The organism is Bacteroidales bacterium (assembly GCA_041671145.1).
Taxonomy (GTDB): Bacteria; Bacteroidota; Bacteroidia; order Bacteroidales; family JAHJDW01; genus JAQUPB01.
In genome coordinates, this window is record JBAZBZ010000008.1 from 1 (window position 1) to 105,558 (window position 105,558).

Genomic DNA, 105,558 nt, shown 5'->3' on the forward strand with positions numbered 1-105,558 from the left:
TTATTTATTGGTTAAAATTAATCTGATTAGTTGATACACTTTTTAAATAAATGCAAATGCTCAAAGCCAAATTTTCACACCTCTTACTTATCTTCTGTTTTTCAAAATTTATAAATTAATAAAATCTTAATGTCATTTTAATTTAATCTTAACTGGCACTATAAAGATAAACAATATTTTTATTTATTGTTTAATTTCTCAATTGTCGGAATTTTCGTATTGAAGCAAAAACATTTGAAAATTAATCAGTAAGAAATAATATGATAAACAACCATTGTCGGGGACGGTGGGTTTTGAATAAAAGTAAAAACTAAAAATATGAAACGTACAGCAAAAGCACACTGGTCAGGCAACCTAAAAGAAGGTAATGGTAAACTAACCACTCAAAGTGGTGTTTTAAAAAATACAAGCTACAGTTTCAAAACTCGTTTTGAAAACGAAATTGGAACTAACCCTGAAGAACTACTTGCAGTATCTCATGCAGGATGTTTCACAATGTCTGTTAGCGCAATTTTAACTGAAAAAGGATTGAACCCAACATCTTTAGATACCGAAGCAACAGTAACTATGGAAGGTTTAACTATAACTGGTGTTCATTTATCTATCAAAGGTTCCGTAATTGGTGTTAATGAAGAAGAGTTTAAAGCTATTACAAAGGAAGCGGAAAAGAATTGCCCGATATCAAAAACATTGAAAATTCCTATAAGTTCCGAAGCCCATATTGTCTCTTGAATTTTTATATGATAACAAATATAAAAAAATAACATATCCATATAGATTAATTTTGTGAATTCGATAAAAATTATAATTTTTGTAAAGTATAATTAATACTAACAAATAAATATATGGATTTCATCAACTATTATAAAATATTAGGAATAGATAAAACGGCAACCCAAGCTGACATCAAAAATGCTTACCGAAAATTAGCCAGAAAATACCATCCCGATTTGAATCCTAATAATAAAGATGCTAAAAAGAATTTTCAGCAAATAAATGAAGCAAATGAAGTATTGAGCGACCCCGAAAAACGCAAGAAATATGACCAATATGGAAAGGATTGGAAACATGCCGAAGAATTTGAAAAGGCAAAACATTATCAGGAGCCATCGTCAAAATCGCATGGAGCATGGCATTCCGAAGTGCAATCCGAAGGTGATTTTTCCGATTTTTTTGAATCAATGTTTGGTGGGGCAGCAAGCTATGGTAGAAGCAGGCAAATGAAATACAGAGGAGAAGATTACAATGCCGAACTTCATCTCGAACTCATTGATGCATACAAAACTCACAAACAAACTTTAACGGTAAATGGGAAAAACATAAGAATTACTATACCTGCCGGAATTGAAAATGGACAAACAATTAAAATAGCTGAGCATGGTGGACCAGGAATAAATGGCGGACCTAACGGCGATTTGTATATTACATTTTCAGTAGCAAATCATTCCAAATTTAAACGTTTGGGAAATAATTTATATACAACTACAGATTTAGATTTATATACAGCTGTGTTAGGTGGTGAAATCACAATTGAAGCCTTAAGCGGCAAGGTAAAGCTAAAAGTAAAGCCCGAAACACAAAATGAAAGTAAAATAAAATTAAAAGGTAAAGGTTTTCCTGTTTATAAAAGCGAAGGACATTTTGGAGATTTATATATAACATATTCAATTAAAATACCAACAAATTTAACGGAAAGACAAAAAGCATTATTCACCGAATTGTCTAAATTGTAATTTTGAACTTAACACTGTCAGGGTTTTGTAAATAACAGATACGAAAAATAATACATTTAAACATCTATTTTGGGACACCCCTGACAAGGTTTTGAGCTTTGAGCATGAGTTCAATTTTTAAAAATAAAGCAATGCAAACAAAAAAATTAATAGCCGTAAATGAATTCTGCATAAATCATAACATTGAGATTTCATTTATCAATTCATTACAACAAACCGGATTGATAGAAATTACCACAATTAAAGAAACAGGGTTTATTGATGCAGAGCAGCTTCAACAATTAGAGAAAATTATTCGCTTCTATTACGAATTGGATATTAATCTGGAAGGCATTGAAACTATCACTCATTTATTACATCGAATAAATTCTATGCAGGATGAAATTACCCTACTCAAAAACCGTCTCCGTCTTTATGAAATAAATGAATAATATCTGAACTATTCATTTACCTTTATTTATAGCATTTTTTCTACAAAGCTATTGGTAGCTGCAAAACTTTTAAATCAGATAAACTGATTTTCCAAAAGCAACTAATTCGAAAATCAAAATTCAGAAAATCATAAAATTTAATTCCTTTTAGGGCAGTTACAAAAACAATTTTTTATAAAAAGGTTAAGTTTTAAACTTAATGTGTGAATGATGTAACTCTTTTCTGAAATTGTGTAACACTTTCCTGAATTAATGAACTCATCTTTGTACTGCGAATTCCAATACTTTGTATAAATTCTAATTAATAAAATTTTAATGTCATTTTAATTCAGTCTTAACTAATGCTAACATAATAAAAAATATTTTTACCACACTAAAGTTTAATTAAAACAAAAAATATTTAGTATCTCTTTTTATAAACAATTCAAAAACAAAAATTATGAGTTCAGGAAAAGTGTTATTAGGCGTATTAGCTGGTGTCGCTGCCGGTGCATTGCTGGGAGTTTTATTTGCCCCCGAAAAAGGTTCGGAAACCCGAAAAAAAATATCTAAAAAAGGAGAGGACTATGCGGATGCATTAAAAGAAAAATTCGATGAATTTCTTGAAGGTATTTCCGAAAAATATGAAAAGGTAAAAGAAGAAGTTTCCGACTTTGCTCAACACACACAATGCAAATCATCAGAAGTTAAATAAGATAAAAAACTGCCGTAGGTTAAAATTTTATAAAACCGAAGCTATGGATGACAATGCAAAGTTAGTTGAAACACTGCTGGAAAGAGCTGCCGAATATGTTAAATCAAGCTATGAGTTAGTAAAGCTCAAAGTTACTGACAAAACATCGGATGTTGCTTCCACATTCATAACTCATTCTATTATCTTTGTTTTAGTTATGTCGTTCTTGCTTTTTTTCAATTTGGGATTAGCATTTTGGCTCGGTGAAATTCTTGGTGAAATCTATTTCGGCTTTTTTGTGGTAGCTGCTTTTTATGGCATTATAGCAATTTTTCTACATTTCTTTATGTTCAAACGGATTAAAAAACTTATTTGCAATTATATTATTAAAAATTTGCTAAAATAAAATTATATGCAAGAAATAACAACCATTTCCGGGCTTAAAAATGCAATTCAGTTATTAGAAGTTGAGCAAGCTGCTAATGAGCATCTATTGAAAGAACAATTCCACCATACCTACGAGAGTTTAAAACCCGTTAATATTCTAAAAAGTACTTTGCATGATATTGCATCATCGCCGTATTTGATTAATAATATTTTAGGCACTACCACAGGATTAGCTACGGGTTATCTTACAAAAAAAATAGCTGTGGGTTCATCAAAAAATATTTTTAGAAAGCTTATCGGCTCTGTTTTGCAGTTTGGTGTTACAAACGTTGTTGCGCAACATCCTGACACTATTAAATCAATTGCTCAATTTATTTTTCAAAATATTTTCAATAAAAAAGAAACAAATTCTAAAAGTTGTGATATATAAAGAATTAAAATTACCATTTTATATAAAGGCAACCATTTTTCTGGTTGGTTTATTTGCCCTGGTTACGATGTTGTATATCGCTCAAAGAATTATTATCCCTATTATTTTCGCAGTTATTATAGCAATTGTATTGCATCCTGTCGTAAATTTTTTTTTAAGAAAAAAAATAAACAGAGTATTAGCTATTGTTCTTACATTATTTCTTGCTTTTTCAGTAATTTCTGCTTTTGTTATTCTTTTATTTTCGCAAGCAATAAGATTTAGCGAATCATTGCCGATGCTGGTTGATAAATTTACGGTAATACTCAACCAAGCCATTACTTGGGTTTCGGGTTTTTTCGATATAAATCCCCAAAATATCCATGACTGGATTACAAAAACCAAAGGTGAACTTATAAATACCGGCAGCGATGCAATAGGGCAAGCACTCGTTACTGTTGGCAACGGAATAGTAATATTGTTTTTATTTCCCATTTATATCTTTTTAATATTATTTTATCAACCTCTTTTGATTGAGTTCATACGCCGAATCTTTGGTATAAGTAACAAGAAGTACGTAAATGAAATAATTACTCAAACCAAAACACTTATTCAACGCTATATAAGAGGATTACTTTATGAAGCTGCAATCGTAGCAACTTTATATTCTGCGGGCTTGCTGATTATTGGTATTGACTACGCCATCCTGCTTGGACTTATTGCTGCATTGCTCAATATAATTCCATACATTGGAGGTGTTATAGCAGCATCCTTATTTATGATTGTTGCAATAACTACAAAAAATTCTGCCTCATATCCACTCATGGTTTTGGCACTCTATATAACCATACATTTAATAGATAATAATTTTATCATTCCAAAAGTAGTAGCTTCAAAAGTCAAATTAAATGCATTAATATCTATAATCGTTATCATTACTGCAAGTGCATTGTTTGGCATTCCCGGCATGATTATTTGCATTCCCGTTACAGGAATTGTAAAACTCATTTTCGACCATATAGAACCTTTGAAACCATGGGGATTTTTATTAGGCAACACAATGCCTCCGTTATTGAAAATTAAACCAATTCGCCTGAGGCGGATAAAACATAAATCTCTCGAATTATATAGTAAAAATTAATAAAATTATAAACTTATTTTATTCGTAAATTATTTTGGTAATTGCCACGACCTTTAGGTCGTGGAGAAGAAATAAAATAGTAACATGGCTTTAGCCAAAAACAAATTTAAATATGACTTATACCAAAGTGTTGATACATTATATATGGTCAACTAAAAATCGAGGGCATTTAATTAATGATGAATTGAACTATTTTGGCTAAAGCCAATATTAACTTTATTAAACAATCCACGACCTAAAGGTCGTGGCAACCAATTTAATAGTTACAGAACTGTTATTTTATTATTTTTACCCACATAAATCGTTATAGAACCATTATTTTTAATTTTTATTTGTGAATATTTCTTTGTACCTTGCGGATAATATTTTATTTTTTGCATGTAATCCTATCGAGTGAAGTGGCTGAATAGTTATGGGGGAATAGAACTCTCCGTCCCAAACAGCGAGAAATTTTACCTGAAAAACATTATACCAATTTTTAAATAAATAAAAAAATATTCTACATGATGGAAGTAAAAAAAGAAGGCATTTTACTGAATAAAACCAATCTTGAATTCGAAAACGAAGGTGTACTAAATCCCGCAGTAATACGTGAGGGTGACAATGTTCATATTTTTTACCGCGCAGTGCGAAAAGGAAATTATTCCACTATCGGTTATTGTAAGCTTGATGGTCCGCTCAAGATTGTAGAACGAAGCGATAAACCTGTAATTATTTCCGAATTTGAGTATGAATCGCACGGTGTTGAAGATGCCCGCATTGTAAAAATTGATGACTTGTACTATCTCACATATACAGCTTACGATGGAATTAATGCACAGGGAGCATTAGCTGTTTCAACTGATTTGAAGAATTTTGAAAAACGCGGAATAATTGTACCTCCCGTTACTTATGTCGAATTCTTGTATCTTCTCGAATCGGCAGAAAGAGTAAATAAAAAATATTATCTAAATCATAAGTTTTATTATAGGGAAGAAAATATTGGAAAGAAAATATTGTTGTGGGACAAAAATGTTATTTTTTTTCCCAGAAGAATAAACGGCAAATTATATTTTCTTCACCGTATCAGACCGGGCATTCAGATTGCAGCTATAAATGACTTACAAGAACTCACTAAAGAATTCTGGAGAAACTATTGCATGAATCTGAAAAAAAATATTTTGATGGACCCTTTGTGCAAGCATGAATCAAAATACATTGGCGGAGGTTGCCCCCCGATTGAAACAGAACACGGATGGTTATTAATTTATCACGGCGTGGAAAAAACTCCCAATGGAAATGTGTATTCGGCTTGTGCAGCTTTGCTGAAACTTGATGAGCCATCAAAAGTAATAGCCCGTTTGCCTTACGCATTATTTTCACCGGAACGCGAATGGGAATTAAACGGAGAAGTCAACAATGTGGTATTCCCAACCGGAACAGCCCTGTTTGGAGATACTCTTTATATATATTATGGTGCAGCCGACGAACAAATTGCCTGTGCTTCCTTAAGTTTGTCGGCATTAGTTAATGAACTATCAACTTACACGTGTTTAGCACGAAAAAATACAGTTAAAAATTAACATTAGTTTGCAAGAAAGCGCTGACAGTGTTAAAGCTGAATATTTAAAAGTTTTCATTCAAGCACTAATTAAATTTTAATTGTTTTTTAACAACGTTTTAATAAGCTTACTTTTTATATTAAATACTTTTGAACACTCAAAAACTTTCATATTTTTTTAATAAAAAACAATGCCATATTTAATTTTATAAATGAAAAATATGTAAAGAAATAAATTATGTTAAATCTAAATTACTTTATCTCTCAAACAAATGAAAAATAAAAATGTTTTTAATTCCTATGATACTACTCAGTTAAATGATATTATTTTTGGAACAATAAAAAATGATGTAATTACAAATAACAGAATTCGTCATTCGCACCATATTCAGGATAACCAGTTGCCTGAAATTCTATTCATAACCTCATACCCGCCAAGGGAATGTGGCATAGCAACTTACTCACAGGATTTGATAAATGCAATTGACAACAAATTCAAACATTCATTTTCAATAAAGGTTTGCGCCCTCGAAACAAAAGATGAAAAATATCAATACGATGATAAAGTAAGTTATGTGATGGACACTTCGAATTCAGTAGAGTATCCGAAGTTAGCAGACAAAATCAATCAAAACGAAAATATTAAAATTATTGTAATACAGCACGAGTTTGGTTTCTTTCAGCTATCCGGTGGAAATGATTTTCTTCAATTTTTAAATCAACTCACAAAACCTATAATTCTTGTTTTCCACACTGTCCTGCCACGTCCTGATGAACGTTTTAAAGAAATGGTAAAGGGTTTGGTGGCAGCTTGTAAATCTGTTATTGTAATGACAAATACTTCCAAAGGAGTGTTGGAGCAGGATTATGGAATACCTCCGGAAAAAATAGAAGTAATTGCACATGGCACTCATTTAGTTTCAAATAACGACAAGACTTTTCTCAAAGAAAAATATGGATTGAAAGGACATAAAGTACTTTCAACATTTGGATTGCTAAGTTCAGGTAAAGGTATTGAAACCACATTAGATGCATTACCTGCTATTGTTAAAACAAATCCGGAGGTAATTTTTCTGGCAATTGGTAAAACTCATCCGGGAGTAGTAAAATCGGAAGGAGAAAAATACAGGCAAATGCTCGAAGAAAAAGTTATTTCTTTAAATATTGAAAAGCATGTAAAGTTTATCAATCAATATTTAGACCTGCCGGTTTTATTGGAATATCTGCGTATGACCGACATTTACCTATTTACTTCCAAAGACCCTAATCAGGCTGTGAGCGGTACTTTTTCGTATGCAATGAGTTGTGGCTGTCCTATTATTTCAACCCCGATAGCACAAGCACGCGAAATGCTTGATGAACATACAGGAATTGTTATCGATTTTCAACATTCACAGCAGTTAGCTGATGGAGTTATGCGATTACTTAAAAATGAATCTTTACGAAAAGACATAAGTTTAAATACTTTGCACAAAATAGCTCCTACAGCATGGGAAAATTCGGCTATTGCACACGGATTGCTTTTTGAAAAAACGCTGGAACATAAATTCTCATTACAATACAGCACACCGGCTATAAATCTTAATCACATAAAACAACTTACTACTAATTTTGGAATGATACAATTTTCGAAAATCAACCATCCCGATATTAGCTCGGGATATACACTTGATGATAATGCACGGGCTTTGGTGGCAATGTGCATGCACTACGAATTAACACAGGAAAAGTCGGATTTAACTCTCATGAACAATTATCTTAACTTCATTAAGCACTGCATTCAGCCAGATGGCGCTTTCTTAAATTATGTGGATAAAGACGAACAATTTACTAATCAAAATAGCCAAACAAATTTAGAAGATGCTAATGGCAGAGCGATTTGGGCATTGGGTTATTTAATTTCCAAAAAACATTTAATCCCTTTGGAAATGACTGAAATTGCGGAGGAATTGATAAAAAAATCAGTACAACATACTGCAAAAATGTTCTCATCACGGGCTATGGCTTTCAACATTAAAGGGTTGTATTACTATAACCGCGAATTTAATTTGCCTTCAATTACAGGGCTTATAGAAATTCTTGCCGACAGACTTGCCGCTATGTACGAACATGAATCGGAAAATAACTGGAACTGGTTTGAGAGCTACCTTACTTATGCTAATAGCATATTGCCCGAAGCAATGCTTTTTGCATGGTTATCTGTTAAAAAATTCAGTTATTTGAATATCGCAAAAAAATCATTTGACTTTTTGCTGTCACAAACTTTTAATAAAAACGAAATAAAAGTTATCTCTAATAAAAGTTGGCTTTCTAAGGGAGGAGAACGCGAATATTTTGGCGAGCAACCTATTGATGTCTCTTATACAATCATGGCTTTACATTCATTTTACAAAAGATTTAAAGATGAAGAATATTTGAATAAGCTTAAAATAGCTTTCAATTGGTTTTCGGGTAATAACCATTTGCACCGTATAATTTACAATCCATGCACAGGTGGGTGTTATGATGGTTTGGAAGAATATCAGGTAAATCTCAATCAGGGCGCAGAGTCAACGGTAAGTTATCTGATGGCTAGATTAACCATTGAGAAATATAAAAATTCAGCTAATCCAATCAAACCTCAGTTACATAGTTATAAAAGGATATATACAAAACAAAGAAAAAGTTTTTATTCAAGCGAAGTTAAAGTATAATTTAGTGTTCGAGAAACTTTTTAGCGAATCACCCTTAGTAATATTTCTGTCTTAAAAACCATAAGTCGCAGAAAGAAAAGTTGAGAGCTGCTTTTACATAAGATTCTTTTATGAGGTTGTTGCTTATTGTACCTCTTTGTCCTATTTCAAAACCTAAATTTATGAGTGAATTTGTTTTTCGCAGAGGTAAATCAAATCCAAAAGTAATTCCATACTCATTTAATTTCGTGTTTTTCAATTGCAGATAAGTGTTTGCAAATCGAAACCCGAGTTTATAATGTATTTTTTGAAAATATCCTTTAATTGAATTCGCATTAGGTATGTATTGAGTACCAAGACAAATTTGGATACTGTTGATTAAAGAATCGCTTTGTCCGAAATACCTGTATGCCGACCAGTTCTGAATTGCAAAATCCCCGCCGACAAGAAATTTTTCACTTTTACTAAGAACAAAACCAATTCCATAACTTGAAGGAAAAGCAATTTTACCTTTAATACCGGAAACATTTATTATAGTATCTCTTGTATATGAATAGCCACTTTTATTTATAAAATTTGTGGATAACGTATCAATTTTAGCTCTTACATTTTTTGTGTTATTATAAACAAAACCAATTGTAAGCGACCAATCTTTTTTTAGTTTTATCTGATATTGCAGCCCAAAATCGAAATTAAAATCTCCGGCATTTGTGGAATTTACAATTTTATAATTATAAATATTACTTATGTCAATAAAAGTAACAGTGCGGATAAAATTCAATGTACCGAATAAATATGAAGCATTAAATCCTGCCGAAAGATTTTTTAAAATCTTAAAGGAATTTCCTATATAAAATTTATTAATACCTCCGCTTCCATTATAAAAATATTGAACATTGCCGATACTATCAATGTATTCGTTACTTGAAATTTTATATGCCACATTGCTGTACGGAACCAAACCAATGCTACCCGACCACCAGCGTGTAATCGGAAAACCAAAAAGCAAACTTGAAAAAGTAGTATTATTTGTTTGCTGCGACAAGGTATCAGTTCGAAGTTTACAGTATGTATTAATTACACCGACATTAAAAACTATTGAGGAAGTGTCGAAAGAAGTATATGATGCAGGGTTCGAAAAATTAACAGTATTTGAACTTCTAAGACCGTAACTTAAACCGCCCATTGAAATATTTTTAGAAGTACGATTATAAAGTATATCACCGATGCCATATCTGGAATAAGGTGAATTGACACCACTATTTTGTGAAACTGCAGAAAAACCGGCAGCCACAAAATAAAAAATTATCGGAAAAATTTTCTTTATCATTTATTAAATCTAAGTATTATATTCAAGCCCTTCAAAACAAGATTTGGTTCAGCAAAGATGCTATTTTTTATTCTATTATCAAAAATAATAATATCTCCTCCTGTAAGAATTATTTTTAAATCCCTGAATTTCATTTTGTATTTTTCAATTATGCCATCAACTTCAGCTTTAATTCCATTGAATACTCCTGTTAAAATAGAAGTTTCTGTTGTGTCTCCGAGCAAATTATTTATTTCTTTTCGCTTTACCAACGGTAGTTGAGCGGTAAAATTGTGCAGCGCTTTTAAACGCATATCAAACCCCGGAGAAATATTTCCTCCCAGATATTCATTTTTACTGTTTATTAAATCATATTTAATACAAGTACCAATATCAATTACCAGAATATTTTTTTTCGGAAAAATAAAATTAGCGCCTACTACACTTGCTATCCTGTCTTTGCCGAGTGTTTCGGGAGTTTTATATAAATTTTTTACGGGAAGTTTTGTTTTAGTTTCAAGTTTGATTATTTTATTTCTTTTTATAAATGATTTTATAAAAATTTCTGATTCCCCAACAACACTTGAAATAATGATGTTTTTAATGTTTTTTTTAAAAATATATTTTTTAATATTTTTAAATTTATTTCTTTCAAAAATTTTTACTTCAAGCAGTTCGTTCTCATTAAAAAAACCAAGTTTTATACAGGTATTTCCGAAATCAATTGCAAGATTCATAATATTGCTTTAAAATATTTTAATTTTATATTATAAACGGTTAAAAATTTAGTTTTTACTGAAATAAAATTGTTTTATTGTTCAATTGTTATAAATCAACCATTGACAAATGACTATTTTCATCAAAGATAGACAAGTTTTTTAAGTACTTAAATTCTCATAGAAAAAATATTTTAAAGTTAAAAATAAATTGTATATTTGCATTCTTTATTATGGAGGCGTCGTAGCTCAGTTGGTAGAGCAGCGGACTGAAAATCCGTGTGTCACTGGTTCAACTCCAGTCGATGCCACAAAATAAAACACGAAAAGAGTTGAAAATGTTGAGTTTTTAGCTCTTTTCTGTTTTAGTTGCATAAACATTTTAGATTTTGCTATAAGATTTTTCTCACATCATCAATGTCTCGAATCATGAGCTGCACATTGATATTACTACTATTACCGAAATTCTGCAAGCCGGAGCATCGGGTTATATTTTAAAAAATACCGGCAAAACATAATTATTAGAAGCCATTCAAAAAGTTATTAATAATGAAACCTATTACAGCACCGAAGTTTCAGATACATTAATAAACAGCTATATTAAAAATGAAAAATTGACTGACGCTGATATTATTGAATTAACTGCCCGCGAAAATGAAATACTTCAACTAATCGCTAAAGAATATTCCAACCAAAGCATTGCCGAAAAATTATTTATAAGCGAACGAACCGTTGAAACCCACCGAAAAAATATTTTCCGGAAAACTAATACCAAAAGCATTGTAGGTCTTATTAAATATGCCTACGAACATAAACTGATATAATCCTTAGAATAAGTGAACATTCGAATTTCTTATGTGCTCGGTTTTGTTATAAAATCCAAATAATTGTCATGTGTAATAACAGAATAATTGCTTTCAGGATAAGATTCTTTCCATGCACTTGGAACTTTCACTTTTTTAATGTTCTTCCATTTAATCTCATAAGCAAATAAATTTCCTTCCCTTTCTTCTATCCAGTCAATTTCTTGTTGATAATAGGTACGCCAAAAATAATTATTTGCAATCATCCCCGTGTAATGCTGAAATTTAATTCTCTCCGACAATAAATAATTTTCCCATAATTCTCCTATATCATTCCGTGTTGAAATAGGATTAAAATTGGCTATTAAAGTATTTCTTATTCCATTGTCATAAAAATACCATTTGTTCATTTTGGTTATCTCCTTTCGCATGTTTCGGCTAAACCCCGATACTTTATATATAACAAAAACTTTAGCTAATAAATCCAAATATTTTTCTACTGTGTTCCTGCTCATTTCTAACTGTCTTCCTAATTCATCTAATGATACCTCTTTGCCAATCTGAAAAGCAATCAGACGAAGCAGGTTTATCATCTTTGAAGAGTTTTTTGTTCCATCATGCTCCAGAATATCTTTTAATAAATATGAATTTACCAACTCTTTTAAATATGCTGCCTTTTCTTCATTATTTATATATTGTATTAATTCCGGGTAGCTTCCATATATCAATCGTTCTTCTAACAATGACCTCGTTTGAACAAGATTTTCCTCTTGTGAATATTCCATCTGCGATAACGGGTAAAGATTAAATGTTATTTTTCTTCCGGTTAATGGTTCTCCCAACTGATTAGATAAATCAAACATTGATGAACCTGTTGCTATAATCTTTATGCTTTTTATTTTATCAACCATTAACTTTAATATTAACCCTATATCCGGAATTTTTTGAGCTTCATCTATTATCAGTATTTTGTATTTTCCTGTAAGTCGCTTATAGTTTTCTACAGTACGTAGTTTTAGAATTTCAACGGTTGAGCTATCTTCTCCATTAAGCTCAAGAAACGATTCTCTGATATCTTCTTTTTCTAAATGTTCTATAAAGGAAGTTTTACCAACCCTTCGGGCACCGAGCAATAACATTACTTTATTAGGGAGCATTTTTTTTAGAAAAGCTTTTCTGATAGCTCTTTTTATATATTTTGCCATAAAAATTATTTAATGGGTCAAATTTAATATAAATTTATAAATAATGAAGCAATTTGCCTGAATTTCTTCATTCAATTGAACGAATTTACCCGAATTCGTTCAAATTACTTGCTTAATATAACCACCCTGCATGGAACAAATTTAATTATTTTTATCACAGAATCTGTGGCTTACTTCAATACCAAATTAACAATACTTTTACCTTTCTCTTTTCCTGTAATCTTTTCGAGTATTTTTAACACTTGCGGAATAACCATTTGTTTTTCGTCATTATAAATAACAAAGTCGGAAAGTTTTACTTTTTTTTCATCATCAATCTGACTTTTTATTCTTTGTAAAATATTTTCTTTTGTGGCATTATCGCGTTTCATAATTCTTCTGATACGAAGTGCTCGAGGAGCATGAACAGTTATAACATAATCGAGTTTTTTATTTATTTTGCTTTCGAAAATAATTGCTGCATCAAGAATAACATAATTTGTTTTTTGCTTTTCTGCCCATTTAAAAAAAACATCAAATAAAAACGGATGTACTATTGAGTTCAGTTTAACGAGCTTTTCCTTTTTGTTGAATGCAATTTCTGCAATATATTTTTGATTTAATTTATTTTTTTTGTCGAATGCTTTTGTTCCAAATTCTTTTTTTAGTAATGCTTTCAGAATTTTCTTCGTGTTCATTATTTTTTTTGCTTCAACGTCGGCATTGAAAACAGGAATTCCAAGACATTTAAAAATATCGCAAACTATTGTCTTTCCGCAACCAATACCTCCTGTAACTCCAACTTTCATCATAAAACGAATATTTTATTTTTCAAATTTATTGTTTTTTAAGTTCAAACATTAAAATTCAACAAAATTTATTTTTTCGGTAAACTTTGTATCTGATTATTTTGTCTATGTTGTAAAAAAATACATTGAAAATTATTTTAAAACTCTGATTTTATTTGTATGTTTTTAATCTGTAAATCTGTGGCAAATTTGATTTATTTTTTCTTCAGTCGTTAAATTTCCATTGAGCCAGTCGATTTTAATTCCATTTTTCTCCATCCGTCTAAACCACGTCATTTGCCGCTTTGCGAACTGATGTATTGCAATGTTCAATTTTTCAAACATTTCATTATAAGTAATTTCGTCGGAAATATATTGTGTGATAAATTTATATTCCAATCCATAATATTTGAGCTTGTCAGCCGAAACGCCTTTATTAATAAGATTTTTTACCTCATCAACCATTCCCGATTCAAGTCGTTTTTTTAATCTTTCGGTAATTCTTTTTTTAATAAGAGCTCTTTCAAAATAAATTCCAAAAACATCTGATTCGATTTTTTGAAATTCGGTTTTATTAGTTTGAATAGAATTGTAGTGTGCTATTTCTATTGCTCTTATTAATCTTTCGCGTGAAGATGTATCGGTAGTATTATGCAAACTTCGATATTCGGAAAGTATTTTAATCAGTTCATCATTTGTTTTTGCATTTAATTTTTCTCTGAGTTTATCATCAGTAGGAGCATCAATTAATTTATATCCTTTCAAAACAGCTTCCAAGTATAAGCCCGAACCACCGCAAAATATAGGTTGTTTATTTTTAAAAATAATTTCTTTATAAACTTTATTAAAATCATTCAGATATTCGTAAACATTGTATTCATAACCGGCTTCAACAATATCAATAAGATGGTAAGGAATTATTTTCCCGTCAACATTAAAATCGTTTAAATCTTTTCCTGTGCCTATATCCATTCCGCGATACACCTGACGTGAATCTGCACTTATAACTTCACCATTAATTTGTAAAGCAAGATTTGCAGCGAGAGAAGTTTTGCCTGTCGCCGTAGGACCGAGGATGGTAATTAGTTTGTGGTTTGTAGTTTGTGGTTTGTAGTTATTCATTTTTTAGTTGTCGGTTGCCAGTTGTCAGAGTAGTTTTTTAATGACCAATGACTTTATACTTGCATACTGCCAACTGCCGCTGCCAACATTTTCTATTTGCCCCCGAACTGTATGAGATATGCTTTGATAAAATCTTCGAGGTCGCCATCCATCACTGCTTGCACGTTTGATGTTTCAACTGTTGTTCGTAAATCTTTCACCATTTTATAAGGATGCATTACATAACTGCGAATCTGCGAACCCCATTCGATTTTCTTTTTATTTCCTTCAACTTCGGCAATTGCTTCTTTTTTCTTTCGGAGTTCCATTTCGTATAATCGTGATTTAAGCATCTGCATTGCCTTTTCCTTATTCTGCAACTGCGAACGGGTAACCTGACATTCGACAATAATGCCAGTTGGTGCATGACGCAGACGAACTGCCGTTTCAACTTTGTTTACATTTTGTCCTCCGGGACCGCTTGAACGGTAAGTATCCCAAGAAATGTCAGCAGGATTAATATCAATCTGAATATTTTCATCAATAATCGGACAAGCAAAAACAGAAGCAAAAGAAGTGTGCCTCTTGTTTGCAGCATCAAACGGTGACAACCTCACTAAGCGATGAACTCCGCTTTCGCCTTTCAGATATCCATAAGCGTATTCTCCTTCAATTTCAAGCGACACTGATTTTATTCCTGCAACTTCACCTTCCTGCATATCCAATTCTTTCACTTTGTAATTATTCCTTTCACTCCATCGCATATACATACGCATAAGCATCTGAGCCCAATCCTGACTTTCGGTACCGCCGGCACCCGAATTGATTGTTAAAATTGCACCAAGCACATCTTCTTCGGCACCAAGCATTCTTTTAAATTCAAGAGCTTCCAATAATTTTAATGTAGTATTATATTGCTGCTGCAAATCATTTTCTGTTGCAGAACCATCGTTGAAGAATTCAAAAATCACATTAAGGTCATCTGAACTACCTGTTAATTCACTAAAAGCATTAGTCCAGCTTTTTTTCAGCTTAATATTTCTTAAAATTTTTTCTGCTTCTTTTGAATTATTCCAGAAATCGGGAGCTTGGGTAAGTAATTCTTCTTCTTCAATTTGTTTTAATTTGACTTCGATGTCAAAGAAACCTCCTCAACGCTTCAATGCGTTTGCCAATGTCTTTTATTTGTTCCTGTGTGAGCATAATTTAATTTTGAAAGATGCAAAGTTATAAAAAAAAATTTAATTGTTTGTGGTTTGTAGTTTGTTGTTAACGCAATTCATACCTGACTACCGACAGGCATCATACATCATACTTCAGTATACAGGAAGCTCATAAACATGATATATTGATTTCTGTGATTAATAAGTTTATTACATAATTTTTATTTGAAAAAAATAAATGTTGAAAAAGAAAAAATGAAGCTTTGAAATAAATTATAATTTACCATTTACGTATTTTTTTATACCGGTTACTTATTCAAACTTACCGGAAACTTATTTTCTGTTTTTTTTAGAAAGTTGTTTTTGTAGGTTTACTTTAATAATAAAAATCCCTTTCAAATGCAAAACAAAATATTTTAATAAGCAACAAAAAATATATGTCTAAATAAAAGAAAGGAGGTAAAAATAAATTCAACTTACTTATTTTTAAATACTTTTGTAAAAAATTAAAAACTAAAAACCATGAAAAAAAATTTCTTTTTATTAATTACATTGTTTTCAATAAACATTGTAATTGCACAAACTGCGGCTAATTACACATCAGTTAAATTTGTTAACACCGATACAGGTTATGTGGTGGGTTCAGGTGGAACAATACTGAAAACCATTAATGGCGGCAATAATTGGATAAAACAAAATAGTGGGATAACGTCAAATTCTTTTTACAGTGTTTTCTTCAATAATTCTAGCACTGGCTATGTCTCGGGTGAAGGTGAAATAATATTAAAAACTACTGATGAAGGAACAAACTGGGTATGCCAGAATTCTGTATCTTATTTAACAAGAAAATTTTCTCAAATATTCTTCCCAAATTCAAATATTGGTTATGCCGTAGGCAGTTATAAAGGGAAAATTTTCAAAACAACAAACGGTGGGACAAATTGGGTGCAACAAATTTCGGGAACAACAAGAAGTTTAAGTTCTGTTTATTTTACTGATATTAACACAGGTTATATAGTTGGCTTGAATGATACAATATTAAAAACTACTGATGGAGGAAATAATTGGATAAAACAAACTTCAGCAACTTCAAAAAGTTTAACTTTTATTTATTTTCAAAACTCAAATATAGGTTATGCTGTGGGTGGAAGTGGGGCGATAATAAAAACCACTGACGGAGGCACTGACTGGGCAATACAAACAAGTGTGACAACTAATATTTTAAATTCAATTTATTTTTCAGATCCAAATACAGGTTTTGCTGTTGGCAATAATGGTACAATAATAAAAACCACTGACGGAGGCGACAATTGGGCAACACAAACAAGCGGAACAACTAATAATTTAACTTCTGTTTATTTTACACTCCCAAATACGGGGTATGCAGTAGGAGGTAATAATACTATACTTAAAACAACAGATGGAGGCGCTCACTGGTTTACGCAAAACAGTACATTTGAAACATTAGACATAAATAATATCAGCGCCCGAATTAATAATAATAATGACCTTTTTTGGGACCTTCAAAGCCATCCTAAGTTTGAAGTGCCAAAGGGAAGTGGAAGATGCGCCGTTTTTAATTCAACCTTATGGATTGCAGGACTTGATTCTATTGATTCTTTACATGTTGCGGCACAACTATACAATTCAAGTGGTAGTGATTTTTGGAGTGGCCCGATTTCCAATGTATATGACCCGGTATATGACAGTAAGTGGAATTTAATTTGGAAAATAAACAAATCCGATATTGATTACCATAAACTTCATTATGCTGATGCAGGATATATTCCTATTAATTCAATAGCCACATGGCCTGGTAATGGTGATACAGCATTAGGGCAAGCAGAACAATTAGCTCCATATTATGATACAAACGGAGATAATCTTTATAATCATTTAGATGGCGATTATCCTTTAATTAAAGGCGACCAGGCAGTTTTTTTTATTATAAATGACGATAGAGGTATTCACACCGAAAGCAAAGGAAAAAAACTTGGAATAGAAATGCAATGTATGGCTTATGCTTACAATTGCAGCGACTCTGCTTTCTGGAATACGATGTTTTTAAATTACAAAATTTTCAATCGTTCTTCGCATACTTACGATAGCATATATGTTGGGAATTTTACAGATTTTGATATTGGTGGTGCATGGGATGATTATATTGGATGTGATGTTCAGCGTGGAGCTTTTTATGGCTATAATGGAGATTTGGAAGATACACCATCCAGTGGAGAATTAGCTTATGGTGCAAAGCCGCCAATGGAAGCATGCACTGTTCTGGGAGGTCCTTTATTAGACCCTGACGATACTGATAATCCTGATAGCATTGGCTATGGAATAAACGGTTTAAATTTCGGTGACAGCATAAAAGATAATGAGAGATTTGGTTTATGCAATTTCTTTTATTTTAACAACTCAAATGGACCCAATGGTAACCCCAATAATGCAACTGAATATTATTCATACTTAAAAGGTTTATGGAGAGATGGTATGCACTTAACATATGGAGGAAACGGACACGATGGCACTTGTGGTCCCGAAGCTAACTTTATGTTTCCCGGAAATAGCGACCTGTTGCATTGGGGAACAAATTATGCAACGCCAAATTGCAACGTAAACAATTGGACAGAAAAAACAGTGGGGAATGTTCCTTATGATAGAAGAGGTTTTGGTTCAATGGGACCTTTTACATTTATGCCGGGAGCTGTTGAAGAAATTGATTTAGCATTTATATATGCAAGAAATTTTAGTGATTCAAATAATTTTGCAGCTTATCCTATAATGCAACAACGTATTGATACTATTAGAAAATACTTTACTAACAACACTCCGTGCGAACAAATTCCAGCATATATAAATAAAAGAATTAATACAAACAATAGTAAATTATTAATTTATCCTAATCCTGCAACAAACAATATTACAATAGAAATACCAAAAATAACGGAAGGAAGCACTATATATGTTTGTAACATTAATGGACAAGAATTAATAAAACAACGTACAAATACAAGTAAAACGAAACTTGATGTCAGCACTTTGCCAGGTGGTGTTTACTTTGTAAAAGTTGTAAATGAAAAAGGAGTTAATTTAGGGAAGTTTGTGAAAAGTGAATAATTGAAAGAAAAAAGAGGCTCAAAAAGCTCTCTGGGTAACTCTGTGCATTCTCAGTGACTCTCTGTGTAAATTTTTATTTTATTGTTACACAGAGAGCCACTGAGTAATAAATGAGAACCACAGAGAAAAAATATTAAAATTTTACTTTTGAGGACAACTTAAGAAAGTAAAAATACAAAACCTAACAGCAGAAATCTGTTAGGTTTATTTCAGTTCACAATAAAAAGAACTTCTATAGATATTTCATTACAAATCCTCATTAATCACATCCCACACAAGTTCCGGTTCAAACCCACGTGAAATAGCATATTGCGATAATTTGTTTTTTCTTTTCAAATCATTCTTTTCTTTAATTTCTTTTTCTTTTTTTGAAATAATTTCTTTAAGTGTTTTGTAATATTCTTTTCTGTCAATTTCTGATAAAGCTTTATTTATGCAATATTCAGTAATTTTTCGTTTTTTAAGTTCTGTTTTTATTTTATTTTTTCCCCACTTTTTAATTCTGAATTTTCCTCTTGCAAAAGAAGTTGCAAAACGTTCTTCATTAATAAATCCTTCGGTTATAAGTTTTGAAATAATTCCTTCAACATGTTCCTTGTCCATTCCCCATTCATAAAGTTTTTTTCTTACTTCAGAGTGAGCTCTTTCCTGATAAGCGCAAAACTTCTTTGCTTTTTCAATTGCAACAAGGGGGGTTATTATTTTTGATTTCACAAACTTTACTTTAATTTATCTGCAAATATAATATAGTTTGTTGTTTAAAATGTTTGTTGTTTGTAGTTAAAAGTTCTCGATGAATTATTTTAAGCAATTAAACATAAAATATTTATTTACTAATGACTTAATGACAAATGACTATTTTTTTAAATGTCTTTTTTTATTTCTTTTAATTTTTGTTACTTTGCAGCGATTTTTAAAAACCTGCCGGAGAATAAATGTTATCAAAGGGATTATTAGCAAGAATTGGAATTGTAACATCAACATCTTTTGTAGTTGCAAACATGATTGGTGGAGGAGTTTTTGGCTCGCTTGGTTATCAACTTGCCGGCATACATGATATGTTTTCAATCATGCTGTTGTGGATAATAGGTGGATTAATGGCACTTTGCGGAGCATTATGTTATGGTGAATTAGGTGCTGCAATGCCACGTTCGGGAGGCGAATATCATTATTTATCAAAAATATATCATCCGGCAGTTGGATTTCTTTCCGGTTGGGTATCAGTTACAGTAGGTTTTGCCGCTCCAGTTGCTGCTACATGCATACTTTTTGGCGGATATGCAAAAAGTATATTTCCGGTATTATCACCTGTTTTGCTGGCAATTTCAGTACTTATCTTAATAACAACTGTTCATAGTATCGGAATTTATCTTGGAAGCAGGTTTCAGAATATTTTTACAATACTTGAAATTTTATTAATTCTTGTTTTTATCTTTTCCGGCTTTTTTTTAACACCTGAGTCGCAAAAATTTTCAGTAATGCCAACTTCTTCATCATTAACCAGCATATTCAGTTCTTCATTTGCAGTATCTCTTGTTTTTATTTCTTACGCTTATTCCGGATGGAATGCTTCTGCTTATATTGCAGGTGAAATTAACGAGCCGCAGAAAAAATTACCACGTTCTTTGCTCACAGGAACTTTGCTCGTTACTGTTTTATATGTTTTTCTGAATTATATTTTTTTATATTCATCACCTGTAAGTGAATTAGTAAATCAAAAAGAAATCGGATTTATATCTGCAAATAATATCTTTGGTGCTTTTGGAGGAAGAATTATGGGAGCAATGATTTCCATTTTACTTATTTCTTCAATTAGTTCGATGATATTTGTGGGACCGCGCGTTACGCAAGTTATGGGTGAAGATATCCCTTCAATAAAATTTCTTTCAATAAAAAATCTGAAAGGAATTCCGGTTTATGCAATTGCATTGCAGTTTATCATAAGTTTGTTTTTTATTCTTACATCCACTTTTTCAACTGTCATCACTTATATAGGTTTTACTTTAAATCTTTTTACATTTCTCACAGTACTCGGATTGTTCGTTCACAGATATAAATTCAAGAATACCGACAGACCTTATAAAACTTTAGGATATCCAGTTACTCCGATTATTTTTTTAATAATTTTATTATGGATACTTGTAAGAATATTATTGATGGCACCTTTAAATTCGTTTATTGATTTTATTAAAAATCCGGCAATAGCTGGCTTTGGTACAGTTTTAAGCGGATTGATTTTTTATTATTTAAGTAAAATAAAACTAAAAAAAGAGAACTGATATTATTATGAAGACAAATTATTTTAAAAGCATACAGACGATTATTGTGGCTTTTGCTTTATTAGTATTCTTTTCCTGCAATAATGAAAAGCCCAAAGAAAAACCGTTAGAAAACAAATCTAAAGACAGTGCACAGTTGGCAGTTAATAATAAATCAAAACCAATTGAAATCAATAAAAATTACGACGATATTGCAAAATATCTTGCAGGAATGAAACCTGACAGTAACGGTGGTCTTTCAAACCTCTGCAGTAATCCGGTATGGAAAAAATACTTTGCTATTTCTAATTATAAATGGACGGATTTCCATTCAAAAAAGACAACAGTAATTCGAAGCTGGAGTAACAAGGAATTGAGCGATGTTGAAAAGAACAGTCAAATTATTTTTTATCCGTTTAGCGGTCCTGATATTTTGCATGCTTTCACCTTTTTTCCAAATGCAAAAAAATATATAATGATTGGCTTGGAGCCTGTTGGCACTATACCTAGCCCTGAAACTTTTGGCAAAGATTCTCTGAAATCATATCTGGAGCTATTAACACAAACAATAAATGATGCATTATGCCTGAGTTTTTTTAAAACAAAAGACATGAGCTACGAATTGAATAATCAGGACATAGACGGAACAATTCAGATTATTATGCTCTTCCTTGCAAGAACAAACAATGAAATTACAAATATTAAACCCGTTGAAATCAATAATGATGGAAACATAGCATATCTTAACGATTTTACAGGATTTAAAAAACAAAAAGGTAATAACAAAGGTGTTGAAATTTCTTTTAAAACAAAAAATACCGATTCTCTGAAACAGGTTTATTATTTTTCAATTAACCTTTCAAATGAGGGATTAACAAACAATAAAAAAGCTAAATTATTTCTTGACAAAATTGATAATGGAGTTACAACCTTTATCAAATCTGCTTCATATCTCATGCATAAAAGTTGGTTTTCAATGATAAGGAGTACCATACTAAGTAAAAGTAAATATATTTTACAGGATGACTCCGGAATAGGATTTCATTTTTTTAATAAAAATGATTGGAATATTCAGTTATACGGAACATACACCGAACCAATAAAATTATTTAAAAATGACCTCGAAGAAGACCTAAAACAAGCTTATACCGAAAATTCAAAACCGCTTTACTTCCGAATTGGTTACGGGCGTAATTCAAATTTATTGCTTGCAAGAAAAAAATCATAGTATTGTTTAAAGTTTAATGTCTACAGTTTAAAGTCATGCATATTGAACTTCAGAGACATAAGATTAAGATTAACAATAAAAAAAATTATACTACAAACGGTTTAAATTTTAAACAACTTCTAAAACGCTTCTTTCGGTTTTTGTCCATCCGAACCTTTCAGATTCATAAGTCGGTTAAATGCCTTTCCTAATCGAGAGGATAGATTATACTCGTAGCTTGCATTACTGAATTTGAATGTTATTGAAAAAATCTTATTGCTAAATTTGTTTGCATAGCTGTTATTGCTGAAAACATGAGAAAATCCACTGTCGTTGTCATTAAGATTAAAAATTATAGTGCTTTTAGGATTATCAACTGCTACAGTTTTTGTGGGGTCGAGTTTTGTGAAATCAATCGTAACTGTTATTATTAAATCCTTTGGACAAGCTGATTTTTCAACAGGTGTGGTTATTAAAATAAGCTTGTCTGTATTATCAAATGAAAAATTAGTTATTTTCCAATCGCAGACAATAAAACCGTCTTTGCTTTTAAAGTGTATAACTGATGGATTAAAAGTTTTAAGTTTATTAATAATCCATGCTCGCGTTTCTTCCAATGTAGGTTCTTTAACAACTTCTTTCTTCACAGTATCGGTTTTCAAAGTATCGGTTTTTGTATTTATATTTTTGGAATGAGTGCTCTTTTTTGTATAATGCTTATGGGGAGTTTGTGAATAAACGAACTTCGCACTACCGAAAAGAAAATAAAAAACAATTATTATAGAATATAAAATTTTCATCTTTACATAGTTTTAGTCATGTAAAATTATTTAATTTTATGAAAAAATCAAATTAAAATTTATAAATGCAAAAATTAAATCTTCCCGAATACGAATTTATTTATAAAACTACTGGTTCAGAAACATTTATTTTTGATATTCTGCGAAAGAAATATATTTTGCTAACCCCTGAAGAATGGGTGAGACAGAACTTCGTTCAATATTTGATTCACGATAAAAAATTTCCTAAATCTCTTATAGCAATTGAAAAATCAGTAAAATATAACAAGTTGATAAAAAGATTTGATTTACTTGTTTACGATAAATCGGGCAAACCTTTTGTAATTATTGAATGTAAAGCTCCAACCGTCGAAATTTCTCAAAACACTTTCGATCAGATTGCAAGATATAACATGACATTAAAAGTAAAATATCTGATTGTTACAAACGGAATGCAGCATTATTGCTGTGTTATGGATTACGAAAAAAACGATTATTTTTTTCTAAAAGAAATTCCCGAATATTCCAACCTGTAAAAAGTTTTACTAATTTTATTTGCGATAAAGTTTCTCAAAATACTTTGTGTTACTTTGTGCTATACTTTGAGTCCTTTGTGGTAATTTTTAAAAAAAAATAAACCACGAAGTCACACGAAGAAAATGCAATTATTTTTCAGAAATAAAGTATTTATGTTTTTTATAATCGGTTACTAAAAGTTCCCACAAATTATTTTTTTGAATAAACTCAAGATTTTTATAATGTTCTTTCACAAGCTCATTCTTTTGGGTAGTAATATATTCGCCTATAATTTTTTTTATATTGTTTTCTTTTGCCAAATCAACAATTTTGTTTAAAAGCAAATTTTCAACACCGCGTTTCAAAACCCTGCAACTCATAAGCCATGTATCAATAAAGAAAATGTCTTGTTTTTTTTCTAAAATTATTAAACTAATTAATCCATAATCACCGAATTTATCTTCAAGAGTAACAAACAAAGTCAGGTATTGAGCCGACTTCATTATTTTAAAAATATCTTCTTCGGAATACCTTATTGTTCTCAGGTTATACTGATTTGAACGTTGGGTAAGCTGTGCTATTCGGGGAACATAAAAATCCTCAAATGGTTTCACAACTGCTTTCATTTCCAAACTTTCAAGATACTCATCAATATTTGTAAAACCTTTTTGCAATTCGATTCTTTTTGCTTCTTCCTGATATTGTTGGGTTCTTTTAGTATCTTCTCCTGAAAGTGTTGCTGTTTCAAATAAATTTAAATTTCTCAGATATGATAAATATTCTGAAGGGTCTTCGGGTAATTCGGGCACAGTAATTTCAGGAAGTGTACTCCTAACCATATTTCTTTCAAAAGAATAGTCATCAATAAAAACCATTGAATCAAAACCAATATTCAAAACTGATTTAATGTATTTTATATTGTCAACTTTATTTTCCCAGTTAGCAACGAATACTGCGATATCATCAAGTTTCAGAACCATATCCGGGTGTTTCAGAAATGGTTCTTTTGCAATATCCTCATAATTTTTACTGCAAACTGCAAGAATTATCCCGCGTTCTTTTAATTGCTTGAGCCACTTCTGAAAATCGGTAAATGCATTGCCTATTACGAAATCACCTATTTGAATATTATTCATTCCGTCATCGCCGATAACTCCTCCCCACAAAGTATTATCCAAATCAAGAATCAAACATTTATTTATTCTTCCTTTTACAGCTTTAATTATGTCGATAATATTTTTTGCAAGATAAGGGTGAAAATCAACGCTGAAAACTATTTTTGAAGTAACATAATTTTTCTCATCAAAACAGAATTTTGCTCCAAGCAAATTGTACAAGCTGCAAACATCGTTAATAAAAACATTTCCATAATTGCGGGAAATGTTCATTAATTCAAAATTAATTTTTCTCAATTGGTAAATAAAAGATTCTTCAGTTTTATTTGCATAATTTCCAAAAACAGAATCATTGATTTCATTGAAATTACAATGAATTATTGCTGTTGCGATTTTTGAATTTATATTTTTCCAGAAATCTTTTTCTTTTTTTATAACAGAATCAGCAAATTTTGATTTATCGTGCGAGCCATAAAAATCATCAAGAAGTTTTTGTGATGATTGAAAGAGTAAAATGAAGTCAGGCTTGAATTTATAAAGTTCGGAATTATAATCATAAATCTGATTTTCGATCTGAGCAAAGTCAGCTTCAAAAATATTCGGATTTAATTTTTCTTCATAACCAAAACCTTTTAAGGCAATATTGAGAAGTTGTGTAGAAGAATCGCCAAGTATAGCAATTTTAATTTCAGGAAAACCGGAAAAATCTTTTTTTAGATTTTTTTTAAGTTGATTGAAAGTTATATTTGAAATTTCTTGACTCATCAATATGTTAATAAAAATTTCTCGCTGAGTTTCGCAGGCCTTTTTAAAATCGTAAATCCTTAATCCTAATTATTTCTTCATCCTGTAACCTCTTTGTTTTGCCATTTCTTCGAGGCGCAGTTGAAATTTCGATTTTTTCGCCGTAACATTTTTTGCTTTGTTTTCCTGAATCTGCTTATGAAGTTTATCTTCATCAACATATTTTTTAATTATCGCTTGCTGCCCGAAAGTTATAAGATTTGCAAGCAGATAATAATAACTCAGAGCAGAAGAAAAACTGTTTAGTGCAAGCAGAAACATAACCGGCATAATATACATCATTGTTTTCATTCCCGGCATCTGATTACTCGAGGCACCGCCCATCATATCGCTGTTCATTTTTGTATAAATTACTGTTGATATTGTCATCAGCAGAGCAAACAAACTCACGTGACTGCCATACATCGGAATCGTAAAAGGAAGCGAAAGTACCGAATCATAAGTAGAAAGGTCGTCTGCCCAAAGAAATCCTTTTTGCCTTAGCTCAATTGATGCAGGGAAAAAACGATACATCGCAATAAGTATGGGAAATTGCAGAAGCATCGGCACACAACCCGACATCGGGTTTGCTCCTGCCTTTTTGTATAGAGCCATTGTTGCCTGTTGCTTTTTCATTGCATCTTCCTTTTTCGGGAATTTCTGGTTTATTTCCTCTACTTCAGGTTTCAATATTCTCATTTTGGCTGAAGAAATATAGGTTTTATAAGCAATAGGGAACAACAATATTTTCAGAAGAATTGTAAGAACAAGAATAATCAATCCATAATTCATGTTAAAATTTTCGAGAAAATTAAAAACAAAAATCACTCCTTTGTTAATCCACGCAATTAAAAAGAAACTCCAACCCAAAGGAATTACTCTTTCGAAATCAAGATTATATTTTTTCAGTGTCTGATAATGATTTGGTCCGAAATAAAACCTCATTGATGCAACTTCCTTTTTCTCCGAATTAAAGGGAATAGAAAGAGTTGCTTTTAAATATTTAAGACGGCTGTTTGAAGTATCATCAGATGACACCTGTACTTCGCCGCTTTCAAAACTTTCATCGGCAATTAAAATTGAAGAGAAAAACTGCTGTTTGAAATCAATCCATTTTATTTTTGTTTTAAGTTCCTTCTGTTCCGCTTTGGTTTCCGACAGATAATTTACTTCATCACTCAGATATTTGAAATATACCGTTGACGACATTCTTTCATTTTTAATGCTTTTTTCCTGTGGCAAAAGACCTGTACTCCAGTTAAGGTCAATAAATGTAGAGTTTTCAGCAATCACATCTTTCATGCCCGAAAAATTAATTTTAAATTTAAGGTCATAACTATTGCCTTTAATTATATAAACATATTCGATGTATTTAGTTTGGCTGCTATCGGGAAACAGTCGCATTGCAAATGTTACAGAATCATTTCCCGAAACTGTAATATGATTATCTTTTAACTGTGGAGTAAAATAAAGTTTATCGGTATTTATGCTCCTGTTGTTTGAATAAAAGCTTATTCCGAGAGAATCATTTTCAAATAATATGAGTGGTTTCCCTTCAAATGTCTTATATTTTTTTAATTGCACAGAATAAATTTTTCCTCCTCTGTTAGAAAACTCAAGTTTTAATAAATCGTTTTCAATAGTAATAAATTCTTCTTTGCCATTCGCAGCAGAGCCGAATACGCCGGAATTTTCTTCTGCTTTTTCTGTTTTTACGGTATCAGAATTTGCTTTTACTGTATCCGCTTTTTTAACCTTAGCACTGTCAGCTTTTGTAGCAAGCATTACAGTGGCTTTTTGTTCTTCTGCTTTTTTCTTTTCTACTTTGTAGATAGAGTCTTGCTTTCTTCTTGCTATTTCAAGTTCTGTTTTTGAAGGTTGTGTTAATATGCTTGAAACAATAAGCACTCCGGCAATAAGAATAATTCCTATTATTGTGTTCCTGTCCATTTTATATGAATTTCTTTAATGAAAATTTAGGCAAATATAATTTAATTGGGGGAAAGAAAAAAAAGTCATAAATATAAAGTCGCAAATATATGAGAACGTTCATTATTTATTGTTTATTTATGATAAATAAATTAAATTTTATGATTACTTACTGATAAAATTAAAAAGTTTTATCTTTATAATCTTAAATAATTAATATTTTTTTGAAATATGAAAAAACAAATTATTTTTATTTCAGCATTAATACTTTACTCTGTAATTGTTTATTGTCAGGTAAAACCGAGTATTAAAATAAAAAAAACAGAACCGGTTAAGTCCATTCAAAATACCCAATTTAAAGGTGATATGGAATTATCGAAAGTTGAAATTTTAGTTTTAAATCCAGGAGATAAAGCATATTCGGCAAATCAACCTATTTACACTCATAGTAGCGTTAGATTATGTATTTATTATAAAAATATCGGAACAGCACTAATTAATCTTGCAAAAGTTCAATGGAATATTTTAGATGGACCATTTAACAAAGGAAGAACACTTTCTCAGAAAAAAATTTTAGCACCCGGTGAAGAAGATACTGATGTGCTTAATTACTTTGGAGCAGGTGAAGTTAAAGCCGGTGATTACAATATCAGAGTTTGTTTTGATTATAATAAAATTTTAGATGAAGCAAGTACGCAGAACAACACAATCACGCAAAACTTTAAAGTTATAGAATCAAATAAATTCACAGGTCTTCCCGATTTAAAGTTTGTTGCTGTTACCTCAAAATTAGATACAGCAACCTCCTGCGGAAATACAAATAATTATATTTTTGATGCCACAGTTATAAATGCAGGGAATTTTCCTGCGAGCATACTAGGCAACTATCTTATAACTGCTGATGCTCCGCTGACTACGGATTACAACGAAGGTTACAATATTACTTTAATGCCGCAACAAACCAAAACCATTCAGTTTAAAGCTTCATTTCAAAACGGAACAAAACAAACTATAAAATTTATTTCAGATAAATCAAATCAGGTTAAGGAATCTGATAAAACAAATAATACAGCAACTATTGATATTAATATTCCTCATGTTTCAAATGATGTAAAGGGTGATTTAATTGTTGATGAGGCACATTTCGAATTCACAAAATCAAATCAATTATATTGGTTAGTAGTTAAAATTAAAAATGTAGGAATCGGAACTATTAAACTTTGCCAAAATACGCCTATATGGACAACTGTTGATGCTCCAAACGGATTTAGTTGGACGGGCACAACAGCCAACAAATATGTTTTTTTTAAACCCGGAGATATATATGAACCTTCTACAACTGCTGTTCATCAAATTTCAAACGGCATTTATAAATTTAAAATAAAAGTAAATTATAATAGTTTATATCCTGAAACTAATGAAAATAATAATATTTCGGAATTTACAATAAGGATTCCTGAAGATTTGGTGATTAAATAGAAAATTTTTCTCTTCATTATTTTTTTCTCACTCTTTTCAGGTTAAGTAAATTCATAGGATTGCAATTTAATCCCGAAATATTATTTTGTACAAAACGCAGAACACGGTCGTAATATAAAACCACAACAGCAGCTTCCTGCATCACTATATTATCCATTTCTTCATAGTATTTGTTTCTCAGTGAGTAGTTAATTTCTTTTTGTGCTTTTTCAAAAAGTTCATCAAATTTTTTATCTGAGAAATGAGTGGTATTAGGTCCTTTGGGCGAAAAGTTTTTACTGTAAAACAAAGAAAGATAATTTTCAGCATCGGCATAATCGGCAATCCATGAGCCGCGAAAAAAAAGAAGCTTTGAATTTGCAACCATGTTTCTGTGTGTCGCCGGTGGATTGACATCTATTTTAATTTTTATTCCAATTTCCGAAAGTTGTGATTGAATATATTTGCAAAATTCGAGATACGAATTATTTGTGCTTAATGCAATTCCCGGAAGTCCTTCTCCATTTTTAAAACCCGCTTCGCGTAATAATTGTTTTGATTTTTCGGGATTATAATCATAACCGTTTATTTTTTTTGTTTCGAAATAAGGCATTCCAAAAGGCACAAATCCATATAATCCCGGAGTTCCAATATTATTCCTCAAGTATGTTATCATTTTTTTTCTGTCGAAACCATAATTTATTGCTTGCCTGATTGCTTTATTTTGCAAAGGGTTTGTTTTATCTCCATTAAATAAAAAAGCAAGATATTCGGTATTTAGGTATGGCTGTGATAAAACATAAAATTTGTCTTTATATTTTGGATTTAACCCACCTGTTCTGGTTAAGAGTTCATCTTTATAGCTCGATTCAATTCCTGAAATAAAATCGAGATTACCTTTTATAAATTCGAGAAAAGAAATTTGCTTGTCGATAATAAATGTAACTGAAATTGCATCAAGGTAAGGCAGACGTTGTTTCCCGTCAAACTCAAAATAATTTGGATTTTTTACGAGAACAAGTTTTTCGCCTTCTTCCCACATTTTAAACGTGAAAGATCCAGTACCTACAGGATTACTTCGAAAGTCGTTTTCATATAATTCAACTGCTTCTTTCGGAACTACTGAGCAATATTGCATTGTAAGCAAACCGAGAAATGGAGGAAACAACTGTTTTAATTTTATCTGAAAAACAGAATCGTTAATTGCCGTAAAAGGATTATTTTCTTTGTTAACATTATTAAAAACCCATGCACCCGGTGATGCAATTTTGTTGTCAATAATTCTGTTGAAGCTGAAAACAAAATCAGATGCAACCACTCTCCTACCCTTTCTACTTTTGAATGCCTTGCTATCATGAAAAAAAACATCATTTCTCAAATAAAAAGTATATGTTAATCCATCATTTGAAATTTTCCACGATTTAGCAATGCAGGGAATGATTTTAAGGTTGTCATCAAACTGAACAAGTCCGTTATAAAGTTGATTTATTGCCCATATATTTGACTGGTCTTTTGCAAAAGCAGGGTCTAATGAAGTAATTCCGGCAGATTCGTTGTAACGGAAAACTGTTTTATTATTTTTCTTTTTACCTGATGTGCAAGCAACGAAAAAAGTGAATATCAAGAGATAAATTATTTTTTTATAGAACACAGATAAGACAGATTTACACAGATTAATTGGAATTGTTTTTAACTCATTTTTACAACTTCTTATTATAATAAAATGCACTTCCTTGTGCAAGCGGAGTAATGGTAATTTCAGCAATATTAACATTTGCAGGACGTGAAGCAGCATAAAAAATTGTATCGGCAACATCATCGGGTGTGAGTGGTGTATATCCTTTGTAAACATTATCAGCTTTTTCTTTATCACCATGAAAGCGTACAAGCGAAAATTCAGTTTCGGCAGCACCGGGACTTATATTTGTAACTTTAATATTATATTTTAACAAATCAACTCTCATGGCTTTTGATAAAGTGTCAACTGCACTTTTGCTGGCGCAATAAACATTTCCGTTTTGATAAGTATCTTTTCCGGCAATTGAACTTATGTTTATTATATGACCTGAATTATTTTTTATCATAAAAGGAACTACAAACTTTGTAACATACAACAAACCTTTTATATTCGTATCGAGCATTCTTTCCCAGTCGTCAATGTCGCACTCATCAAACGGCGAAAGTCCGGCAGAAAGTCCGGCATTATTTACCAAAATATCAACTTTCTGCCATTCCGCAGGTATTGATTTTATTGAACTCTCAACTTCTTTTAAATTTCTTACATCAAAATTTAAAGTTAAAACTTTAACATTAAATTTTTCTTTAATTTGAGCAGCAACTTTTGTCAGCAATTCTTTTCGTCTGCCTGTAATAATTAAATTGTAACTACTTTCAGCAAACTTAAAGGCAGATGATTTTCCAAATCCGGATGTTGTACCTGTAATGAAAACAATTTTACTCATATTTAATAATTTTTTAATTAGAGTTTATCCAGAATGTCCAATTTCTTCGTTACTCTCGTTTTAAAAACCAGTCATTTACTACAGTAAACTCCTGATTTTAAAACTTCGAAAGCCTCGAACTCGGACATTCTGAACCAAACTCTCGACTTCATTGACATACACTAATTAGAAGTGTCTGTATAATTAATTTTTGAAATTATTTTGTTTTTATCAGTTATCATAAACAATGCGAGCATAAGAAAAGGCAAAGCAGGAACTTTGTATCTTACTATGGCTCCTGCAACCGGTGTAACCAATCCTATCAATACGAATAAAATAATAACAAACGATAGTAAGAACAATAGTAAATTCAAATTTACATTTTTCTGCATATATATAACTGATATAAAAATTATTAAAACAATAAAAATATTTTCCAAAGCAGCAAGCAAAGTAAATATTGAATTAATTTGAAAAATATCAGGCATAAATAATGTGTTCAAAAATGCGTGTGGAGATTTTTTTAAAATACTTAAAATATTTGGTTGTAAAATACCTATTTTTATTATACTTTTTGAATGAACGTGTTTCGACAAATTGATAAAATTTTCCTGTTTATTTGCCAATATTCTAGCAAAATCAAGTTGAGGAAACACAAACTTTATGCTTGCAAAAAAAATAATAAATAATAAAATAGTCAAAAAATACTTTAAAACAATTTTTATATTTCCGGTTTTTGTTATCCAGTAATATGCAATGGCTCCGGGAAGAATTGCAACAAGAATGTATGTTTTCAAGAACAGTAAAAACATAAGAGAAATAAAAACAAAAACTGCCGGTGCAGCGGAATATTTTTCTGTAATTTTCAAAAAGTTATAAATAAAAATTCCTAAAAATAAAAACAGCAGTCCTTCTTTTAAAACACCTGAACCCCAAAATAAAACTGATGGAATAAAAAAAACAGCAATTATAAGCATTCCCTTTTTTTCTTTAAAAATATCAACAAACGATTTGTAAATATAAACCAATCCGATTAAGGAAATAAAATTCATGAAAACGTTATGAACTCCGTAATAGCCGAAAGAAAAAAATCTTATAACAGCATTTACTCTAATCATTAAATGATTATCATTATAAATAATACTTTCGTATTGTCTGTACCAGTTATTCATTTGCTTGTAATAAGGAATTATTTCCTGAGAATTGTCATTTATTCCGAATAGCATCTGTAAAAAATGCTTGGGGTTTGTGTGGAAAGCATCAAACATAATTTTGCTATCATCAAAATATCTGTATATGTCGGCTGTTGAGCGGTCGGTATAATAATGAGTATAGATTAAACTTAATAAGAACCCAATTAAAATCTTTATTAAGAAAATTAAAGATATTGATAGTCTAGATATTCCTTTAATTCCGAAGAAATCTATTTTATAAATAAAATAAATAAATACTAACGCATATATGCAAACCAAGCTAAATTCGAGCATATAATGATTTAAAATAATTTTTTAATTTTTCCCTATCAAGTATTATTAAAGAAGCTAATAAAAGTAAAAGAATTGAAAAAATCCTGAATCTTACAATTGTTCCAAGAACCGGATTAGTTAATCCAATTAATATATTAAGCACAATTGAAAAGTTTATGCAAAATAACATAATATTTTTATTTTGAATATTTTTTTCTTTAAAAATAGAACAAATTATAATAAATAAAATTAAGAATAAATTTTCAATTGCTGCAAATAAAATCATTAATGATTTGGATTCAAAAACAAAAGGTCTGAAAAATGTATTTATTAATGAACCCGGAATAGAAGTTACAAAACTATAAATCGTAGGTTTTAATTTTTTAATTTCTATGTAACTTCCAGCTTTTTGTGATGTAAATAAGATTTTATATTTAGACGAATCGTTTTTTATATATGAAATTTCAGCTTGTTCTTCACCGTTAATATATAATTTATACGGGGTGCCAAGTGCAATTAAAACATGATTATCAGTATTATTTTTGGCTATATTCTTTTCAGAACTTATATATAAGATGTCTTTTTTGTTTTTATTTTCTCTGAGAATATAAGTTCCTCCTTTTGAAGTTCGAATCAGGTTTCTTTGTTTTTCAGCAATTTTTTCCAAAGGATTTATTGATGGAAATATAAATCTAAAATTCAGAAAAATAAAAAGCAAAAATAAATTTACAATTAAATATTTAATCCCCATTCCTTTTTTATTAGTATATGTTATAAGCAAAGCCGCAAATGATGAAGGTATTAGAGCTATTAATATATAATATTTTGAAATAAAAATTATATACAATGAAATGGCTAAATATAAAAATGTTTTATAATTAAAAGTTTTATTTATAATTTTAAAAAAATTAAAAATAAAAATCCCCAATCCTAAGAAAACAATATTTTCTTTTAGTATTCCTGAACTCCATAATAGTATGGATGGAGTTATGAAAATAAATAAAATCAGTTCTTTCTTTTTAGTTTTTAAAAATGGATAAAATGTTTTAAATATTGCAAATTGTCCGATTAGTGAAATAAAAATCATAAAAATACAATGCACATAATAATAACCGAATGAAAAAATTCTAAATATAGCGTTAACTCTTGTAATTAATCTGGTTGATTCATAAAAATTATTGTTTGTTTGATTTGTAATCTTAAGGTAGTAATCAGTTTGATTAAGCCAATTAACTGTCTTTTGAACATAAACTTGCAAATATTCAGCATCAGAATTAATTCCGAAAACTAATTGCAAATAATGAACAGGATTAATGAATAAAGCATTATAAATATATTTACTATCATCGAAATATTTGAAAATATCAGCAGCAGAACGCTCGGTATAATACTTTGAATAAATGATTGTGAGTATGAAACAAGTAAATATTTTCAACAGAAATAAAACAATAATTATTTTATACGATAATCCTTCAATGTAAAAATATTTCCATTTATAAATGAGCAAGATGAAAAATAAAATATATCCTATGGTAAGAATTATTCCCATTAACAATTTTCAAAATAGTTATTAAACAAATATCATGATTTTTGTCATCTTATAACTTTTATTTTCGGGTAACAAAACCCATTGTATTCTTTGGCGGAATTAATGTATGCTCCTGCAGGGTAAATAATCAAATAATCATCCGTACTCAAATATTCAGGCAGAAGTGCATGTTTAGTAAATATGTCGTGTGTATCGCATGTGGGACCTGTGATAATATATTTCTGCATTTTTCTGTTTTTTAAAATTTCATAAGGATAAATCACATTGTATTGCAATCCCGAAAGTATCCAGTAAAATCCCTGGCTTATGCCTGAATCCACATATACCCATCTTTTACCTTTTCTTTCAATTATATCAAAAATTTTAACAAGCAAAACTCCTGAATTTGCAACAATAAAAGAACCCGGTTCAGTGTATATTTCAACATTAAAATTATTTTTAATTTTTTGCAATGATGGATTTATGATTTTTGCGATTTGTTTAAGTTTTTGATATTGATTTGCATTGTGGGCTGGGAAACCACCGCCAATATCTATAAAATGAAGATTTATATTATTTTCTTTAAGCTCTTTTAAAATTTCATAACAAGTATTTAAAGCTTTTTCCCAAGCTGTATTACTTTTATTATTCCATCCCACATGAAAAGTAATTCCAATCGGATTGAGTTTGTAATCAAAAGATTTTTTTAAAAGACCCACTGCTTCACCAGCCGGAGCACCAAATTTACCGGTAAGTTTCCATTCCGAGCCATCGTTTGCAACATTTATTCTGACAAAAACACCTGACATCGGTGCATATTGTTTAATTTTTTTTAGCTCATTTTCCGAGTCAAAAGCAAATTTGTTTATTCCATATTTGTAAGCATTTGCAATATGTAAAGGTATTTTAACAGGATTGCTGTATATCAACAATTCGGGTTTTATATTTTCTTTTTTTATTATTTCCAGCTCGCCGTAAGATGAAATTTCAAATCCCGAACCCGAATTTTTAAGCTTTCTGATAACTGAAGGGTGATTATTTGCTTTTACAGAATAAAATATTCGTGCATTTCCGGAAAGGATAGAATTTTTAAAGTATTTATAATTATGTTCAATTAATTTTTCACTAATGATTAATTGCGGAGTATTAATTGTCTTTTTTCGCAAAAGAGTATTCAGTAAATTCCGGAGTAATTCATGAATATTATTAAAGTCCATGATGAAACTTTTTCTTAAATGTAATCTTTCAGTGTTTGATGTTTAAAATATTCCTTAAATTGAATGGTAAGTTTATTAAATAAATTTCCCATAAGGCATTGTTCATTAGGACAAATAGGACGATTTAGCGGACATCCTTCTTCAATAATTGCTCCCTCCACCGACTGATAAATGTCAAGTAAGGTTATATCTTTAGGTTTTTTATTTAATACAAATCCACCTGAAGGACCGCGTGTGGATTTCACAAAATCAGCTTTAACAAGTCGCAGCATAACACGTGCAAGGTGATTTCTGGAAGCTCCTGTAACATTCGCAATTGCATTAACATTCAGATTTTTTTTTGACCTTGCTATCAACACCATGCTGTGAATTGCCAATGACGCCGCTTCTGACAAATGTATTACTCTTGACATATTATTATTTTTATTTATTTGTAATAATAATTACCGTTTAAAAAGTTTGTGGTTTGTCGTTGCATCAGTTATAAATTTATCATTTTTCATAAGAGTAAAAAATAAATCAAATAACTATATTTAACTACAAACAACAAACATTTTAAACAACAAACTTATTGTATTTTAAAATGTTTCCCCGATAAATCGCTACTGCTTTTTAAAAAAATCGTAATATATTCCTTCGCTTTTTTACATGATTCATGCAAACTCATACCCTTAGCAAGATTTGCAGTTATTGCAGATGAAAGAACGCACCCCGAGCCATGCTTTTCAAATCCATTTATTATTTCTGATTCAAATATATCAATTGTTTGATTATAAAATACTAAATCGCTTATTTTTTTAGCTTCTTTATCGATTGCACTTTTAAGATACACGATACAATCCCTGCTTAATTCTTTTGCATTTTCTTTGTAATCTCCCGACGGAAACATTTTCATTAGCTCTTCTAAATTAGGTGTGAGCATATATATATTTGAACATATTTCCTTTAATTTTATCTTATCAATGTTTTTATGAAATTCAAATCCTGCACTTGCTTTTAAAACAGGGTCCCATATTATTTTCACTTTCTTATTTATTGATTTAAGAAAATCAACTATGTTATCAAGTATTTCAAGATTTTCAATTATTCCTATTTTAACGAAATTAAAGCTATATCGTTTGCTCACAGTTTCAATTTGTCTTTTTATTTTTTTTTCCGGTATCCATTCCAAGCCGTTAAATTCCATATCGTTCTGATAAGTTAAAGCTGTAACTGCTGCAATTCCATAAACTTCATTCGCTTCAAAAGTTTTAATGTCTGCAAGTATTCCCGCACCTCCACTTGGGTCAAAGCCGGCAATTGTCAATACATTATTCATTTATATATTTTAAATAATTGTAAATTTAAATTAATTTAACCGAAGTTAATAAATAAACTGCATTATTTTTTTTTAACTATTTTTGCAGTTAATAAACTAAAATTTCAAATATGTTTAAACAACTTTTAATATCACTAAATTGTGCATTTGCGTTTATAATATTTTTTTCCTGCAATAGTTCAACTTCAAAAGATGCAGCAAAATATAATGATTCTTTGGTAGCACATCAGTTACGCATTACCGATAAAATTGATTTACTTGATTCTACTTTTGCCGACTACAAATCCGATAAAATGGATAAAGCATATTCGGAAGCAATGAAGCAGGTTTTAACATCAATTGAGAAAATAGGAAAAATTAATGCTTTTAACGATGAAAGGGAACTGAAAGAAGCGATGTTAAAACTATTTGAAATCTATAAATCGGTGCTTGAAAATGAATATTCAAAAATTATTGCTCTTAATAAACTTTCAGAAACAAATTTCGGAACTGCAGAAGAAAAAAAAATAGAAAAACTCTCTTCAGAAATTGACAACAAGCTCAACTCTGCACTTACTGAATTTGAAAAGAAACAAAAGGAATTTGCTGCCAAGTACAAAATAAAGTTGGAAGAAGAATAATTATAAACTAACTCAAGATTATATATCAAAAATTTCTCGCAGAGTAGCGCAAAGTTATACGCAGAGCTTCGCAGAGAACTAACTAAAAACTAATTTTCTACAAACTTGAATATTCTCTCATCAGGTTAGCCGCAACAACTTCGTCTTTAAAATTCATTGCATGATTTAGTCCTTCATTTATCATTGTTTCACGCAATTGAGAATCGTCAAGAATTTTTTTCATTGAATAAATAATTTCTTCAATATTGGTGGGGTCAACGTAAATTGTTTTGGAACCACCGGCTTCACTGAAACAACTGCCTTTTGAAGTTATAACAGGCACTTTTGAAAACAATGCTTCAAGTATCGGAATTCCAAAACCTTCAAAAATTGAAGGGTAAATAAATAAATAAGCAAGCTGATAAATCGCAGGTAAATCCTCAATTCTCACATTGTTCAGGAATAAAACCTGTCTTTCCATGCGATTTTCATAAATATATTGTTTTACTTTACTGATATAACTTGTGGGTTTTCCTATTACTACCAAATAAGTATCGAGGTTACCTTCTTTTATGGCTCTTACAACACTAAGAAGATTTTTTCTTTCTTCAATCGTCCCGATGTAAAGTATGTAATGTTGCGGCAAATGATGTTTTCTAATTATTTTGTTTTTCTCCTCTTCACTAACTTCATTCAAAAACATATTATCGCAGCCCTGATATACAATCGAAATTTTATTTTCATCGGTTTTGAAAAAATTCAGAATATCATCTTTTGTCTGATTGCTCACAGCAAATATTTTATCGGCAGAGTCGCAGCTATATTTGAATTTTTTTTCGTAAATATTTCTGTCAATCAATTTGTAAAATTCGGGATAACGCATAAAAATCAAGTCGTGTATAGTAACAACTTTCTTTACATTATTTGATTTTATTCCGGAAGGAAGTTCGTTGCTTAAGCCATGATAAATATCAATTCCATTTTTTTCAACCTGATTTGCCAGCAGGAAAGTTCTCCAGTATGAATTAAAAAATTTTCCTGTTAAACTATCGGGAGTTGATACATGTACATTATCCGATTCTAATTTAAAATTCTTTTTCTTATATTTTGGAGTAAAAAGGAAATATTTATTATCAGGGAAATAACGGCTCAATTGCAGAATGGTATTCCTGCTATAGCTTCCTAAGCCACTGCGGTTGAAAAAAGCACGTTTTGCATCAAAGCCAATTCTCATCTGAATCTAAATTTTATTCATAAAATTTTCCGATTCCCGGATACATTAATTTTTCTTTTGCAACATTCTGGGGGTAAATATAATAAAAAAAATTGGATTCTGCACACAAAATATTTTCAGAATCAAATAAATACACATTTATTTTCGCAATTTTTTTATTCACACATGCAATTGAAGCTTTTAATGTTAACTTTCCTTTATTTGTAAAAACCGGTTTTTTTAATTTTATTTCCATTTTTGAAGTTACTCCCGATGTTTTCAGTTTCACAAATACAATCCAACTTGCAATTTCATCCATCAATGTTGCCTGAATTCCACCGTGTAAAATGTTATTCCAGCCCTGATATAAATCATCAGGTTCCCAAAATGCTATGACTTCATCTCCTTCTTCAAAAAATTCCATTTTCAAACCAAAGGGATGATGAGGACTGCATCCGAAACAATTATAGTTTTCACATTCAACAAACGGATTTTTTATTTTTTTCATTTTTAAAATTGATTAATCTACTTTTCTCTGCGACTTAGCGTCTTTGCAAGAAACTTTTTATATCGCAAAGATATTTATTCATTCAAATACTCAATTCCTTTATCGGGTCCCAGAATATTTTTTCAAAATTCATTATTTTATTATTTTCAATTTTTACTCCTTCACTTTCCAGCAATTCTTTCATAACATCGCTTCCGCCAAAATAATTTTTACCTGTTAAAATTCCATTTCTATTAACAACTCTGTGGGCAGGAATATTTTTTTTTTGAGTAAACGACTTGTTCATTGCCCAGCCGACCATCCGTGCCGAACGTTTTGCTCCGAGATATTCTGCAATAGCACCATAAGAAGTTACTCTGCCAAAGGGAATTAAATGTGCAACTTCATAAACATTTTCGAAAAAAGAATTTTCATTTTGTACTTTTATCTTCATATTTTTAATGAAAATTGAATGAAATATATTTTTAAATTATTTTTCAAATGAATTCTTTCATAATATGTTTGTATTGATTTTGCGGAATTTTCAATATTCGAACCATACAAATCATCGGTAGCAAATAAAAGTTTATGCTTTTCATTATTTATAATTTCCAAAGTATAATTGTAAAGAACAAAATTATCAGTTTTAAGGTTTATAATACAATTGTCGTCAATAATATTTTTATAAATGTTCAGAAAACGGGATGAAGTCAATCTTTTCTTTGCCTTGCCACTGGAAAGATAGGGGTCGGGAAAGGTAATCCAAATTTCACTTATTTCATTTTCTTTAAAAAAGAATTCGAGGTTTTCGATTTGAGTTCTTATGAAAACAACATTTTTTAATTTCTTTTCAATTGAATATTTACAGCCAACCCATATTCTCGAACCTTTAATGTCAATGCCTATGAAATTTTTTTCGGGATGTTTTTCAGCAAGTCCTGTTGTATATTCACCCTTTCCGCAGCCAAGTTCAAGAGTTATGGGATTATTATTTCGGAAATATTCTTTTTTCCATTTTTCTTTTAAATAAAAACCGGAATCAAAATCTTTTTTCTTTGGTTGAAAAACATTACTGAAATCATTTAATTCCGAAAATCTTTTGAGTTTATTTTTTGCCACAATAAAAGTAATTTTGTTATTGACAAACTAACCATGCCGAAGAATCCGCTTGGGTTTTAATTTTTTTCAATTCATTAACTGCATCGGTTTTGTTATCAAATTTCGCATAACTTACCATAAATAATCCATCTTTATTTTTTGATATTTCGGGGTTGAACCCTTTTTTCTTTATTTTATCTGAAAGTTTTTTTGCATTTTCTTCCATAACAAAACAACCACCCACAATAAAATATTTTGCATTATTTTTTACTTCCTTATTTTCGATTTTTATAATTTCTTTTCCCGTTTTATTGTTTTGCCTCAAAATAGGTTTTTCAACTTGTGCTCTCTGTGGCTTGATTTTACCGTTAGAATCAAGATAATTAAATTTATTTAGTAAAAATATTAACGGAAGTAAAACTATAATTGCAATAATAAAACAGATAAATATTTTGCCTTTTATTGATTTATTTTTAAAACCGATAAAATTCCTTTTAATTTTTACAGCACTTATTTCGGACAATCCGAATGCATCGTTTAATAAGTTAAGAGATTTACTTTGACTAAATGAAATATTGCTTTTTGAAGCAAGAGAAAAGACACAAAAATTATCTATAGTATATTTTTTTTCTTCTGATAATTTTGCTTTCAGCATACCAACATATTCTTTAACCATAGTTTCTGCAAGAGAAACAGAAATATTTTCAGCAGCAGCAATATAATTTACTAAAATATTATCGTTATTAAATTCGTTTTTAAAAAAAATCTTTTTTAAAGGAGGATAAGCAATTTTTTTACGTACATCAATTTTCGATGAAGAATAAACCACCACAAAAGTTCCGACTCCGGGTAAAATCAGAATTTCTTTTTTATAAAGTAATTCTAAAATATATTTTTCAACTATGTGCATTTCTCAAAATTAATAATAATTAATTTTATCTGTGGCATTTTATTCTTCAAATAAATTCATTTATTTTTTTCAAATCTTCCGGAGTATCAATAGAAAAACTTTCGTGTTCGGTGATTTCAACTTTTATTTTATATCCGTTCTGTAGCCATCGCAATTGCTCGAGTGATTCGGCGATTTCTAAAGACGATTGTTTCAGTTTAATTAGCTGTTCCAAAATCCCGAATCTATAAGAATATATTCCTATGTGTTTAAAAAAATCAAATGAACCGAACCATTCTTTTTGTTCTTTATTTCTGAAATAAGGAATTGGCGAACGGCTGAAATAAATTGCTTCTTTATCTTTATTGAAAACCACTTTTATTACACTCGGATTAAAAATATCTTTTTCATTATTAATTTTTTTTACAAGAGTTGCAATTTGTGTTTTTTTATTTTTAAAACATTTTGCAAGATGAGTAATTTGTTCAGGTTGAATGAATGGCTCATCTCCCTGTATATTTATTATTACATCATTATCAGAGAATTTTATTTTTGATTTTAATTTTTCTGCTGCCTCGAAACATCTGTCGGTTCCGGTTTTATGTTTTGCAGAAGTTAAAATAACATTTCCACCGAAAGTTTTCACATGCTCAAAAATTCTTTTGTCATCGGTTGCAACCGCAAGATATGATAATGCTCTTGTTTTTTCTGCCTGCTCGTAAACTCTCTGGAGCATTGACTTCCCATTAATATCAATTAATGGCTTACCCGGAAAACGCGACGATTTATAACGTGCAGGAATTATGCCAATAAAATTCATTTTGAAATTTTATGGATTTAAAAAATATTTTTTACTTCACTCTTCACAGTTTCGCTACTTCACAACTTCAAAAAGTCCGTGAATTTCAGCTTCTACTTTATCAATAACTATCCCCAGGTCTTTTTTAACATCACAAAAATTAACATTATCAACATCAATAGAAAGAAGTTTTCCGAGTTTATAAGTTGTTGCCCAAGCTTCGTAACGTTCATTGAGGCGTGTGAGATAATCAATACGTATTGAATTTTCGTAATCGCGTCCGCGTTTCTGGATTTGCTTTACAAGTGTAGGTACCGTTGCACGCAGATATATCAATAAATCCGGAGGTTTGATAAACTGATTTATTAATTCAAATAATGAATTGTAATTATCAAAATCACGGGTTGACATCAGTCCCATTGAATGTAAATTAGGAGCAAAAATAAAAGCATCTTCATAAATAGTTCTGTCCTGAATTATATTTTTACCACTATTTTTAATTTCTATTATTTGTCTGAAACGTGAATTCAAAAAATATACCTGCAGATTGAATGACCATCTTTGCATATCTTCATAAAAGCTGTTAATATAAGGGTTATCTTCAGCGTTTTCATACTGTGCTTTCCATTTGTACTGTTTGGCAAGCAAAGTAGCTAATGTAGTTTTGCCCGAACCTATATTTCCTGCTATTGCAATATGCATAATTTTAGTATTTATTTGTTGGAGTAAATGTCAATTTGTTTTTCATTAAAAAGAAATAATCTATTCTGTTCTATTCTTACTTTTGTTGAATTTGTATCGGGTAAAATAAAATTCTTTTCTTCATAAGTTTTTATGTTATAACTTTTAAATTTATTTTTTGAACAAAAATAAATATTATCGCCGATAACCTCAAATATCTGTAATTCTTTTACAGGAATTGTTTTCAAATATGTTCCGAAAGCATTAAAAATCAAAATTCCTGTTTCAGGATTATTCAAAAATAGAAAATCATTTTGAAATAACAAAAAATTCGGATTCATATTTATTTTAAGCAACTGACTTAAATTTCCGCTGTTGAATAAAACACCAAGATTTTTATCGAGTTTGATGATTTGATAATTTCCGGAATCGTATAACCAAATATCATTGTTCGCTGAATTGCATGATAATGTTGTCATTTCAAAACCAATACCGGCAAGAGCAATTCCATCTCCATTAATACTTAAAGTGTTGTCGAGAAAGATTATTCGTGAAAAATCTTTGTAGAAAATCATTATTTTTTGCGGATTACTTGCATCAAGCGATGAAATTTTTCCATAATTTATATTGCTATATGTCGCAGTTTGCTTTCCGTCTCTGTCATACTTTTTTATATCATTATTACCAAAAACATATAAGTTACCGAGTTTATCGGAAGTGAATTTGTTTCCCGACTCAACATTTATACTTTTAATAAGAATGAAATCTGATGTAATGAATGAAAGTAAAATAATAGTGGTAAACAGTATAACCGAAGAAGTTGATAATTTAATATTTTTAAAAAAGGATTTAATCATTTATGTTATTTGTTTAATCAGGGTTTGTTTATAATTTTTACTTACTTCAATATTCGAAATTCAGTATTCGATATTCGATATTTTTTTAGCAAATTTTTAAATAAAAATAATGAACATCGAATATTGAATAATGAATAACGAAGTATTATTTTTAACTTTAAGCACTTATTATTTCTTTTTATCAATAATTTCAGATATTTCATCAACATGCTTTCTTTCGTTTGACAATCGGGGCACTTTATTTTGTCCGCCGAGTTTTCCTTTTGTTTTAAGCCAGTTATAAAATGTATTTTGGGGAACAGCTTTAATTATTGGTTTACCTAATGCAAGATTATTATATCGTTTGGCTTCATAATCGGAGTTCAGCGATTTTAAAGCATTATCAAGTATTTCATTAAAGTATTCAATATTGTCGGGTTCATTTTCAAATTCAATAAGCCACTCATGTGCTCCGTTGTTATTATCGCTGAAATAAACAGGTGCGGCAGTATATTCTCTTATCAATGCACCGGTTTTTTCACATGCAATGGATAATGCTTTTTCGGCATTATCAACCATAAGTTCTTCACCAAAAGCATTAATAAAGCTTTTTGTTCTTCCGGAAATTTGAATTCTGAACGGATTTAAAGATGTAAATTTTATTGTATCACCGATATTATAACGCCATAACCCCGCATTAGTTGATATTACAAGGGCATAATTTTCATTTAATTTCACTTCTTCGAGTGATAAAGTTTTTGGAAATTTTTTATTCAATTCGCTCAAAGGTAGAAATTCGTAATATACTCCATAATCAAGCATCAAAAGCATTTCATCGGAATCCGGCTTGTCTTGTATTCCAAAAAATCCTTCCGAAGCATTATAAGTATCGAGGTAACACATTTTTTCCGATGGGATTATTTTTCTGAATTGTTCTCTGTAAGGATTGAAATTAACTCCTCCGTGAATAAATACTTCGAGATTAGGCCATATTTCCAGAATATTTTTTTTCCCTGAAACTTCCAATATATGCTTCAGCAAAACTAGAGTCCATGATGGCACACCGGCAATATTTGTTACGTCAGCATTTATTGTTGCATTTGCCATTTTTTCAATTTTGTTTTCCCATTCATCCATCAAAGCAATTGCAATATTGGGAACTCTGATAAACTCAATCCAGAAAGGCAGATTTTGAATTATGATGGCAGACAAATCACCATAATAAGATGCATTATTAAAATCGCTTATCTGATGGCTGCCGCCAAGAGCTAATCCTTTGCCTGCAAATATCTGCGTATTTGGATAATTATTACAATAAATTGAAAGTAAATCCTTGCCTCCTTTAAAATGACATTCTTCAAGGGCTTCCTCGCTTACAGGTATGAATTTACTTTTATCATTTGTAGTTCCAGAAGATTTTGCAAACCATTTTATATCGGAATGCCATAATAAATTTTGTTCGCCCTTACGAAGGCGGTCAATGTATGGTTTCAGAGAATCATAATCCTGAATTGGAATTCTTTCTTTAAAAATATCGGGTTTTGTGATTGATTTGTAATCGTATTTTATTCCCCATTCGGTATCTTTTGCGGCACTTGTAAGTCGCCTGAACCATTCCGCCTGAACTTCATCTGGATATTTCATGAAAAGTTCAATCTGATGTATTCTTTTTTTCATCAACCACGATATGAAAGAATTCAGAATGGGCATGGGTTAGTTTAAAGTTTAAACAACTTTTTAAATCAAAATCATTTTATTTTTTATTTTTAAAAAAAAATTCAACTGCGAGGCGGTACGAATCGAGCCCGAAGCCTGTAATTACACCCTTGCATTTTGCAGAGAGCAGAGAATTTTTTCGGAATTCTTCGCGCGCATAAATATTTGAAATATGAACTTCAACAACCGGTGCAGTTATAGAAGCAACAGCATCTGCAATAGCAACTGAAGTATGAGTATATCCACCTGCATTTAAAATTATTCCATTATATGAAAAACCTGTATCATGAAGTTTATTTATTATTTCTCCTTCCACATTCGACTGAAAATATTCAATGGAAATATTTTTATATTTTTTTTTCAATTGTTTGAAGTACTCCTCGAAAGATTTTTCTCCGTATATTGATTTTTCTCTTTTTCCGAGTAAATTAAGATTAGGTCCGTTGATTATTATTAATCTCATTTTTTTACAAATTTTAAAGTTTTATTATCGTAACTCAACAAGTAAGCTTTATTCTTTTCCAATTTATAAATATTAGCTTTTGTTCCTTTGCCGCTCATAAGTAATTTTCCTGCCATGTCATAAATTTCATAAGAAGTTATCGTAGAAAAATTTATTCCTTCGCCTCCTTTTTCAATTGTAACAACAACTTCAGGAATTTTAGGGCGATATTTAAGTTCGTTGGAAAAAATTTCCTTGCCACGCGGAGTTATTTGTTTTAAACGGAAAATATTATTTCCCGATACTAAATTAATTGAAAAAGAATATGAGTTTTGAGTTGGATTACCTTTGCCGGGAATTTCTCCTAATTTTATCCATCTGTTCCATTTAAACTGTTCAACTATAAAAGGAATTTCTGCATTTTCATCTTTTGTTGTCCATATTAAATTATTGTCTTTCTGGTCAAATTTGAATGAAGTTATTGTGAATCCTCCTTTTGGCAGCAGAACTTCAGGGTTGATAATTTGTGGTTTGCAACTGTCTTTATAAGTTATTTTAATTATAATACTGTCTTTGTTTTTTAAACCAAGTAAATTAAAATCTATTTCAAAAGTATTTGAATTTATAATGTCGCTTATTTCCTTATTATTCACTGTCAGTGCGGTAATGCAGAATTCTTTTTCCGATGGAAAAGAAGGATTATTCACATATAAATTTTCACCGCAGTAAATACCTTTCAAAACTATTTCTGCCGAAAAAATTTTATTTGAAGAAATAAAAGTTACTGTCAGAAATAAAAGTTTTCTGATTGTAGTATTTAAAAAGTTTTTTATTTTAATTTTTATCATGCCTTAAATTCGTTTCTTAGAATTTGTTTTAATTTAAAAAGGCTAATATTATAATCCATTTTACCTTCTTTCACAAAAGAAATAAATCCCGTTTGTTCCGAAACAACAATGGCCACAGCATCCAATTTTTCGGTTATTCCGGCTGCCGACTTATGTCTTAATCCGAATTCTGAAGGAAATGCAGGGTTATCGGTAATAGGCAAAATACATTTTGCAGCCATCATTTTTCCATCGCTGATAATAATTGCACCGTCATGGAGTGGATTATTCTTGAAAAAAATACTTTCTATTGCTTTAGTTGAAATTCTCGCTTCAATAACTTCGCCCGATTCAATGTATGTCGTAAGGGGTGATTTTTCGGCAATAACAATCAATGCTCCCGTTTTGGAATGTATCATGTTTTTGCATGCATTAACTATTTCAACTATATCCTGCCCCTTGATTATATTATAGATTCCGGCACCAAGAATACTTTTCTTCGTTCCTTTAATAAAAAATTTAGGTTTCCCTATTAACAGTAAAAACTGTCTTATTTCGGGCTGAAAAACAATTATCAAGGCAAGAACACCCACACCAAGAAAAGCCCCCAGAATATTACTTAATAATTTTAATTTAAAATAATCAACAACCTGCCAAATTGCATAAACGGCTATTATGCCTATAAAAATATTCACCGCTGCAGTTCCCTTAATCACCCTGTAAAGTTGATATAATAAAAAAATTACCAGAATAATGTCGATTACATCAACAAAATGAATGTTTTTAAAATCAATAATGTTAGTAAGCATAATTTTTCAGCAATATTCAAAAATCAATATTAATAATATTTCACAAATAAATAAAAATTATTAAAAATCATATTATTTTTACAAATTTAAAAATAAAAATTAAAACATCGCAATTATGCAAATGCAAATTCACAAACCAACCCCACAGGAAATTGAAAAAACAAAAAACTGGGGAACATGGAGCAAAGAACCTTCTGTATTTGAATGGGAATATGATACAAAGGAAACATGCTTAATTCTTGAAGGTAATGCCGAAGTTACCGATAAAGAAGGAAACAAAATTCAGTTCGGACCCGGCGATTGGGTTGTTTTTGAAAAAGGACTGAAATGTACGTGGAAAATAAAAAAGGCAATAAAAAAGAAATATAACTTTGGTTGATAAAAAAAGTTTAAAGTTTAATGCCTAAAGTTTAAAGTTTCGGAATTTTGTTGCCTGTGCAAATAAACTGAAAATTAAGCTAAACAAAATTACGATAATCTTGCAAATGCTGGATTCTTCGGAACTAAAAACTAAAAACATTTACATTAGGAGTTCGAAGTTTAATGTTTTTTTATAAATCCTAAATTAATCAATGACAAAATTTTTTTTATTTTTTCTTATTCTGCTTTTAAGCATTTCGGTCTCTTCTCAGAATATAAGAGGCGGACCTATAGTTGGATTCAATATGTCGCAGGTTGACGGTGACAGGGTTTACGGATTTCATAAATTTGGCTTGCACACCGGTGCAACTGCTATAATTCCTTTGCCCGCAAACTTTTCCGTTCATCTCGAAATTTTATATAACCAGAAAGGTAGTTATCAAAAACCACGTTCCGCCGATTCTCTAAACGGTTCCTTGAAATTAATTTTAAATTATCTCGATGCTCCGCTATACCTTAATTATTTTGACCAAAAAGGGAAATTAAATTTTGGCTTGGGATTATCATGGGGACGCCTCGTAGAATTCAGCGAAATGCAAGATGGTTATAAACAAAATTATCCGGTTAATCCTTATCGCAACGATGATATAGATATTTTTCTAAATTTTTATACAAGCATTTATAAAGGATTGAAATTTTGCTGGCGTTATTCATATTCGACAAGAAAAGTCCGCACAAAATATTTTTCCGACGGAAGAACAATGAATCAATTTCATAATGTGATTACATTTTCGGTAATGTATATTTTCCGAGATGAAGCGCAGATTATTAAAAATAATTAGAGTTTGTATGGATTTTAAAAAAATTATTTACTTACTTTTATCAATAAAGAAAATCATCATAATATGACTGCTCAAGAAGTTTTAACCCAACTAACACCTATTTTTATTGATATTCTCGATAATAAAAACATTGCATTAAAACCCGAAACAACGGCAAAAGATATTGAAGAATGGGACTCTATTACATACATTCAGCTTATTGTTGCAATTGAAAAACATTTTAAAATAAAATTCACTTCAATTGAAGTTTCGAATTTTAAAAATGTTGGGGAAATGTGTGAAACGATAATTAAAAGATTAAAAAAATGAAAAATTAAAAGATTAGAATGTTATTTAATTCAATACAGTTTGCAATATTTTTCCCCGTTGTTGTTGGAATATATTTCTTAATTCCTAAACGATTCAGATGGCTCTTTTTACTTGTTGCAAGTTATTTTTTCTATATAAATCTTAAAGCAAAATATGCGTTAATTCTCGCTTTTATTACTTTGATAAACTACTCTTCGGGATTATTGATAGAAAAAAACAATAAATTATATATAAGGAAAATTTATCTTGTTATAAGTTTGGCTTTAAGTTTAGCTCCCCTTTTCTTTTTCAAGTATCTGAATTTTTTCAATTATAATATCTGGACATTATTTCAATCTGGAAACTTAAATTACAGCACATTTAATTTTATTATTCCTGTTGGGATTTCGTTTTATACATTTATTGCTATTGGCTACAGCATTGATGTTTATCGCGGCTCGCGAAATGCCGAAAAAAATCTCGGTTATTTTGCTTTATATGTGTCGTTTTTTCCTCAGTTATTAGCCGGACCTATTGCAAAATCAAACTCTTTGCTTCCGCAGTTTCATAGTTTCCCCGATTTTGATTACAAAAGAATTGCAGACGGTTTAAAATTAATGGCATGGGGGTTTTTCAAAAAGCTCATTATTGCCGACAGATTGGCAATTATAGTAAATGAAGTTTATGCAAGTCCTTCCCAATATCATGGCTTTCCTTTGATTATTACAACTTACTTTTACGCATTTCAGGTTTATTGTGATTTTTCGGGATATTCAAATATAGCTATCGGTGCCGCAAAAATTCTGGGTTTTGAACTTGATATAAATTTCAACCAACCTTATATGAGTCGCAACATTACTGAATTTTGGCGCAGATGGCATATCACTCTCGGTAATTGGATAAGAGATTATGTTTATACTCCGCTATCTTTCAGCACCCGCAATCTTGGGATGTTGGGAATTTATTTTTCGCTGATTATAACATTTATTCTTGTCGGCTTGTGGCACGGCGCCGGATGGACATATATTGCTTTTGGCTTGCTGCACGGATTAGCTCTTGCATTTGAAGCAATGACAAGAAAATTTCGAAAGAAAATTTCAAAGAAAATTAATTCCGGTTTATATAATTTCATCAGTATTTTCATAACTTTTAATTATGTTGTTTTATCATATATATTTTTCAGAGCAAATACATTTGACAATGCATTGCAGATATTAAAAAATATCTTTGATTTCCACCTTTCACAAATCAATACCCATTTGTTTGCCGACTTTGGCGTTGGTCCGGCTGAATTATTTTTATCAATTTTCTTCATAATAATATTAGAAATATTTCATTTCATTCAGCGACAACATATCATCAGCAGTTATATTTCTTCGAAACCTGCATGGCTGCGATGGGGAATATACTATTCGCTAATTCTCGTTATTGTTTATTTCGGAATGTTTAATAAAAGTAATTTTATTTATTTTTATTTTTAAAAATAACAAAATTTCTCATTTTTTATATCCGATAATTCTTACTTCTAAAGTAAATATTATCGGATATTTTTTACTTAAGAAATAATAATTATCTAAATGTAATTTTTAAATAGTACATTGATGACACTGTTTTGACTGATTTGTTTCTGTGTTATCTGCGTTCTGTTTTTTAGCTTTCGGTTTCTTATTAAACAAAATAAAATTTATTATTACATTTGAACTCTAAAAAATACAACAAATGGGAAATAAATTTAAACGATATACTGTAACCTCAGCTTTGCCTTATGCAAACGGACCTGTGCATATCGGGCATTTAGCGGGAGTTTATGTGCCTGCCGATATTTATGCAAGATATTTGCGTTTGAAAGGCGAAGACGTTGTTTTCATCGGCGGCTCGGATGAACATGGCGTTCCGATTACTATTAAAGCGAAACAGGAAGGCGTATCGCCTCAGCAAATAGTTGATAAATATCATGAAATTATAAAAAAATCATTTGAAGAATTTGGAATATCGTTCGATATTTATTCGCGAACTTCAAACAAAATACATCACGAAACTGCTTCTGGGTTTTTTAAAACTCTTTATGATAAAAATATTTTTATTGAAAAAAATACAGAGCAATATTACGATGAAGAAGCAAAACAATTTTTAGCCGACAGATATATTACGGGCACTTGTCCGCATTGCAATAATGAAAAAGCTTATGGTGACCAGTGTGAAAAATGCGGTACATCACTGAATGCAACTGATTTGGTAAATCCAAAATCAGTATTAAGTGGAAATCAACCCGTGTTAAAAGAAACAAAACATTGGTTTTTGCCACTTGATAAATATGAAACTTTTTTGAGGAAATGGATACTTGAAGAACATAAAGAAGATTGGAAAATAAATGTTTTGGGACAATGCAAGTCATGGCTTGATACGGGTTTGCAGCCAAGAGCCGTTACACGCGATTTGGATTGGGGCGTAAAAGTTCCTCTCAAAGAAGCTGAAGGGAAAGTTCTATATGTATGGTTTGACGCACCAATCGGATATATTTCAGCAACAAAAGAATGGGCTGAAAAAAATAATAAAGATTGGAAAATATATTGGAAAGATAAAGAAACAAAGCTTGTTCATTTTATCGGAAAAGATAATATTGTTTTTCATTGCATTGTTTTTCCGACGATGCTGCATGCTGAAGCAACTTATATTTTACCCGACAATGTTCCAGCAAATGAATTTATGAATCTTGAAGGTGATAAGATTTCAACATCGCGAAACTGGGCAGTTTGGCTGCATGAATATTTAAAAGAATTTCCAAACAAACAGGATGTTTTGAGATACGCATTAACAGCAAATGCACCTGATACAAAGGACAGCGACTTTACATGGAAAGATTTTCAAACGAGAAACAACAGTGAATTGGTTGCTATTCTTGGCAACTTTGTTAATCGCGTTTTAGTTCTTACACAAAAATATTTTAATGGTATTGTTCCGGAAATACAGGGAAAAACTGATTACGATGATGAAATTATAGCATCAATAAATATTCAAAAAGAAAAAATTGAAAAAAATATTGAAAATTATAAACTTCGTGAAGCCCTCAAAGATTTGATGGATTTGGCAAGAGCAGGAAATAAATATCTTGCTGACACCGAACCTTGGAAACTTATTAAAACAGATGAAAACAGAGTAAAAACAATTTTAAATATTTCTCTTCAGCTTACAGCAAATCTTTCAGCTCTCATGGAGCCGTTCTTGCCTTTTACTGCTGAAAAAATCAGGAAAATACTGAACATTGAAAGGGTAAAATGGGAAAATACCGGAAGAAACGATTTATTGCAAAACGGACATTCATTGAATAAACCCGAATTGCTTTTTGAACAAATAGAAGATGATGCAATAAATGCACAAATTCAAAAACTTCAAAACACTAAAAAAATGAACGAAGAAAATATTATTTCGTCGCAAGCTGATTTGCCGCCCCAAAAAGCAAATATCGAATATGATGATTTTGCAAAAATTGATATTCGTGTTGGAACTATTATTGCCGCCGAAAAAGTTGCAAAAACAAAAAAACTTATAAAACTTACAATAGATACAGGCATTGATAAAAGAACTGTAGTTTCGGGCATTGCCGAATATTATGAACCTGAAAATATTATTGGAAAACAGGTAAGCATTTTAGTTAATTTACAACCTAAAGAACTAAAAGGAATAACGTCGCAGGGAATGATTTTAATGGCAGAAAATACTAAAGGTGAGCTTTGCTTTGTGTCGCCAACAAATAAATTTGATGATGGAAGTATTGTAAAATAATTTGTCCGTTTTTCACTGAAATTTTATTAGGGATTTTTTATTTTAATTTTTCTTTGATTGATAATATCTGCAAAATCCCGTCAATCCACATTCTTCGCATTTAGGTTTTCGGGCAACACAAATATATCTGCCATGCAAAATAAGCCAGTGATGAGCTAAAGTAAGTTTATCCTGTGGAATGCTTTTTACAAGCTGCTTTTCAGTTTCAAGTGGATTTGCAGCATCTGCTGTTAAACCGATTCTTGCCGATACTCTGAAAACATGCGTGTCGACAGGCATAGCAGGTTTCTTAAAAGCTATTGCAAGTATTACATTTGCTGTTTTTCTACCGACACCCGGAAGCTTTTGCAAGTCGTCAATATTGGATGGAACTATTCCGTTAAAATCTGATACAAGCATTTTTGCCATTCCCGATAAGTGAATTGCCTTACTATTAGGATATGAGCACGATTTAATCAATTTAAAAATATCTTCTTGTTTTGCTTTTGCAAGTTTCTCGGCTGCTGGAAATTTTTTAAATAATTCAGGAGTAATCATATTAACGCGCTTATCAGTACATTGAGCTGATAATATTGTGGCTACTAAAAGTTGAAAAGGATTAACATATTCTAATTCCGTTTCTGCTTCAGGTAAATGTTTTGAGAAGTATTCAATAAATTTTTTATATATTTCTTTTTTTTGCATAATGATTTTTTTCAGAATTTTTTATCCTTTTTATTTTTTGTTTTTCATTAAATTCAGAACCCCATTGATAAATGTCAATGGATGCGGAGGATTACCCGGAACGTAAAGGTCAATATTATATTTATCAAGAAAACTTCTGTTCAATGCTTTGCTGCCGGCAAATATTCCTGAACTTATGGCATCTGTACCTGCAAGAATAATTAGTTTTGGTTCGGGTATTGCATCATAGCAGATTTGTAATGGCTCAGCCATGTTTTGAGAAATTGGTCCGGTAATTACAATTCCATCGGCATGACGTGGTGATGCTACAAATTCAATTCCAAAACGTCCCATATCAAAATTAACATTTCCGGCTGCATTTAATTCCATTTCAGTTGAGTTATCTCCTGCAGCAGAAACTTGTCGGAGTTTTAAAGCATGTTTAAAAAAGGATTTAATTTCTTTTCTTATTTTATCAGGATTGATTTTTATTGGAATATCCTGTCCTGCTTGAATTATAAGTTTACTTCTATCATTAGTTGCAATTTTATAATCGTTTGTAAAATTTATTTTTTCGGGTAAAGCAAAATGACATTCATTGCAGAATAAGCATTTACCCATGTCAATACAGAAAGGCGAATTGTTTATTGCATTTACAGGGCAAAGTGAAATCACTTTGTTTTTTTCTTCTTCAGTAATGTTTGTGCCAATTATTGGTCTGCCTCTAAATAATGGAGTCAACTCAACCATTTCCAAATCTGGAACAAATTGCTTTCCGTGTTTACCAAGTATATTAATTTCTTTTAAAGGCATTGTTATTTATTCTTTAATAATTTTTACAAATCGTTTCCGCAATACGATAAATTATAACTTTTATTGCAAACCGGAAAATCCGAAATTTCCTGTCCTCTAACTGCAAGTGCGAGTGCCATCCAGTTATGCAGTGAAGGGTCTTTTATTTTATAATGAATAATTTTCCCTTTATTATCAGTAATTGCAGTATGACAAATTTCACCACGCCATCCCTCAACCATGGATATTGCAATAAAATATGGTTCAAACTTTAAATCGTAATTCGGATTATCAATAATTTTTTCGTTATCATATTTATTTAGCAATTCTTTTATTATTGCAACAGATTTTAAAACTTCCATTTTTCTGAGCATTGCCCTCGACCAAACATCACCTTTGGGTAAAACAATTGGTTCGTAATTTATTTTATCATATTGTAAAAACGGATGCGACCAACGAGTATCTCTCTTCAAACCCGAACTGCGGGCACCTATTCCAACTGCACCAATCATTGATGCTTGTTTTTTTGTTACTTTTCCGATAGTTTCAAAACGTGCTAAAACACTTGGTAAAGTGAAAATTCTATCGGTTATTTGCAAATATCGTTGTTCTACTTCGTTCAAATTATTTTTAATAATTTCAATAATTTCTTTTGTCAATGGATAATGACTTCCGCAAGTACGTATCAAGCCCTTGCCGAAACGATTGCCACACCAAAACTGATTTGTATTAATAATAATAGTTCTTAATGCTTCGTTAATAACCTGTCCTAATTGATATGCCACATCAGTACAAAGTGCTGCAGTGTCGCCAATATGAATAGCAATTCTTTCAAGTTCAAGTGCAATTGTTCTTTCGATAGATAATTCTTCTGAAATTGTTTTATTTGCTAATGATTCTGCCAATAATGAATATGCAATAGAATGAGCGATAGTTGTGTCGCCTGCAATGCTTTCTGCAAGTATAGTTTGTTGGAGTACACTTTGTTTTTCTAAAAATAATTGTTCAATACCTCTGTGCTGAAAGCCAAGATGAATTTCAAGATGCAAAACATTTTCGCCGTTGCAGATAAATCGAAAATATCCGGGTTCTATAATTCCTGCATGTATTGGACCAACACCAACTTCGTGCAATTCTTCACTATCAATAGAATAAAAAGGATAATTGCTTATTTTATTTTCTAAATTTGAACGATTAAAAGGATAGCGAATTGGCTTTAACCAAGGATGATTCGAAAAATAAATTCCGTAATTTTCATAAATTTCTCTTTCGAAAACATGAAACTGAAAATGTTTCGCGGTTATTGATTCGAGCGAAATATCTTTTGTTTTCGGCTGTTCATGTGAAAGAATTATTATTTTTTTTGTTTCATCATCGCCAATGCAACAAACAAATTTATACTTATCGGATAGAGGAAACGCAAAATAATTCAAGCAATGATTTGATTCAACTGACATCAATTCATCAACAGTTTTTTGAAATTCCGAATATGATAACACAGGAATATCAGTAAGTTTGATTGATGATGGATTGGATGTTATTTCGTAATATATTTTCGTCATTTTTTAATACTTAATTCTATAAAATCAGCCACAGATTCACAAATAATCATAATATTTTGTGATTACATTCACAAAATATTATGTTTCATATTCAAACACCAGCCAAACAAGCAATTCCATTTTGGTTAAATTTTAAATCAAAATTTCATCATTTCGGCAATCCTTGCACTATACCATTAATAAAATCAACCAATACAGCAGGTTGATTAAAGCAAATATAAATAACTATTCCAAACAATATATATTGTGAGATTGTTTGTATTGGGTTTATGCTTTTAGTAGTAACTATTTCGGGATTTCGTGGCTGCGAAAAAAGAATATGCATGACTCGCGTTGTCAAAGCATATAATACAAAACACAATAAAATCGCAGTTATGATTAAATAAAAATAATTACCATTATTAACCATTGCTTTTAAAAGTAAAAATTCAGATATAAAAAGTCCTGATGGAGGAATTGCAGTAATACATATTAATCCGAGCATTAATACAATTGCTCCTGCAGGATATAATTTTAAATAATTTCCCGAATCATCTAATTGATATGTTCCCATAACTTTATATGATTGTCCCATCTGATAGAATAAACCTGCTTTTGTTAATGAATGTAAAACAATATGCAAAATTGCTGCGTAATAGCCAATACCGCCAACTCCTATGGCAATTGCGACAATACCCATATTTTCCAAACTCGAATATGCAAGCATTCGCTTGTTGTGTTTTGCTTTCAACATGTATCCAGAGGCAATAAGCAACGATAATATTCCTGAAAGTATTAGTAAATTATTCATAAAAGTAAGAATAACCGTAGAAGAAAACAATGTGTAAACCCTGAAAATAGCTATAAAGCCAACGTTCATCAAAGTAGTTGAAATAAATGCACTGATTGGCGGAGGGGAAACAGTATGAGCATCAATGGTAACCGTGTGCATCGGAAATAGTCCCATTTTTGTACTATATCCAACAAAAATAAAAATAAAAGCAATTTTCAGATAAAGCGGATTTGCCTGTATTGCTGTTTGCGACAAAGAGTCAAAAGATAACTGTAATATCCGGTTTCCGTTTACAGTTAAACCAAGAAACATGATTCCAATATATGCAAGAGCAATTCCGATTGAACAAACGAAAAAATATTTCCATGTTGCTTCCAGAGAAAGTGCTGTTCGGTCGTGATAAATGAGTGCTGCAACGGCTAATGTGGTTGCTTCAACAAATATCCATACTGCTATCATTCCATTTGCCAGATAGGCACCCGACATTGCTACTATTAATGCTACAAGTGCCGAATGATAAATAGCATACCTTTTCGGAGTTTCATCTTTAACATAAATAAAACCATGATAAATTGTAGTAAATGAGAGTAATGAAAGTATTGAAAGAAGCAATACTCCAAGTTTATCAAATGTGAAATATTCCAATTTTGTTTCTCCTACATGCAGCCAGCAATATATTGCTAATGCCAATTCCATAAATCCAAAAATAATAGTCATTGCTTTAACAATCGTCTTATTTTTATGCAAAACCATTGATAATGCAATAGAAATTGATAATATAAAAAACAAAAGCAAAAACATTTATTCGTCTTTTAGCATTGTTAAATCATCAGTATGTTGTTTCAAACGCATGGCAAATATTCCAAGTATCAATATACTCGCAAAAATATCGAGTAAAATGGCAATATTAATAAGCATCGGCATTTCATTGCCAATAGTAAGCGAAAATAAAAATACAGCATTTTCAATTACAAGAAATCCTATTAAATGGGAGAATATTTTTTTATGAGAAGTAATTAAAAAAAGTCCTGTGTACAATGCAAAGAATGAAACAATAAAATAAGTTATATTTCCAAGTCTTGTTTTTAATGAATATGCAATAATTATACTTAGCAACAAACCGATAGATACAAATATCAAAGAAAATAATCCGGGTAAAGCTTTGACATGTACTCTTTCTTCGCCTGTTTTATTTATTATTTTATATAATAAAAATGGGACGGCAATTCCTTTGAATATTAATGTTTCTGATGATACAAATAAAAAATTTCCGATAGTTAATGCTTTTAGTTCGAAGAGAGCAAGAGCAAATAATAAAAATCCCTGAAAACATACAAGGTTTGTATAAATTCTAAAACGTTCGGTAATTGAAAAATACAAGAGTGTAATTGCAAACAATATGACAATTAGTATATCCATTATTTAAGCATTTGATGTAATAATAACAAACTCAAAATAAATGCTACAAGAGCAATAGAACTCAAGCTAACAATAAATTGCGGGTTCTTCATTAGCTTTTTTCTTGCTCTGAAAGATTCCAAAAACCCTATTATTGCAGCAAATATTATTTGCGTCGAAAAATAAATAGAAAGCTGAAGAACAATTGGTAAATTAACCGGTATAACAAAATTAGCAATAAAAGTGCCGTAAATTGCAAATTTCAACGTAGTTCCAATTTGTATCAAAGCGAGGTCAAATCCGCAATGGTCAAGAATCATTACTTCGTGAATCATTGTTAATTCGAGATGTGTCTTTGGGTCGTCAACAGGCATGCGACTATTCTCAATCATTGCAATTTGAATTAACAGATAAATCAATATTATGGAAATAATAAAATAATAGTGATTTGCAAGCTGCAGGTTTGCAAATATTTCTTGCATTGAGGTATATCCTGTCAATAAAGCAATAGTTCCTATTAAAATAAAAAATGCTGGCTCAACAAGCATTGAATAAAGAGCTTCGCGGTTTGCACCCATACCTTCGAAACTGCTTCCTGTGTCCATAGCACTTAAAATGAAGAAAAATTTACCAAGTGCGAGCAGATAAGCAAAAAGAATGAAGTCGCCATTAAACCCGAAAATTAATTTATATCCTGCAAATGGCATAAGAAGCATAGCGCAAATAATTGTTGTTATATATATAACCGGTGCTATTTGAAAAATATAACTTGTAGTACTACTAAAAGTACTGCTTTTTCTTAACAGGATTAGGATATTTTTCCATGGCTGTAAAATATCTGGGCCTTTTCTTCCGCTTGTAATACTTTTTATACGGAGAATTATTCCCGGAAAAAATAAAGCAGTTATCAATATCAACAAGAAACTTATCATATAAATTTTAAATACATCAAAATAAAAATTAATAAAATAAAAATAAAAGCATAAAGTATGTAATGTTGAATTTGTCCGGTTTGTAAGCGGGCAAGTTTTTTCAGAATCATCATTAAGAAATCAACAATTTTTAAAATAGTTTTTTTAAAAACATCTTCAGGATGTGTATAAAATGAACGTTTGGCAGGAAATATCTCGTTTTCGCTTATTTGATTATATTCTTTTTTGATATGAAGCAATGGTCGTGCAATGTCGCTAAAATTATTTGCAAAAGATGAACCGGTATATTGTTGTTTTCCCGAAATATTAGCAGAGCCGCATCCCCAGGTCGTTCCATAATTAACTTTTCTTTTTTTTAACATTTTTGAACGAAGAATAATAAGCGAACCTGTAATAACAATCAATGTAATGCTAATTATGCCGATTTTACTGAACGTGTCTGTGATTGACAAAATGTAGCTGTCGGTATTTATTTTAAAAAGCCCCGAAACAATAATGGTTATGGGCTTAATAAATATCATCGGAAATAATCCGATAGCAATTATTGCCAGTGAAATTAATAATTGCGGAAATAACATATCATTACCGACTTCGTTAACTTCATTCTCCATCTTTTTTCTTGATGTTCCAAGAAAAACAACACTAAAAACTTTTGTAAAGCAGAATATCGCAAGTCCTCCGATTAAAACCAATGCGATTATTGCAAGAAGCATTAAAATTGAATTGTGAAAGGTACCGGTAGTAAGACCTTTAAATAAACCCAAATAAATTAAAAATTCTGAAATAAAACCGTTTAATGGAGGCAACCCGCAAATGGCAATAGAGCCAATGAGAAAGAATGCTGCAGTTTTCGGCATTTTATGAATCACACCACCAAGTTGTTCGATGTTATGAGTGTGATAATTTTTATAAACCGAGCCCGCACTATAAAATAAAAGTGATTTAAATAACGAGTGATTTAGCACATGAAGCAATGCTCCGCTGAATCCAAGCATTACAAGTAAAGGATTATTAATGCCCAACCCGATTGTTCCCAGACCAATACCCATGCCTATTATCCCAATGTTTTCGATGCTATGATAAGCAAGCAGTTTCTTTAAGTCATGTTGAATTATAGCAAACATTACTCCAAGAATGCCGGATATTGCGGAAATTAACAAAATAAAAAAACCAATTAAATACAAATCGAAATGCACATAACTTAGAACTCTAATAATTCCGTAAATCCCCATTTTTATCATAACTCCGGACATTGTTCCGGATACATGTGAAGGAGCAGCCGGATGAGCATCAGGCAGCCATGTGTGCAGAGGAATAAAACCTGCTTTTATAGCAAATCCCACAAAAAACATCATAAATAAAAAGCTATTGTTGTGATTTGCAAAATATATTTTTAGCGCATCAAAACTTATATTTCCTGTTTCTGATTGACAAATTAAAAATGCAATTAAAAGAAAAACAAATCCGATATGCATTTGAATAAGATAATTTACTGCGGTTTTTAATGTTGAGCGTTTTTCACCTTCAAATAAAATCAAAATAAATGATGAAACAGCCATTAATTCCCATGCAATAAGAAAAGCAAATCCGTTTCTGAAAACTAAAACCAACAGCATGGATACATGTAATAACAAGTAATTACAATAATGTATTGCTATTTCATAAGAACTTTTTTTACTTAAATACGGCTGTAAATATCCTTTTGAAAAAAGCATTCCCGTGAGCATTGTGAAATTAGTCACAATCATAAAGAATGCACTTAAGTTGTCAATAATTATTTCTGTTGAAAATATATAAAATACAAAAGGAGTTGAGCCAAAATTGATAAGTAGAGAAATAGCAGGTATAGAGCTTATTACAGAAACATATAAAGTTATAAAAAGAGCAAAGTAATAGCGTAGTTTTGAAGAGATAATCAAAATTAATAAGGACAAAACAACAGGTAATATCAACAAAAAATCCATCATTTACTTAGGTATCTTAATATCCTAACGTTGATTTACTCTAAATAAAATTAGCATTTATTAAAGAATAAAATTTTAAACAAAAGTATTATAATTATTAGTAATCAGTAATTTTTTTGTGAATTTCTTTCTTCTGCAAAACAAAATCAGTTTTCAGTTAAATCAATGAGGAACAAATTTTGCACTATATGGATTAAAACTGTTGAAATTAATACAAACCCTGCGAGGGCTTCGAACTCTCGCAGGATTTAAAAGTTAATTTGCGACATACTCAACATTTCTGCAATTGCTGAGTTTAACAACATTCAATGCTTTTGAATAAGCAAGAATATTAGAAATCACATCGTTGCATGGAGATATTTCGGAATCGTCAAGCAATTTTTTTGTTTTTCCGAAAGAAACAAATCGTTTTTTTACAAATTCGTCTTCTTCAATTGCTTGTTTTAATTCTTTTGCGTCAGTTTGGTTTGTTTCGTTGTATGTATAAAGAATTAAGTCATTAAGGGTAAATGTTTTTTTCATAGTTGGTTTTTAGTTAATAATAACTTTTATTTCATTAAAACGCCATATTGTTTTCAATATTGTATAATTTTAAACAAAATTTTTAAAATTCTTTTTGTAAATTTGTCAGATAATAAATTTATTTAATATTAATATGAAATATAAACGAATCCTGTTAAAATTAAGCGGTGAATCATTGATGGGAAGCAATCAGGCAGGCATTGACCCCACAACAGTGAATGGATATTGTGAAGAAATTAAAGCTATAGTTGCTGAAGGGGTTCAACTTGGAATTGTTGTTGGCGGAGGCAATATTTTCAGGGGTTTAAAAGGATTAAAAGAAGGATTCGACCGTGTTCAAGGTGATTATATGGGAATGTTGGCAACTATCATCAACAGCATGGCTCTTCAATCATTATTGGAGAAAAATAATGTTAAAACCAAAATATTATCAGGCATTACGATAGAACCTGTATGCAAAACTATGAGCAGGAAAATGGCATTGAAATATATGGTTAACGGTTATGTTGTGATTATAGCTGGTGGAACAGGAAATCCTTATTTTACAACAGATACAGCAGCAGCTTTACGTGCTGCAGAAATTAAAGCCGAAGTAATTCTTAAAGGAACAAGAGTAGATGGAGTTTATAATACCGACCCTGAAAAAGACAAGAATGCTGTAAAATTCGATAATTTAACTTTTAACGAAGCGATTGATAAAGGACTTGGGATAATGGATTTAACCGCATTTACATTTTGCAGGGAAAATAAAATTCCGATTATAGTTTTTAATATGAACGTAAAAGGTAATCTGAAAAGAATAATTAGAGGCGACAAAGTAGGAACACTTATTAATAATTTATGAAGTGGTGAAGTAGCAAAATAATTGTTCTATAATCATAAATTTTATAAAAAATGGAAAACTCCGAAAACAGAAATCAGGAACTTTGGGAATTAGCAAGTGCACGTGCCGGCTTTAAAGTGCATTTAACGGTTTATATTCTTGTAAATCTTTCTTTGTGGGGTATTTGGTATTTTTTAACAATAATAACTGAAGAAAAAACCTTTTCATATTGGCCTATTTACCCGATGCTTTCATGGGGAATTGGTTTGTTGTTTCACTATATGAGAGTTTATCACTGGACAAATAACTGGACGGAAAAAGAATACGAAAAACTTTTAAAAAAGAAACAAAATAAACAATTAGAATAAATTGATAATAATAATTAACTTGTTTCAAGAACCGTATAAAATTATTTTATTTTTTATTAATTATTAAAACCAATAAACTTATGAGTGAGCAAGCTAAACAGTGCATAGACGAAACCAAAAATCAGATGCAGGCAGCAATATCGCATCTGGAAAAAGAATTGATGAAAGTACGTGCAGGAAAAGCATCTCCGCAAATGCTCGATTCTATTCTTGTTGACTATTACGGAACAATGACTCCCCTTAATCAGATTGCAAACATCAGCACTCCCGATGCTAAAACTATTGTTGTCCAGCCATGGGATAAGTCGGTACTTACGGTAATAGAAAAAACAATATTAAACGCAAATCTCGGATTTAATCCTAAAAATGATGGCATGGTTTTGAGAATTACTGTTCCAACGCCAACCGAAGAAAGAAGAAAAGAGCTTGTAAAAAAAGCAAAAACCGAAGCTGAAAATGCAAAAGTTACTATAAGAAATATTAGAAGAGATATGAACGAGCATGTAAAAAAGCTTCAGAAAAACGGATTACCCGAAGATGTTGCAAAAAATACCGAAAACGAAATTCAAAACTTTACAAATAATTTCACCAATAAAGTTGACCAAATTTTTTCTATAAAAGAAAAAGATATTATGACGGTTTAAAATTAGAATTATTTAGCTCATAACTTGTAATACATTCTGGTCTTCCTTTGAAATATTACATTTGGTGTTTGGGTATTTCTTATATGACCTGAACATTATAATAATTGCAACTACTAAAAATCCTGCTCCGGCAATAAAAGTTCCGGAGAAACCAACCCAACGATAAAAAATCACACCTACAAAAGGAGCAAATATTGAACGATACCCGGTAAGTGTCATGTGAATTGACTGATAGTTGGCAACATCTTTATTTTTACAAAAATAAGCGGAGCCGATATTCCATAAAAGCGACATGGTTGCTGCAAATATTCCATTAAATAAAACAAATAACAACATAAAAAAATAAAGTTTTAATCCCATAAATTCAAAATAATAAGGAAATTGTTCGGTAAAAACCAAACATAATAAATACATCATAATTGAGGCAAATGTTATTACACCAAACTTTCTGGGGTCAATTTTACCTATTAGTTTTCCAAAAAAAGGAAGCATGATAATTGCTAAAATATTATAAGAATTTTTATAAAATGCCACGCTTGAATAATTAAGATTTAATCCTTTTTCAAAAAATATAGTCATAATACTTATTGTTCCCATAAAAGCAAATCCATAATACATAAATCCTATTTCAAAATGACGATATGCTATATTCTTTTTTATTATCTGATTCATATTTAAAAATGATTTTTTTATTGCATCGAGGAGTTTTATCTTTTCAGTATTTTCAATGCTTTCAATGAAATTTATCTTAGATAATAAATAAATAGAAAATATGCTTAATAATGCTACTAAAGGGAAAATATAAGTAAAAGCATAATGGTCAAAATCGAGCAATAAGCCATAAATAAAAGTAATTACCAACATTACAACTTTATTTGCAGAAGTAGCAAAACTGTACAATCTCCCAAAATTTTCATGTTTGTAATTAACTTTTAAAAAAAGATTTATTATCGGGTTAAATATAGGTAGTGATAAGTAATAAATAAAGAAAATTGTCAGGAAAACAAAATGCAAATAAGAATTGGCAATAGTTTCAATTTCTGAATGAGGAAAGAAAAATAAAAAAGCAAGAGGTACCCGGCTCATAACAGCAACTTGCCGAAGTAATTTCTTTTTATTTTTTATATGTTTAACAAATTCGTTGAAAATAATGGTAACAACATAAACCACAGAACTGAAAAGGAATAAAATACTAAGTTGAATGTCGTTTCCTTTTAAACTTTTTACAAAAACAAATTCATTTAAAGCCAATACGCCTAAAATAACTCCGTCAATAATTGAATAAATTAAATGCAGATTAAATGTGTTTTTTTCTTCAGGCGATAATTCCATTTTTTTTATCCCAAACATAAATATTTCCTGAGTAATTAGTACTTAAAATTAAAAAACTTCAGTTGCAATAAACATTCTGAACTTTAGGCACTAATTATTGATATTTCATGTGCTTAAATTTTGTAAGTAATCAAAATTTCTTCTGTTAATTTGCTGTTGTATTTATTTAAATACTATGTTTGCAAACTAATTTTACCGCAGATTATCGTTGAAATAAATTCTGCGAATATCAGCGTAATCTGCGGGAAATAAAAAATTTAATTACTCTGTACAATTTTTACATATAGAAATTATATCTCTGTGTGATAGATTTTTTTTTCTAAATTTTTTGTAAAATTTATCATTTAAAATTTCATTAAAAGTATTTTTTTTCAAATCACCCAATTTGTATTCCGCATTTTTGTCAAAGCAACAAGGAACAACCTTTCCGTCGTAAGTTATAACAGGGTTTGTCCATAAACGGAAGCATTTATTTTTAAGTTTATTTTTAATAATATACTTTTCTCCAACTTTTCTGTACCTCGAATATTTTTTATTTGAAGGAATTAAAATATTTCCATTCTCAAAATCGTAAATTTGTGCCGATTTAAGTTCAAATTTGTTTACTTTAAGCTTTTTAGCTAATTTTTTAATTTCAGTTAACTCGTTTTCATTATGTCTGAAAACAAGAAATTGCAAAACAATGAAAGGATTTTTTCTTTTTAGTTCACTTTTAGTTTTTACAATATTTTCAACTCCTTCAATAACTTTATCAAATGAACCGCCGCTGCGGTAAGCTGAATAGGATTCCTGCGTTGTTCCGTCAAGAGAAATAATAAGTTTATCCAAACCCGAATCTATTGTTTTAAGTGCATTTTCTTTTGATAAAAAATGTCCGTTTGTTGAATCTTATACAAACATTTTTTTATCAGAAGCGTATTTTATTAATTCAAAAAAACGGGGATGAAGGTACGGCTCTCCTTGAAAATAAAGAGTAAGATAAATTGTTTTTTTATAAATTTCGTCAATTATTTTTTTATACAAATTAAAATCAATGTATCCTTTTTCTCTTGTAAGTAAACCTGAACCACTTGGACATTCGGAACATTTTAAATTGCAATAATTTGTAGGTTCAATTGTAATGCTTATTGGGAAACCAATATTTACGGACTTTTTAAAAACAGAAGAAATAAAAAAAGAAAATATATTTTTAGTTAAATTAAAAAATCTTTGAATGGATAATTTTGAATAGTAACTTGCAAATTCGTTTAAAAAATCTTTCAATCTTTCAATTTTTTAATCATTTAATACTGTCGTCTTTTTTTGTTTAACAATAACAAATATCTCCTCATTTTCTTTTTTCATAAGATATTTTTCGCGGGCAAATTTTTCAAGTATTTTATTATTTGTTGTGAGACCTTCAATTTCTTCTTTGCTTTTTTTAATTTCATCGGAATAATATTTTTTATCTTTTTGCAATTGATTCAATTCCGATTTTAACCTATATTGAATTATCATATTATTCTTGTCAAAAATTCCTACCCATGAAAGGAAAATAACCACAGCAATAACATATTTATTAATAAAAACTGATAATATTTTTTTGAAAACCTTCATGGTTAATTTTTGTTGTAATTTGTTTTTTTATAATACAAATGTACATTTTTTATAAATTACAAAGCATTATGTAACCCGAAAAATGAATAAATAATCTAAATAAAGAAAAATGAATGCGTTCTAAGAACAGAAGTAAGATGTATGAAGTATGAAAAAATCTACTTTTGGCTTTTATAACTTTGTTTTTTGTCTATTTATTACCTATACATAATAATGCATTTTTATTAACAAATGCTACTTTATCTTACTTTATACATCATACTTCATTTATCGTCATTCTTGCGACTCAATACTTGCGACTTTTGTCTAAATATTGTTATTGAGCCGTATTTATTTTATTTTTGCATCATGCAAAATAAATAAAATGGGAAAAGACAAAAAAGTTATTTTAATAATTATGGATGGATGGGGAATTGGTGATGGAACAAAATCCGATGTTATCACCGGTGCCAACACTCCTTTTATTAAAAATCTTATTAATGAACCTCATGCAAAACTTTTATGTTCCGGTGAAGATGTTGGTTTGCCAGAAGGACAAATGGGAAATTCGGAAGTAGGGCATCTTAATATCGGTGCAGGAAGAGTTGTTTATCAGGATTTGGTTAAAATAAATTTAGCAATAGGAGACAGCTCAATATCTTCAAATCCTGTGCTTATAAATGCTTTCAAGTATGCAAAAGAAAATAATAAAGCTGTTCATTTTTTGGGTTTGATTTCCGATGGCGGTGTTCATTCTCTTTCAACGCACTTAATGAAACTGTGTGATATTGCGACTGAATGGGATTTAAAAAATGTTTTTGTTCATTGCTGCACAGATGGAAGAGATACCGACCCTAAAAGTGGTTTGGGTTATATTAAAGAATTAAAAGAACATCTGAAAAAAACAACCGCAAGAATTGCTTCGCTTACCGGCAGATATTATACAATGGACAGAGATAAACGCTGGGAAAGAGTTAAGCAAGGATATGACTTACTGGTTCATGGCAAAGGAAAACAAACCACCGATATTTTAAAAGCAATTGAAGAATCGTATAATGAAGGTGTAACCGATGAATTTATTAAACCTATTGTAGTAGTTAATGATGACGGAAATCCACTCGGAACAATAAAAGAAGATGATGTATTTATTTGTTTTAATTTCAGAACCGACAGGTTGAGAGAAATAACAACAGTTTTGACACAAAAAGAAATGCCCGATTTTGAAATGCACACTATTCCTTTGCAATATTTAACAATGACAAGATACGACGAATCGTTTAAAAATGTAAATATAATTTTCGATAAAGATGATGTTAAAAATACCCTTGGTGAGATGATTTCAAAAGCCGGAAAGAAACAAATCCGCATTGCCGAAACCGAAAAATATCCGCATGTTACATTTTTCTTTTCAGGCGGAAGAGAAGAACCGTTTGAAGGTGAAAGCAGAATTTTAATTCAATCACCCAAAGTTGCAACTTATGATATGAAGCCCGAAATGAGCGCTTATGAAGTTAAAGATGCAATTGTAAAAGAATTGAAAAAAGCAGAAGCTGATTTTGTGTGCCTTAACTTTGCAAATGCCGATATGGTTGGTCATACTGGTATTTATCCGGCAATAATACAAGCCCTCGAAGCAGTTGATAAATGTGTTGCTGAAACTATTACTACTGCAAGAGCAAATGGTTATTCGGTAATATTAACTGCTGACCACGGAAATGCTGACCTTGCTTTAAATGCTGATGGTTCGCCAAATACAGCTCATTCAAATAATCCTGTTCCAATATATTTGCTTGATGATGATTACAAAAAAATAAATGACGGAAAATTGTGCAATATTGCACCAACTATTCTAAAGCTTATGAATATTGATATTCCGAAGGATATGACAGGAAAAATTTTAATTTGAAATAAACTAGACCTAACAGGTCTTGGATACCTCTGTTAGGTTTAATACCAATAAATTATTTTTTCAAAAAACTTAAAAAAATTATTTAAATGCAAAACCCCGCAATGGTTTAAACCATTGCGGGATTCGATAAAAAAATCCTTTGAAGCTTGCAACTATAATTTCACTAATTTATCGCCATCCAAAACCGGAATTATGTCGGTAACATCTTTTGTAAAGCAATACTCGATAACATTGTCGAGACCGAGTTTTCTGAGGCGTTCTCTGTGTGCAAATTTCTGAACGTAACCTATTAAATCTTTTTTTGCAACGTTCCATAAATCAAGCGAAGCCATTGCAGAATCGCAATTCAGTTTTAAATTAAATTTTTTATTACTTAATAAATTTTCAATAACAGCACCCGCAAATATTGTATCTTCAAGGTTAAATCTGTTTTTCCAACCGGCACAAAGAATTGTTATGTTTTCATTTTCTTCAACCAGCCAATTACAAAGGGAAGTAATATTTAAAAAAGAACCGATTGCAACTTTTTTACAATCTTTCGCCAACTCAATTGCCTGCGTACCGTTAGTTGTAGTAACTACAAAAATTTTATCATTTACATTTTCTTTGCTGAAATTAAAAGGAGAATTGCCAAAGTCAGCTCCTTCAAGAACAATTCCGTCTCTTTCGCCTGCAACAAGATATCCCTTTTCCTTATATTTTTTTGCCTCTTCAATTGTAGCAACCGGAATAATGTGTTTTACGCCATTTGCAAATGCAGTGCAAATTGCAGTAGTTGCTCTAAGAATATCAACAATCACAACAATGCTGTTTCTTTTCTTATGAAGATTAAATAATAAAGGAGTGAAGCTAACTTCAATTGTTCTTTCCGAATGATTCACCATAAAATTCATAGAAAATGTTTGTCGTTTGTAGTTTGTGGTTTGTAGTTTTTTAACAACAAACGACAAACTACGAACATATTTATTTCTTATAGAAAGGCAGTTTTACAACCTTTGCTTTCATAGCTTTATCGCGGATATTAATAAATATTTCTGTTCCTTCTTTTGCAAAAGCCGAATTAACATATCCCATGCCAACTCCTATTTTTAACGAAGGTGCCATTGTGCCCGATGTAACATGTCCGATTTTATTTCCGCTTCCATCAGCAATTTCGTATTCGTGTCGAGGTATTGCTTTTTCGAGCATTTCAAAGCCCACAAGTTTTTTTGTAACGCCTTCGGTTTTTTGTTTTAATAATAATTCTTTATCAGTAAAATTTTTACCGTCAACAAATTTTGTTATCCAACTCAAACCTGCTTCAATTGGCGAAGTTGTATCATCAATATCATTTCCGTATAAACAAAAACCCATTTCCAAACGAAGTGTATCTCTTGCTCCCAAGCCAATTGATTTTATTCCGAATTCTCTTCCTGCTTCGAAAATTGCCTTATAAACCTTTTCGCCGTCTTTATTATCCATATATAATTCAAATCCGCCAGAGCCGGTATAACCTGTTGCAGAAATAATCATATCTTTTACACCTGCAAGTTCACCTTTTACAAAAGAATAATATTCAACTTTACTTAAATCAACATTTGTTAATTTTTGAAGAACATTGATTGCTTTGGGTCCTTGCACTGCCAACTGTGCAATTTCATCAGATGCATTATATAAAACAGCTCCGAATGAATTTTGTGAATTAAGCCAGTTCCAATCCTTTTCAATATTAGATGCATTCACAACAAGTAAATAAGTTTCATTGTTAATTTTGTAAACCAATAAATCATCTACTATTCCGCCTTTTCCATTCGGCAAACAAGAATATTGTGCTTTGCCGTCAATTAATTTTGAAGCATCGTTGGTTGTAACTTTTTGAATAAAATCAAGTGCTTTAGGTCCTTTAACCCATATTTCGCCCATGTGAGAAACATCAAAAACGCCTACTCCTTTTCTCACTGTTTCATGTTCTATATTTATACCTTCAAATTGCACCGGCATCAAATAACCTGCAAAAGGAACCATCTTAGCTCCCAATGATTCGTGCATGCTTGTAAATGCTGTTCTTTTCATTGTTGTATTTTATTAAATTACTAATTCAGTTAATTGAAACAAATTTATAAATAATTTTATATTTCAAATAAAATAATGGGGAAAAGTTTAGGAAGAATTGTAAAAATAGTTGTCGGTTGTTAGTTGTTGTTTAATTGCCAAATTGTTTAATTGTTATATTGCTAATATCATTGATGAAATCTTTTTTCTAATGACTTACGACTTACTACTTTTGACTTTTATTTTTCGCTTTCTCGGCTACAATGCACTTTTCTGCTTTGCAATTTATTGCAGGTTTAGCATGTTTTTTGTTGCTTGAAGGTTCCCATCCTAATAGTAAATACAACGCAAAAAACCCCAATATATAAGCTACAATTACATGCCATCCTTTTTTTATCCATTCAATTACATTTCGTGCTTCAGGGAATTCGTTAGTAATAGCAACGCCTGCAGATGAACCGAACCAGAGCATTGAACCTCCGAAACCAACGGTATATGCCAACATTCCCCAATCGAAATGACCTTGCTCCAAACAAAGTTTTGTTAATGGTATGTTGTCAAAAACTGCCGAAGCAAAACCCATGATAAAAGCACTTACCCATGAAGCACCGGGAAGTGTTTCAATAGGCATTAATGAAGCGCAGGTTACAAGACATAAAAGAAATATCGTTCCTTTGATTGCATTTGATATTTCATTCCATGGTATTTTTGTAAAAGTTATTCCAGTTAAAATTGCCGCCCATACTCCTACTGCAGGCATATCAAACAAAACATTACCGAATATTGCTCCTGCTAAAATAAAAATTATTATTGTTATTTTTTTCCAATCAATATTATGTCTTTCTTTAAATCTATGTCTTATGTGTTGATATTTGTGTTGCTGATGAGAAGCGAACCATCCAAAAAAAAGCATGGCGACAATTGCTGCAACGTAAGCATGAAACACATTAAATGCACTTACTCCGTCAATCCACATCATTGTTGTTGTTGTATCACCCAAAACACTGCCGGCGCCGCCAGCATTACTTGCAGCAACAATAGCGGCTATGTAACCAACATGTACTTTGTTATTAAAAACAACTAAAGCAATTGCTCCACCTATCATTGCTGCGGCAATGTTGTCAAGGAATGCAGATAAAATAAATACAAAAACTAAAAGTATAAATGGTGCTTTCCAGTCGGAAGGTAAAAATTTAGTAATAAGTTCGGGCATACCCGAATCTCTGAATATTCTTGCCAGAACAGCAAAACCAAGCAGTAAGCCAAATAAATTCAACAATATTGACCATTCTCCCTGTCGTAGTTCTTTATTTGTTAATTGTTGAAAAAAAGAATAATCTTTACCAAAGAAATGTTCGAATGTGTTGAATCCGTTGTCAAAAATCAGTTTATAAATTAAAATAACCGATAAGCCAATTAATGCAACCCAAAAAGTTTTATTATGGAAAACCGCTACTCCAATTAATATCAAAGCGAATAAAATGAATTCAATTCTGATATTTAAAATTGATAAAAGAAAATCCATAAAAAGAAAATTATTATTTTTGCAAATTTAGGGAAATAGCATTTATAAAAAATGAAAAGTGTTAAACTTACGCTTAACACTTTTCAAGATAAAACTTTATCTGGGAATTAAAAATTATATATAAAAGCCAGCAATCCTCTTGTATTTGCAACTGCTTTATTATTTGTTGAGCTTCCTTTTTTATCACCATTAGCAGTGCCGTACATTGCAAAAGTATATTCACCTTCAAGAGCAATACTCAATTTTCCTGATATGAATACAACTCTCGGAGAAACTCTGTACAAATAATCAATGTTGGAACCTCTGGAATAATTTGTGCCTTTAACAGAATCAGCAGCTCCCATATTTTTTGTATAACCGGCAAAAAGTCCGACTTGAATTTTCTTTCCATTTGTCTGAACTTCGCCCCACACAGAGCCAGTATTAATGTTTGTATATTCACACTTACCTGTTGCTGCATCCGTAGCTTTTTCTACAGCATAGCCACCGAGCATTGTAAGGTCATAAGCATTCTGAGCATAAACTCCTTCAATTTTTATAGTAACTGGTTTAAATTTTAATTTCATAAAAGCAATTGCAGATATGCTTGCTATTGATTCATCAACTTTGTATTTTGCAGTAACGGCATTAACATGAGTAACTTTCCATGTAACAGTATCAACAATATCTTTAGCGGGAGTTATTGTAACTTCGCCGTATAATCTTGGTACGAATACTTTATAATCAACACCTATTCCGAAAACATGCTCTGTTGAATCGGGTTTGAATTGAATCTGAAAATGACCATCAGGCATTCCTGAATTTCTCAGATATTTTGTGCTGACACCATCGGGACCTGTTCCCTGAAAATCTCTTTCAGAGTATGCACAAAATATTAAACTAAGCTGACCTAATTTTTGTGTTAAACGTAACTGCGGATTTCTTGAAAATGGCTGAAATGGAGCACCGGTATTAAATGATATCACTGCGGGAAATGATTCGACGATAAACATAGGGTTCCAGTATTGTCCTGCCAGTAATTCTGTAGTTTTCCAATTCATTTTAACAAAAGCATGGCGTAATCTAAATCCATTAACATCGTCGAGACCTGAGCCGGAATTTCCAAAAAAATCGGCTTCAACAACTCCCGATGTTTTTGCACCAAATGCATTTGGACCTGTTATTGCACCTTTCAATCTTGATTGAATGGAAAGCATATTAAAATTTGGTTTTTCATTTATATCCTTTTTATTTGCATCAAGTAAAATGTTATCGGGATATAATAAAAAATGACCTTCACGTATATTTATTGTTTGTCTCGTGTCATAAAAAACATCAGTTTTTACGAAGCCGGAAAAATTAATTCCGAACTTCGGAGCTTCATCTTTTTTATCTTGAGCATTAACAATTAAAGGTAACATGACTAAAATTGTCAGAGATTTTAAAATTAATTTTTTCATAATATTTTTTTAAATTAGTTAAATAACTGTTTTTTGCTTGTTTTTCATTTTATTGCTTACCATAGAGTAGTACAATAGTTATTAAAAATATTAATCCTGAAAATTATTTTTTGCAAATATATAATATAATTAATAGTGAGTAATAAATATTTTTTTTGTATTTTGTAGTTGATATACATAAATAATAAGTGAAGCTATTTCATAAGCACCAAGGTTGGCTGAAATAGGTTAATATTATCTCTTTTTCTTCGGGCTGGTTGTGAGTAAAACAGCAAGCACCATCATAAACCTGAGAGAATGGTAAGACAACCAAAGTTTGAACTGGTTAAGATGGTTTTTTTTCTTTTCATACTCATCTTTTACAACTTCAATACATCCGGTTTCAATTATTTCGTCAATTTTCTTATTAAAGTCGGTAGAAAATTGTTCATTATAAACATTGAGATTTAATTCCAGACTGCCGTATACGCTCAGGTAATTAAGGTTAAACGAGCCAATTGTAGTCCATATATTATCTATTATTGCAACTTTACCGTGAACAACTGAATCCTTCCATTCATAAATTTTTATTTTATTTCTAAAAAGCCAGTCATATAAAAATCTTTGAGCATATAAGCTTAATTTAACATCTGATGTTCTTGATAAAATTATTCTTGTTGACACACTTCTTTCAGCAGCTCTTTTAAGAATTTTTCTGAATTGTCTGCCGGGTAAAAAATATGCGCCTACTATTGTTATTGATTCTTTTGAATGTTTAATGGCATTTTTATATCCGGATGAAATATTATTTTTATTCATAAACCAGTCATTCTCACTGAACTTTACAAGGTATATATTTGTATTATCCTTATTTTCGTTAAAGTGGAAATGTTTTCTTTTCACTCTTCTCGACCATATATACTTACATATTTGACGTGCATCCTCTGCAACATTTCCTTTTACTTTTACTGCAAAATCGAGCCAACCTTTTCCTTTCGGTGTGTCGCGGTATTTATCGGCAATATTAATTCCGCCGATAAAAGCTATTTTCGAATCAATCTCAACGAGTTTATGATGCATTCTTCTGCCGAAACTCATTCTTTTAAATGACAACAAAGGAGAAAAAAATCGCATTTTAATTCCGTAAGTTTTCATTTCGGCTACAACTTCATCGGGAAATGCTTTTGAACCAAAAGCATCCAGCAAAACAAAAACTTTAACTCCACGTTCTGTGGCTTTTATTAATGCATCAACAATACGCTTACCTGTGGCGTCATAATCAAACAAATAAAACTGTAGATTGATTGTGGAACTGGCTTTATTTATGGCATCTTCGAGCTGCTCGTAAAAATCATTACCGCTGATTATCAAAGATAACTCTTCGGCTGTATTATATTTATTCAAATATTTCCAGCGTATCATTTTTAATAATATTTAATTGAGTTTCAGAGATAATTTTTTTAAAAATATAAATCAAACTGAAGTAAGATGTACGAAGTATGAATTGCAAGAGCTTTAAACTTTAAACTCTTTTACAAGTCCCTGTATAATTGTGTTTGTTTATATATGTTTGCAAATATTTCTTTATCAGTTTTGCTGAAAACAATATTTCTTCTTTGGCAAACTCTTTCTGCAACTTCAATTGCTTTATCTAAATCAAAATTTGTTAATTGACTTGCTCCGCCCCACGAAAACGAAGGCAGAAAAGTACGCGGAAATCCCGAACCAAAAATATTTGCACTTGTTCCCACAACAGTACCTGTATTAAACATGGTATTTATTCCACACTTTGAATGGTCGCCCATAAATAAACCGCAAAACTGAAGTCCTGTGTCAACAAATGTTTTTCGGGGATAATTCCAGAGTTTCACATTTCCGTAATTATTTTTCAGATTTGAGTTATTCGAATTGGCGCCAATATTGCACCATTCGCCAATTACCGAATTACCGAGAAATCCATCGTGTGCTTTATTTGAATAACCGAATATTACCGAATTTACAATTTCTCCACCTGCTTTTGAATGCGGACCTATGGTAGTTGGACCATAAATTTTAGCACCCATCTTAACAGTAGAATTTTCACATAGTGCAAAAGGTCCTCTGACCATGCTTCCTTCCATTACCTGAGCATTCCTGCCAATGTATATGCAACCGGTATTTGAATTTATTGTTGAGCATTCAACTTTTGCTCCTTCTTCAATAAAAATATTTTCTTTATCGCCAATAAGATTGTTTGATTTGCTAAGTTTCTGCGACTTTCTTCTTTTTGTTAAAATTTCAAAATCTGCTTTTAATGCATCGCCGTTTTTAGTAAATATATCCCACAGGTTATTTATTCTGAATATATTTTCATCAATATTTATTTTTTCATATTTTTCAAAATCCTCAACATTGAATTTTTTTATATTATCACTATCAAGATGCATTGCAATTATCGCCGAATCTTTTATAAGCACCTGATTGATTTTAAGGATTTTTATTTTCTGAAGTAAATTTGCATCCGGTATTACGGAGCCATTGATTAAAATATTGTCGCTTTCTGTTTTCAACGGAAATTTAATTGAAAGATATTCTTCGGTATAACTTGATATTGGTTGTCCGATATAATTTTCCCATTTCTCGCGGATTGTCAGAATTCCGATGCGAATGTCAGCAACGGGGCGAACGAATGTAAACGGTAAAAGTTCATCCCTTACATAATCATCAAATAAAATAAAATTCATAATAAAATAAAATTAGTATTGGCTAAAATATAAAAAAACTCAATAACTCAAAAGAAAAATATTTTTTTTCTTGTATCTTACGACTCTTTTAGATTTTCAACAAATTTTTCATATTTTATTCTCTCAATTGCAGAGCCCTTAAAGATTTTCATAAACTCTTCTTTTGTCAGCGTTTGCCAATCTTTTCTTGTAAAAGTTTTAATTTCAGGAAATATATCAAAAGATTTTTCTTTTGTTGGTACTGAAAATTTATTCCACGGACAAACATCCTGACAAATATCGCAACCCAAAATCCAACCATTCATCTTGTCTCGAAATTCTTCGGGAATATTATTTTTAAGTTCAATTGTTAGATAAGAAATACATTTTCGCGCATCCAGAATGTATGATTTCACAAGGGCTTTCGTGGGACATGCTTCAATACATTTGTTGCAGCTTCCACAAAGATTTTTTGCGGGTTTATCATAATCAAGTTTCAAATCAATTATTAATTCTCCTATAAAATGAAATGAACCGGATGTTTTATTTATCAAGATAGTGTTTTTTCCTCTCCAGCCAAGTCCTGCCTTTTCGGCTAATGCTTTTTCGAGAACCGGAGCAGAGCCAACAAATATTCTGCCATTTGTTTTGCAAATATTTTTATTTATGAATTCCCATAATTTTAATAATTTATTTTTAACTACATCGTGATAACCTTTACCCATCGCGTACTTTGCGATTTTGTATGAATTTTTAAAATTATTTTTTTCTTTCGGAAAGTAATTTTGTAAAACAACAACTACTGATTTGGCTTTTTCGACAAGCAATGCAGGATTTAATCTTTTATCAATATTATTCTGCATATACAACATTTCGCCATTAAAACCGGCTTTTAGCCAATTATCTAATTTTTCTTTTTCTTCTTTTAAATATTCAGCTTTAGTAATTCCGCAAAATGAAAACCCAAGACGTTTTGCTTCTGATTTGATTGCTTTTGTATATTCTGATTTCATTTTTTTTCGATGTAGAAGGTATTAAGTATGAGGTATGAAATTTGAAATTGACTTTTTCTTTCTTCATACCTCGTGCATCATACTTCAAATTTCAAAGTAATAATGTTTTCAGAAACATCCAATTTTACTTTCCTTCCCATGAACAAAGCTCTGTTGTCTTCTATATGTCCGGCGGGAAAATCAAAACAAACGGGATAATTAAATTCAGCAACAGTTTCGGAAATAATTTCGTATGCAGTTTTACCGAAGGGAATTGTATTGTCTTTCATTTCTGTCATTCCGCCGACAATTAATCCGGCAATATTTTCGAGCTTTCCACTTCTTTTCAAATTCATGAACATTCTGTCAATATGATAAAGATATTCATCCAAATCTTCTATAAATAAAATTTTATTATTTGTGTCAATATCTGAAATGCTGCCATTTAAACTATAAAGAACAGATAAATTTCCACCTGTAAGAACTCCTTCGGCTTTTCCTTTTTTGTTTAATTTATTTTCAGGAATTTGATATGAAATATTTTCTCCGAATAATGCTTTTTGCATTGTAATGAAAGAATTATTTTCATTCCATTTTTCGGGCATATTCAAAAGCATTGCTGCATGCAATGTTTCGATATTATAATTTTTATTTATATGTGAATGCAAAACGGTAATATCACTGAAACCCGCAACCCATTTAGGATTTTTTTTAAAATTCCTAAAATCAAGTTTATCAATTATTCTGACAGAACCATAGCCACCTCTCGCACAAATAACAGCTTTTATTGAATTGTCGTCGAGCATTTGCTGAAAATCGGAAGTTCTTTCTTCATCATTTCCTGCAAACTGATTATATTCTTTAAAAAGATTTTTCCCTAGAACAACTTCCAATTCCCAATCGTTAAACATTTTTATTGCAGGTTTTATTTCTTCGTAGGAAATTTTACGAGCTGTGGAAACTATTCCGATTTTATCTTTTGCTTTGAGGTATGGTGGTGTGAGCATTAAAAAAGTTGTTAATTGTTGGTTGTTAGAACATCAATATTTGATATTTTGTATTTTAAATTGTTGATTGCCCTTAGCTCGTAGTTTTTCTTGCGACTTACGACTTTTGTCTTATGTCTTTTTTATTTTTTTTCACACAACTCAATCAAAACTCCTGCAGTTGATTTCGGATGCAGAAACGCAATATCCAATCCCTCTGCTCCTTTTCGGGGTATTTTGTCAATAAGTTGAACATTTTTTTCTTCGGCTTCTTTTAATGAGCCATCAATATTTTCAACTGCAAAAGCAATGTGGTGAATTCCTTCTCCTTTCTTCTCAATAAACTTTGCAATTGCACTTTCAGCGTCAGTGGGTTCGAGCAATTCTATTTTTGTTTGTCCTAAAAGGAAAAAAGCGGTTTTTACTTTTTGTTCTTTTACTTCTTCGGTGGAATAACATTTTAATCCGAAAATATTTTCATAAAATTTTATTGATTCTTCCAGATTTTTTACGGCAATACCGATATGTTCAATGTAATTTGTTTTCATTGTTTCATTGTTAAATTGATAAATTAACTTTCAATAAGATTTTGACAAAAATACAACAAGAGAGGGAAAATACTTAATTATTTCTGTTTTTTTTCGGGTGGTGTATATTTATTTTTTTTGCTGCCTCCTCCGAAAACTGAAAAATGAACATAGCGCTTTGGATTGAGTCGCATGTCCTCAAACAATAAATTCAGTTCTTTTGATACCGATTTTAGATTTTTGTATAAGCTATCGTTATTTATAAGCATACCGAGAGAACCTTCGCCTTTATTTATTTTTTCAACTACTTCGTTTGTTTTTGTTAAAGTTGAGTTGACATTATTAATAGTTTTGCTTACATTAGCTTTTGTAAGCGAATCGCTGATATTGGAAAAATTATTGATTATGTTACTAATTTTCTGATTATTGTTTTTAACATTTTGACTTATTGATTCAATATTTCCGATTATCATGGCAAGACGATTACGTTGCGATGAAACTAATGTATCTACATTATAAGAAGTATGTTCCAGATTTTTTATTGCAAACATGATGCTTTCAAAGGTTTTTGATAAGTTTTCACGTGCATTTTCATTAAATACAGTTTGAATAACAGTTAAAACAGAATCTAATGAAAGCAGCATGTCTTCGGCTTTTACTTTTAGCGGAATTATTTGCTGATTTACTTCATCCTTTAAAGTAGGTTGAATAACAGAAGAAAGCGTGTCGCCGGGTAAAATATAATTTTTTGAATCACCGAGTTTTATTTCTATTGACCTTGTACCAATCAAATCGGAAGATATCTGAGCCACTGAATTTTTGGGAATTTTAAAATTGTTGCTCAAACTTATTTCAACAACAACTTTTCCGGAATTGTCGGGTTTGAGATAGATACTTTTTACCTGACCTACTTTTAACCCGTTAATAGTAACCGGGTTTGATGGTGATAATCCGGTTACCTGATTGTATACAGCATAATAAATTTTCTGCGGTTTAAAAATATCTTTACCTTTAAGAAAATTAAATCCCCAAATCAATAATGCTAATGCAATAATAATAAGAAAACCAATCTTCGCTTCTTTCTTAATAGTAAAATTTAATTCCATTTATAATATTCTTGTTAAAAACACACAAACCTAAGAAAAATTATCAAAACTCAAATCTATTTTTGCAATATTTTTTTTGCCTCTTCAAGTGTAATTCTTTCTCCATTATTAAAAGCAACTACAAATGCATCTTTGTATCCCTTATTACGTATTTCAGTCAATAATGTTTTTGTTTCTGTTATACTTTTAAATGCTCCTGTTGCATATTTATATGAGCCGCTGTTGTAATATTCATAAACATTCGGAAATTTCTTATATATCTCGCTGGTTTTGCTGAGTTTTACAGGCGAAGTTGTTAACTGTATTTTAAAAACAATTTTATTCGTTTTCGGATTTTCTTTGTGACTGTTATCTTTTACAATATTATTATTTGTAGTATTTTTGTTTTCTTTTACTTGTTTGGGTTGCTCCTTTTTTACATTCTTTTTTATTGTATCTGGTAAATTTTTAATATTCGGCTTTATCGTGTCTTTCTTGATTTCAGGATTTTTATTTATTTCAACTTTAACCGAATCATTGTTAACAACATTCTTTTCATTATTTTTTGAAATTTCATTTGCCAAAGAATCATAATTTATTTTCGGCAAATCTTTTATTTCATCCACTTCATCTTTTTTATAACTTGTATTTTCAACTTCCGATTTGTATTCCTTGAACGCACGATATATAGCTAATGCAATATATTCCTGTCCTTTTGTTGAACTCATAAATACCGCTTCATCTGGATTTGAAAGAAATCCTGTTTCAATTAGTATGCTTGGCATTGTTGTTTTAAACAATACAAGAAATCCCGCCTGCTTTACACCTCTGTCATACCTGCTTACTCTGTCTTTTAACTGCTTCTGGACTTTGGAAGCCAGCGTAAGACTTTGCTCTAAAAAAGCATTCTGATATAAAGAAAAAATAATATACCCTTCGGCTGAATTAGGGTCAAAACCATTATATTTTTTTAAATAATCATCCTCAAGCAATATTGAAGCATTTTCTTTCTGTGCAACTTCAAGATTTGCTTTACTTCTGTGGTTCCCCATCACATAAGTTTCAACTCCGAATGGCGTGGAAGAAGGATTTGCATTGCAATGTATTGAAATAAACAAATCGGCTTTGTTTTGATTTGCAATTTCTGCTCTCTGATGAAGTTCAACAAAATTATCATCTTTACGGGTATAAATCACTTCTACATCTTTGAAATTTTTTTCAATATATTTGCCGAGTTTAAGTGCAACCGATAAAGTGATAGTTTTTTCATAACATCCGTTAACAACGCATCCGGGGTCATTGCCTCCGTGACCGGCATCTATAACTACTTTTTTTATTTTAAAAATATTATTTCCAAATAAACCGGAAGAATGCAGAACGACTATTACTATAACAACAAAAAAAATAAAAATACGTTTCACTTTAATTAATTAGCTTTGTATATTGAAATAAAACTTGTTTTTTTGTAAAATAATTTTGTACAAAAATATAAAATTGCATCCAAAACATAACATATTAATTTTTTTAATATTTAATATTGCTTTTCTTTCGGCTATTGGCAATGCAATAGCTCAGGATATTTCAAAAAATCCGGTAAGAAAAAATATAGTCGCCGATACTTTGAAAAAAGACACTTCAAGTTTGATTTCCAAAGATGCTATAAAAACCGACATTGAATATACATCAAGTGATTCTATTGTGTTTGACTTATCCGAAAAAAAAGCATACCTTTTTAAAAATGCCGAAATAAATTATGAAAAAATAAACTTAAAATCGGGATATATTGAAATTAATTTTGATACTAATACCGTTTATGCAAAAGCATTAAAAGACAGCACAGGCAAAGAAAAAGAGAAACCCTTATTTACCGATGACAAAGGTGAAAGCTTTACTTCCGAAACAATGAAATATAATTTCAAAACTAAGAAAGGATTAATTAAAAATATTTTTACCGAACAGGGTGATGGATATATGCATGGGCTTACGGTTAAAAAGGATAAACAAGATGTAACATGTGTGAAAAGGGGCTCATATACAACCTGCAATCTGGAACATCCTCATTTTGCAATAGAATTTGGCAAAGCAAAAGTTATTCCCGACGATAAAATTGTTACGGGTCCCGCGTACCTCAGTGTCGAAGATGTACCGACACCACTTGCTGTTCCCTTTGGTTTTTTTCCAAATAAAAAAGGAAGAAAATCAGGAATTTTAGTTCCAGGTTATGGTGAATCGGCAACAAGAGGTTTCTTTCTTGAAAATGGAGGTTATTATTTCGGATTGAGTGATTATTTTGATGCTTCTTTGAGAGGTGATATTTATACGCGCGGAAGTTGGGGTGTAAAATTGAGTTCAAATTATAAATTACGTTATAAATTCGATGGATTGATAGATTTGAAATATGCAAACGATGTAATCGGTGATTTGGATTTGCCCGACCATGCAATTCAAAAAAACTTTTTAATAAACTGGCGTCATAATCAGGACCCGAAAGCACGCCCTTCAAGCCGGTTTTCGGCAAATGTTCAAATGGGTTCAGTAAAATATAATCGCCTGAATTCTTACAATCCGACAAATTATTTATCGAATAATTATATGTCAAACGTTTCATATAATAAAAGTTGGAAATTTGGAAATCTATCACTTGGTTTCAGCCACAGGCAGACTTTGCAAGATACCAGCATTTTTATAAGTTTTCCGGAACTTGCTTTTAACGCAAACCGATTTTATCCTTTTAAAAATAAATCACGTGTCGGTGCTGCCAGATGGTACCAATCAATCGGCGCAAGTTATATTTTAAATTCAAGAAGCGAACTAAATACAAAAGATACTTTATTATTTAAACCCGGTATTTTTTCAAAAATACAAAGTGGCATAAAACACAGCATTCCTATAAGCACTTCTTTTAAAATTTTTAAATATTTTAATTTAACACCAACATTTAATTATAATGAAAGATGGTATTTCAAAACTATACGAAAAAGATGGGTTGATACTTTAGTTAACGGTTCTGATACAATTGTGCACTTTGTTAAAACCGATACAATCGAAAAATTTAATACAGAGAGAGATTTCAATTTTTCGGCAAATCTGACAACAAAAATTTACGGAATGCTTCAATTTAAAAAGGGCTTCATTCAGGCGATAAGACATGTAATTACACCATCTGTCGGATTTTTTTATTGTCCTGATTTCGGAGCAGAAAAATGGGGATATTATAAAACCGTGAAAAGTGATATTACCGGAAACACAGAAAAATATTCAATATATGAGGGAACAATGTATGGTTCTCCACCCGCAAGCAAATCGGGAAGTGTAAATTTCAGCTTGTCAAATAATCTCGAAATGAAAGTCAGAACTCCCAAGGATACCGTTAATCCTGTGAAGAAAGTTGTATTAATTGAAAACTTTACTATTTCAAATTCTTATGACCTTGCAAAAGATTCATTGAACTGGTCGAAAATAATTATGAGCGGACATACCCGTCTTTTAAAAAATATTGATATCACTTACAGCAGTATTTGGGATCCTTATATCATTGATTCTACAGGAAAAAATCTTAACAAATTCGAATGGGATAAAAACCATCGGCTTATCCGACTTACAAATACCGATTGGAACCTCGGACTTAACTGGAACTTATCTAAAAAAACAAAAAAAGACAAAAAGAAAACAAGCAAAGAAGCAACAGCAGAAGAAATCAATAATATATACTCAAACTATGACGACTATATTGATTTTGATAACCCATGGACACTGAATCTTGCATACAACATGAGATATACTAAAACGCATATTCCAAAAGTTACACCTAAAGAAACACTTATTCAAACGTTTTCTTTCAGAGGAGATTTAAGCATAACTGAAAAATGGAAAGTAGGATTTACATCGGGATACGATTTTAAAACAAATAAATTCAGTTATACTTCAATAGATTTTTACCGCGATTTGCATTGCTGGGAATTAAAATTCAACTGGATTCCATTTGGATTTCGAAAGAGTTATTTGTTTACAATTAACGTAAAATCAAGTGTTATGCAGGATTTGAAACTCACCAAAAAACGCGACTGGCGCGATTTATAAAAATCCAGTATTTTATCTATATTTTTTTCTTTCACATAATCAGCCGCACAACCTAAAAAATACAGGTATTTTGAGAATAAAGCGGAAATAATTATTTAAATATATTATAGTATATGCAAGTAATTGATTACATTTGCATTTTCTTGTACCAAAATACATACAGATGAATTATAACAATCCCCATACTTTTCATATACCGGTAATGGGACTTGCATTCACTATTGACTCTCCGATAAAAGTTGCCCGTTTTGGAATATCTTCGGTAATTTCATTAGTTGAAGATAACCTTATTGAAAAAATGCGCAAATATTACTATGAAAAAATAAATGAAGAATACAAGCCGATTAATCGAAATGAAGACGACTATCGCGCAAGGCGAATTACAGATTATCTGAACCTCGTGAACATGATAGTTCAAAAGCAATTTGAAAAACTTAAAAATTCCCCTTTTGATAATGACTCTGAGCTGGTTCAATATTTTGAAATGCTTCCTGATAACAGCAATATAAAACAGCTTTACAATCAAATGTCATTTACTAAAGATGAAAAGCAAAAAACAGAACTTCAAAATATTTTACGAAATATTATTCACCCCGGCAGTATTGATGTTAATGTAATTTCGAAAATAGATAAAAATAATTACAATTCCGATAATACACCTATTACAAATGGCTCCGATGCATTATCGGCATTACGAGGATATGCAAAAAGCACTCTTAAAAATTCATCGGTAATATTTTCGGCAGGATTGAGCACCCGCTTATATAACTATATTGAAACATTTAATCAGTTTACTGATTTGAATAATGGACAATTTGACAAAAAAATTGCGATTAAAGTCAGTGATTATCGTTCTGCATATATTCAGGGAAGCTATCTGGCAAAGAGAGGTATATGGGTATCGGAATATCGAATCGAGTCAGGTTTAAACTGCGGCGGACATACTTTTATAACAAAAGGAAGCTTGATGGGACCGGTTCTCGAAGAATTTAAAAACAAACGGCAGGAACTTATTAATGAAATGTTCGATATATATGTTCAAGCTCTTAAACTCAAAGGAAAAGTAATACCATCAACCCCGCCCGAACTTAAAATTACCGTACAGGGAGGAATAGGAACACATAAAGAAGATAAATTTTTACATAAATATTATAATGTTAACAGCACAGGATGGGGAACTCCTTTTTTGCTTGTTCCCGAAGCAACTACTGTTGATGAAAAAACCCTGCAATTGCTTTGTGATGCAAATGAAAATGATGTTGAACATAGTATAGTTTCACCTTTGGGAATTCAATTTAATTACCTTAAAGGTGCATCAAAAGGCATAGAAAAACAAACTAATATTTCAAAAGAAAAATACGGAAATTGCTGTTCGGAACAATTACTTGTAACAAATACCGAATTTACCGAAAAGCCAATATGTATTGCTTCAAGTAAATATCAGAAACAAAAACTCAAGCAGTTGAAAACTCTTAATTTATCTGAAGAAGTATATAAGAAAAAATATAATGAAGTTGTATCAAAAGAATGTCTTTGCGTTGGACTAAGCAATTCGGCAGTTGTCAATTATAAATTAGAACCATTTGAAGATAATTCACTTGCAATTTCAATTTGTCCGGGACCTAACATTGCCTATTTTTCTAAAATTGCATCATTAAAAGAAATGGTTGACCATATTTATGGAAGAATAAATTTATTGACCGAAAAATATCGCGTTCACTTTTTTATTAAAGAGCTTAAACTATACGTTGATTATCTTGTCGAAAAATTTAATGAATCAAAAAATGATATTGATGAAAAAATAAAAAAGTTTTTACACTCATTATGCGAAACTATTCTGAAAGGAATACAATACTACAAAGGCATTATAGATAAACTTGTTCAAGTTGCCGAAACTACAAAAGAAATTATCTTGAAAGACCTGCTGTGTTTTGAAGAACAGGTAAAAGGAGTAATGGTGGCACTCTGAAGTAATCAATAAAAGTTTAGTTTAAAGTTAAATTCTGCGAAAAATCTGTGTTACTCTGCGAGATTTTTAAAATTTTTATTTTTTTCAAAAAGTTTAGGAAGTCTGCCAATATAAATCAACTCTTTCATTTTTTCATCTGCCTCCTTAACGGGAATACCGAAATATTTTGTATTCGCTTTAAGCGATTTGTGAACACCCGATTTTGCATAAACAACTGCACCTTCGCCGATAGTTAAATCCTTGCTTACGCCAACTTGTCCCCACAGAATCACATTATCTTCGATTGTTGTTACACCTGCAATTCCAACCTGTGAAGCGAGTATGCAATTTTTACCTATAATAGTATCATGTCCTATTTGTACGAGATTGTCAATTTTTGTTCCTTTGCCGATAATTGTATTTGCTGAAACACCTTTGTCAATTGTAGAGTTGGCGCCTATTTCAACATCATCTTCAATAATAACACTTCCACATGAAAGCAATTTATCGTAATTATTGGGGCGACGTTTGTAATAAAATGCATCAGCACCAATTACAACGCCGGAATGAAGAATTACATTATTTCCTATTACAACATTATCGTAAATGCAAACATTTGGATGAATTATGCAGTTGCTGCCTATTTTAATATTATTTCCAAGAAAAACACTGGGTTCAATAATTGTGTTTTTGCCTATTTTTGCGGTTCTGCTTATTTGCTTTTTGTGCTTTTCGAATTTTATAAATTTTTTAATAATATTATTGTAATCTCTGAATGGGTCATCGGAAAAGAGCAGTGCTTTTCCTTTTGGGCAATCTACTTTCTTATCAATTATTATTGTTGTTGCTTTTGAATTTAATGCTTGAGCGTAATATTTTGGATGGTCAACAAAAGTTATATCACCGGCAGAAACCATGTGTATTTCGTTAATGCCTGTAATTTTATGTTCAGGATTTCCTTCGTATTTTGCACTAATGAGTTTTGCAATTTCCTTTAATTTATAAACACGTTTGAATTTCATTTATAGTTTATTTATTTTAACGCAAAGTTAAAGAAATAAATTATAAATTTGTAATAAGGAAAAATAAATTTGCCACAGATTCTGTGATAAAAAAAACCAAAAACCTTGAACAAACTTTAAACTTTAGACCTTAAACTTTGAAACTATTTTTTTATTTCGGAGCAGTTCTCATCAGATAAAGTCCGAGTATTCCGAACATAGTATTAGGAATCCACACTGCGATTAATGCGGGAAGGTTGCTATTTGTAGCAAATGTAACAGATATCTGCATAAATAAAATATAAGCAAAACTAATTACAATTCCTGCTCCTATGTGCATTCCTATACCGCCTCTCACTTTGCGGCTTGAAAGAGAAAACCCGATGAAAGTCAATATTACTGTAGCAAACGGATAAGCAGTTCTTTTATGTTTTTCAACTTCGTAAAAAACAATTTTTTCATTTCCTTTTGCTTTTTCTTCTCTTATAAATTTATTAAGTTCATTAAAATTCATTCCGTCAAGGTCCTGAATTTTTGTTTTGAAATCCTTAGAGGTAAATTCAAAAACGGTATCAAGCCGTACGCCTTTTATTAACGACTCATTCATCCCGTTGAATTTTCGCAGAACATAATTTTCAAGTATCCAATGATTTCTTAAACTATCCCATCTTATTGTACTTGCACTTAATTTTGATTTCAAAACATTTTTTTCAATTTTTTCAATAAAAAACTGGTAACCGGTATTATTATCGCGATTAAAATTATCAAGATAAATAAATGTTCCGGGAGAAACCTGTTTATGAAAATTTATTCCATAAGATTTATTTGACCTTCTTATATATGTATCTTCAAATTTTATTCTCTTGCTGTTTGAATTGGGAATAACAAAATTCATCAGGCAAAATGAAAGTGTGCAAACACAAATTGATGAAATCAGATAAGGCAGCATGAGACGTTTAAAACTTATTCCATTACTTAATATTGCCACAATCTCGGTATTATATGCCATTCTGCCGGTAAATATAATTACGGAAATAAAAATTATCAACGGACTGAAAAGATTAATAAAATATGGAAGAAAGTTGGCATAAAAAACAAAAATTATTTCTTTTAAAGGCGCATGATTGCTGATAAAATCTTCAATATTTTCGGAAATATCAAATACAACAACTATTACCATTATAACTGATATTGCAAAAATAAAAGTGCCGAGAAATTTTTTAATAATGTATTTATCTATAATCTTCATCAATGCTTACGCTGTTTGTTTAATTTTTAAATATCCATATTTTAAGAGTTCGTTGTTTGTAGTTTTTAGTTTGTGGTTTGCAGTTAAACTATTTTTAACCTAATCAACAACAAACGACAAACATTTTAACTACAAACTTTTTAAGATTGTCCACAAAAATAAGCATTTCCTTCCATTGTTAATAAACTCAAAATTATTTTTCGTAAATCGTTGATATTCAGACAATAAAAAATGCAAATAAAAATTTTATTAACAAAGTGGTAAAAAGTGGTAAAAAGTGGTAAAAAAGTTTATATATTTACGGAAAATTTATAGAAAGTGGAAAATATAAATTTAATAGGTGTAGTTGAGTGTAAAATAGATGCAAAGGGAAGATTGATGTTTCCTTCTGCGTTAAAATCACAGTTATCACCTATAATACACGAAGGTTTTGTTATTAAGAGAAGTGTATTTTATAAATGTCTTGAATTATATCCTCTTCGCGAATGGAACAGTGAAATTGCAGGCGTGAACAAGCTCAACAGGTTTGTAAAAAAGAACAATGATTTTATTAGAATGTTTATGGCAGGTGTAAAAACCGTGGAACTTGACGTCAGCGGAAGATTGTTGATACCGAAAGACCTTATTATTTTCAGCGGAATCAAGAAAGATATAGTTCTTTCATCATCAGTAAACAGAATTGAAATATGGGACAAGAACAAATATGAAAAAGTTATTAATGATAAAAATGTTGATTTTTCTAAGTTAGCAGAAGAAGTAATGGGAGAAATAAATAACAATAAAAAAGATAATGTATCATAAACCTGTATTGTTGAAAGAAGCAATAGAAGGACTGAATATAAAGTCTGACGGAATATATGTAGATGTAACTTTCGGCGGCGGCGGACATTCGGCGGAGATTTTGAAAAAACTAAAAAAAGGAAAACTTATAGCATTTGACCAGGATGAAGATGCACAAAAAAATAAAATTGATGACGAGAAATTGACGTTGATAAAGCAAAATTTCAGATATATGAAGAACTTCCTGCGGTTGTATAATTTAATACCTGTTGACGGAATTATAGCAGACCTGGGAATATCATCTCACCAAATTGATTCAGCAGAAAGGGGTTTTTCATTCAAGTACGATGGAGAACTTGATTTAAGAATGTCGCAACAATCTCCATTAAATGCAAAAAAAATCATAAATGAATACTCTGAAGAAAGTTTAAAAAACATTTTTTTTGAATATGGTGAAATTAGAGAATCTGCGAAACTCACAAAGGCAATTGTTCAAAGCCGTAAAAATAAAACGATAAATAAAACAGATGAATTAAAAAGTGTAATTGAATTTTTAGCAACAAAAGGAAAAGAAAACACCTTTTTTGCTAAAGTATTTCAGGCATTGAGAATAGAAGTGAACAATGAACTGGGTGCGTTGAAAGAACTTCTGCTCCAAAGTTCTGAAGTTTTGAAAAAAGGCGGACGGCTTGCAATTATTTCTTATCATTCTTTAGAAGACCGGTTGGTAAAGAATTTTATTAAAACAGGAAATTTTGAGGGAGAATTAAAAAAAGATTTCTATGGAAATCCGGTTTTATTATTTAATGCAATTAATAAAAAAGTAATTCTACCCGATGAATCGGAAATAATGAATAATAACAGAGCTCGCAGTGCAAAGCTGAGAATTGCCGAAAAAAATTAATAAATGAAAAACGAAATAAAAGTACAACCGCAGCAACAAAAAAAACGTGTAGTAAACAAACGTGCGAGAAGTATGGTTGCCATTTTTCAAAGCATAATTGACGGAACATTTTTAACAAAAGAAAATTTTGTAAAACAACTGCCCTTCCTGCTTTTTATTGTTTTAATTGCTCTTTCCTACATAGCAAATACTTATTACACCGAAAAAATTGTGAGAAAAATTGATAAAACAAAAAATGAACTTAAGGAATTGCGCTCGGAGTACATTACTGTAAAATCCAATTATATGAATAAAAGCAAACAATCCGAAGTGGCAAAAATAATTGAGGAAAAAAATCTTGGTATTAAAGAAGCTCTTGACGCACCAAAAAAAATAATATCGGATAGAAAAGAAAAACTCGAAGAAAATATTTAGGAAATATAGTTTAGAATTAAGGAATTAGGACTTAAAAATTAAAAAGATAAAAAAATATCGAAGTTTAACTGTAAACTGAAAACTATAAACTAAAAACTGTTTTAACCTCTTGATGGAAGCAAAAAAAGTAATAATGCTTAGAATTTACTCGATTTATTTTATCGTTTGTATAATAGCATTTGTTATTGTCGGAAAGCTTATTCAGATTCAGTTTATTGAAGGCGACGCATTGAGAGAAAAATCAAAAATATTCTCATTAAGATATAAAAACATTGAAGCGACGCGTGGAAATATTATTGCAAGCGATGGAAGTTTGCTCGCCACATCTGTCCCCATTTATGAAATAAGAATGGATGTGATGTCCGATGCTTTAACCGATGAAGTTTTTTATTCGGGTTTGGATTCTTTGTCAATGTGTCTCTCCGAACTTTTCAAAGATAAAACACCAAAACAGTATAAAAAATATATAATAAAAGCGAGAAAAAGCGACGAGAGATATTTACTGCTCAAAAGAGGTGCCCGCTATGATGAAATGATAAAATTAAAAACTTTTCCGCTTTTCAGATTGGGCAGATACAAAGGAGGATTTATAGCTATACTTGATACGAAAAAACGCGAACATCCCTATGATATGCTTGCAGCAAGAACTATCGGATTTTACAGGGAAAATTATCGTGTCGGTATTGAAGGTGCATTTAATGAATATCTCGAAGGAGTGAGCGGAAAAAGATTGATGCAAAGAATTGCTCCGGATGTTTGGATGCCTGTTAATGATGAAGAAGAAATTGAAAGTAAAGACGGCTGCGATATAATTACAACTATTGATGTGAATTTTCAGGATGTTGCTGAAAATTCACTTTTAAAACAAATGGATTCGGTTAAAGCAGATTATGGTTGCGTAGTACTTATGGAAGTAAAAACCGGTGAAATCAAATCCATTGTTAATCTTTCGAGAGACAAGAACGGAAAATGCATTGAAGTAGATAACTATGCAACGCGTGTAAGAAGTGACCCCGGCTCCACTTTCAAGTTAATGTCAATGGTGGCTGCCATGGAAGATGGTTGCGTGAAAGATTTGAATGAAAAATTTGATATTGGCTCCGGAAAATATATTTTCGGAAAAGGTGATACAGTGCGTGATTCACACGAAGCCGCTTATGGAATTAAAACTATTGAGGAAATTTTCGAGATGTCATCAAATGTTGGTGTTGCAAAAATCATTGATAAATATTACAGAAATAATAAAAAGAAATATTATAACAGGTTAATGAAAATGGGATTAGGCGACACTTTGAGCATTGATATTGAGGAGAAGGCGCCTTTATTAAAACCCCCACCCTATCCTGATGTTTCGTTGCACAGAATGGCTTATGGCTACGAAGTTGAATTAACCCCTTTGCAGATATTGACTTTTTACAATGCAATTGCAAATGGCGGAGTTAAAGTAAGACCGATGCTTGTGAAAGAAATAAGGCAAACAGGAAAAGTTATTAAAAAAGTTAAACCTGAAATTCTGAATGAAAAAATGTGCTCAAAGGAAACCGTTGAAAAAGCAAAAGAAATGCTTGAAGGAGTTGTACAAAAGGGAACAGCAAGAAATTTACTGAAAAATTTCCATATTAAAATTGCAGGAAAAACAGGTACAGCAAAAGTTATTGAAAACGGAAAATATGTAAAAAAATACCGCTCTTCTTTTGTCGGATATTTTCCTGCTGATAATCCTTTGTATTCATGTATTGTGGTTATTAATAATCCTCAAGGTGTTTATTACGGAAGCTTGGTTGCAGGTCCGGTTTTTAAAGAAATTGCCGAAAAGGTTTATTCAAATAGGTTCGAATTGCATGACGAGATTGACACAAATAAAAATGTAAAATTGCCTGTTGCAAAAGCAGGATATCAAAACGATATTTTGAAAATTTACAGTAAACTCGGATATAATTGCAAACCGGTATATTCAGCATGGGTAGTTCCTTCTGTAAAAGATTCCATAATAGATTTTTTACCAAAAATTATTTCAAAAAACGTTGTTCCAAATGTTGTAGGAATGGACATTCAGAATGCAATTTTTATTCTTGAAAGTAAAGGATTGAAAGTAAAATTTCAAGGAAAAGGAATTGTAAAAAATCAGTCGGTTGAATCCGGAACAAAGATAATTAAAGGTAGTCAGATAAGATTAACTCTTTCAAATGAGGTTTAAAAATTATGTATAGAAATTTAAATGACATATTAAAAGGAATAAAATCCGAAAAAATCATAGGGGATTTAAATAAAAACATTGCTGAAATTACATTTGATTCACGCAAGATTGTTAAAGACACTTTATTTATTGCAAGTAAAGGAACTAAATCCAATGGACATGATTTTATAAAAATGGCTAAAGAAAATGGTGCATCAGCAGTTGTTTGTGAAATTATTCCGGAAGAAATAAATAAAAATATCACATATATAAAAGTTGTAAACAGCAGTAAAGCAACCGGAGAACTCGCTTCAAATTTTTATGATAATCCATCATCAAAATTAAAATTAATAGGTGTAACCGGAACAAACGGTAAAACTACAATTGCAACACTGCTTTTCAGAATGTTCAGGAATTTCGGACATAATGCAGGACTATTATCAACAGTTAAAAACATGATTAATGATGAAATATTTTCTGCAACTCATACAACTCCCGATGCAATTGTTATAAATCAATTATTGAAACAAATGGTTGATGAGGGTTGTGAATATTGTTTCATGGAAGTAAGTTCACATGCAGTTGTTCAAAACAGAATTTCAGGATTGACATTTGCAGGCGGAATTTTTACAAATATCACACACGACCACCTCGATTATCATAAAACATTTGAAGAATACATAAAAGCAAAAAAAGGACTTTTCGATTTTCTTCCTGCAACTGCTTTCGCTCTGACAAATATAGATGACAGGAACGGCGAAGTGATGCTTCAGAATACTGCGGCGTTGAAAAAAACATACAGCTTAAAATCATTTTCCGATTTCAAATGCAAAATACTTGAAAGCGGTCTTGACGGACAGCTTTTAAATATTGATGGTGCAGAAGTATGGTGCAAACTTATCGGCAAATTCAACGCTTACAACCTGCTTGCAATATATTCTTCTGCAATTTTACTCGGTAAAGAGAAAATAGAAGTATTGAAAGAATTAAGCGGTTTGAGTGCAGTTGAAGGAAGGTTTCAATATGTCAAATCCGAAAATAATATTCTCGGAATAGTTGATTATGCTCATACTCCCGACGCATTAAAAAATGTAATTTCAACAATTAACGAAATACGCGATGGAAGTAAAAAGCTGATAACCGTTGTCGGCTGCGGCGGAGACAGGGATTCAAAAAAGCGTCCGATAATGGCAAAAATTGCCTGCGAAGGAAGCACGAAAGTAATACTGACTTCCGACAATCCGCGTTCAGAAGAACCTGAAACCATAATTAATGAAATGCAAAGCGGAATTGACATTACCGACAGAAAGAAAGTTTTAACAATAGTGAACAGAAAAGAAGCAATCAGAACAGCTTGTCATTTGGCAGATTCAGGCGATATAATTCTGGTTGCGGGAAAAGGTCACGAAAATTATCAGGAAATAAAAGGAGTTAAATATCCTTTTGATGACCTGCAGATACTTGAAGAAATTCTAGAAATAAAACCCAATTAATATGTTTTATTATTTATTCCATAGTTTGCAAAAATGCTGTAATGTGCCCGGAGCAGGTGTATTTCAATACATCTCTTTCAGAGCGGCAATGGCAGTTATCACTTCATTGTTGATTTCTTTGTTTATAGGAAAAAAAATAATAAACTTCCTTAGAAAAAAACAAGTTGGCGAAACAGTAAGAGATTTGGGACTTGAAGGTCAAATTCAAAAACAGGGAACTCCAACAATGGGTGGATTGATAATACTTGCCTCAATTCTTATACCGGTTATTTTATTTGCAAAACTTCATAATATTTATATAATATTAATGCTTGTAACAACCGTATGGCTCGGTGTTATTGGCTTTTTAGATGATTATATAAAAGTATTCAAGAAAGATAAAAAAGGTCTTCAGGGTAAATCTAAAATTCTCGGGCAAATCGGACTCGGCTTGATTGTTGGCAGTTTACTTTATTTTAGCCCCGATGTTGTTATAAAAGAAAAATTAAAAACACCGAAAAAGATTGTTGCCATTAATTCGGCAAAGCCCCTTGAAAACACAAATTTCAATCCTTTATATTCAAGAGCAGAAACAAAATCAACGAAAACAACAACTCCGTTTCTTAAAAATAATGAATTTGATTATTCAATTATTATTTCATGGCTTGGTGGGAACTATAAAAAATGGGCATTTTTAATTTTTATTCCTTTTGTAATATTTATTGTTACCGCAGTTTCAAACGGGGCAAACATGACTGATGGCTTGGATGGCTTGGCTACCGGAACTTCAGCAATAATGGGTGTTACGCTTGGTGTTCTTGCTTATGTGTCGGGTAATACTGTTTTTGCAAATTATCTGAACATTATGTATATCCCCAATGCAGGTGAACTTGTTGTTTTTATAGCCGCATTTGTTGGCGCATGTGTCGGCTTTTTGTGGTACAATACATATCCCGCACAGGTATTTATGGGCGATACAGGTAGCCTTACACTCGGTGGAATGATTGCAGTATTTGCTGTTGCTATCCGAAAAGAGCTCCTTATACCCATACTATGCGGAATATTTTTAGTTGAAAATATTTCAGTGATGTTACAGGTTGCATATTTTAAATATACAAAAAGAAAAACCGGTGAAGGCAGGAGAATTTTCAGGATGGCACCGCTGCATCATCACTTCCAGTTGGAAGGATATCACGAATCCAAAATAGTTACGAGATTTTGGATAATAGGAATAATGCTCGCAATAATAACAATAGTTACTTTAAAAATAAGATAAAAAAAAGTACTTAAAATTATTAAACAGCAGATATATTAAAAATACTTATTAGTTACAAAATAAGATAAAAACCAAAAAACAGAAAGAATGAACATAACTGAATTTTCATTACACAGCAGCAAAAATGTTTTCAATTCAATGGCAGCGGGTATAACAACAAAACTTCCTGATTTAAGAAAGAATGAAATGAAAGAAAATTTCGAGGATTTTCAAACTCTCGAACATAGGTTGGAATTTGTTAGCACAGTCAGAGGTATTGATTTTATTAATGATTCGATGGCAACTACTGTTAATGCAACATGGTTCGCATTGGAATGTATGTCTAAACCTGTTGTCTGGATAGTGGGCGGATACGATAAAGGAAATGAATATGCTGAGTTGAAAGAACTTGTTAAAGAAAAGGTTAAGGCAGTTGTTTGTCTCGGTATTAATAATAAAAAGATTTATAAAAATTTTAAAGGAGATGTTGAAATAATGGTTAATGCAGTAAGTGCCGTAGAAGCCGTGAATTTCGCTTATCAACTTTCGGAAAAAGGCGATATTATTTTGTTTTCTCCCGCCTGTCCAAGTTTTGATTTATATGATGATTGCGAAGAAAGAGGAAATAAATTTAAAGAAGCCGTAAGAAATTTATAAGATAATTTTTAAAAATGAGCGAAACAACAACATTAATAAATTTACAAAAAAGAATAAAAGGTGACAAAGTGATATGGGCAATTGTCTTTATTTTGTCTGTATTTTCGCTTCTTGCAGTTTACAGTTCCATCGGCACCCTTGCTTATCGCTATAAAGAAGGAAACACCTATTATTATTTGTTCAAACACCTCTTCATACTTTTATTCGGAATTTTTCTTATGTATGCCACTCATCTCATCAAATATACATATTATTCGCGTCTTTCACAATTGCTTTTAATAATTACAATTCCGTTGCAGTTGCTGACATTATTTACAGGAACAAATTTAAACGAAGCAAGTCGCTGGCTGACTTTACCGATTATAAATCTGTCATTTCAAACATCAGATTTGGCAAAGCTTGCATTGATAATGTATGTTGCACGACTGCTTTCAAAAAAACAGGATGAAATTAAAGATTTCAAATCGGCATTCATACCAATTATGCTTCCTGTATTGATTGTGTGTGGATTGATTTTTCCCGCCAACTTTTCAACTGCTGCAATATTATTTGCAACATGTTTTATACTCATGTTTATAGGAAGGGTAAATATAAAATATTTACTTGCGTTTATGGGTATTGGATTGGTCATAATTTCAATAGCTCTCGCTATTGCTTTTAAATATCCGCATGTATTACCACGATTTGAAACATGGAAAAACAGAATTGAAAATTTCAAAAGCGGCGAAACGAATAATAATTATCAGGTAGAGCAGGCAAAGATTGCAATTGCTACCGGAGGAGTTTTTGGAAAACTTCCAGGGAAAAGCATCCAGCGTAATTTTCTTCCACATCCTTATTCCGATTTTATTTTTGCAATAATTATTGAGGAATATGGTCTCGCGGGAGGAATGCTTATTGTATTTTTGTATGTTATTTTACTTTTCAGGGCAATAAAAATTGCCTCGAAATGCGACAAAGTATTTCCCGCACTTCTCGTTGTGGGTTGTGCTTTGATATTAATATTCCAGGCATTCATAAATATGGCTGTTGCTGTAAATATTTTGCCTGTAACAGGGCAAACACTGCCAATGGTGAGCATGGGAGGAACATCAATTTGGTTTACGAGCATTTCAATCGGCATTATGTTGAGCGTAAGCAAAAGTTATGAAATTGAAGATAAAACTGAAGAAGAAGAAATTGAAAAATAATTTTAAAATAATAATAAGCGGCGGAGGCACAGGAGGGCACGTATTTCCGGCTATTGCAATAGCTAATGAAATAAAAGCAAAATATCCGTTTGCTGAAATACTTTTTGTTGGTGCTAAAGGAAGAATTGAAATGGAAAAAGTTCCGGCAGCAGGATATAAAATCGAAGGACTCTGGATTAGCGGATTGCAAAGAAAAATAACATTTAAAAATTTTTTACTGCCAATAAAATTAATATCAAGTTTGCTCAAAGTAAATAAAATAATAAACAATTTCAAACCCGATGTAGTTGTTGGTGTTGGCGGATACGCCAGTGGTCCTTTATTGAGAGTTGCAACAATGAAAAAAAATCCATCGCTTATTCAGGAACAAAATTCATATCCCGGAATTACAAATAAACTTCTTGCAAAAAAAGTAAATAAGATTTGCGTGGCATATAACGGTATGGAAAAGTTTTTTCCGAAAGAAAAAATTATTATTACCGGAAATCCAGTCAGAAAGGATATTCTGGATACTGAAAGCAAAAGAAACGTTGCAATAAAACATTTTGAACTTGAAAATAAAAATACACTTCTTGTAATAGGTGGCAGCTTGGGTGCACGAACGATTAATGAAAGCATCAGTAAAAATCTGGAATTATTATCAAAAAATAATATTCAGGTTATCTGGCAGACAGGAAAAAATTATTTTGAAAAAGCAAAAAAATCAGTGAGTGCTTTAAATGTTAAAAATATTAAAGTATTTGATTTTATAAATGAAATGGATTTGGCATATTCTGCCGCAGATATTGTGGTGTCGCGTGCAGGAGCAATTGCTATTTCGGAATTGTGCATTGTAGGCAAACCGGCAATTTTAATTCCTTCACCGAATGTTGCTGAAGACCATCAGACAAAAAATGCAATGGCATTAGTAAATAAAAATGCTGCAATACTGCTCAAAGATAATGAAGCAATTGAAAAATCAGGAACGGAAATCATTGCATTATTTAACAATATTGAAAAGCAAAAGCAAATCAGTGAAAATATAAAAAAACTCGCAAAGAGAAATGCAACGGAATTAATAGTTAAAGAAATTTTAAATTTGATAAAATAAAATCGCCACAGATTCACAGATTAAATTATGGAATATTCAGAAAAAGAATATCCGTTACAAGAAGAAAGTTATCAAATTATTGGAATATGTATGGAAGTTCATCGCACTTTGGGAAAAGGGTTACTGGAAATAGTTTACAAAGATGCTATTGAATACGAATTTCGCAAGAAAAATATTTTTTATGAACGTGAAAGAAAATATGAAGTTGAATACAAAGGAATAATTCTCCCTCATTATTTCTTTGCCGATTTTGTTGTGTATGACAAAATAATATTGGAAATAAAAGCTCAAAATGGAATAGTTGATGAACATTATAGTTGGGTAATAAATTATTTGGCAATATCCAAATGTTCCTTAGGATTAATAGTTAATTTTGGTAAAAATTCATTAGTTACAAAAAGAATAATTTTATAATCTGTGAATCTGTGGCAAATTTATCACGCACAAAATTCATTATAAAAAATAAAAGTTGAATCTCGAAAAATTAAATACAATTTATTTTATAGGCATCGGAGGCATCGGAATGAGTGCCCTTGCCAGATATTTTAATGCAAGAGGAAAAAATGTAAGCGGTTATGATAAAACTCCAACGCCGCTTACACAACAATTAATAAATGAAGGCATAGAAATACATTTTGAAGAAAACATAAAAATGCTTCCCGAAAAAATTGATTTGGTGGTTTACACTCCGGCGATACCTTCAACGCATACAGAATTAAAATATTTTAAAGAAAACGGGTATGAAATAAAAAAACGCTCGGAAGTTCTCGGTTTATTGACAAAGGATAATTTTACTATTGCGGTTGCCGGCACACATGGCAAAACAACAATATCATCAATGCTTGCTCACATATTTAAATCTTCGGGAATAAATATACTCGGATTTATAGGAGGTATAACACAAAACTATGACTCTAATTTTTTTAACTCCGAAAATTTCAAAGCAGTAATTGTGGAAGCAGATGAATACGACAGGTCTTTTCTACAGTTGCATCCTGATATTGCTGTGATATCTTCAATGGATGCTGACCATTTGGATATTTACGGAGACAAAAATTACATGCTCGAATCATATAATCTTTTTGCAAAACAAATAAAGAAAAACGGAAAACTCATTTATAAAAAATCGCTGCCTGTTGCAGGTAATACGGGCAATCCGAAATATCAATACTCTGCGTTTGCAGTTGCCGATTATTATGCTGAAAGAATTAAAAAAAACGGTGCTCATTATAAATTTTATTTTAATTCCGATGAATTAAAAAATGAAGAAATAAATTTACAAACGGATGCTTTTTATAATGTTGAAAATGCAGTTGCAGCAATTGCTGTTTGCCTTAATTTCGGTTTGAATATAGAACAAATAAAATCAGCACTTGCAAGTTATAAAGGTGTAAAACGACGATTCGAATATCAGGTTAAATCTGATAAGATAATATATATTGATGATTATGCTCATCATCCCGAAGAACTTAAAGCATGTATTAATTCAGTAAAAAAACTTTACCCTGGGAAAAAAATCACTGGAGTTTTTCAACCGCATCTTTATACAAGAACAAGGGACTTTGCCGATGAATTTGCAAGGAGTTTGGAATTACTCGATGAACTTATTTTGCTCGAGATATATCCGGCAAGAGAATTACCGATTGAAGGAGTTAGCTCGAAAATGTTGTTTAATAAGGTTAATATAAATAATAAATCATCGTGTTCAAAGGAACAATTGGTCGATATTCTGAAAAATAAAAAAACGGAAATTATTTTAACACTTGGCGCAGGGGATATCGACCAGTTGGTAATACCAATAAAAGAAATGTTGTTGGGAAAATATAAAATAAAAAATGTTTAAAAATTTTAATATAAAAAAAATTATTTTTATAGTAGCGTGGATTGCGCTTGTGAACGGATTGTTTGTAACACTCGGCTTTATCAAGAAGACACAGGATAATGTTTTATGCAAATCCGTTACTATTTCAATTGATACAACAAGCGAAATGCATTTTATAAATGATGAATTGGTAAAAGAAATGATAAATGATAAAAACGATTCACTAGTGGGAAAGCCAGTTTCACATATTGATATTTTCAAAATCGAAAAAATACTTCGTGAAAATCATTATATCGAAAATGCAGATGTTTACTCAACAATTTCAGGTGAAATAAAAATAAACATCAAGCAGCGAAAACCTTTAATAAGAATTGTGAATATTAAAAACGAAAATTATTATATAGATTCAAACGGAGTTGTAATGCCTGCTTCAAATATTTTTACTCCAAGAATAATAATTGCAAACGGCTTAATATGGGAACCGTATATTTCTTTCAGAAAAATTTTAATTTCCGGCAATGATTCATTGGATAATACTTCATTACTTTCACAATTGCTTATTCTGGCGAAATATATTTCCAAAAATGATTTTTGGAAAGCACAAATTGCACAGGTTTATATAAATTACGACAGGGAAATTGAACTTATACCACGTCTCGGAAATCATACTATTCTTTTTGGAGATATTACTGACATGGAAGAAAAATTTAACAATCTTATGGATGTTTATCAGAAAGGATTTAAAAATACAGGATGGGAAAAATATTCTACAATTAATTTAAAATATAAAAATCAAATAGTTTGTACTAAAAAATAATAAATTATGGAAGCATCAGAAATATTAGTTGGTTTGGATGTTGGCACAACAAAAATTGCAGCCATTGTCGGTCGTAAAAATGAATACGACAAAATTGAAATACTCGGAATCGGTCGTTCTGAATCGGTTGGTGTTACAAGAGGTGTTGTAACTCATATTGAAAAAACAGTTCAGTCAATCAGGGCAGCTGTTGATGAAGCAGAAAACAAATCGGGTGTCAATATTAATGTTGTTAATGTGGGTATTGCAGGACAACATATAAGAAGCATTCAGCAACGCGGAACTAGAATAAGAAGTAATGTTGAAGCTGAAATTAGTCAGGCAGATATAAATGCATTGGTTGACGATATGTATAAACTCGTGATGCAACCCGGTGAGGAAATTATTCACGTAATTCCGCAGGAATATATAGTGGACAATGAACCCGGAATAAAAGAACCAATCGGGATGTCTGGAGTTTGCATTGAAGGAAATTTTCATATTGTCATTGGTCAGGTTTCTGCCGCACAGAATATAGTTAAGTGCATCAGAAGAGCAGGACTTGAAGTCGAAAACATGACACTTGAATCAATTGCATCATCAGAAGCTGTTCTTGGTAAAGAAGAAAAAGAAGCGGGAGTAGTGCTGATAGATATTGGCGGAGGAACTACTGATATTGCCATTTTTCAGGAAGGAATAATACGCCATACAGCGGTAATACCTTTTGGCGGAAATGTTATTACTGAAGATATTAAAATGGGATGTTCAATAATAAGAGAACATGCGGAATTGCTGAAAATAAAATTTGGCTCGGCACTTGCCAGTGAAAATAAGGAAAACGAAATTGTTTCAATTCCCGGCATCAGAGGGCGAGAACACAAAGAAATCTCTTTGAAAAACCTTGCAAGTATTATACAAGCAAGGATGGAAGAGATTATTGAACAGGTATATTATGAAATTAAAAATTCGGGATTTGAAAGAAAACTTATTGCAGGTGCTGTTTTAACAGGAGGTGGCGCACAACTCAAACATCTTGTTCAGTTGTGTGAATACATAACAGGGCTTGATACACGTGTTGGTTATCCTAATGAGCATCTTGCAAACGCTACTTCCGAAGAGTGTACAAGTCCTTCTTACGCAACAGGAATTGGTTTGGTGATAAAAGGATTGGAAAAAGTTGAGAAAAAAACTCAGGTTGATAAAACAGTAACGCAGCCCGATAAATCAAGAGGTGGCTTTTTTGACAAGATTTTTGCAAAAGGAAAACAATTTTTTGAAGGCGACAACATAAACTAAAATTAAAAGTACTTCAAGTGCCTAAAGTACTTATTTCTGAAATTTTATGTTAATAAATTATTAATAACATTTTTTCTCATATTCAACATACAAATTTTATAATTAATACTTTTGATATATTAAAATTATTAAAAATATGATACAATTCGATTCACCAAAAGACCATTCATCAATCATCAAAGTTTTAGGTATTGGCGGCGGCGGTAGCAATGCTGTAACTCACATGTTTAATCAGGGAATCAAAGGTGTTGATTTCATAGTTTGCAATACTGATGCGCAAGCCCTCGAACACAGCCCTGTTTCGATGAAAATACAAATTGGTGAAAAACTTACCGAAGGGTTAGGTGCCGGTTCAAAGCCCGAAGTAGGGCGAGAAGCCGCAATCGAAAATATTGATAAAATAAAAGAGTTTCTTGGAAATAATACAAAAATGGTTTTTATAACTGCCGGAATGGGAGGCGGAACAGGCACAGGAGCAGCACCTATTATTGCAGCCACTGCTAAAGAAATGGGAATACTCACTGTAGGCATTGTTACATTACCTTTTATTTTCGAAGGTAAGAACAGGCGGGCTCAAGCAGAAGAAGGAATTAAGGAATTGAAAGACCATGTTGATACTCTCCTTGTAATTTGTAATGATAAACTCAGAGAAATATATGGAAATCTGAGTTTAAAAAATGCATTTGCTCACGCAGATGACGTGCTGTCAACCGCTTCAAAAGGTATTGCTGAAATTATTACAGGTGCCGGTTTGGTGAATGTTGATTTCAACGATGTTAATACAGTTATGAATAACGGAGGAACAGCCATAATGGGATATGCTACTGCAGAAGGCGAAAACAGAGCAATTGAAGTTGCCGAAAAAGCACTCGCCTGCCCTATTTTAAACGATAATAATATTCAGGGAGCAAGTCAGATATTGCTTTATATAAATTCAGGAACTTCAAAAGAAGTTACCATGGATGAAGTAGGAGAAATTTCCGAATATGTACAAAATGAAGCAGGCTCAACAGCAAATATAATTTTTGGTGTTGGCTATAACGAGGAACTTGGCGATAAATTAAGTTTAATTGTAATTGCTACAGGATTTAAATCAAGAAATTTTGGATTTACAACTCCGCAGAAATCCGAAAAAATTATTATCGAACTCGAAAAACCTATAAACAAAATAAAAGAAGAAGATTACACAAAGAAAACAAACGAGCCACTTATAATTAAAAAACTTGAAATAGAAGAGCCGCCGCGTCCGCAAATTGATGTTGCCGTTGCTGAAACTGAAATGCAAATTGCCGATGAAGTAAAAGATATAACAGAAAATAATATTATAAATACAGTTGATGAAAAAATCGCAAAAGAAGATTTTTTTAAATTAAAAATAAAAGAACCTGCTGACGATTCAACAACTTCAAATAAAAAATCGGACGACATAGCAAGATTTGCTGAAAAGCAAATGCAGACATCAAAGGACAGAATAGCCAGATTGAAAGAAATAAGTTATAATTTAAAAACACAATCCGGAAATATCACCGACCTTGAAAAGGAACCTGCCTACGAAAGAAAGAAAATAGAATTTGTTCCACTTGCACATTCTTCGGAATCGCAGGTTTCAAAATTCTCGCTTTCTGTTGATGATGAAAAAAAAGGCGAAATAAAATCTAATAATTCCTTTCTTCACGACAATGTTGACTAAAATAAATTGCGAAGTCGCTTTTTTAACTTTAGACCTTAAACTTTAAACTGATTTATGCTTGTTGATAAGGTAAATAACGACATCAAAACTGCAATGCTTGCAAGAGAAAGAGACAAGCTCGAAGCAATTCGAGCAATTAAAGCAGCATTGCTTCTTGCCCAAACTTCAGGTGAAGCGGTAACAGAAGAAACCGAATTGAAAATTTTGCAGAAACTTGTTAAGCAAAGAAAAGAATCAGCCGAAATTTATAGTTCTCAAAACCGGCAGGACCTGGCTGACAAAGAAATTTTCGAAGCGGAAATAATTGAAAAATATTTACCAAAACAACTTTCCGAAGAAGAACTTCAAAAAGTGATTGCAGAAATTATTTCTCAAAACCAAATTACTTCAATAAAAGAAATGGGAAAAGCAATCGGAATTGCAAACAAACAACTCGCCGGAAAAGCCGACGGAAAATCAATTGCGGAAATGGTGAAGAAACTGCTGGGATAAAATAGTTTCGAGTTTTTAGTTTTTAGTTCAAACTTTGCGGCTCCGCGTCTTTGCGAGAAATTTTTGAAATCAATCATTCAAGCTCAAAACGGCTAAGAAAGCTTTTTGCGGAACTTCAACACTTCCTATTTGGCGCATTCGTTTTTTTCCTGCTTTTTGTTTTTCGAGTAGTTTGCGTTTTCGTGTAATATCACCGCCATAACATTTTGCTGTAACATCTTTTCGCACTGCTTTAACGGTTTCGCGGGCAATAATTTTAGAGCCAATGCTTGCCTGTATGGCAACATCAAATTGCTGACGCGGTATCAACTGCCTTAGTTTTTCACACATTTTTCTTCCGAGCTGATATGAATGTTCTGCATGAATTAACGCCGAAAGAGCATCAACCGGTTCGGAGTTCAACAATATGTCGAGCTTCACTAATTTCGATTCTCTGTAGTCAAGCGTGTGATAATCGAAAGAAGCATAACCGCGTGAAATAGTTTTTAATTTATCATAAAAGTCGAAAACAATTTCACCAAGTGGCATTTCGAATGCTACTTCAACCCTGTCGGTAGTGAGGTAAACCTGATTTTTCAGTATGCCTCGTTTTTCGATACAAAGTGTCATTATTGCTCCGACATATTCCGATTTTGTAATCACCTGTGCCAGAATATATGGTTCTTCGATACGAGCAATCTTACTGGGGTCGGGCAAATCGGAAGGATTGTTAATTGCCAGAACTTCATTTTTTGTTGTATATGCTTTATAGGAAACGTTAGGAACAGTTGTGATAACTGTCATTTCGGATTCGCGTAAAAGTCGCTCCTGAACTATTTCAAGATGCAACATTCCCAGAAAACCGCATCTGAAGCCAAATCCCAAGGCAGCGGAAGTTTCGGGCTCAAAAACAAGTGAAGCATCATTCAGTTGTAATTTCTCCATTGCCGTTCTTAACTCTTCGAAATCTTCGGTTTCAACAGGATATATTCCTGCAAACACCATCGGCTTTACGTTTTCAAATCCGTGAATTCCTTCGGCATGATTATTAACATGAGTAATTGTATCGCCGACTTTTACTTCTTTTGCTTCTTTAATTCCGGAAATAATATAACCTACATCGCCTGCTTTTATTGAATCTTTCGGTTCTTTTAACATGCGTAATATTCCTACTTCATCGGCAGTATATTCTTTATTTGTATTTACAAATTTTACTTTATCGCCTTTGCAAATTGTTCCGTTGAAAACACGGTAATAGGCAATAATTCCCCTGTATGAATTGAATACCGAATCGAAAATCAGTGCCTGTAAAGGAGCATCAGCGTTACCTTTTGGATGAGATATTTTTTTTATTATTGCTTCAAGAATTTTTTCAATACCGATTCCTGTTTTTCCGCTTGCTTCAATAATGTCTTCTCTTTTGCATCCTACTAAATCTACAATCTGGTCTTTCACTTCTTCGGGGTTTGCACTTTCAAGGTCAATTTTATTCACAATCGGAATTATTTCGAGATTATGATTTAATGCAAGATAAAGATTAGAAATTGTTTGTGCTTCTATTCCCTGCGATGCGTCAACAACAAGCAATGCTCCTTCGCATGCAGCAATTGAACGTGATACTTCATACGAAAAATCAACATGTCCGGGTGTATCAATTAAGTTTAATTGATATTTTTCTCCTTCAAATTCATAGTCCATCTGAATAGCGTGACTTTTAATTGTGATACCGCGTTCGCGTTCTAAATCCATATCGTCAAGCACTTGTTCCTGCAAATCGCGTGAGGAAATAGTTTTTGTAAATTCGAGCAATCTGTCTGCAAGTGTGCTTTTGCCATGGTCAATATGAGCTATGATGCAAAAATTCCTGATGTTTTTCATGACTGCAACAGTA

97 protein-coding genes and 1 tRNA gene are annotated in these 105,558 nt (G+C 31.2%); 43 read left to right on the forward strand and 55 right to left on the reverse strand.

Annotation, left to right across the window (positions count from 1 at the left end; genetic code table 11):
- Window positions 1-318: 318 nt before the first annotated feature.
- The 9 genes from WC223_04410 (at window position 319) to WC223_04450 (ending at window position 9,007) form a co-directional block, all read left to right on the forward strand.
- The gene (locus tag WC223_04410) at window positions 319-732 is read left to right on the forward strand and encodes an OsmC family protein (GenBank protein ID MFA6923478.1); all 414 of its coding nucleotides are present in this window, start codon (window positions 319-321) and stop codon (window positions 730-732) included.
- 113 nt (window positions 733-845) lie between these two features.
- Entirely contained in the window at window positions 846-1,733 is an 888-nt protein-coding gene (locus WC223_04415) for a J domain-containing protein (GenBank protein MFA6923479.1), read from the forward strand.
- Between the two features lie 131 nt (window positions 1,734-1,864).
- Window positions 1,865-2,164 (forward strand): chaperone modulator CbpM, encoded by a 300-nt coding sequence (locus tag WC223_04420; GenBank protein ID MFA6923480.1) that lies wholly within the window; start codon window positions 1,865-1,867, stop codon window positions 2,162-2,164.
- A 439-nt stretch (window positions 2,165-2,603) separates the two neighbouring features.
- Window positions 2,604-2,858 carry a YtxH domain-containing protein gene (locus WC223_04425; GenBank protein ID MFA6923481.1) on the forward strand — a complete coding sequence of 85 codons (255 nt, stop codon included), beginning with the start codon at window positions 2,604-2,606 and terminating at the stop codon, window positions 2,856-2,858.
- A gap of 43 nt (window positions 2,859-2,901) precedes the next feature.
- Window positions 2,902-3,243, forward strand: a complete 342-nt coding sequence (locus tag WC223_04430) for a phage holin family protein (protein ID MFA6923482.1) — start codon at window positions 2,902-2,904, stop codon at window positions 3,241-3,243.
- 6 nt (window positions 3,244-3,249) lie between these two features.
- A complete protein-coding gene (locus WC223_04435; GenBank protein ID MFA6923483.1) occupies window positions 3,250-3,654 on the forward strand; it encodes a hypothetical protein in 405 nt (134 codons plus the stop codon).
- Window positions 3,644-4,774 carry an AI-2E family transporter gene (locus tag WC223_04440; GenBank protein MFA6923484.1) on the forward strand — a complete coding sequence of 377 codons (1,131 nt, stop codon included), beginning with the start codon at window positions 3,644-3,646 and terminating at the stop codon, window positions 4,772-4,774. Before WC223_04435 ends, WC223_04440 begins: the two co-directional genes overlap by 11 nt.
- Before the next feature lie 503 nt (window positions 4,775-5,277).
- Window positions 5,278-6,336: a pesticidal protein Cry7Aa gene (locus WC223_04445; GenBank protein MFA6923485.1), complete on the forward strand. Its 1,059-nt coding sequence runs from the start codon at window positions 5,278-5,280 to the stop codon at window positions 6,334-6,336.
- A 250-nt stretch (window positions 6,337-6,586) separates the two neighbouring features.
- Window positions 6,587-9,007, forward strand: coding sequence for a glycosyltransferase (locus WC223_04450; protein MFA6923486.1), 2,421 nt, complete (start codon window positions 6,587-6,589; stop codon window positions 9,005-9,007).
- A gap of 34 nt (window positions 9,008-9,041) precedes the next feature.
- Here WC223_04450 and WC223_04455 read toward each other — a convergent pair whose 3' ends face one another.
- Window positions 9,042-10,316, reverse strand: coding sequence for a hypothetical protein (locus WC223_04455; GenBank protein ID MFA6923487.1), 1,275 nt, complete (start codon window positions 10,314-10,316; stop codon window positions 9,042-9,044).
- Entirely contained in the window at window positions 10,313-11,032 is a 720-nt protein-coding gene (locus WC223_04460) for a type III pantothenate kinase (protein ID MFA6923488.1), read from the reverse strand. Before WC223_04460 ends, WC223_04455 begins: the two co-directional genes overlap by 4 nt.
- 217 nt (window positions 11,033-11,249) lie before the next feature.
- Here WC223_04460 and WC223_04465 point away from each other — a divergent pair.
- Together WC223_04465 and WC223_04470 are read left to right on the forward strand one after the other, a co-directional pair.
- Window positions 11,250-11,322: transfer RNA gene (locus WC223_04465), tRNA-Phe, on the forward strand.
- A 303-nt stretch (window positions 11,323-11,625) separates the two neighbouring features.
- A complete protein-coding gene (locus WC223_04470; protein MFA6923489.1) occupies window positions 11,626-11,835 on the forward strand; it encodes a LuxR C-terminal-related transcriptional regulator in 210 nt (69 codons plus the stop codon).
- A 29-nt stretch (window positions 11,836-11,864) separates the two neighbouring features.
- Here WC223_04470 and WC223_04475 read toward each other — a convergent pair whose 3' ends face one another.
- From WC223_04475 to prfB, 4 genes are all read right to left on the reverse strand, one after another.
- The gene (locus WC223_04475; GenBank protein MFA6923490.1) at window positions 11,865-13,019 is read right to left on the reverse strand and encodes an ATP-binding protein; all 1,155 of its coding nucleotides are present in this window, start codon (window positions 13,017-13,019) and stop codon (window positions 11,865-11,867) included.
- Between the two features lie 170 nt (window positions 13,020-13,189).
- Window positions 13,190-13,810 carry a dephospho-CoA kinase gene (gene coaE, locus WC223_04480; GenBank protein ID MFA6923491.1) on the reverse strand — a complete coding sequence of 207 codons (621 nt, stop codon included), beginning with the start codon at window positions 13,808-13,810 and terminating at the stop codon, window positions 13,190-13,192.
- Between the two features lie 162 nt (window positions 13,811-13,972).
- Window positions 13,973-14,908 (reverse strand): tRNA (adenosine(37)-N6)-dimethylallyltransferase MiaA, encoded by a 936-nt coding sequence (miaA, locus tag WC223_04485; GenBank protein MFA6923492.1) that lies wholly within the window; start codon window positions 14,906-14,908, stop codon window positions 13,973-13,975.
- A gap of 92 nt (window positions 14,909-15,000) precedes the next feature.
- A protein-coding gene (gene prfB, locus WC223_04490; GenBank protein MFA6923493.1) for a peptide chain release factor 2 occupies window positions 15,001-16,090 on the reverse strand; the annotation gives its coding sequence in 2 pieces (ribosomal slippage) (window positions 15,001-16,026 and window positions 16,028-16,090; 1,089 coding nt in all).
- 482 nt (window positions 16,091-16,572) lie between these two features.
- Here prfB and WC223_04495 point away from each other — a divergent pair.
- Entirely contained in the window at window positions 16,573-19,170 is a 2,598-nt protein-coding gene (locus WC223_04495) for a YCF48-related protein (GenBank protein ID MFA6923494.1), read from the forward strand.
- 246 nt (window positions 19,171-19,416) lie between these two features.
- Here the strand turns inward: WC223_04495 and WC223_04500 are convergent, their stop codons facing one another.
- Window positions 19,417-19,884: a regulatory protein RecX gene (locus WC223_04500; protein ID MFA6923495.1), complete on the reverse strand. Its 468-nt coding sequence runs from the start codon at window positions 19,882-19,884 to the stop codon at window positions 19,417-19,419.
- A gap of 221 nt (window positions 19,885-20,105) precedes the next feature.
- On the opposite strand from WC223_04500, the gene WC223_04505 reads away from it, so the two are divergent.
- Together WC223_04505 and WC223_04510 are read left to right on the forward strand one after the other, a co-directional pair.
- Window positions 20,106-21,449: an amino acid permease gene (locus WC223_04505; protein MFA6923496.1), complete on the forward strand. Its 1,344-nt coding sequence runs from the start codon at window positions 20,106-20,108 to the stop codon at window positions 21,447-21,449.
- Window positions 21,450-21,456: 7 nt separating this feature from the next.
- The gene (locus WC223_04510) at window positions 21,457-22,656 is read left to right on the forward strand and encodes a hypothetical protein (GenBank protein ID MFA6923497.1); all 1,200 of its coding nucleotides are present in this window, start codon (window positions 21,457-21,459) and stop codon (window positions 22,654-22,656) included.
- 119 nt (window positions 22,657-22,775) lie between these two features.
- Here WC223_04510 and WC223_04515 read toward each other — a convergent pair whose 3' ends face one another.
- Window positions 22,776-23,435: a hypothetical protein gene (locus WC223_04515; GenBank protein MFA6923498.1), complete on the reverse strand. Its 660-nt coding sequence runs from the start codon at window positions 23,433-23,435 to the stop codon at window positions 22,776-22,778.
- 65 nt (window positions 23,436-23,500) lie between these two features.
- On the opposite strand from WC223_04515, the gene WC223_04520 reads away from it, so the two are divergent.
- A complete protein-coding gene (locus WC223_04520; GenBank protein MFA6923499.1) occupies window positions 23,501-23,950 on the forward strand; it encodes a type I restriction enzyme HsdR N-terminal domain-containing protein in 450 nt (149 codons plus the stop codon).
- 129 nt (window positions 23,951-24,079) lie between these two features.
- Here the strand turns inward: WC223_04520 and WC223_04525 are convergent, their stop codons facing one another.
- Entirely contained in the window at window positions 24,080-25,810 is a 1,731-nt protein-coding gene (locus WC223_04525) for an HAD-IIIC family phosphatase (GenBank protein MFA6923500.1), read from the reverse strand.
- A 69-nt stretch (window positions 25,811-25,879) separates the two neighbouring features.
- Window positions 25,880-27,778: a membrane protein insertase YidC gene (gene yidC, locus WC223_04530; GenBank protein MFA6923501.1), complete on the reverse strand. Its 1,899-nt coding sequence runs from the start codon at window positions 27,776-27,778 to the stop codon at window positions 25,880-25,882.
- A 210-nt stretch (window positions 27,779-27,988) separates the two neighbouring features.
- Between yidC and WC223_04535 the strand changes: the two genes are divergently transcribed.
- Window positions 27,989-29,236 (forward strand): CARDB domain-containing protein, encoded by a 1,248-nt coding sequence (locus tag WC223_04535; GenBank protein ID MFA6923502.1) that lies wholly within the window; start codon window positions 27,989-27,991, stop codon window positions 29,234-29,236.
- Window positions 29,237-29,252: 16 nt separating this feature from the next.
- Here the strand turns inward: WC223_04535 and WC223_04540 are convergent, their stop codons facing one another.
- From WC223_04540 to WC223_04570, 7 genes are all read right to left on the reverse strand, one after another.
- Entirely contained in the window at window positions 29,253-30,839 is a 1,587-nt protein-coding gene (locus WC223_04540; protein ID MFA6923503.1) for an ABC transporter substrate-binding protein, read from the reverse strand.
- Between the two features lie 76 nt (window positions 30,840-30,915).
- On the reverse strand, window positions 30,916-31,677 hold the full coding sequence (locus WC223_04545; protein ID MFA6923504.1) for an SDR family oxidoreductase: 762 nt from the start codon (window positions 31,675-31,677) through the stop codon (window positions 30,916-30,918).
- 161 nt (window positions 31,678-31,838) lie between these two features.
- Entirely contained in the window at window positions 31,839-33,143 is a 1,305-nt protein-coding gene (locus tag WC223_04550) for a hypothetical protein (GenBank protein ID MFA6923505.1), read from the reverse strand.
- Window positions 33,130-34,671, reverse strand: a complete 1,542-nt coding sequence (locus tag WC223_04555; GenBank protein ID MFA6923506.1) for a hypothetical protein — start codon at window positions 34,669-34,671, stop codon at window positions 33,130-33,132. The genes WC223_04550 and WC223_04555 overlap by 14 nt, the downstream gene beginning before the upstream one ends.
- A 44-nt stretch (window positions 34,672-34,715) precedes the next feature.
- Window positions 34,716-35,867, reverse strand: coding sequence for a hypothetical protein (locus WC223_04560; protein MFA6923507.1), 1,152 nt, complete (start codon window positions 35,865-35,867; stop codon window positions 34,716-34,718).
- Window positions 35,868-35,881: 14 nt separating this feature from the next.
- Window positions 35,882-36,280 carry an Rrf2 family transcriptional regulator gene (locus tag WC223_04565; protein MFA6923508.1) on the reverse strand — a complete coding sequence of 133 codons (399 nt, stop codon included), beginning with the start codon at window positions 36,278-36,280 and terminating at the stop codon, window positions 35,882-35,884.
- Window positions 36,281-36,435: 155 nt separating this feature from the next.
- Entirely contained in the window at window positions 36,436-37,185 is a 750-nt protein-coding gene (locus tag WC223_04570) for a hydroxymethylpyrimidine/phosphomethylpyrimidine kinase (protein MFA6923509.1), read from the reverse strand.
- A gap of 110 nt (window positions 37,186-37,295) precedes the next feature.
- Here WC223_04570 and WC223_04575 point away from each other — a divergent pair, with 110 nt between their 5' ends.
- Window positions 37,296-37,805 (forward strand): hypothetical protein, encoded by a 510-nt coding sequence (locus tag WC223_04575; protein ID MFA6923510.1) that lies wholly within the window; start codon window positions 37,296-37,298, stop codon window positions 37,803-37,805.
- 97 nt (window positions 37,806-37,902) lie between these two features.
- Here the strand turns inward: WC223_04575 and WC223_04580 are convergent, their stop codons facing one another.
- The 12 genes from WC223_04580 to cdaA form a co-directional block, all read right to left on the reverse strand.
- Window positions 37,903-39,018: a glycosyltransferase family 1 protein gene (locus WC223_04580; GenBank protein ID MFA6923511.1), complete on the reverse strand. Its 1,116-nt coding sequence runs from the start codon at window positions 39,016-39,018 to the stop codon at window positions 37,903-37,905.
- Between the two features lie 13 nt (window positions 39,019-39,031).
- Window positions 39,032-39,505, reverse strand: coding sequence for a PaaI family thioesterase (locus tag WC223_04585; GenBank protein MFA6923512.1), 474 nt, complete (start codon window positions 39,503-39,505; stop codon window positions 39,032-39,034).
- An 82-nt stretch (window positions 39,506-39,587) separates the two neighbouring features.
- Window positions 39,588-39,938: an MGMT family protein gene (locus WC223_04590; GenBank protein MFA6923513.1), complete on the reverse strand. Its 351-nt coding sequence runs from the start codon at window positions 39,936-39,938 to the stop codon at window positions 39,588-39,590.
- A complete protein-coding gene (gene trmB / locus WC223_04595) occupies window positions 39,935-40,603 on the reverse strand; it encodes a tRNA (guanosine(46)-N7)-methyltransferase TrmB (GenBank protein ID MFA6923514.1) in 669 nt (222 codons plus the stop codon). Before trmB ends, WC223_04590 begins: the two co-directional genes overlap by 4 nt.
- A 16-nt stretch (window positions 40,604-40,619) precedes the next feature.
- A complete protein-coding gene (locus WC223_04600) occupies window positions 40,620-41,492 on the reverse strand; it encodes an SPOR domain-containing protein (GenBank protein MFA6923515.1) in 873 nt (290 codons plus the stop codon).
- Between the two features lie 46 nt (window positions 41,493-41,538).
- Window positions 41,539-42,291 (reverse strand): 3-deoxy-manno-octulosonate cytidylyltransferase, encoded by a 753-nt coding sequence (gene kdsB / locus WC223_04605; protein MFA6923516.1) that lies wholly within the window; start codon window positions 42,289-42,291, stop codon window positions 41,539-41,541.
- 54 nt (window positions 42,292-42,345) lie between these two features.
- Window positions 42,346-42,972: a deoxynucleoside kinase gene (locus tag WC223_04610; GenBank protein ID MFA6923517.1), complete on the reverse strand. Its 627-nt coding sequence runs from the start codon at window positions 42,970-42,972 to the stop codon at window positions 42,346-42,348.
- An 11-nt stretch (window positions 42,973-42,983) separates the two neighbouring features.
- The gene (locus WC223_04615; protein ID MFA6923518.1) at window positions 42,984-43,808 is read right to left on the reverse strand and encodes a hypothetical protein; all 825 of its coding nucleotides are present in this window, start codon (window positions 43,806-43,808) and stop codon (window positions 42,984-42,986) included.
- Window positions 43,809-43,976: 168 nt separating this feature from the next.
- On the reverse strand, window positions 43,977-45,497 hold the full coding sequence (locus tag WC223_04620; protein MFA6923519.1) for a GH3 auxin-responsive promoter family protein: 1,521 nt from the start codon (window positions 45,495-45,497) through the stop codon (window positions 43,977-43,979).
- A gap of 43 nt (window positions 45,498-45,540) precedes the next feature.
- Window positions 45,541-45,966: a type II 3-dehydroquinate dehydratase gene (gene aroQ, locus WC223_04625; protein MFA6923520.1), complete on the reverse strand. Its 426-nt coding sequence runs from the start codon at window positions 45,964-45,966 to the stop codon at window positions 45,541-45,543.
- Window positions 45,963-46,793 carry a hypothetical protein gene (locus WC223_04630; GenBank protein ID MFA6923521.1) on the reverse strand — a complete coding sequence of 277 codons (831 nt, stop codon included), beginning with the start codon at window positions 46,791-46,793 and terminating at the stop codon, window positions 45,963-45,965. The genes aroQ and WC223_04630 overlap by 4 nt, the downstream gene beginning before the upstream one ends.
- On the reverse strand, window positions 46,790-47,581 hold the full coding sequence (gene cdaA, locus WC223_04635; protein ID MFA6923522.1) for a diadenylate cyclase CdaA: 792 nt from the start codon (window positions 47,579-47,581) through the stop codon (window positions 46,790-46,792). Before cdaA ends, WC223_04630 begins: the two co-directional genes overlap by 4 nt.
- Window positions 47,582-47,696: 115 nt before the next feature.
- Here cdaA and WC223_04640 point away from each other — a divergent pair, with 115 nt between their 5' ends.
- The 5 genes from WC223_04640 to metG all read left to right on the forward strand — a co-directional run bounded on the left by WC223_04640 (window position 47,697) and on the right by metG (window position 52,854).
- A complete protein-coding gene (locus WC223_04640; protein ID MFA6923523.1) occupies window positions 47,697-47,960 on the forward strand; it encodes a cupin domain-containing protein in 264 nt (87 codons plus the stop codon).
- A 193-nt stretch (window positions 47,961-48,153) separates the two neighbouring features.
- Entirely contained in the window at window positions 48,154-48,783 is a 630-nt protein-coding gene (locus WC223_04645; GenBank protein MFA6923524.1) for a hypothetical protein, read from the forward strand.
- Between the two features lie 63 nt (window positions 48,784-48,846).
- Window positions 48,847-49,092, forward strand: a complete 246-nt coding sequence (locus WC223_04650; GenBank protein MFA6923525.1) for an acyl carrier protein — start codon at window positions 48,847-48,849, stop codon at window positions 49,090-49,092.
- 17 nt (window positions 49,093-49,109) lie between these two features.
- The gene (locus WC223_04655) at window positions 49,110-50,552 is read left to right on the forward strand and encodes an MBOAT family O-acyltransferase (GenBank protein ID MFA6923526.1); all 1,443 of its coding nucleotides are present in this window, start codon (window positions 49,110-49,112) and stop codon (window positions 50,550-50,552) included.
- 238 nt (window positions 50,553-50,790) lie between these two features.
- The gene (gene metG / locus WC223_04660; GenBank protein MFA6923527.1) at window positions 50,791-52,854 is read left to right on the forward strand and encodes a methionine--tRNA ligase; all 2,064 of its coding nucleotides are present in this window, start codon (window positions 50,791-50,793) and stop codon (window positions 52,852-52,854) included.
- Between the two features lie 42 nt (window positions 52,855-52,896).
- Here metG and nth read toward each other — a convergent pair whose 3' ends face one another.
- The 8 genes from nth to WC223_04700 form a co-directional block, all read right to left on the reverse strand.
- A complete protein-coding gene (gene nth, locus WC223_04665) occupies window positions 52,897-53,538 on the reverse strand; it encodes an endonuclease III (protein MFA6923528.1) in 642 nt (213 codons plus the stop codon).
- A gap of 30 nt (window positions 53,539-53,568) precedes the next feature.
- The gene (locus tag WC223_04670) at window positions 53,569-54,330 is read right to left on the reverse strand and encodes an NADH:ubiquinone oxidoreductase (protein ID MFA6923529.1); all 762 of its coding nucleotides are present in this window, start codon (window positions 54,328-54,330) and stop codon (window positions 53,569-53,571) included.
- A gap of 23 nt (window positions 54,331-54,353) precedes the next feature.
- Complete coding sequence (locus WC223_04675) at window positions 54,354-55,871, reverse strand: NADH-quinone oxidoreductase subunit C (GenBank protein MFA6923530.1); 1,518 nt, start codon at window positions 55,869-55,871, stop codon at window positions 54,354-54,356.
- Between the two features lie 148 nt (window positions 55,872-56,019).
- The gene (locus tag WC223_04680; protein MFA6923531.1) at window positions 56,020-57,444 is read right to left on the reverse strand and encodes a proton-conducting transporter membrane subunit; all 1,425 of its coding nucleotides are present in this window, start codon (window positions 57,442-57,444) and stop codon (window positions 56,020-56,022) included.
- Window positions 57,445-58,062: a hypothetical protein gene (locus WC223_04685; protein MFA6923532.1), complete on the reverse strand. Its 618-nt coding sequence runs from the start codon at window positions 58,060-58,062 to the stop codon at window positions 57,445-57,447.
- On the reverse strand, window positions 58,062-58,973 hold the full coding sequence (locus WC223_04690; GenBank protein ID MFA6923533.1) for an NADH-quinone oxidoreductase subunit H: 912 nt from the start codon (window positions 58,971-58,973) through the stop codon (window positions 58,062-58,064). Before WC223_04690 ends, WC223_04685 begins: the two co-directional genes overlap by 1 nt.
- Window positions 58,970-60,940, reverse strand: a complete 1,971-nt coding sequence (locus WC223_04695) for a proton-conducting transporter membrane subunit (protein ID MFA6923534.1) — start codon at window positions 60,938-60,940, stop codon at window positions 58,970-58,972. Before WC223_04695 ends, WC223_04690 begins: the two co-directional genes overlap by 4 nt.
- Before the next feature lie 252 nt (window positions 60,941-61,192).
- Window positions 61,193-61,459: a hypothetical protein gene (locus tag WC223_04700; protein MFA6923535.1), complete on the reverse strand. Its 267-nt coding sequence runs from the start codon at window positions 61,457-61,459 to the stop codon at window positions 61,193-61,195.
- A gap of 133 nt (window positions 61,460-61,592) precedes the next feature.
- Between WC223_04700 and pyrH the strand changes: the two genes are divergently transcribed.
- From pyrH to frr, 3 genes are all read left to right on the forward strand, one after another.
- On the forward strand, window positions 61,593-62,303 hold the full coding sequence (pyrH, locus tag WC223_04705; protein MFA6923536.1) for a UMP kinase: 711 nt from the start codon (window positions 61,593-61,595) through the stop codon (window positions 62,301-62,303).
- Between the two features lie 50 nt (window positions 62,304-62,353).
- Entirely contained in the window at window positions 62,354-62,650 is a 297-nt protein-coding gene (locus WC223_04710) for a 2TM domain-containing protein (GenBank protein ID MFA6923537.1), read from the forward strand.
- An 80-nt stretch (window positions 62,651-62,730) separates the two neighbouring features.
- On the forward strand, window positions 62,731-63,294 hold the full coding sequence (gene frr, locus WC223_04715) for a ribosome recycling factor (GenBank protein MFA6923538.1): 564 nt from the start codon (window positions 62,731-62,733) through the stop codon (window positions 63,292-63,294).
- Between the two features lie 12 nt (window positions 63,295-63,306).
- Here the strand turns inward: frr and WC223_04720 are convergent, their stop codons facing one another.
- The 4 genes from WC223_04720 to WC223_04735 all read right to left on the reverse strand — a co-directional run bounded on the left by WC223_04720 (window position 63,307) and on the right by WC223_04735 (window position 66,222).
- Complete coding sequence (locus WC223_04720) at window positions 63,307-64,626, reverse strand: MFS transporter (GenBank protein MFA6923539.1); 1,320 nt, start codon at window positions 64,624-64,626, stop codon at window positions 63,307-63,309.
- Window positions 64,627-64,887: 261 nt separating this feature from the next.
- A complete protein-coding gene (locus WC223_04725; GenBank protein ID MFA6923540.1) occupies window positions 64,888-65,454 on the reverse strand; it encodes an SPASM domain-containing protein in 567 nt (188 codons plus the stop codon).
- 60 nt (window positions 65,455-65,514) lie between these two features.
- Complete coding sequence (locus WC223_04730) at window positions 65,515-65,889, reverse strand: hypothetical protein (protein MFA6923541.1); 375 nt, start codon at window positions 65,887-65,889, stop codon at window positions 65,515-65,517.
- Between the two features lie 12 nt (window positions 65,890-65,901).
- Window positions 65,902-66,222: a septum formation initiator family protein gene (locus WC223_04735; protein MFA6923542.1), complete on the reverse strand. Its 321-nt coding sequence runs from the start codon at window positions 66,220-66,222 to the stop codon at window positions 65,902-65,904.
- A gap of 364 nt (window positions 66,223-66,586) precedes the next feature.
- Here WC223_04735 and gpmI point away from each other — a divergent pair, with 364 nt between their 5' ends.
- Entirely contained in the window at window positions 66,587-68,107 is a 1,521-nt protein-coding gene (gene gpmI / locus WC223_04740) for a 2,3-bisphosphoglycerate-independent phosphoglycerate mutase (protein MFA6923543.1), read from the forward strand.
- A 155-nt stretch (window positions 68,108-68,262) separates the two neighbouring features.
- Here the strand turns inward: gpmI and WC223_04745 are convergent, their stop codons facing one another.
- The 11 genes from WC223_04745 to WC223_04795 form a co-directional block, all read right to left on the reverse strand.
- A complete protein-coding gene (locus tag WC223_04745) occupies window positions 68,263-68,994 on the reverse strand; it encodes a 2-phosphosulfolactate phosphatase (protein MFA6923544.1) in 732 nt (243 codons plus the stop codon).
- A 79-nt stretch (window positions 68,995-69,073) separates the two neighbouring features.
- A complete protein-coding gene (gene gcvT, locus WC223_04750; GenBank protein ID MFA6923545.1) occupies window positions 69,074-70,162 on the reverse strand; it encodes a glycine cleavage system aminomethyltransferase GcvT in 1,089 nt (362 codons plus the stop codon).
- A 205-nt stretch (window positions 70,163-70,367) separates the two neighbouring features.
- Window positions 70,368-71,666, reverse strand: coding sequence for an SLC13 family permease (locus WC223_04755; GenBank protein ID MFA6923546.1), 1,299 nt, complete (start codon window positions 71,664-71,666; stop codon window positions 70,368-70,370).
- Between the two features lie 107 nt (window positions 71,667-71,773).
- Window positions 71,774-73,105, reverse strand: a complete 1,332-nt coding sequence (locus WC223_04760; GenBank protein MFA6923547.1) for a hypothetical protein — start codon at window positions 73,103-73,105, stop codon at window positions 71,774-71,776.
- Between the two features lie 234 nt (window positions 73,106-73,339).
- On the reverse strand, window positions 73,340-74,506 hold the full coding sequence (locus WC223_04765; GenBank protein ID MFA6923548.1) for a phospholipase D-like domain-containing protein: 1,167 nt from the start codon (window positions 74,504-74,506) through the stop codon (window positions 73,340-73,342).
- A gap of 110 nt (window positions 74,507-74,616) precedes the next feature.
- Window positions 74,617-75,807: a GlmU family protein gene (locus WC223_04770; GenBank protein MFA6923549.1), complete on the reverse strand. Its 1,191-nt coding sequence runs from the start codon at window positions 75,805-75,807 to the stop codon at window positions 74,617-74,619.
- A 77-nt stretch (window positions 75,808-75,884) separates the two neighbouring features.
- Complete coding sequence (queG, locus tag WC223_04775; protein MFA6923550.1) at window positions 75,885-76,799, reverse strand: tRNA epoxyqueuosine(34) reductase QueG; 915 nt, start codon at window positions 76,797-76,799, stop codon at window positions 75,885-75,887.
- A 77-nt stretch (window positions 76,800-76,876) separates the two neighbouring features.
- Window positions 76,877-77,785, reverse strand: coding sequence for an LD-carboxypeptidase (locus WC223_04780; protein MFA6923551.1), 909 nt, complete (start codon window positions 77,783-77,785; stop codon window positions 76,877-76,879).
- 122 nt (window positions 77,786-77,907) lie between these two features.
- A complete protein-coding gene (gene mce / locus WC223_04785) occupies window positions 77,908-78,312 on the reverse strand; it encodes a methylmalonyl-CoA epimerase (GenBank protein MFA6923552.1) in 405 nt (134 codons plus the stop codon).
- Window positions 78,313-78,389: 77 nt separating this feature from the next.
- On the reverse strand, window positions 78,390-79,397 hold the full coding sequence (locus tag WC223_04790; GenBank protein ID MFA6923553.1) for an MlaD family protein: 1,008 nt from the start codon (window positions 79,395-79,397) through the stop codon (window positions 78,390-78,392).
- A gap of 56 nt (window positions 79,398-79,453) precedes the next feature.
- Window positions 79,454-80,797, reverse strand: a complete 1,344-nt coding sequence (locus WC223_04795) for an N-acetylmuramoyl-L-alanine amidase (GenBank protein ID MFA6923554.1) — start codon at window positions 80,795-80,797, stop codon at window positions 79,454-79,456.
- Between the two features lie 73 nt (window positions 80,798-80,870).
- Here WC223_04795 and WC223_04800 point away from each other — a divergent pair, with 73 nt between their 5' ends.
- Window positions 80,871-83,456 carry a putative LPS assembly protein LptD gene (locus WC223_04800; GenBank protein ID MFA6923555.1) on the forward strand — a complete coding sequence of 862 codons (2,586 nt, stop codon included), beginning with the start codon at window positions 80,871-80,873 and terminating at the stop codon, window positions 83,454-83,456.
- 163 nt (window positions 83,457-83,619) lie between these two features.
- Window positions 83,620-85,425 carry a hypothetical protein gene (locus tag WC223_04805; GenBank protein MFA6923556.1) on the forward strand — a complete coding sequence of 602 codons (1,806 nt, stop codon included), beginning with the start codon at window positions 83,620-83,622 and terminating at the stop codon, window positions 85,423-85,425.
- 50 nt (window positions 85,426-85,475) lie between these two features.
- Here the strand turns inward: WC223_04805 and WC223_04810 are convergent, their stop codons facing one another.
- Window positions 85,476-86,426 (reverse strand): UDP-3-O-(3-hydroxymyristoyl)glucosamine N-acyltransferase, encoded by a 951-nt coding sequence (locus WC223_04810; GenBank protein ID MFA6923557.1) that lies wholly within the window; start codon window positions 86,424-86,426, stop codon window positions 85,476-85,478.
- 151 nt (window positions 86,427-86,577) lie between these two features.
- Window positions 86,578-87,654 (reverse strand): LptF/LptG family permease, encoded by a 1,077-nt coding sequence (locus WC223_04815; protein ID MFA6923558.1) that lies wholly within the window; start codon window positions 87,652-87,654, stop codon window positions 86,578-86,580.
- A gap of 318 nt (window positions 87,655-87,972) precedes the next feature.
- Here WC223_04815 and WC223_04820 point away from each other — a divergent pair, with 318 nt between their 5' ends.
- The 15 genes from WC223_04820 to WC223_04890 all read left to right on the forward strand — a co-directional run bounded on the left by WC223_04820 (window position 87,973) and on the right by WC223_04890 (window position 103,688).
- A complete protein-coding gene (locus WC223_04820; protein ID MFA6923559.1) occupies window positions 87,973-88,455 on the forward strand; it encodes a hypothetical protein in 483 nt (160 codons plus the stop codon).
- Entirely contained in the window at window positions 88,427-89,338 is a 912-nt protein-coding gene (gene rsmH, locus WC223_04825; protein ID MFA6923560.1) for a 16S rRNA (cytosine(1402)-N(4))-methyltransferase RsmH, read from the forward strand. The genes WC223_04820 and rsmH overlap by 29 nt, the downstream gene beginning before the upstream one ends.
- Before the next feature lie 3 nt (window positions 89,339-89,341).
- The gene (locus WC223_04830; protein ID MFA6923561.1) at window positions 89,342-89,752 is read left to right on the forward strand and encodes an FtsL-like putative cell division protein; all 411 of its coding nucleotides are present in this window, start codon (window positions 89,342-89,344) and stop codon (window positions 89,750-89,752) included.
- A 133-nt stretch (window positions 89,753-89,885) separates the two neighbouring features.
- The gene (locus WC223_04835; GenBank protein MFA6923562.1) at window positions 89,886-91,949 is read left to right on the forward strand and encodes a penicillin-binding protein; all 2,064 of its coding nucleotides are present in this window, start codon (window positions 89,886-89,888) and stop codon (window positions 91,947-91,949) included.
- Between the two features lie 5 nt (window positions 91,950-91,954).
- The gene (locus WC223_04840) at window positions 91,955-93,421 is read left to right on the forward strand and encodes a UDP-N-acetylmuramoyl-L-alanyl-D-glutamate--2,6-diaminopimelate ligase (protein ID MFA6923563.1); all 1,467 of its coding nucleotides are present in this window, start codon (window positions 91,955-91,957) and stop codon (window positions 93,419-93,421) included.
- Window position 93,422: 1 nt separating this feature from the next.
- Window positions 93,423-94,676: a phospho-N-acetylmuramoyl-pentapeptide-transferase gene (gene mraY, locus WC223_04845; GenBank protein ID MFA6923564.1), complete on the forward strand. Its 1,254-nt coding sequence runs from the start codon at window positions 93,423-93,425 to the stop codon at window positions 94,674-94,676.
- Between the two features lie 87 nt (window positions 94,677-94,763).
- Window positions 94,764-95,312 (forward strand): cyanophycin synthetase, encoded by a 549-nt coding sequence (locus WC223_04850; GenBank protein MFA6923565.1) that lies wholly within the window; start codon window positions 94,764-94,766, stop codon window positions 95,310-95,312.
- A 14-nt stretch (window positions 95,313-95,326) separates the two neighbouring features.
- A complete protein-coding gene (locus WC223_04855) occupies window positions 95,327-96,502 on the forward strand; it encodes an FtsW/RodA/SpoVE family cell cycle protein (GenBank protein ID MFA6923566.1) in 1,176 nt (391 codons plus the stop codon).
- Entirely contained in the window at window positions 96,492-97,592 is a 1,101-nt protein-coding gene (gene murG, locus WC223_04860) for an undecaprenyldiphospho-muramoylpentapeptide beta-N-acetylglucosaminyltransferase (GenBank protein ID MFA6923567.1), read from the forward strand. The genes WC223_04855 and murG overlap by 11 nt, the downstream gene beginning before the upstream one ends.
- Window positions 97,593-97,619: 27 nt before the next feature.
- Entirely contained in the window at window positions 97,620-98,006 is a 387-nt protein-coding gene (locus tag WC223_04865) for a GxxExxY protein (protein MFA6923568.1), read from the forward strand.
- 55 nt (window positions 98,007-98,061) lie between these two features.
- Window positions 98,062-99,435, forward strand: coding sequence for a UDP-N-acetylmuramate--L-alanine ligase (murC, locus tag WC223_04870; protein ID MFA6923569.1), 1,374 nt, complete (start codon window positions 98,062-98,064; stop codon window positions 99,433-99,435).
- Window positions 99,428-100,231, forward strand: coding sequence for a hypothetical protein (locus WC223_04875; GenBank protein MFA6923570.1), 804 nt, complete (start codon window positions 99,428-99,430; stop codon window positions 100,229-100,231). Before murC ends, WC223_04875 begins: the two co-directional genes overlap by 8 nt.
- Window positions 100,232-100,237: 6 nt before the next feature.
- Window positions 100,238-101,506, forward strand: a complete 1,269-nt coding sequence (ftsA, locus tag WC223_04880; protein MFA6923571.1) for a cell division protein FtsA — start codon at window positions 100,238-100,240, stop codon at window positions 101,504-101,506.
- Between the two features lie 136 nt (window positions 101,507-101,642).
- A complete protein-coding gene (gene ftsZ / locus WC223_04885) occupies window positions 101,643-103,196 on the forward strand; it encodes a cell division protein FtsZ (protein ID MFA6923572.1) in 1,554 nt (517 codons plus the stop codon).
- Window positions 103,197-103,250: 54 nt separating this feature from the next.
- Window positions 103,251-103,688 carry a GatB/YqeY domain-containing protein gene (locus WC223_04890; protein MFA6923573.1) on the forward strand — a complete coding sequence of 146 codons (438 nt, stop codon included), beginning with the start codon at window positions 103,251-103,253 and terminating at the stop codon, window positions 103,686-103,688.
- A gap of 69 nt (window positions 103,689-103,757) precedes the next feature.
- Here WC223_04890 and lepA read toward each other — a convergent pair whose 3' ends face one another.
- Window positions 103,758-105,545, reverse strand: coding sequence for a translation elongation factor 4 (gene lepA / locus WC223_04895; protein ID MFA6923574.1), 1,788 nt, complete (start codon window positions 105,543-105,545; stop codon window positions 103,758-103,760).
- Window positions 105,546-105,558: the final 13 nt, after the last annotated feature.

Excerpts from the sequence above, each read along its gene's own strand:
- ftsZ (MFA6923572.1), top strand. The coding sequence starts at position 101,643 with ATGATACAATTCGATTCACCAAAAGACCATTCATCAATCATCAAAGTT.
- WC223_04655 (MFA6923526.1), top strand. The coding sequence starts at position 49,110 with ATGTTATTTAATTCAATACAGTTTGCAATATTTTTCCCCGTTGTTGTT.
- WC223_04630 (MFA6923521.1), bottom strand. The coding sequence starts at position 46,793 with ATGATAAAAATTAAAATAAAAAACTTTTTAAATACTACAATCAGAAAA.
- WC223_04430 (MFA6923482.1), top strand. The coding sequence starts at position 2,902 with ATGGATGACAATGCAAAGTTAGTTGAAACACTGCTGGAAAGAGCTGCC.
- WC223_04810 (MFA6923557.1), bottom strand. The coding sequence starts at position 86,426 with ATGAAATTCAAACGTGTTTATAAATTAAAGGAAATTGCAAAACTCATT.
- WC223_04835 (MFA6923562.1), top strand. The coding sequence starts at position 89,886 with ATGCTTAGAATTTACTCGATTTATTTTATCGTTTGTATAATAGCATTT.
- WC223_04475 (MFA6923490.1), bottom strand. The coding sequence starts at position 13,019 with ATGGCAAAATATATAAAAAGAGCTATCAGAAAAGCTTTTCTAAAAAAA.
- WC223_04590 (MFA6923513.1), bottom strand. The coding sequence starts at position 39,938 with ATGAAGATAAAAGTACAAAATGAAAATTCTTTTTTCGAAAATGTTTAT.
- WC223_04505 (MFA6923496.1), top strand. The coding sequence starts at position 20,106 with ATGTTATCAAAGGGATTATTAGCAAGAATTGGAATTGTAACATCAACA.
- WC223_04620 (MFA6923519.1), bottom strand. The coding sequence starts at position 45,497 with ATGCCCATTCTGAATTCTTTCATATCGTGGTTGATGAAAAAAAGAATA.
- WC223_04575 (MFA6923510.1), top strand. The coding sequence starts at position 37,296 with ATGTTTAAACAACTTTTAATATCACTAAATTGTGCATTTGCGTTTATA.
- WC223_04450 (MFA6923486.1), top strand. The coding sequence starts at position 6,587 with ATGAAAAATAAAAATGTTTTTAATTCCTATGATACTACTCAGTTAAAT.
- pyrH (MFA6923536.1), top strand. The coding sequence starts at position 61,593 with ATGAAATATAAACGAATCCTGTTAAAATTAAGCGGTGAATCATTGATG.
- WC223_04840 (MFA6923563.1), top strand. The coding sequence starts at position 91,955 with ATGTATAGAAATTTAAATGACATATTAAAAGGAATAAAATCCGAAAAA.
- WC223_04805 (MFA6923556.1), top strand. The coding sequence starts at position 83,620 with ATGAATTATAACAATCCCCATACTTTTCATATACCGGTAATGGGACTT.
- WC223_04790 (MFA6923553.1), bottom strand. The coding sequence starts at position 79,397 with ATGGAATTAAATTTTACTATTAAGAAAGAAGCGAAGATTGGTTTTCTT.
- WC223_04550 (MFA6923505.1), bottom strand. The coding sequence starts at position 33,143 with ATGCTCGAATTTAGCTTGGTTTGCATATATGCGTTAGTATTTATTTAT.
- WC223_04780 (MFA6923551.1), bottom strand. The coding sequence starts at position 77,785 with ATGCTCACACCACCATACCTCAAAGCAAAAGATAAAATCGGAATAGTT.
- WC223_04735 (MFA6923542.1), bottom strand. The coding sequence starts at position 66,222 with ATGAAGGTTTTCAAAAAAATATTATCAGTTTTTATTAATAAATATGTT.
- WC223_04520 (MFA6923499.1), top strand. The coding sequence starts at position 23,501 with ATGCAAAAATTAAATCTTCCCGAATACGAATTTATTTATAAAACTACT.
- WC223_04755 (MFA6923546.1), bottom strand. The coding sequence starts at position 71,666 with ATGGATTTTCTTTTATCAATTTTAAATATCAGAATTGAATTCATTTTA.
- WC223_04770 (MFA6923549.1), bottom strand. The coding sequence starts at position 75,807 with ATGAATTTTATTTTATTTGATGATTATGTAAGGGATGAACTTTTACCG.
- WC223_04710 (MFA6923537.1), top strand. The coding sequence starts at position 62,354 with ATGGAAAACTCCGAAAACAGAAATCAGGAACTTTGGGAATTAGCAAGT.
- WC223_04685 (MFA6923532.1), bottom strand. The coding sequence starts at position 58,062 with ATGGATATACTAATTGTCATATTGTTTGCAATTACACTCTTGTATTTT.
- WC223_04580 (MFA6923511.1), bottom strand. The coding sequence starts at position 39,018 with ATGAGAATTGGCTTTGATGCAAAACGTGCTTTTTTCAACCGCAGTGGC.
- WC223_04760 (MFA6923547.1), bottom strand. The coding sequence starts at position 73,105 with ATGAAAAAATTAATTTTAAAATCTCTGACAATTTTAGTCATGTTACCT.
- WC223_04435 (MFA6923483.1), top strand. The coding sequence starts at position 3,250 with ATGCAAGAAATAACAACCATTTCCGGGCTTAAAAATGCAATTCAGTTA.
- WC223_04700 (MFA6923535.1), bottom strand. The coding sequence starts at position 61,459 with ATGAAAAAAACATTTACCCTTAATGACTTAATTCTTTATACATACAAC.
- WC223_04410 (MFA6923478.1), top strand. The coding sequence starts at position 319 with ATGAAACGTACAGCAAAAGCACACTGGTCAGGCAACCTAAAAGAAGGT.
- WC223_04680 (MFA6923531.1), bottom strand. The coding sequence starts at position 57,444 with ATGTTTTTGCTTTTGTTTTTTATATTATCAATTTCTATTGCATTATCA.
- WC223_04670 (MFA6923529.1), bottom strand. The coding sequence starts at position 54,330 with ATGCCTTTAAAAGAAATTAATATACTTGGTAAACACGGAAAGCAATTT.
- WC223_04830 (MFA6923561.1), top strand. The coding sequence starts at position 89,342 with ATGAAAAACGAAATAAAAGTACAACCGCAGCAACAAAAAAAACGTGTA.
- yidC (MFA6923501.1), bottom strand. The coding sequence starts at position 27,778 with ATGGACAGGAACACAATAATAGGAATTATTCTTATTGCCGGAGTGCTT.
- gcvT (MFA6923545.1), bottom strand. The coding sequence starts at position 70,162 with ATGAAAAGAACAGCATTTACAAGCATGCACGAATCATTGGGAGCTAAG.
- miaA (MFA6923492.1), bottom strand. The coding sequence starts at position 14,908 with ATGAATAACTACAAACCACAAACTACAAACCACAAACTAATTACCATC.
- WC223_04415 (MFA6923479.1), top strand. The coding sequence starts at position 846 with ATGGATTTCATCAACTATTATAAAATATTAGGAATAGATAAAACGGCA.
- WC223_04535 (MFA6923502.1), top strand. The coding sequence starts at position 27,989 with ATGAAAAAACAAATTATTTTTATTTCAGCATTAATACTTTACTCTGTA.
- WC223_04585 (MFA6923512.1), bottom strand. The coding sequence starts at position 39,505 with ATGAAAAAAATAAAAAATCCGTTTGTTGAATGTGAAAACTATAATTGT.
- WC223_04510 (MFA6923497.1), top strand. The coding sequence starts at position 21,457 with ATGAAGACAAATTATTTTAAAAGCATACAGACGATTATTGTGGCTTTT.
- WC223_04890 (MFA6923573.1), top strand. The coding sequence starts at position 103,251 with ATGCTTGTTGATAAGGTAAATAACGACATCAAAACTGCAATGCTTGCA.
- WC223_04425 (MFA6923481.1), top strand. The coding sequence starts at position 2,604 with ATGAGTTCAGGAAAAGTGTTATTAGGCGTATTAGCTGGTGTCGCTGCC.
- frr (MFA6923538.1), top strand. The coding sequence starts at position 62,731 with ATGAGTGAGCAAGCTAAACAGTGCATAGACGAAACCAAAAATCAGATG.
- WC223_04675 (MFA6923530.1), bottom strand. The coding sequence starts at position 55,871 with ATGACGAAAATATATTACGAAATAACATCCAATCCATCATCAATCAAA.
- WC223_04645 (MFA6923524.1), top strand. The coding sequence starts at position 48,154 with ATGACAAAATTTTTTTTATTTTTTCTTATTCTGCTTTTAAGCATTTCG.
- WC223_04555 (MFA6923506.1), bottom strand. The coding sequence starts at position 34,671 with ATGGGAATAATTCTTACCATAGGATATATTTTATTTTTCATCTTGCTC.
- WC223_04515 (MFA6923498.1), bottom strand. The coding sequence starts at position 23,435 with ATGAAAATTTTATATTCTATAATAATTGTTTTTTATTTTCTTTTCGGT.
- WC223_04460 (MFA6923488.1), bottom strand. The coding sequence starts at position 11,032 with ATGAATCTTGCAATTGATTTCGGAAATACCTGTATAAAACTTGGTTTT.
- WC223_04610 (MFA6923517.1), bottom strand. The coding sequence starts at position 42,972 with ATGCATATTGCAATAGCAGGAAATATAGGTTCGGGCAAAACTACATTA.
- WC223_04560 (MFA6923507.1), bottom strand. The coding sequence starts at position 35,867 with ATGGACTTTAATAATATTCATGAATTACTCCGGAATTTACTGAATACT.
- WC223_04875 (MFA6923570.1), top strand. The coding sequence starts at position 99,428 with ATGTTTAAAAATTTTAATATAAAAAAAATTATTTTTATAGTAGCGTGG.
- WC223_04565 (MFA6923508.1), bottom strand. The coding sequence starts at position 36,280 with ATGTCAAGAGTAATACATTTGTCAGAAGCGGCGTCATTGGCAATTCAC.
- WC223_04615 (MFA6923518.1), bottom strand. The coding sequence starts at position 43,808 with ATGATTAAATCCTTTTTTAAAAATATTAAATTATCAACTTCTTCGGTT.
- mce (MFA6923552.1), bottom strand. The coding sequence starts at position 78,312 with ATGAAAACAAATTACATTGAACATATCGGTATTGCCGTAAAAAATCTG.
- nth (MFA6923528.1), bottom strand. The coding sequence starts at position 53,538 with ATGCAAAAAAAAGAAATATATAAAAAATTTATTGAATACTTCTCAAAA.
- metG (MFA6923527.1), top strand. The coding sequence starts at position 50,791 with ATGGGAAATAAATTTAAACGATATACTGTAACCTCAGCTTTGCCTTAT.
- WC223_04525 (MFA6923500.1), bottom strand. The coding sequence starts at position 25,810 with ATGAGTCAAGAAATTTCAAATATAACTTTCAATCAACTTAAAAAAAAT.
- WC223_04420 (MFA6923480.1), top strand. The coding sequence starts at position 1,865 with ATGCAAACAAAAAAATTAATAGCCGTAAATGAATTCTGCATAAATCAT.
- WC223_04695 (MFA6923534.1), bottom strand. The coding sequence starts at position 60,940 with ATGATGGATTTTTTGTTGATATTACCTGTTGTTTTGTCCTTATTAATT.
- WC223_04600 (MFA6923515.1), bottom strand. The coding sequence starts at position 41,492 with ATGCACATAGTTGAAAAATATATTTTAGAATTACTTTATAAAAAAGAA.
- queG (MFA6923550.1), bottom strand. The coding sequence starts at position 76,799 with ATGAAATCAGAATATACAAAAGCAATCAAATCAGAAGCAAAACGTCTT.
- gpmI (MFA6923543.1), top strand. The coding sequence starts at position 66,587 with ATGGGAAAAGACAAAAAAGTTATTTTAATAATTATGGATGGATGGGGA.
- WC223_04640 (MFA6923523.1), top strand. The coding sequence starts at position 47,697 with ATGCAAATGCAAATTCACAAACCAACCCCACAGGAAATTGAAAAAACA.
- WC223_04545 (MFA6923504.1), bottom strand. The coding sequence starts at position 31,677 with ATGAGTAAAATTGTTTTCATTACAGGTACAACATCCGGATTTGGAAAA.
- lepA (MFA6923574.1), bottom strand. The coding sequence starts at position 105,545 with ATGAAAAACATCAGGAATTTTTGCATCATAGCTCATATTGACCATGGC.
- ftsA (MFA6923571.1), top strand. The coding sequence starts at position 100,238 with ATGGAAGCATCAGAAATATTAGTTGGTTTGGATGTTGGCACAACAAAA.
- WC223_04570 (MFA6923509.1), bottom strand. The coding sequence starts at position 37,185 with ATGAATAATGTATTGACAATTGCCGGCTTTGACCCAAGTGGAGGTGCG.
- WC223_04690 (MFA6923533.1), bottom strand. The coding sequence starts at position 58,973 with ATGATAAGTTTCTTGTTGATATTGATAACTGCTTTATTTTTTCCGGGA.
- mraY (MFA6923564.1), top strand. The coding sequence starts at position 93,423 with ATGTTTTATTATTTATTCCATAGTTTGCAAAAATGCTGTAATGTGCCC.
- WC223_04650 (MFA6923525.1), top strand. The coding sequence starts at position 48,847 with ATGACTGCTCAAGAAGTTTTAACCCAACTAACACCTATTTTTATTGAT.
- WC223_04765 (MFA6923548.1), bottom strand. The coding sequence starts at position 74,506 with ATGATACGCTGGAAATATTTGAATAAATATAATACAGCCGAAGAGTTA.
- WC223_04445 (MFA6923485.1), top strand. The coding sequence starts at position 5,278 with ATGATGGAAGTAAAAAAAGAAGGCATTTTACTGAATAAAACCAATCTT.
- cdaA (MFA6923522.1), bottom strand. The coding sequence starts at position 47,581 with ATGCTTACTAACATTATTGATTTTAAAAACATTCATTTTGTTGATGTA.
- WC223_04455 (MFA6923487.1), bottom strand. The coding sequence starts at position 10,316 with ATGATAAAGAAAATTTTTCCGATAATTTTTTATTTTGTGGCTGCCGGT.
- WC223_04850 (MFA6923565.1), top strand. The coding sequence starts at position 94,764 with ATGAACATAACTGAATTTTCATTACACAGCAGCAAAAATGTTTTCAAT.
- kdsB (MFA6923516.1), bottom strand. The coding sequence starts at position 42,291 with ATGAATTTTATTGGCATAATTCCTGCACGTTATAAATCGTCGCGTTTT.
- WC223_04495 (MFA6923494.1), top strand. The coding sequence starts at position 16,573 with ATGAAAAAAAATTTCTTTTTATTAATTACATTGTTTTCAATAAACATT.
- WC223_04855 (MFA6923566.1), top strand. The coding sequence starts at position 95,327 with ATGAGCGAAACAACAACATTAATAAATTTACAAAAAAGAATAAAAGGT.
- aroQ (MFA6923520.1), bottom strand. The coding sequence starts at position 45,966 with ATGAGATTAATAATAATCAACGGACCTAATCTTAATTTACTCGGAAAA.
- WC223_04745 (MFA6923544.1), bottom strand. The coding sequence starts at position 68,994 with ATGGTGAATCATTCGGAAAGAACAATTGAAGTTAGCTTCACTCCTTTA.
- WC223_04815 (MFA6923558.1), bottom strand. The coding sequence starts at position 87,654 with ATGAAGATTATAGATAAATACATTATTAAAAAATTTCTCGGCACTTTT.
- WC223_04865 (MFA6923568.1), top strand. The coding sequence starts at position 97,620 with ATGGAATATTCAGAAAAAGAATATCCGTTACAAGAAGAAAGTTATCAA.
- coaE (MFA6923491.1), bottom strand. The coding sequence starts at position 13,810 with ATGATGAAAGTTGGAGTTACAGGAGGTATTGGTTGCGGAAAGACAATA.
- WC223_04720 (MFA6923539.1), bottom strand. The coding sequence starts at position 64,626 with ATGGAATTATCGCCTGAAGAAAAAAACACATTTAATCTGCATTTAATT.